The following is a 115,343-nucleotide window of genomic DNA, read 5'->3' as shown; positions in this document are numbered from 1 at the left end:
GGATGCAGACTCTACCTTGTCAATGAAGTCTTCAAGAAAGTCTCTCTTCATGCCTTTAGTTTCAAATACAATTGATTTTCCTCCAAGAGAGTTGACGGAAACCACATGCTTTTTCGATGAAAAAAATGAAATAATTAAAAATATTCCAACTACTAAAGGAATAGTTAGTATACCAAATACTAAAAGCCAAATACTGCTTTTAAGATAGGTTAATTCGATTGAACTAATTCTATCTAACATTATAGAAGTAAAGTCAGAACTACTTTTCGGTGTTTGATGGTATCTAAGCCTATGGGTTGTTAATCTAAGTTGTTTGCTGCTCGATTCAAGGAGTACTTTTTCGTTTTCTATACCCTGCATGTAAAATTAATTTATGTGATTATTTTCGAAAATATGTTGAATTTTTTAAAGAAAAAAGTAGGAATTTAACTAATAAATTGGTGGGCTTGTAATACTTTGATAGAGAGATTTATCTAAAGTTTACTTAGAACTATGCAAAAATACTGGTTAGGATTTTTTTTTCACAATTTGTCTAATTGCTTTACGCTGTCTATTCAAAATAATCTATTGAATATTTGATATGAATATTATGAAAAGCTATTTTTATAGTGCAAAAAAGTACATCTTTGGTAGGATTGAAGTTTATAAGACAGAATAGGTCTGGCAAAAAAATGCATCTCCCATTAGGCTATAATAAGGTCTTAATATTACTGGCCAAAAAATTAATGTTTCATCCAAGGAGAAGGAACTATATAAACAATCTCTTGCGTTTCCATATCGTAAAACGGTTTTTTGCCATCGGGTAGGGAAGGGTGATTTTTAATTGGGTGGTACCTTCCTTTGATACGTGTTACCAATGTGTTTAAATCTTCTTTTGTAACGTTTTTTTTAAGCTCGGGAGTTAGGAAGCTTTTTATGAGTTCGACAATAGCTGCACCAGTTGCAGCATTTCCAACTCCCGCAATACTCATGGATTCTACTGTCTGCTTTTTCTTCTCTTTTGGTTCGGTTACAATGATCTCAGTTGTAGGTTTTGATTGCTTCGCATGATGGGCCTTTGAGCGACAAGAATCACTGCAAAACTTTTGGGCGCGTCTTCTTTTTGGGGTGTATTCCTTATGGCAATAGTGGCAGATGTAAAATTCTGTTTCCAATGAATTAAGCGTTAAATGAACGTTCGTTTGACGTATAATTTTTGTTTTTTCAGTTTGAACTGTTGATTCTGACTATATTTGTAGTCATTTTTGTGTTGGTAATCATGATAACAATTGTAGTCATTATTGATAGATCACGTTAAAGACGGTTTCCAACAACATCTTATCGACTTCTTCGTCCGTGATCAATTCCGTTTTCTTTTTTCGAGGTTTTGGATTCTTCTTAACAGGAGGTGTTGGAGCCTGTAAATTTGGTACGGTCACCTTAAAATTAGGAGAGGCCATTTGTTTTTCCATTCGCTCTTTGAACAGTCTTATGCGTTCATTTGATACGGGATTCCCATATTTTTCAATAACAAGGTTTCGATGGTTCTCAAAAAGTTGTTTTTGGATTGCAAAAAGTTCTACAATGGATTCACTGGGCAAATGAATGCACTCATGAATGTTATCGTGCATCCATTGTGATAGCATTGTATAGGAATCCAAATGTTCCCAGTATTTTTTTAATAAATGTTCAAATTGGGCATTACTTAGCGTTTCCTTGGCATCCAAAAGAGCGAAGATGTTTTCCTCAAATATGGAACTCTTTTCAAGCAGGGCATATTTTTGAAATCGTGTTGGGTCAAATATGGTCTTCCTGTCTCTGTCCATATAGACGACTGTATTGACGTCTTCCTTAGGTAGAATGTCCCTGTATATAGAATCCTGGATGAAATCATAAAGGATTTCAGGGACATAATAAATATATAGCCTGGTAATATTGTTCCGTATGGTTTCAAAAATGCTATTGGTCATTTGCCTTTTGTAACAAGTGTGAATAGTCATTAGGTAGGGATGCATCAATATCCCTTAAATATTTTTCCAAAGCATCCATGGTCGTATGTCCCGTGATCTCCATCAAGGCACTTTTTGCAGCAAAAGGAGTGGAATCCTTAACAAGCGCCCTGTAGAGTTGTGTAATGAATGTATGCCTAAAACTGTAGAGGCCATAATTACTGTCCAATCCAAAATGTCTTTTAACAGCCTTAAAACGTTTTGAGAAATTATCTCTTCTGTTGGTTTCCGAAGCATCCCATTCAGCCCCAATGGCATCGGGAGTGAACAAATAGTGTTCTGGATCCATGTTTGATAGGTCTGGGAGATCAGCAATCAAAATCTCAGGAATCAACTTGGTCTTGAAGACTTTATTTTTTGCTTCAAATTGGAGTGTTTTACTCTTTAGGTTGATGTCCTTAATCTTCAATCGATTTACCTCAATAGGCCTTAAAAAGTTATAGGATACAAATTTTATGTACAATAATAATATAGGATCGTATTTCTCCAAATACTCAAAAATTGCTTCCTGCTTTTCCTTTGTATAGGTCTTGTTCCTGTTGGGCTTGGTTTTCATCACAGGAATTCTCTTCATCGGATTGGAAACGATGATATCGTTGTCTTCCAAAAGTTGCATGATACTGCTAAGATTTAACCTGTAATTGTTTCGGTTTCTCGAACTGGACGTTAAAAGGATATGGTTCAAAAAGTCCATAGCTACTTTTTTGTTGACCTGATCAATGGTTTTGATTTTTGGACGGTTCTCCTCAATCCAATTGATGAAAATATTGACAGAGTAGGAGTAACCCTGTAAGGTGGCAGGTTTTACAATCTTACCTTTTAGTTCCATTCCGAAATTAAGGGCTTCCTTTACGGTCATTACCTTTTCTTCTTCCTCAATGGTTTCATTTGGAGCTTCAATATGAACATTAGGAACTTCTACTTTAGGTTCAATTATAGGTTGTGGAATTATCTCAGTCTTTACTTCCTTTTCCAATTTTGGAGTGGTTTCAGGAAGGATGGGCTGAGCCACTGGCTGTATTTCTTCAACTGGTTTTGGTGGAGCAGGAGCATTTAGAACTTTTATGCCTGGATTTTTCGACTGAAATAATGCCGTGTTATCTGCATAAGGATTGTAGCCCTGTCTTAAAAGTTTTAAAAGTCTTATCCTGTATTTTGATAGTACCGCAAGTCGGTCTTCCTTGGTCTTGTAGAGATGGGCAGTTCCATAAATGTTTTTCATTCTTTGGAGTTTGCCCGTTTCTGGATTTCGATACGAAAAATAGACATACCATCTTTTCTTGAGGTCGCCTTTTGCATCGTAGATTTTTGGGGTGGAAAAATTGGTTTTGTGTGCCAAATTGTGTTCTAAATCGTGTGCGAAATTGTGTTCACTTTCGTGTTCAAATGTAAGGATTTCATTTAATGTGGACATAAAAAAAACGGTTTAGAGTGAACTAAACCGTTTGTTTATGGGGGATTTCTCCTTGTAGCGAGACCGAGATTTGAACTCGGGACCTCTGGGTTATGAATCCAACGCTCTAACCAACTGAGCTACCTCGCCATTCTTGTTTTGCTTTCGCGGGTGCAAATATAAAAACAAAATTAGTTTCCACAAGCAAAAACGTATTAAATTATTTTTTTAATTTTTGTTTTAAACTATCCAATTAATGTATATATTGAGCGTGATAATAATGTTTATATATGGAAGAAAAAATTAAGTTAGAAATAGAATTTCCTATCCACGCCTCGCCTCAATTGTTATACCAATATATATCCACACCTTCGGGGCTATCCGAATGGTTTGCAGACAATGTGAACTCGAGAGGGGAGATCTTTACTTTTATTTGGGATGATAGTGAGGAGAAAGCAAAAATGCTAAGTAAGAAAAGTGGAGAGCGTATAAAATTTAGATGGCTCAATGATGATGCAGACGATGCCTCCTATTTTTTTGAAATTAAAATACAGGTAGATGAGATTACTAAAGATGTATCATTGATCATCACCGATTTTATTGAAGAAGATGAAATGGATGAAGCCAAAATGCTTTGGGAGAACCAAATTTCAGATTTAAAACATGTTTTGGGCTCGGCCTAGACTAACAGTAATATAAGTTATATATTTGTCCCGATTTTTAATCGGGACTTTTTTTATGATCAATTTAAACGGAACACTTCAGGAAGATACTCAGTTTAACCTATCCATTAAAAATAGAGGATACCAATTTGGAGATGCTCTTTTTGAGACCTTTAAGGTAGTACATGGTAAAATTCTATTTTTAGAAGATCATTATTTTAGGTTGATGGCTTCCATGCGTATTTTGCGAATGGAAATTCCTATGGAGTTTACTATGGAATTCCTTCAGGAAGAAATCCTAAAAACAGTGGAGGCAAATAAGCTATCCAGTCAAACTGCCAGAGTAAGATTTACTGTTGATAGGGGAGAAGGGGGGAAATATGCTCCGTTGCATAAAGCCATTAATTATAATGTAATTGCGGAGCCATTGGACACTCCTTTTTATAGCATTGATTCAGGAAACAACTATGAAGTGGATTTGTTTAAAGATTATTTTGTGGCTCCAGGTTTGTTGAGTACGCTTAAAACCAATAACAAAATCATTAATGTTTTGGGGAGTGTATACGCTCAAGAAAATCAATTGCAAAATTGCCTTTTGTTGAATACCGAAAAACAAGTAGTGGAAGCCCTTAACGGGAATTTGTTTTTGGTGAAAGGCGATAAAATTAAATCACCACCATTACAAGATGGCTGTTTAAAAGGCGTAATGCGAAAGCAAATTATAGAATTGCTTTTAAATATGGGAGACTACGAGTTCTCAGAAGCGTCCATTTCTCCCTTCGAGCTTCAAAAGGCAGACGAACTATTCATTACCAATGTTATCATAGGTATTCAGCCTATAACAAAGTACAGAAAGAAAAGCTTTGGCAATACTATAGCGAATCTTTTGGTTGAAAAGTTGAACGTAAAAATTAGGCTATCTTAATTATAGCTTGGATTTTCGGGGGCGTTGGACCAAATGCAGTACTCGCCTCCAAACTCTATCATCTTTTCTTTCCAAAAACTGTCTCCGCTTTTTTTGATAAGCTCATTTTTATAAATGTTCTCCGAAACCACCCAAGAACTGGAGTGTAGCTCTCTATCCAATTGGCTAGGCTCCCAGCCAGAATAGCCGAGGAAAAACCTAATGTCCGAATCTTTTAGCTGCCCACTGTTCAAAAGCTTTAAGACAGTTTCAAAGTTGCCTCCCCAATAAATCCCATACGATATTTCTATACTGTCCGGAATCAATTCCGGGACCTTATGGATAAAGTACAGGTTGTCCTGTTCTACAGGGCCACCGTTAAACACCTTAATGTTTGCATCGGTTTCTGTAATGAGGTCACCCAGTGTGTACGGAAGTGGCTTGTTCAAAATAAAGCCAATGGAGCCTTGATCAGTGTGGTCGGCTAATAAAATCACAGACCTATTGAAAGACATATCTCCAATAATAGATGGTTCGGCCACTAACAAGTGACCTTTTTTTGGTTGAAGTGTAATCATAGCAGTATGATTTATCATAAATCTAAAACTTATTTTTTTAAAAACCAACAAATTCCACAACTAACCACTTTACCGTAAAAAAAAACTCACTTGAAAAGTGAGTTTTTAAAGTATAAGTTATAAAAGGACTAAAAGAATTTTTTTAGCTCTTTTGATTTTTAGTTAATAGCGCTTGATAAATCAGATCCAGCTTTAAACTTAACTACGTTTTTAGCTTTGATTTGGATTGTTTTACCAGTTTGTGGATTTCTTCCTTCTCTTGCTGATCTTTTAGATACAGACCAAGTACCAAATCCTACCAAAGAAACTCTATTTCCTTTTTGTAAAGCTCCTTCGATGTCAATTAATAATGAATCTAATGCTTTTTTGGCAGCTGCCTTAGAAATTCCAGCGTTTTCTGCCATTCCATTGATTAAATCTGTTTTGTTCATAAATTTAAATTTTTAATTATTAAATAAATAGTTGGGTTAAACGTAAATGTTAAATCCTCCTACAAATTTATACGGATAATCCATTCATGCAAGTAATAGCAAGGGAAATGCAAATATTTGTTGATAACTTTAACGATTTGTTAATAAAGGGCGTGCATTTCATCGATGTTTTCAATTTTTTCAGTAATAGCAAGGGTTTAGAGCAGTTTTGCCCCCTCAGAAAATTGAAATCCGTTTAAAAGTGATTTTACATCCATTTTTCGCTTTCCGGGCAGCTGAATTTCTTTAATAAGTAGGTAACCATCTTGAACCGACACCTTTAAATGGTCTTTTTGAACTTCAATGGCACCAACAGTGTTGTTATGGGCGATTTTTTCTTTATCAATCCCAAAAATCTTAACGGCCAAGGTTTCTTCATTATTTTCCAAATAGCACCAAGCCGATGGAAATGGATTCAAGCCTCTAATTTTATTGTAAATGGTGTCCAAAGGTAGATTCCAATCTATTTTACAATTGTCCTTGTTTAGTTTATAAGCGGTTTTTAAATCATCATTTTGGGGTTGAATAGTAGTAGTCACATTTCCTGCAGCGATAAGATCAACAGTTTCTATAATAAGTTCACTTCCCATATGCATCAGGCGATCATGTAACATCCCTACAGTTTCGTCAGGAGCGATAGCTGTTTCCTTTTGAAGAATCACAGCCCCGGTATCAATCTTTTCATCTATAAAGAATGTAGTCACGCCTGTTTTGGTTTCTCCATTAATAATGGCCCAATGTATTGGTGCGGCACCTCTGTAATCTGGTAACAAGGAGGCGTGAAGGTTGAAAGTGCCATATTTTGGCATGTCCCAGACCACTTTTGGCAGCATTCTAAAGGCAACCACAATTTGTAGGTCAGCCTCAAGTGATTTTAATTCTTCAACAAATGCTTCCGATTTTAAGTTTGTTGGCTGCAACACGTTCAAACCTTTGGAAAGGGCATAGGTCTTTACGGCTGATTGGTTGAGCTTTCTACCGCGACCCGCTGGTTTGTCTGGAGCCGTGATAACGCCCACAATATTATAACCCTTAGTAACTAGGGCGTCAAGGTTGGCAACCGCAAAATCGGGTGTGCCCATAAATACTATGCGAAGGGAATTTTTCATGTGTGTGTTAATTTATAGGTGTTTGTGGGGGTAATTTTAATAATATGGTGTTCTAACATGAGTTTTAAAACTCTTAAAAGCTCTTGTTCTTCATAAGGAAGCTTATTGGCTAATTCCCTTGATGATAACGCTTGGTCTTCTAACGCTGTAACAATGGCATTTTTGATAACCTTTACGTCTGTACTGTTTTGGTTCTTTTGTTTTTCTTTTGAAATACATACCGAACAAATGCCACAGTCCTTTACATCGTCCTCTCCAAAGTACTGGAGTAATTGTACGCTTTTGCAAATAGTATTGTTATTGGTGTAGGCGATGACTGAAGTTATCTGGTCTTGTCGTAATTTATGTTGTTGCAAGATGATTTTTGAAATCCTATTGATAGTTTTATCATCTTCACGAGGTTGTATAAAAGTCAGTTCGGAGTCTGTATTGGAATGTTGAAAGGTGATAATCTCATCTCTTTCCAATTGTTGCAGAGCTCCGATAATAGTTGCTTCAGGCAAACTGGCTTTGTTGGCAACCAGTTTCGTATTAATTTTTAGTAAATGTTCAAAGATACCTCCATAGGTTCTAAGGATGGATTTTACAATAATTGCCAAGTCGCCATGAGTATCCAGGTAATGAAAAAGTGCTTGGTTACTTATTATAAACTGAACCTTGGTTTGTTGATTAAATTGCTGCGATAGAAAAATTACACTATTTCGGTCCAATAGCTGCAATGCATTATAGGCTAAGGTTGTGTTGAATTCATAGGCTTTACAGAAGTCTATAAAGTTGAATTGATACACGTTGTTTACGCCTTCTCCATAAGACACTTGAAAATAATTACATAGCTTTCTGTAGACCAATTTGATAAAGTCCATGCTCGGCAATGTCTTTAAAAATTGGTTGTGGAGTTGTTGCTCGTCAGCTTTACTTTTTAAGACGACCGCAATAGCTTTCTTTCCGTCTCTTCCCGCTCTTCCCGCTTCTTGGTAATAGCTTTCCAAACTTTCGGGCAAGTTAATGTGAATTACCGTTTTTACATCGGGTTTGTCAATCCCCATACCAAAGGCTGTTGTAGCCACCATAATGGGGGTTCGGTTGTGAGTCCAAGCATACAGGCGTTCCTGCTTTTCATCGCTGGTAAGACCACCGTGAAAAAATGTACTTGCAAAGCCCTTTTGTGATAAGTATTGACTTATTTCTATTGTTGCCTTTCTATTTCTAGCGTAAATAATAGAGGCGCCTTGATGTTTCTTTAGGATTTGTTCAAGTTTGTAAAGCTTGTCTTCGGCCTCAACCACAATATAGGCAATGTTGAGCCTGTAAAACGATGCTCGGAACACTTTAGGTGAAATAAAGTCCAACTCCTTCATGATATCCTCTACCACATCGGGTTTTGCCGTGGCTGTAAGGGCAATCATGTTCACCGTGGGGTGTAGTCGCCTTAAAACACTGATGTTTTTATAGGCCGGCCTAAAGTCGTTTCCCCATTGCGAAATACAATGTGCTTCATCCACTGCAATAAGATTGACATTCATTTGTTGGATTCTGTCCTGAACCAAACTTTGCTGAAGACGTTCTGGAGAGAGGTACAGGAATTTATAATTCCCATAAATGCAATTGTCCAAAAGGGTGTCCAAACGCTCTGCACTTATACCGCTGGTGATGGCCATGGCCTTAATACCTTTCTCATTAAGGTTGTTTACCTGGTCTTTCATAAGAGCCACCAAAGGGGACACCACAATACAAATTCCCTTTTTTATAATGGCAGGAATTTGAAAACACACCGATTTACCACCCCCGGTTGGCAAAAGCGCAAAGGTGTCTTCATTTTCAAGTACGGCATTAATAATTTCTTCCTGAAGTGGTCTAAAGGATGTGTGGTTAAAATACCGTTCTAAAACTTGAATAGGGTGCATGGTCTAAAGATTTAATAACCCTAAGATAAAATCGGTGCGGGTGGAGACGGAGCCAAATGGAACATCTTGCAACTCATACCCATATCTAGCATAGGTAGTAACCAAATGTTTGTGGATGTTGACAGCCTGCTCAAAATTTTCATAACGTTCACTATCGCTTTGGAAGATCTCTTGCCAAGGGGCTAACACAAACACATGATTGTAGGTATGTCTTTCACACATGTCAACAAAAGAAACAGGATATTGATCGCCAATGTAATCCATATAGGCCAATACATCAGGGATCCCACGGTCATAAAATACGGTGTTATGCTCTTGCTGCAAAGCCTCGGTAAACTGCCTCCTACGGCCTTCCAATAGCATTTCACTAAACTTTAGGGGCTCGGTCAAAAACAATTGCTCAATGCCTTTTTTGCGGGCTTCCAAGGTCACCTGACGTGAAATTTCATCAAAACAGTTGTAGCCACGTCTTTTGAGCTCGCCTATAATGGACGATTTTCCGGTACCGGGACCTCCTGTTATTACAATTCTTTTAGTGTTCAATGCACGGATTTTATGCTGTAAAATTCGGAATTTAAATAATGATTACCAATTATGGGCCTAAATTCACTGGGATGGAGCTGTAACAAAGTGGCTTTAGCGCTTAGGTAAATCTGCTTGATCTATTCCATCAAGATGTTAAATAGACTGTGATTAATACAAAGGAAACCGTATATTTGCTTATTAAAAATTGATGATGAGCATACAAGGTAACCCAGAAGAATTCTACAAGAAATTAAGGTCTCAATTATATGATACGGCCACATGGCCTTCTATTTACCTTTACAAATTTATCGTGCCTAGCGATGCTTCAAAGATAAAGACTATTGAAACCTTATTTAACAATATGGGGGCGGTAATTACTACAACCGAGTCTAAAAATGGGAAATATACCAGTGTTTCTGTAAATGTAAACATGGAAGACCCGGATGCGGTAATTGCAAAGTACAAGGAGGTTGCCGCCAAGGTTGAGGGGGTTATCAGTCTTTAGAAAATAAGGTCCTCAAAGCCTGCCAAGCGAGTTAAAATTGAGTGGAATTGGCAATTGCAGCCCCGTGAATTGCAGCTGGGGAAATTTCCCCTTGTTTATTTTCGTGGACTAATCAATTTTTTTGTATTTTGCGCAAGAGTGCAAGCAACTACGAGCACTATTGTAAATACCTCAATAATTTATTTTGATAGACGATTTAGAATATAATACAGAGCGTGAGCATTTAATCATTCCTGAATACGGAAGGCACCTGCAAAAAATGATTAATTACGCAAAAGCTATCCCAGAAAAGGAAGAACGTAATAAAGTGGCCAAGGCCATTATTTCGGTGATGGGTAATTTACAGCCCCATTTAAGGGATGTGCCGGACTTTCAGCATAAACTTTGGGATCAGTTGTTCATCATGGCCAATTTCGATCTTGATGTAGACTCGCCTTATGAAAAGCCCTCAAGGGAAGAACTGCAGTCGCGTCCAGAGCCTCTGCAATACCCACAGAACCATCCTAAATATAGATTTTATGGCAACAATATCAAGACCATGATAGATGTAGCGAATACTTGGGAAGACGGTGACCTTAAGGAGGCGCTTATTTATACCATTGCCAATCACATGAAGAAGTGTTTCCTAAATTGGAATAAGGATACCGTGGAAGATGATGTTATTTTTGGCCATCTTTATGAGCTGTCTGGAGGTAAAATTAACCTAAGGGAGAGAGATGAAGATTTATCAGACTCTAGCAGTTTAATGCGGAGTAAAAAGAAATTTTCTTCCGGAGGCAAAAAATCACATCACAAAAAGAGTAATAGTAATTCCAACCGAAACAGAAAACGCTACTAAGTTTAATGAGTACATTTGTAATTGAAGGAGGCCACCAATTAAAAGGAAAAATTCAGCCTCAAGGAGCGAAAAACGAAGCTTTACAAATTCTATGTGCAGTATTGCTTACTGCAGAAGAAATCACCATACATAACATTCCGGATATTGTTGACGTCAACAAACTTATCGCTTTGTTGAAGAAGCTAGGAGTTAAGATCAACAAAATAGGAAGTGGATCCTTTACATTCAAGGCCGATGAGGTCAATATGGCTTATTTGGAGTCCGCCGAGTTTAAGGAAGACGGAAAAGGCTTAAGAGGATCTATCATGATTGTAGGACCACTATTGGCCCGATTTGGAAAAGGATATATTCCGAAACCAGGGGGAGACAAGATTGGTCGCCGTAGATTGGACACCCACTTTGAAGGGTTTATCAGTTTGGGAGCTAAATTCCGTTATAACCGTGAAGACCATTTTTATGGGGTTGAAGCTGAAAAGTTAAAAGGAACCTACATGCTTTTGGATGAAGCATCCGTAACCGGTACAGCCAATATTGTTATGGCAGCGGTTTTGGCAGAAGGCACAACTACCATCTATAATGCCGCCTGTGAACCTTATTTGCAACAACTTTGCAAGATGTTGAATAGGATGGGGGCAAAAATCACAGGAGTAGGCTCCAACATGTTGACTATTGAAGGAGTAGATCAATTGGGAGGTACAGAGCATAGAATGCTTCCGGATATGATTGAAATAGGAAGTTGGATAGGTTTGGCAGCCATGACCAAAAGTGAATTGACCATCACCAATGTAAGTTGGGATGATTTGGGGTTGATCCCTAATGTGTTCCGCAAATTGGGAATTACCGTAGAGCGTCAAGGCGACGATATCCATATTCCAAAACATGAAGATGGTTATGAAATCCAAAACTATATTGATGGGTCAATCTTAACGGTGTCTGATGCACCTTGGCCAGGGTTTACACCAGATTTATTGAGTATTATTTTGGTAGTGGCTACCCAAGCACGGGGAAGTGTTTTGATTCACCAAAAAATGTTTGAAAGCCGTTTGTTCTTCGTGGATAAATTAATAGACATGGGAGCTAAGATCATTCTTTGCGATCCTCATAGAGCTACTGTAATCGGGCATGATTTTAAATCGACCTTAAAGGCCACAACCATGACGTCTCCAGATATTAGAGCAGGGGTGTCCCTATTGATAGCGGCATTATCTGCCAAAGGAACATCTACAATCCACAATATCGAACAGATTGATAGAGGTTATGAAAACATCGATGAACGTTTAAGAGCTATCGGCGCGAGGATTGAGCGTGTAGTTTAAGAACTATTTTATTTATTATAACGACCTTTAGGAAGTATAAACTACTTTTAAAGGTCGTTTTTAATTTATATTCTTATAGTTTCTCCCCCAAACAACGGTATGCTCATCGAGAAATTCTCATTAAACAAAAGTTTTTGTTCTTCTAAAATACCGATGGCAATTTGTTCTCCTAAAAGAATAGATTCATAATAATCTGTAAAATAATGGACTCCTGCCCAATTTCTTCCAATTGAAATATTAGATGCAAGCTTATTTAGTTCTCCTTCAACGGTTAAATGAGCAGATTTTCCTTCTTTATCGAATACAGGAACTGTTTTTAATTTAGTGCCTTCTTCCACAGAAACATAGGCCTTATCCGAATGTTGACCATCTGCTTTAAATAAAACATTACAATCGAAAAAGGCTTTTAAAACGGTGACACAAGCTCCTGCCACTGTTGCATGACCTGCACCATATGCGGGATGCATAGGAGAGCCTTCTGTGAAGGGCATAGGAAGTAGATAATTTACATCAGGATCTGTTTTGGATTCATAAAGAGAACCATTACTTGTACTAATGCTTTCTAGGATACTGCCTGCTCCAGTTCCAATCTCATTTTTCATTTTGGATAACTCTTCTTCATTTAATATGTCTGCTTTAGTTATTCTTGCCGCTAATACTTCGGGGCGACATCTTCTATGTATTGCGTATTTTTGAAATCTTACTGCTTTTAAGGCTCTGGTGGCTACTTCGGTAACTAAGGTTAGAATATGAGGGCCACCAAAATGGGCAAAACCTTGCTGGTGATCTATTTTGTTATCTTGCTGAAATGGAATTCCAGGATCGAATGGAGTGTTTCTTCCTAGTAATATCAAACAAGCATTCAAATAGGCTTCATAAAGAGCATCAAAATGAACGTAGGTGGCTAAATCTCTGGGGGTATAAATAAATCGTCTACTTTTATCTGGAGCAGTTTCATAGCTCTCTAAATTTGCTACATTGGCTGCATTTTGAACATCAAACCATTGTTCCCATTTTGTCATATAATTAATAGGACTTGCAGTCCTTACTTTTTGTTCTATAGTGATAGCCCCGTATTTTATTTTTCCTTCTTCAATTTTTAAGTCTTCGCTAATACCATTGTTTCCTATTAAAAGAAATTGAGATAAGTATGGCCCAACATCATCACCTTTTGTAATACCTCGAAATGCTGTAGATGGACTCGGACATTGTCTGTTACAGCGTCTTATTTTTTCTATATGATTTAATTTTAACTCTTTGTTTGAAAACCAATTTAATTCTTTTAGTTTTTCTGTGTACTTTAATACTTTTTCAACATCAGGTTTTTCAGCACAGAGGTCGTCTAAATAGGGCTTATTTACAATACCATTTTTGGGAATGGTATTACAAGTATTTATGCCTAAATATTGTAATTCTATTAAACCAGAACTAAAGGCTGTGAACGGAACATCACGTAATAAGGCTTGTACATAAACTTCAGCAATTTCACCCGTTAGTTCAGCACTACCTAATATCGGAGCAGGAGGCATTGTTACGGCTTGTGCATCTGGACCTTCAAGGGCGAATGCGATTCCTGCACTCTTACTTTCCCAAGCACGTAATCCTACTTCATTAAATTTTGCAATTTCAGATTCCCATTCAATTTTTTCCTCTTTAATAGATTCTTCATCTGTATTGGTTAAATATTTATGTTTTGTTATAAATTTATAAGGACCGAGAGGTGTTTCTCTAAAATCTCTGTAATTTCCAGTATCAATAGCTCTCACAAAACTTGTAAAATGATCCGGATCTATTATTAAACCGGTGTCAAAGTCGTGTGGCAACCCTTTTGTGTAACTCACAAGGTAAGAAGGTTTACCTGTGTTTTTGTCTCTAAATTTTAGTTCGTCTCCATTGCTTTTGTGTCGAATGGTTGGCCTTTGATTAGCTAATAGATTAGCTTCATTTCGCTTTATCCATGCTTGATTCTTTCTAAACGAATTCATAATAATGTCGATTTATATATAGGTTTAGTTCAAAAAATAATTTTTAGAAAAATTAAAATTGGAGAGTTTGGAATTTATTTGGCGATTTAAAATTACTACATAAACACTAAGAATAAAATACGTGTTTATACGTAAATCACTATAATTAAGCCTTTTGCGGTTGAGTTGTTATTTTGAAGATAATAAGTTCTTTGTCTAAATAATGGTACTTTGGTTCAAATTAATTCAAAACTATTAGATTAACTCAATGCTTCCTTGTACCTACTCAAACAACGCTCTCTGGCCTCTTTGTGATCCACCATGGGCTGTGGATAGGTGAGTTCTTGAAAATCTGGCACCCATTTGGAAATATATTTAAGGTCCTTGTCAAATTTTTCAATTTGTGTAGTGGGATTGAAAATCCTAAAATAAGGGGCGGCATCTACACCACAGCCAGCGACCCATTGCCAATTGCCAATATTGCTGGCCATTTCATAGTCATGAAGTTTTTCAGCAAAATAGGCCTCTCCCCATCGCCAATCTATCAAAAGATGTTTACACAAAAAACTTCCAACCAACATACGCACCCTGTTATGCATATAACCGGAGGCGTTCAATTGTCGCATACCTGCATCCACTAGGGGATAGCCCGTATTGCCATCACACCACTTTTTAAATTCTTCTTCATTGTTTCTCCACACAATATTGTCGTATTTAGGCTTGAAACTTTGAGTGGCCGTACGTGGAAAATGCCAAAGAATCTGCATAAAAAACTCTCTCCAAATCAGTTCTTGTAAAAATACTTCATTCAATTCGGCGGCAGCTTGTTTTGCAATGTCTCGAATACTCACGGTGCCAAAACGTAAATGCGGCCCTAAACGTGAAGTGCTGTCCTTGCCAGGATAATTTCGGGTGGCTTCATAGTTTAGGATCCTTTCTGAAGACAGCTTGTAAGGCGCAATTTCTTGTGAAGAGACTTCAAACCCTAAATCTTCCAGAGTAAAATTTTTGGTTGGAGTATGCTTATATAGATTATCGAAATTGGCCTCGGGTGTTGTTTCCTCAAGGGATAGATTTTTGAAGCGGGCTTTCCATGCTTTCATATAAGGCGTATAGACCACATAGGGTGTGCCATCCTGTTTTACAATCTCATTCTTTTCAAAAATAACTTGGTCTTTAAACGTGTTGAATATGATATCTTTTGAAGACAGGAATTGTTCTATCTCTTTGTCCCGTTGTTTCGCATAAGGTTCATAATCGTGGTTGGTGTATACAGCATTGATATGAAAATCTTGAGTAAGTTGTTTAAAAGCTTCTAAAGGCGTTTTATGATAAGTGGCTAACAAACTGCCGTAATTTGTTTCAAGTGTCTTCTTAAGGTCTTGAATGGTTTGATATATAAATGTGACACGAGCATCATTCTTGGGGAGTTCCTCTAAAATAGAAGTGTCGAAAATAAAAATAGGCAATACAGGATAATCTCCTTTTAGAGAATGATACAGCCCAATGTTATCATTTAGCCTCAGGTCTCTTCGGAACCAGAATATATTGATGGTTTGTTTCATGAGGAATATTTGCCAAAGATGGCTTCTAATTTTTCATATCTGTATTGAAAGATTTCTTCCAATTTTGGTCGCACTAAAAACGGGTGTACCATTTGACCCAAAATGCCAAAAGGCAATTTATAATCAATGACATCCTCCATTTGTACGCCTCCTTCAATGGGTTTTATAAAATGTTTATGGTGCCAAAGCGCATAAGGACCAAACCGTTGTTCGTCCACAAAATATTTATGGGTCACAACATGCGTAATTTCTGTAACCCATTTGGTTTTTATGCCCAAAATAGGAGAGACCCAATACTGCACAATTTGGCCCGGAAACATGGATTTTTCGGCACCGGAAATAATATGGAAGCCCATATAATCTGGTGTGATAGTCTTTAAGTTTTTGGGATTGGAAAGGAACTGCCATGCCTCTTCTACGGAAATTGGCAGATTCTGAATTCTATGTAAGGTATAAATCTGCATTAATTGTAAAGCAAAATATAAGCATTCAAGGACGAGGCCACAACCAACCAAACAATGTAGGGTAGCAGTAGGAGTCGCATTTCCCGAACATTTTCAATGCGGTATTTGAAAAAGAAATAGATTACGACCAAGGTTAAAAGGATGATGATGAACAAGGCTGGAAGCACGAGATGTTGTTTGAAAAACACATAATTCCAGGATACATTCAAAATAAACTGAACTGTAAAAAGCGTCCAGATATACTTAGAACCCAAATCCCGAACCAAATAGGCCATGTATATGGAAAAACAGAGCATGATGGTAAACCAAGCCGCTCCAAAAGCCCATCCGGGGGGAGTCCAAGGCGCTTTATTGAGGTTAAGGTACCAATTGGAATGTGGACCGTTGTCCATAAACCAGGTTCCCAGGGCCAAGGCTCCAAAATTGATAATCAAAAAAACAAGAATGAGTTTGAATAGTTTCATTGTAGGTGTTTTGTGATTTTCTTGCTAAGTGGTTTGGTGATAGAATAGTAATAGTCTACTAAGTGTCCATTTTCATCCACCAGATATTTTTGGAAATTCCATTTCACACCAGAACTTGAAACACCGTTAATGTCTTTGTCAGTGAGCCATTGGTACAGCGGATGTTGCTGGTCTCCCTTCACATCAATCTTTTCGGTGATCAAAAAAGTCACACCGTAATTTCTTTCACAAAATGTTTTGATTTCATCAGCGTTACCTGGTTCCTGACCTCCAAATTGGTTACATGGAAGTCCGATGATCATCAATTGGTCTTTGTAGGTTTCATAGAGTTCTTCCAACTCTTCATATTGAGGTGTAAACCCACATTCGGAAGCGACATTAACAAATAGGATTTTTTTGCCTTTGTAATCAGATAGGTCAATTGGCGTATTGTCGATGCTGTTTATTTTGATGTCGTAAATAGACTGTTTTGGTGCTGTTTGGGAAGATGTTTTAAACATTGAAAACATAGTTACTATGAGTATTAAGGTTCGCATGAATTTTAAATTTTAAAGGATGTGATACCACAGTCCATTTGGAAGATTTGGCCAGAAATTGAAGCAGATTTCTCTGATAATAAAAATACGGCTAAATCGGCAACTTCTTGTGGATTTAAGAATTTTTTAAGGGGATGCCTTTCAACAATATTGGCAATCATTTTGTCATTTCGCAATAGTTTAGAGGCTAATTCCGTATTGGTAACAGTTGGGGCAATGGCATTGATTCTGATACTAGGGGCAAGTTCGGCTCCAAGGGATTTCACCAAACCTTCAACTCCTGATTTTGCTGCGGCAATACTGGAATGAAAGGGCATCCCCAATTTGGAAGCTACGGTACTAAACAACAAAATAGAAGGAGCTTGGCTGTTTTTTAAAATAGGAAGGTACTGCTGTATGGATTTTACAGCTCCTAAAACGTTTATCTCAAAATCCTCCCTAAAATCATCCAAGGTTAATCTAGGAAAGGGTTTTAGATTGATGCTTCCTGGGCAATATACCAAGACATCTGCCTGTTGAATATCGGGTAATGTATCGGTTAAAATGTCGCAAGTGTAGTGTGTTAAGTTTTGATGTGTCACTTGCGGGGCACTTCTACTAATATTGATGACCTGATGGGTTTCCAACAAAGTATTCAGGGTGGCATTGCCAATACCTTTGCTTCCGCCTATAATAATTACAGTTTTCATGATTGTTTTATTTCTGTCTTCTTATCAAAATCATTTAAAATAGATACACGGGTTCTAGGCAGGCTATCTGGAAAGTTTTGTTGTATAAACTTAATCAGGCCTTCTCTAACGTACACGCGTAAATCCCAAGCTTCAGGAGAGTTTTTGGCACTCATAAGAGCGCGTATTTCTACACTGAATTCTTTGGAATCCGTCACCTGAAGTACATTTACCTTTTGATCCCATAAAGGCGTGTTTTCCAATAGACGGGTAAGTTCCTTTCTGAGGGCGTCAAAATCGATATTGTAATCGGTATAGATAAATACGGTTCCTAAGATTTCGGCGGTGGTTCTAGTCCAGTTTTGGAAGGGCTTTTCAATAAAATAGGTAGTTGGCAACACCAGTCTACGTTTATCCCAAATTCTTACTACCACAAAGGTTAGGGTAATTTCTTCTACCCAGCCCCATTCGCCTTCCACCACCAATACATCGTCCAAACGTATGGGCTGAGAAATGGCAATTTGCATTCCTGCCAAAATGGTGGCCAAGGCTTTCTGGGCAGCAAACCCAAGGATGATTCCCGCAATACCCGCCGAAGCAAAGACACTTAGCCCAAATTTTCTAACGCCTTCAAAGAGCATCAATCCAGAGCCTATGGCAATGGTGATAATCACAAAAATGATGATGCGCTCCAAAATGTTGAACTGTGTATAAAGCTTTCGGGCCTGTAGGTTGTCTTCTTGGTTGAGGTCGTAATTTTCAAGATAGTTCTTTTTAAAAACCCTTAACAATACAATAATGGTCCATGTTATGGCGATGATGAATAAGATGGAACTAATTTTACGCATTACGTAATGGACATTCTCTGAATTTTGAATAAACGGTAGGTTGAATTTTGGAAGAAAAATTGCTAGGAGGATAATTAAAAATGGAGTAATGTAACGTCTTATAAAAGTCATATAGTTGATTTTTAGAAATATAAAATACGGGTAATGTTAGAGAGAGGAAAACTTTTGAATTCCTTTCTTTCCGTTTTTTGAGAATTGATAATTAAATCGTGATATAATTTACTATTTCTAAAATATGTTTGCAAAGGAAGATTGTTTAAGACACGTTTTGAGGTTTAGCATTAAAAGGACAGGCTAATTTTGAAATCATCCCATTGAAAATGAACAAGTGAAAGGGGAGTACGCTGTACCAATACAATCTTCCCGCAAGTCCTCTTGGCCTGAAGGTGGCCGTTTGTTTAAGGATATTGTTTTCAATTTTGAATTCAAGCCAAGCTTCTCCCGGAAGGCGCATTTCGGCATAGAGCAATAATTTCATTTTATCTTTATCCGCGAAAATCACGCGCCAAAAATCCAAGGCATCGCCAGTATGAAGTTCGTCGGGGTTGGTACGCCCTCTACGAAGACCGATACCTCCCGCCAGTTTATCTAGATAGCCTCTGATATTCCATAGAAAACTTCCATAATACCAGCCTGTTTCACCTCCAATAGCCCAAATTCTAGACAACGTTAGTGGGATGTTATACACTTTACGCTCCTTATAATCTTTAAAGCAGCCAAATTTTGGAACGTTGATATATTTATGTGAATTGCTTTTTAGCTCGCCACTGCTTATAAATGAATCTTTCCAACTGGAGAGAATGCTGTTTTGTTCAATCTTTTCAAATGCCAGTGTCACCGCTTCTTTGTAGGTAATCGGGTGAATATTTAAAAGCGTGTTGATGTTGCTGGGTTTCCCTATAATTGGCACGCCCATGCTGTCCACCAAATTACAGGCAAGTGTGTAAGAGGTGGAAGTGACAAAATACAACCAATAGGAAGACAATTTTGGAGTCATTACCGGAACGGTTAAAATATACCGTTTTAGCTTTCTCACTTCAGCAAACTGGAGCAACATCTCTTTGTAGGTCATGATTTCTGGACCGAAAATGTCATAGGTTTTATTGTATAACTGTGTGTTCCCAAGACCTTTGGACAGGTAAGCCAGCACATCCCGAATGGCAAGTGGTTGCGTTTTGGTATGCAGCCATTTTGGGGCTACCATAACCGGTAGTTTTTCCACCAAATCCCTAATGATCTCAAAGGAGGAGCTTCCGGAACCTACAATAATTCCAGCCTTAAAAATAGTCGTAGCGTATTTATTTGACTTCAGAAGATCTGCTACCTGTTTTCTGGAACGCAAATGTTTTGAAAGGTTTTCATCGTTTGAAATACCGCCTAAAAAAATAACTTGTTTAACTTGAGTGCTTTCTATACGACTTTTGAAATTTATGGCACATTGGGCTTCCAGTTCTTCAAAATCACTTGAAGAATTAGACATGGAATGGATTAAATAATAAGCGGCTTCAATGTTATTTGGAATATTTGATAAAGTCTCTGGTTTAAGGAAGTCTACTTCTACAACCTCTATGTTGGGATCCTCCAAGTAATGTTCATCTACACGATAGCGATCCCTTACAGCACAAACCAATTGATGCCCCTGTTCCAAAAGGATTGGCATTAAACGTTTGCCTATATAGCCCGTTACACCGGTTAGCAGAATTTTCATGGGTGTTTTAGTGTTTCAAAATTGGAGATCTTCACATTTTTTGCTTTCAGATCAAACATCAAACTATAAAGCCCAAAAAAGGTTCTGTTAATGTAGATAAAATGTTGGGAGCCTCGGTTGCCATTCATTTTTCGCAAATCGGTGTTTTTGGCATAGGACTCTCCAAGATTGGCAATTTTTCCAAAGAAGTTGGCATCGGAAAAATCGAAGGTTTCTGTTTGTAAGGGCTGTGTAAACAATTGCAGAATGTCATGGAACATGGCTGTGAAAAATTCCGTTTCTTCTTTCGAATCTTCTGGGCGTAATATTTCCAGTTCCAACATTTTTGCCTTAAAGCTTACAGAATTATTCAATATGTTGGGATCTGCCAATTCAAAATAGGGGTTGTAAAAATCTTCAGGAATGGTTTTCATGCATCCAAAATCCAAAGCAATTAATTCTCCGGTTTTGGAAACCAAGAAGTTTCCGGGGTGAGGATCGGCATGCACCTTTTTTAGTTTGTGGATTTGAAACATATAAAAGTCCCAAAGGGCTTGCCCAAGGGTGTTTGCCAATTCTTGATTGCTGTTTCCTGAAATGAATTCCGAAAGGTGTTCACCTTCCATATAATCCATGGTGATGATGCGTTCTGAAGAAAGTGCTTCGTAATATTGAGGAAACTGAAGGTTTGGAATATTCTGGCAGGCTTTGGCCACTTCCTTGCTTTGTTGCAATTCAAGGATATAGTTGGTTTCTTCTATCAATTTGCCCTCCACTTCCTTGAAATATTTGTCTGAGTCCTTTCCTTTGATGTTGAACATTTTAATGGCAATCGGTTTCACCATGGCCAAATCTGATTGAATACTTTCCGCCACTCCAGGATATTGAATCTTAACAGCCAGTTTTTTACCATCTTTTTCGGCTAGGTGTACTTGACCAATACTGGCAGCGTTTACCGAATTTGGGTTGAACTTATCATAGATCTCGTGAGGTGATTTTTTAAAATAGGTTTTAAAAGTTTTCGTTACCAAGGCAGGGGAGAGCGGCGGCACAGAAAATTGTGCCAATGAAAACTTCTCAACATAGGCCTGCGGCAGGATACTTTTTTCCATGCTCAACATTTGAGCAACCTTCAGGGCACTGCCTTTAAGTTGCTTTAAACTGTCATAGATGTCTTCGGCATTGTTTTGGTTCAACCTAGATTTGGCTTCCTGTTCTGTTTTGGTGAGCTTATCACCGTAATATTTTAGATAGTTTACACCAACTTTGGCTCCCGTGGCAACCAATTTGGAAGCCCTTTCAATTTTTGATGTTGGAATTTTATCAATGGTCTTCATGGTCTTATTTGGTTTGGAAGCGTTCTTTAAACATAAATTTCCCAAAATCCATAAGACTGTTTATTGGGGTAGTGTCAATGATGTCGAAACTGGTATTGATGGACTTTTCTATATAGATATCGGTTTTACTGAAACTGGCTGAGGTGTCTTCCATCCAAAACTTTAAGGTGAGCAATAGTTGCACCCAAGCGGCTTCTTTCACGGCTTTGTTCTGAATTTTTAAAAGTTGACCTTTTGCCAATTCAATTTTTTGGATATCCAATTCATCAATGTAAGTGGTAAACGCTTCTTTAAGCGGTTGCAAATGCTTTAACTGCTTGAGGTTGGCTTTGTATTTGTTAAGGGCAAACATCACAAAGCTCCTGTTAGCTGTAAGGTTTTCAAAAAAAGTAAAATAAAAACTCAGCAATTTGTTCTTGGCATCGTAGGTTTCGTATTCTTCACTATTGTGAAGTGTTGCTAAAGTGTGCTCAAAGAAAACCTTAAAAATATAGGCTTCTAAAGCATCAAAGGAGCTGAAATATTCATAAAATATGCTTTCTTCAAAATTGTTCAACTTTGAAAATTGATATACAGACTTTGGAGAGGCATCATGTTCTAGGGCATATTCCATATACAGATCCACTAGATCTGATTTTTTGGGAGTTTTCTTTTTAGGCATATCCAAACTTTTTATAAAAATACAAAATGTCTAACTATTTATTTATTAAATTAGACAAAATTAACATTTATTCAAGAAGCTACGATTTTATAACTTGGAAAATCAAGTTAACATATAAAGGTTAAATAGTTGTTAGATAGCGGTATAAAAGGTAGTGATTTTAGTTGGGTACTATAGCTGTAATTTTAATTTAAGGTTTTGTTAACAAATCGCAGTAAATCAAATTTGTAAATTTAGTAGCACATTTTTAAACTATAAAAAGATATAACCATGAAAAAATTATTACTTATTGCGTTGATGTTAACGGCTTCTTTTCATTTAAGGGCCCAGGTTAAAACGCCTCAAGCTAGTCCAGCTTGTAAATTGGAACAAAAGGTTGGTTTGACGGATATTTCCGTTCAGTATTCCAGACCGGGAGTAAAGGGGAGAACAGTTTTTGGCGATTTGGTGCCGTATGATAAGCTTTGGAGAACAGGAGCCAACAAAAATACCATCATTACCTTTAGTGACGATGTTACTTTTGATGGACAAACTGTAAAAGCGGGTTCCTATGCAATTTTCACGAAACCAGGAAAGAGTTTGTGGGAAGTATATCTATATAGCGACACTGAAAATTGGGGAACGCCTCAAAAATGGGATGATAGTAAGGTTGCAGCCATTGTCAAGGCAAAATCTTATCCAATGTCTTTTAATGTAGAATCCTTTAGTTTCGATATTAATAACATTACTAACAGCAGTGCTACTTTGGAAATTTTTTGGGAAAAAACCTATGTAGCCATCCCTTTTGAAGTACCAACAGATACCAAGGTGTTAGCTTCTATTAACGAGGCCTTATCTGGAACACCAAAGGCGGAAGATTATTTTGCTGCCTCTGTTTACTATTATCAAGAGGGTAAAGATATTAAGCAAGCTAAAGAATGGATTGATAAGTCTATGGCCATGAGCAGTGATCCTGCATTTTGGCAATTGAGACAGCAGTCCTTAATTTATGCGAAAGCAGGCGATAAAGATGGAGCAATTGCATTGGCTAAAAAATCAATGGCAGCAGCAAAAGAAGCAGGTAATGACGACTATGTGAAAATGAACATGGATTCTCTTAAGGAATGGGGCGCCATGTAAGATTCAATTTGTGGCAATATAAAGTTTCTGGAAGCACAGCCTTTGGTTGTGCTTTTTTTGGCTTTTTATTTCAACAATTTGGGTTGGTAATTTTTTGTATCTTAGGGGGAAAGACCTATTCTTAAGTGTGGTCTGAAAACCAATTAATCGATTTAATTTAAAAGTATGTCAGGTCAATTGTCCATGGATCAGGCCTTTGTTGAAGGGCTAAAAACGATCCTAGAGTCTAATTTTGCCAATGAGCATTTTGGGGTTCAGGAATTGGCTGATAAAGCGGGGGTGAGCCGTTCACAACTGCACAGAAAACTTAATACACTTATAGGAAAATCGTCCAGTCAGTTCATCAGGGAATACCGATTGGAAAAGGCCTTGGAAATGCTTCAAAATGAGGAGGCCACAGCCTCTGAAATAGCCTATCGTGTTGGGTTCAACAGTCCTACTTATTTCAATACTTGTTTTAGTGATTTTTATGGATATACGCCTGGCGAGGTTAAGTTTAAAAAAAATGATATTGTAGCCAATGACACGCTTGTTGACAATTCTGCTGTGATATCTTCCCCAACAGCTGTTCCAAAGAAGAAAAATTTTAAGACCTTATTTTGGGTAAGTGGTATAGTTTTGGTGTTACTCTTGGGCTATTCTTTTTATCACAATGCAAAGCCGGAAAACGACATAGAAGAAGTACCGATACATTTAAGAGAAGACAAAACCATTGCTGTATTGCCATTTCAAAATTTAAGTGATGACAGTGAAAACCAATATTTTGCCGATGGGATTAGGGAGGATATCATCAATCATTTATCAAAGGTTCAGGAATTCATTGTAAAATCACGTCAGTCTACAGAAATGTATCGGGATTCGCACCTATCTGCGCAAGACATTGGTTTTGCTTTGGACGCTAATTATATATTGGGAGGAAGTGTTCAAAAGCATGATAACAGAATACGCGTTAGGGTACATTTGATTAATTCCAAAACAGATGTGCAGTTATGGTACAGGGATTTTGATAGAGAGTTCCAGGATATTTTTGAACTTGAAAGCGAGATTTCAAGATTGATTGCTTCCGAACTGAACGTCGTGTTGTCTCCTCATGAATTGGAGCTTATCGATAAAGTGCCTACAGACAATCTAGAGGCTTATAACTTATATATTAAGGCATTATATTCATTGTACTATGATGAAAATGTAGATTTGGCTAGGAGGTATTTCAATTTATGTATTGATGAAGATACGGGTTTTGCTTTGGCATACTCCGGCTTGGCCGAAAGTTATCTTTGGGAGAATTGGCCAACACCTACAGTAAAAGATGCAGCACAGGTAAAAGAATTGGCTATTAAGGCGATGGAGTTGGATGAAAGCTTGTCTGAACCACATCGAGTAATGGCTTATGTTAATGAAACTTATGATTGGAATTGGACTAAAGCCGAAAAGGAGTTTCAGGAGGCTATCAGGTTGAACCCGAATAATTATTATGCGATAAGTGAATATGCCATGTACTTGCAGTATGTATTAGGGGATTTTGAAAAGGCTCGTGAAATGATTGAGTTGGCGCAATTGGTCAACCCAAACTCGTCATTTACCGCGGTATTGAGTGCTGAATTTTACCTGCAAGAAGATAAATACAAAAAGGCCTTGGAGGAAACCAGAAAGGCTAAAGAGTATGCTCCAAAAGGTATGTGGGCCTTTTGGGTGGATTTTAAAATCTATACGGAATTGGGCAATTATGATCAGGCTGTGAGGCAATTGGAAGAAAGTTGGGGGTTTGTGGAAGCCTTCGAGTTGAACATACCACCAATGTTGGAGGCTTATGAAAAGGATGGCGTTAAAGGCGTTTATAGAATGATCAATGATATGGATATCAATAACGCAAATTCGGAGGGCGTTCAACATAATGCCTATTGGATTGCTCAAAAATTCGCCTTTTTGGAGGAACCTGAAAATGCTCTAAAATGGTTGGAAATTGCCTTTAGAAGAAAAAATGCCGAATTATTTATGATTAAATACGATCCTTATTTTGAAAATTTACGATCCAACTCTCATTTTTTGGAAATCTTGGAAAAAATGAATCTCGGAGATTACCAAGGTGGGTTAAAACTGTAGAAGCTTAATAATGGGAAGCTTTGCTGAAGTTTTAAGAAAACTATACTTGTCAGGATTTTTGTATCTTAGATAGGTGACCTACTTCTAGTTTTTGGTCCTCAACCAATTAATACATTTAATTTTAACAATATGGCCAGTCAATTATCCATGGATCAAAACTTTGTGGAAAGGCTAAAAACAATCCTAGAGGCTAACTTTAGCAATGAGCATTTTGGAGTTCAGGAATTGGCGGATGAGGTGGGAGTGAGCCGTTCGCAATTGCATAGGAAACTCAATGTACTTTTAGGGAAATCTTCGAGCCAGTTTATTAGGGAGTACAGGTTGCAAAAAGCTTTGGAAATGCTCCAAAATGAGGAGGCTACAGCTTCGGAAATAGCCTATCGCGTAGGTTTTAACAGTCCAACCTATTTCAATACCTCTTTTAGTGATTTTTATGGCTATACGCCTGGTGAGGTAAAATTCAAAAAAAATGAAGCGTTCAATAATGAGATAGGTTTAAAAACTTCTGCGGCAAAAAACACAAAGAAAACGTTTAGGAGGAAGCGGAAATTTACAACCTTGTTTTGGGTAAGCATTGTGGCTTTGGTTTTGCTTCTGGGTTATACGTTTTATATGAATTCAAAGACTAATACTGAGACGGTAGTAGAGCCTCAAATGGAAGAATTGGATAAAACGGTGGCTGTATTGCCTTTTAAGAACTTAAGCGATCATCCAGAAAACGCATATTTTGCCGATGCCATTCGAGAGGATATTATTAATAACCTATCGAAAGTAGAGCAGATTATTGTAAAATCTCGTCAATCTACAGAAAAGTATAGAGCTTCCAGTCTGTCGGCCAAAGATATAGGCGAAGCCCTCGATGCTAATTATATTGTTGGGGGCAGCGTACAGAAGGAAGGCCAAAAGATTAGGGTTAGGGTACATCTTATCAACTCTAAAACAGATGTACAACTATGGGCCAAGGATTTTGACAGGGATTATAAAGATCTTTTTGCCTTGGAAAGTGAAATATCAAAACAAATAGTTTCAGAATTGAATTTGGTGTTATCACCGTTTGAGCTGGAACTAATTGATAAAGCACCAACCGACAATCTAGAGGCCTATAATTTGTATATGAAGGCAGTTTATTACGGGGTTTATGAAGAGGATATACATTTGGCTAGAAGTTATTTAAATTCCTGTCTGGAAATAGAGCCTAATTTTGCTGTAGCTTATTCTGGGCTTGCCATTAGCTATTTATGGGAAAATTGGCCTAATCCTACTGAAAATGATATACTGCGAGCAAAGGATTATGCTGAAAAAGCCATTAAGCTTGATAATAAATTATCCGAACCGCATCGGGTTTTGGGTTGGGTATATTTGAGTTATGATTGGGATTGGAAAAGGACTGAAAGTCAATTTGAAGAAGCAATCAGCTTAAATCCAAATAATTATTTTGCGCTTTATATGTATTCACAATATCTGCAATACACGGTAGGGGATTTCGAGCGCGCCAGGAAAATGATGGATAGGGCTCAGTCGATTGCTCCGGATTCATTTGAAGTTGCAATCCGAAGTGCTGAGTTATATTTACAAGTTGGAGATTTTCAGAATGCTCTAGAGCAGGCAGATAAAGCAAAAGAGGAACTACCTGATGCTACTTGGCCTTTTTGGATTAAATTTAAAATTTATTCAGATCAAGGAAAGAATGATATTGCAATGAAACAATATGAAATGATTTTATCCTTTGATGAAGAAGGACAAAAAAAGATTCCTAAATTACATAAGATTTATAAAAAATCGGGTATTAAAGGAATTTATAGATGGATTAATGAAGAAGATACAAGTAATCCTAAATCAGAGGGTACATTACACAATAATGCGTATTGGATAGCCCAAAAATTTGCATATTTAGAAGAGGATGCTAAAGTTTTGGAGTGGCTGGAAACTGCTTTTGAACGCAAGAATGCCGTGTTATATAAGGTAAAATATGATCCTTATTTCGATAAATTACACAATAATCCTGAGTTTTTGGAGTTTCTGGAAAAAATGAACCTAGGGAATTACCAAATCAAGTTGTAACGTGGAAATCCCTATGTTTACTGGGGTTTGCAGATATGATTCAACATAATTTCAATCCTTTAAAACATTTTTTGAATTCAATTTCATATAAGTTAAATCATTTACAACGTGGCTGTTATGTCTGATGTGTAAGTATTCATAATCTTTGTGTTGCAATCAATCATTAACTGTAATACAAGTAATTATGAAAACTTTAATCATTTTGGGTTTATGTATGACCCTCGGTAGTTTAGGCTTTGCTCAATCAAGCCTAATAGAAATTGATCTAGCGGCAATGGATGTGGTTTCCAACAAAACCATCCACATGGATTATCTTAAAGAAATCACTTATGATAATACCGCAAAATATATTGTCGATCTAGAAAGTAAGGTAGCCAAATTCAATATTAGCACCTTTGAAGATTTTGAAAGACCTTCGGAAGACAATACTTACGAAGTGAATTTTAAATCTGAAAAAGGAAGCATCATTGTATCTTATGATAAAGATGGCAATATTGTGTCTACAAATGAACATTTTGAGGACATTAAATTGCCTAAAGAAGTGAGGGAAACGGTGTTTAAATCACATCCTGGATGGTTCCTTTTGGAAACGGACTACTACGTAGATTATGACTACAATGAGCCTTCCCATAAATTTTACAAAGTAAAAATTGGTAATGGGGAAGACAAGTTAAACCTTAAGCTTGATCCAAGTGGGGTTCTTCATCAACATTAAACACTAATATTCCAGTCCAATTATCGAAGCGACTTTATCTAAAGTACCAATGAGTTGTTTACTGAACTCAAAGGTCATAAGGTCGCTTTCTTTTTTGCCTTGCCTGATTAAATCATTAAAATGGATGGTTTCAAAATTGTATCCAATGGTGTTATAGTTGAAATCTAATGTTTCAGGACTCCCTTCATTAGGAATCAAGGTAACTGTTGAAGGCGCATGAAATTGACCGTTGATTTTAATCAAGCCTTTTTCACAATGGAATTCCGCCACGGTTGGGGTTTCTTCCAAAAGGGTACTTTTTAAATGGGCTTCCACACCATCCTCATAATGAAACACCATGGAGCAGGAAGAATCGGCGCCATTCTTAAAAAAGGTCGCAGCAGCTTCAATGGATTTTGGAGCCCCTAAAGTAGTCAAGGCCGAAAAAATAGGGTAGATGCCTATGTCTAATAAACTGCCTCCTCCAAGCGACTTTCTAAACAATCGGGATTCATTGTCAAAATCTCTATGAAATCCAAAATCGGCATTCATTTTTAGCAATTTGCCATAGGTGTTTTCCTTAAGCATTTTTAAAACATGCTGGTAATGCGGCAGGAAATAGGTCCAAAGAGCCTCCATCAATAGTGTGTTGTTGGCCTTAGCCGTAGCAATCATTTCCAGGACTTCCTGAGAGTTCATGGCAAATGGTTTTTCGCACAACACCGCTTTTTGATGGTTTAGGCACAAGATACTATGTTCTTTATGGTAGCTGTGAGGTGTGGCGATATACACAGCATCCACATTAGGATCCTTTGCCAACAGTTCGTAACTGTCATAGGCTTTTTGTACTCCGTAGCTTGCTGCAAACGCATCAGAGCGTTCTTGGTTACGGGACGCAACCGCTACAAGTTCACAGTTGTCTAAGGTTAGTAAATCCTGAGCAAATTTATTGGCAATTTTTCCAAGGCCTATAATGCCCCATGTTATGACTTTATCGGACTGATTCATTGGTGTTTCGTGTGTTTTGAATGAAAAAAGCAATTAGGATGACTAAAATACAACCAAATAAGTTGAGCCACAAGTAAGGCATCCATTCATACCACCAGCCTATAATTACGATTCCTTGTGTGATTAGTGCGGCAATAAATACGGCATGGCCTTTAACGTATTTAAAGAAAAATGCCAAAAGGAAAATACCTAGTACATTTCCATAGAAAATGGAGCCAATAATGTTTACTAATTGTATGAGGTTGTCTGCCAAGTAGGCCACACAGGCAATAAGAATGGCTAAGATTCCCCATCCAAGGGTAAACCATTTGGTAGCCTTTAGATAGTGGGTTTCATCCTTGTCATTGGCGAAATTTCGTTTGTAAATGTCCAAAGCGGTGGTAGAGGCCAGGGCATTTAGCTCTCCTGCGGTGCTGGACATGGCAGCACTAAGAATAACGGCCAAAAGCAAGCCGATTAGACCGCGAGGCAGATTGTTCAAAATAAAATGAATAAACACGTAATCCTTGTCGTTGGTTTCAATGCTGATGTCATTGTCTTCAGCGGCTTTTTGTATCAAGATTTTCGCGGCATCCCGGTTTTCTCGATCCTTTTTATTCAGTTTTTGAAGTTCTTCAGAATAGCTGTCGGTTCCGGTTGCGACATAGTTTTCCAGAATAGATTGTTTGGCATTGAAAATATCAAGTTGATCTTCTTCCAAGCGTTGGTAATCATTTGCATATGCTGAATTGCTTACCGTATTGTGGGCAGCAGGATTAAAGTTGATAGGGGAATTGTGGAATTGATAAAAAACAAATACCATAACCCCAACCAAAAGGATAGAGAACTGCATTGGCACTTTTAAAAGCCCATTAAAAATCAATCCCATTTGCATTTCTTTTACAGATTTCCCTGAAAGGTAGCGTTGCACTTGACTTTGGTCGGTCCCGAAATAGGACAGGGCCAAAAAAGAACCACCTATCAATCCGCTCCAAAGTGTATAACGGTTTTCAAAATCAAAATCGAAATTGAGAATGTTCATCTTGCCACTGGCACCAGCAATATCCAAGGCTTTGGTAAAGGTGATATTTTCGGGTAGATAGTTAATGATTAAAAAGAAAGCAATAAACATCCCCAAGAAAATAACTCCCATTTGATGTTTCTGCGTAATACTTACCGCTTTGGTACCTCCCGATACGGTGTAAATAATTACCAAGGTTCCAATGATGATGTTGAGGTAGGTAAGATTCCAATGTAAAATAGCAGATAGGATGATGGCCGGTGCGTAAATGGTAATCCCGGCCGATAAGCCTCGTTGGATGAGGAATAGGGAAGCAGTTAGAGTTCTTGTTTTGCCATCAAACCTGTTCTCCAAAAACTCATAGGCAGTGTAGACTTTAAGTTTGTCATACAATGGGATAAAGACCATACAAATGACAACCATCGCAATGGGCACACCAAAATAGAATTGCACAAAACCCATACCGTCATGAAATGCCTGTCCGGGAGTTGACAAAAATGTGATGGCGCTAGCTTGTGTTGCCATTACCGAAAGGCCAATGGTCCACCAAGGAGCTGAATTACCTCCTTTTACAAAGTCTTGGACATTTTTACTACCTCTTGTTTTCCAGGTTCCGTAACCAACAATCGTTAACAATGTTGTGGCCAAAACCACCCAGTCCAACCAATTCAATACTCCCATACTAAAATGCTTTCATGATAAGGTAAAAGGCAATAATGTAAATGGCGTTGGCAACCAATACCAGAGTATAGGATTTTAACCAAGGTTGTTTTTGTGGGGAATGCTCTGTCATGTTAGTCGTTCAGTGGGTTGTCTGTTTTGATATCTTCCTTGCCAATAGATAGCATATTGGCAAACAAACGGTAGGCTCCAGGAACACCCGCAGGGAATTCCCTAAAAAAGCTAAGGCCTGTATAGATATAATAGCCTTTGCCATATTTAGCTACCAGCAAACTGCCTTTTTTCTTGGACTCGCCTTTGTCGTGCATTTCCAGGATTGGTGTAAATTCCTTTCCCCAACTACTTGGGAAATAAAGTCCACGCTCCTGTGTCCAGCCTTCAAAGTCCTGCTGGGTAATTTTATTAGGGAAGTTCAGCAATTCGTGTTTCGGTTCCAAAAAGACAACAGTGGCTAATTCGTCTGTAACACGATCTCTTGACAACTCCAATTTATAAGGAGACAGTTGCTCGGTTTTTAAACGGTGGCTTGTGTTGTATTGAACAATCATATTACCGCCATTAGCGACATAATCAAACAATATCTGTTGTTTGAATTTTAAGGCATCTACAGTGTTGTAAGCTCGAACCCCCACAACAATAGCATCGAAATGGCTTAAAGTTTCAGCTGAAATATCCTCTGGTTGAATGGTAATAACATTATAGCCTATTTGTTGTAAACTTTCAGGGATGACATCGCCTGCACCTTCAATGTAACCAATATCATATCCTACTTTTTTAATGTCCAATCTAACTATTTTGCTTTCACTAGGAAGTAAGACGGTCTGGAAAGGAATGTGGTCATAATCTATTTCAATAAGCTCTCTGGTGTAAATATTATCTCCAATATGTACCATGGGCGTAATCAAACCTTCGTCTTGGTTTTTGGGAGGAATGATGGTGAAAACCACCGTTTGTTCTTCTCCCTTATGTTGAATGTTTACAGGTCTTTTTTCAGGAAAAACGGTCCAACCCTTAGGATGCGCCATTTGAACCTGGCCTTGTAAATTGTTAATTCCGGCTTTAACAACCACCGAAATTTCCCTTTCCTGATCGGTATCAAAAATGATTACATTTTCGGTAACCTTGGCAGACGCTTCGGGAATGATTTCAAAGGGTTTGTATACTTCGCCCTTTACAGGATCGTTGGTTTTGTATATAATAGGTTTTGTAAATGAAATAGAGACACCTTCAATAAGCAGGTCAAAAGTCACATTGTAAACTCTAGGGGTTTCTGGTTTGCCTATTAAAGATGCGTCATCTACGCGATACATACCCAAGCTTCCTTTACTGGTGAGCCAGTATGGGGTAGTAGGTTGCTGCTCAAGATCCACTCCAAAAGCCTCTTGGAATTGATGACTTTCATTGTTGGTCAAAGCGACATTTTTATTTGTTTTGGAATCGTTGATGCTAAAACTTTTAAGGGTCATGTTAGTAGCACTGCGATTAATGGCCTCAATGTTCAGTTGAACAGTGCTTCCCGGAGTGGCGTGGTTGGTATCTGCTGCGGCTTCAAGATACAGTCCTGCACAGGCCGCAATGATTTGTTTGATCTCTTTTGTTTTGATGGTTTTCCAATGAGTGTCTTCCAAGTTTTGTATGAGTTTGTAGGCTTCCATCAATTGAGGAATCGAAGCAGAAGGATCTTGAAAACTGTAGAGGTCTTCTACGTTTTTCAAAATGTTGCCAATGGCTTCACCGCCTTTAATTCGAGTCCAAGTAGTATTGATGTCTTCAAAAATGTTGTGCCCGTCCTTTGGCATATCCCCTTTAATCAGTTCAATATATTCCATTTGTGCCCCTCTGGTGCCCGTATTTCCAAAGCCTTGCGATTTGTGCTGGCTACGGCTAAGGGATGCAATTTCAGTATTGCTCAATCCTTTGGATGGATAATATTCTCCAATATCGAAGGACAACAAATTACTTTTATTGGCTTTCTCAAATTTTTCCTGACTGCCGTAAAACCACCAAGAAGTATTGAAAAACAAGCGCTTTGGTTGCCAAACACTAGTAGATTTTAATTGCTCCTGAAATTTTGAAGGATCATTAACCAAGTCGAAAGCCTCAACACTCAAGATGGCAGAACTTGTATGGTGTCCGTGGGTGGTCCCTGGGCTACGATGGTCAAATCTGTTGATGATTACATCGGGTTTGAATTCGCGAATGGCCAAAACTACATCGCTCAATACTTCGTCTTTATTCCAAATTTGCAAGGTCTCGTTTGGGTGCTTGGAATAGCCAAAATCATTGGCTCTGGTAAAGCGCTGTTCGCCTCCGTCTATGTGTCTTGCCGTGAGCAATTCCTGAGTTCGGATGACTCCCAATAGTTCCCTTATTTCTGGGCCAATCAAGTTTTGGCCGCCGTCCCCTCTAGTTAGGGAAAGGTAAGCCGTACGGGCCTTCACTTTATTGGACATATAGGAGATAAGCCGCGTATTTTCGTCATCTGGATGTGCCGCCACATATAAAACCGATCCCAAAAAGTTGAGCTTTTTAATGGATTCATAAATTTCGGAGGCATTGGGCTTTTGTGGTTGTTGGGCGTATAGGCCAAGACAGGTGGCCAAAGAGAGAAAAAATGCAAGTAATTGTTTCTTCATGATTTGTTTTAATTGCCCCTAAATATAAAAATAAAACCAGCCAAAGGGCTGGATTTAGAATTTCTTTAACGGTTTATGCATAGTTTCGTTGCAAGGTTTTTCTGCTAGAAAAATAAGAAGCAATTATTCATTATTTACCTGCTTGCATTTCTTAAATCAGTATTATAAAACTAAAGTACAGATCTTTATATTCCATAAATTCCTCATAGGCTATTCCAAAAGAAATTCGGTTTATAATGAATCTATTATTAAAATCAATAGCCTTGAAAATTTTAGTTTTGTAATTAATTCGATTGTTAAATAGTGAAGTCGAAATTGTTGCGCTTATATTGGCTTTAGAAAACCATTTAGTAGCATACAAATATCCTCCAATTTTATCATAATCCCTGCTTAAATAGTCTAATCCAGCTCCTATACCTAAGTTTTTTTTAAGGTTTAAGCCATATTTGACTTGATGATTTTCAAATTTATTTTTTGTGTCATTAATGTCTAGAATTCTATTCTGATAATTGTATGCTACAAAATCCGAAAGATTTGAATCCTTATGAAATATATTCCATTTGGCTATGTGTAAATTCAAATGATGAAATCCATTGTTGTCAAAATTATACTGTATTGAGGCACCTCCGTTTATTTTTGTTTTGCCTATGATTGTAGCGGAATAAGAGGAATATAAACCTAAAGGTAATTTTGTAGCTCCACTATAGCCCAACTCTAAAGAGTTAGGTATATAGCACCAGGTTGCCATTCCTCCTGAATTGTAACAACCTTTCTCAGGTAATGTGTTTTTAAATGAAGTGTAAACCTCTTTTAGCTTTAAGGTGTCGGACAGTTTTTTTACTAAATCTGAAACAATAATGGCTTCTGAAATGGAGTCTTGTGAAGATGGTGTCCAATATTTTTTTAGCCAATAACTTTTTTTATCGGAATGTTATATGATATAGGTGATACCGTCACTCCCTTGACTCCAGTTTTCTATATTTTTATCCGTTGGTAATTCTAAAATTTTAGACCTTTTTACAATTTCATAGATATTTTTCGATTGTTCTGATGTCAGTAGAACTTTGCTTGTAAGTGTTTCGCTTTGGTTTCTGTTAGCCTTTTTGGTGTGATAAATATAATTGACAATTGAACCAGTTATTTCAGAGCTGTCTTTTGAAATTTCAATTACCTGTCCGCGATTCCAAAATCTAAAATTGAATTCATCTTCTGATTTTTAAAAATCTATTAAATCTAAGTTTTTTTGAAATTCTATATTTCTTTTGTACCAATAGGCTGTATCACCCTTTATTTCTTTAGATTGGGAAAATATAGTTTGAACCAACAATAAAAATGGAATTGTGATTGTGAGTAGTTTGTTCATTTTATTGTAGTTAGCGTATACTCTACAACCACTTCTTTCTTTTAAAATAAACTACCATGGCAATAAATACCGCAACCATCACAATCCAAACAATGTAGTATCCGTATTTAAGATGAAGCTCTGGCATGTGGTCGAAATTCATGCCGTAAATCCCGGCAATAAAGGTCAAGGGAATAAAAATAGTGGCGATAATGGTAAGGACTTTCATGACTTCGTTCATTCGGTTGCTAATAGTGGTCATGTACATGTCCATTAAACTCCAAATCATCTCCCTAAAAATATCAATGTTATCAGAAAGTTGGATCACGTGGTCATAAACATCTCTGTAGAACTGAATGGACTTTTTGTCAATTAAGGTGCTTTCGCTTTTTTCGATGCGGCTAATAATTTCCCGCAATGGAAAAATGGCACGTCTTACTTTCAGCAATTCCTTTTTCAGCATTAATATTTGAATGCTCATAGAGTCTTCTACATTGCCTTCAAATAGAGTGTCTTCGATATCTTCAATTTTATTGCCAAGCATCTCGCTTATCACATAATAATGGTCAACAATGGCATCTACAAGGGCATATAGAAGGTAGTCGGCCCCCATGCCACGAATCCGACCTTTTCCAGAGCGAATGCGTTCTCTTACGTTATCAAAAACATCACCTTCGGCCTCTTGAAATGTCAATACATAGCGGTCTCCCATTACAAAACTCACTTGCTCAATGATGACATTTTCATTCGCATCGAGGTGAAGCATTTTTAGGGATAGAAAGAGGTAGTCTTCGTACTCGTCTATTTTTGGTCGCTGGGAGGTGTTTACAATGTCTTCAAGAATCAGGGGGTGCAGTCCATAATGGGCACCGGCAGATTCAATAGCCTCTATGTGGTTAAGTCCGTTAATGTTAATCCAAGTAATGGATTCGCTGGTTTTGTAGCCAAAAACATCCTCGATATTCTTGAGTTCCTTTTCGGTGAAACCGTCTGGATTATAATCGAAGGATTCAATAAAAAGTTGTTGGCTGTTTTTTTCACCGGTGTAGATAAGGGTTCCCGGGGCTTTGCCTATATGCTTTTTATATTTTGCGGTTCTTTTTTTTCCCATATATAAATGTTGACCTTATAAATATAGCTATAATTTATAAAGCATCATGACCATCGTCGATGGCATCTTTTTTAATGAGTGTTACGGGTTTTTGAAGAATGAGATTATTGGGATAGGTGATGAGGTCGCCATTGTCCAATCGCAAATGCAGTTGAAAGGCTCTAATATCTTCAATAATGGCTTCAATAGGGAAATCCTTATCGTGAATTTGAATTTTATCTCCCACTTTATAGGGAAAGGAGAAAAACATAATGACTCCAGAGGTAATGTTGCTTAAAATGGACCAAATGGCGAAGAGAGCGATACCAATTACGGCAAACACCGATGAAAACACCAAGGCCATGTCTTCAAACTTAACGCCAAAAATAAAGGCTCCAAATAGCAAACTTATCAATACCAAGGAGACCGTTGTGTAGCGATTGATAAGCTGGATTCTAGCCTCGTTGATTCCGCTGTTTCGGCCAATTTTGGTGATGGCAGTTTTTAGGATGGTCCTAATGATCAATAGGATGATAAGAAGGATGAAAGTTTTGATTAACTTGTCTTGGTAAGCTTCAAAAAACATAGTGTGTACAATGATATTCCTTAAACAAAGATAGCTGAGAAATTGTAATAAAAACCAGAAAAAAATTACAGAATTTTAGGAAATCAAGCACAGCAGGGTTTTGTAAACAAGGTGGGTTGGCAAGCCTACAACATTAAAGTAAGATCCCTCGATTTTGGTAATGCCAATTTGCCCAATCCACTCCTGGATACCGTAAGCCCCAGCTTTGTCAAAAGGTTTACAGGTCTTGATGTAGTAATGAATTTCGTCGTCGGTAAGTTCTTTGAAGCTTACCTTGGTAATGGCGTTTACCGTTTTTTGAATTGAAGTTGTAGTAAAACAAACAGAAGTAATAACCTCATGGGTTTTGCCGCTCATGGAACGCAGCATTTCGAAGGCTTCCTGTTCGTGTTTGGGTTTGCCCAATGCTTTATTGTCATGCCAAACAATGGTATCGCTAGTGATGAGGATGGTATGCTCTTTAAGATCTTCTTTGAAGGGAATGGCTTTAAGTTGCGCCAAATAATCACTGATTTCAAAATGTCTTAGCCTAGTTGGGTATTCTTCTTTGACAGGTTTCAAGATGATTTCGAAATCCAGACCAAGATCTTTGAAAAATTGTTGCCGTCTTGGAGATCCAGAGGCGAGCACAATGTGATATGATTTTAGTTGGTCGTTCAGCATTAATCGAGAAGGCTGTATTTGTATATTATCAAGGATAACATTCCCAGTAGCATGACCAATTTAATCATATTGCTGATAAAATGAAATTCTTTTTTGGTTTCAGCCATAAATATCTTGATGCTTATATACAGCAATGGCGCAATGATGGCTACAAGAAAATATATGACCGCCACCAAATTTCCGTATAGATAATTGATTAAATAGTAAATGGCTCCTGCTAGGGGAATAAAGGAAACCGTAAAGACAATCTTTTTCGCGCGCTCACGGCCAATGGCAATAGGTAGGGTGTTCATTCCTGCTTTGTGGTCGCCGTCAATATCTTCGATGTCCTTTACCATTTCCCGCAATAAATTCAAGATAAATGCGAAAAGGGCATAATCCCATAAAATGGTGAAAAAGGTGAGCTGGGTCTCTTGGTTGGAAGGTGTAATGGCCGGGATCAATTCAAACAAACCAACAATTACAATACTTAATGCCACCATGGCCGAAATCACCAGATTGCCAACCAAAGGCATGGGTTTTAAATAGGAAGCATATACATATAATAGTCCAGAGACAATTATAAAGGTTGCAAAAAAAGCACTTTTACCAACCAAGTGCGACAGATAGAAACCAATACCAACTCCAATCACATTAAAGATGATGAAAAGGTTGTTGGCGGCTTGTTCTGAAATGGTTTTACCAACAATTACTTGATCTGGTTTGTTAATCAGATCGGTTTCTACATCGTAAATGTCATTGATAACATAGCCGCCTGCTGCAATGCACAAGGTAGCTAATACCAAAAGCGAAAACCCAAATAAATTTAAAGTGATGTTGACTCCAAAAGGCTCAAAAAAGGCATATTTAATGAGGTATTGCATCAAGGCAATCATAAGGAGGTTCTTCCAGCGAATTAGTTTTAGTATTTCCAAGTTAGTGTTGTTTAGTTAGTCGGGATTTGTTGGTGTTAATCGTATTTGGCGCTAAAATTACTGTTCCATTTGCCCTGTACTTTCAAGACTTGCTCAATCACATCGCGAACAGCGCCCTTTCCACCCTTTTTATGGGATACATATTTGGAAATAGCCTTGATTTCTGGAACCGCATCCTGAGGACAACATGGCAAGCCTGCCAAAGACATCACTGGGTAATCCGGGATGTCGTCACCCATATACAACACATTTTCTATGTTGATATTGTTGTTCTCAAGGTATTCGTGGAGCTTTTCAATTTTATCATGGGTTCCTAAATACACATCTTTAATACCCAATCCGTTCAATCGTAAGCGAACCCCTTCGTTAGACCCTCCGGAAATAATACAAATATGAAAACCCGCATCTATGGCCGTTTTCAAAGCGAACCCATCTTTAATATTCATAGTTCTTAGCATTTCGCCAGAAGTAGTTACGGTAATGGTACCATCGGTAAGCACGCCGTCAACGTCAAAAATAAAGGTGGTGATGTGTTCTAGGTATTCTTTATAGCTTTTATCTTCCATGGGTTTTCTTTATTGAACTGGTAAGCAGTTTGTAGATGGCTTCGTGCTGCGGATTCTCCAGTAATTTTAAATGTTTTTGAATTGTTTTTTTGTCGTTGCGCTTGGCAGGACCTGTTTGTGCCATATAAGGTGATAGGTCCTGAACCTTTTTGGCTGTTTCCGTAATAAGTGGTTTCAGGATTTCAAACTCCACACCTTGGCTTTCGGTGATTTCGTGGGCCACGCGATACAGTTGATTGGTGAAATTGTTCACAAAAACAGCGGCTAAATGCAAAGCTCTTCGTTGATCGCTATTTACCTTATATACATTGGAGCCAATGGCTTCTCCTAGTTCTTGTAAAAGGGGAAGGTTTTCTCTCTCCAAAACTTCAATACAAATGGGCACATCCGAAAAATCTACGTCAGCCCCTTTAGTAAAGGTCTGTAAAGGGTAAAAGACGCCTCTTTGATGTTTTTTGTCCAAATCGTGGATGCCCACACTTCCTGAAGTATGCACGACCAATCTATTTTCAAAAGGTAAGTTGGATGACAATTTTGCCACGGCATCGTCACTTACGGCTATAATGTAGACATCACTTTTGGTAAGCTGCGAAAGGTCATCGGTTATGGAGACTTCATTTCTGTAGGTTTCCAAAGGCGCCAAATGTCTGTTGTACCATTGGTTTACAGATACTGATTCTGCCTTTTTAAAAGCTTTGTACAAATGTGTGGCCACATTGCCGGCACCGAGTATGCTAACTGAAATCATGCTGCTAAATTAAGTAAGTCTTGCATGATAAAAAAGTGATATGGGCTATCTTTGTTTCATGTCAAAAAAAGATATTCAAAACAGAGCCGATATTCATATATTAGTCACCACGTTTTACAAAAAAGTAAGAACAGATGAGGTTTTAGGGCCTTTTTTCAACCCAATAATAAAGGATTGGGAGGCTCATTTTGAACACTTGACTTCTTTTTGGGAGTCGAGTTTGTTTCTAAAGACGAAATATTACGGCAATCCGTTGGAGGTTCATGTAAAAGTTGACCGAGAAACGAACCACAGTATTACCGAATTACATTTTGGCCTATGGCTCAATTTGTGGGTGCAAACCATAGACGAACTGTTTCAAGGCGATTATGCCGAAAACGCCAAGCACAGAGCCCGAAAAATGGGCACCTTTCTCTACCTGAATATTTTTCAAGCCAGACAAGCACCTTAAAAGTTTCAGGTATTTTAACATAAGTAAGTAAAGTAAATACCTTAAATTTGCGCGAGCTAAAATAAGAGTCTCATATTATGCAAAATAAACTTGCCAAAATTCTATTTTCAACACGACTTACCGCTATTTTATTTATTGTTTTTGCCGCAGCCATGATTACGGGGACCTTTATGGACCGGAACATGGGGACTTCGCCAACACCGTATTCTAGACAGTTGATCTATAATGCGTGGTGGTTTGAGGCCATTATGGGGGTGTTCGTGATTAACTTTATCGGGAACATTTTTAGATACAGACTTCTTTCAAAGGAAAAATGGGATACTCTGTTGTTGCATTTGGCCTTTATCTTTATTCTTTTAGGAGCTTTTGTAACGCGTTATATTGGGTATGAAGGGATGATGCCTATTAGGGAAGGTGCTACTGAAGATACGTTTCTATCCCAAAAAACATATGTCACGGCCTATATTGATGGGGATATGGTTGTTGATGGGCAGGCACAGCGCAGGGTTATTCAAAAGGAAGTGGATTTTTCACCACGTTTAACCAATAGTTTTAGTGTAGACACCGATTATGACGGACAGCCGGTCTCTATAGAACTTGAGAAATTTGTTGCTGGAGCTGAACAAGATATTGTACCCGATGAATCTGGTGAAGAATATTTAAAGGTGGTTGAATCCGGAGGAGGTGCGCCGCACAATCATTTCTTGAAGAGTGGGGAAGTACAAAGCATCCATAATACGCTGTTTTCACTTAATAAGTTTGTGGATGGTGCCGTGAACATCACTTATAATAATGGAGAGCTTTTAATTCAATCGCCATTTGAAGGGGAGTATTTAACCATGGCCACTGGTGCCCAAGGAACATTGGTTAAGGATAGCATTCAACCTCTGGCTTTGCGTTCGCGTTACATTATTGGGAACATGCAAATGGTGTTTCCAAAGCCGGTAATTAAGGGCGTATTTGATATTGTTGAAAAACCTCAAATGCTGAAAGGGGATGCCGATGGTTTGGTGCTAAAGGTTACGGCAAACGGTGAAACCGAACGTGTGAGAGTTTTGGGAGGAAAAGGAAGCGACAATTCTTTTGAACAAATAAAAGTAGGCGGTTTGGACGTAGCTGTAAAATACGGTTCCAAAAGAATCAAACTGCCATTCAGTATCAAATTGAACGATTTTATTGCAGAACGTTATCCGGGTACTGAAAACAATTATTCATCTTATGCTAGCGAAATTACCGTTTTGGATAAAGAAAATGGCGATTTCAATTACCGTGTTTTTATGAACAATATTTTGGATCACGAAGGATATCGTTTCTTCCAAGCTAGTTTTGATCCAGATGAAAAAGGAACCGTGTTGTCTGTAAACCATGATTTCTGGGGAACTTGGATTACCTATATTGGATACTTTTTATTGTACTTCGGCTTATTGGCTATCTTGTTTACAAAAGGTACCCGTTTTGCCGATTTAAGAAGAATGTTGGATAAGGTGAAAACCAAAAAAGCAGCATTAACCATTGCGATTTTGTTATTTGGTTTACAAGGGTTTTCACAAGAACATACAGAAGGAGATGGGCATGACCATGAGCGCCCAACCAAAGCGCAGATAGATTCTGTATTGCGTGCCAATATCACACCAAAGGAAGAAGCTGCTAAGTTTGGTAGAATGGTCATTCAGGATTACAGTGGGCGTATGATGCCAATGAATACCTATGCTTCGGAAATGTTGCGTAAGTTGAGTAAGCATGATACTTATGAGGAGTTTGACGCTAACCAAGTGCTGTTGTCTATTCAGGAGAGTCCAATGCTGTGGTACAATGTGCCTGTCATCTATTTAAAGCCTAGAAAGGCGGATTCTATCAGAAGCATTATTGGCGTACCAAAGGACCAAAAATATGCGGCTTTGGTGGATTTTTTCAATGAAGTTGGAAGCTTTAAGCTGCAGCCATATTTGGATAAAATGACCAATGTAAATGAGTTGAATGCCTATGAAAAGGAGTTTAAGGAAGCTGAGCAACGTGTGTATTTGTTGTACAATGCCATAGAAGGGCGTTCCATGAAGATATTTCCGGTACCTAACGATCCTAACAATAAATGGATTTCCTCTTTGGAATTCAGGGAAGAAGGCTACCGACAAAAAATTGAAGATTCCTTATATGGAAACTTTATCAACGTAGGGTTCAGTGCCTATTTAATGAATTTGCATCAGGCCAAACAAACAGGCGATTTTTCCAAAGCCGATGAAATGTTGGGGGCTTTCAAGAAAACACAGCACCGTTTGGGGGAAAATGTAATGCTTTCTGAAAAGAAAATTGATGCCGAAATTACCTATAACAAATACGATATCTTTAAGAAATTGTTTAGCTGGTACATGTATGCGGGTACGTTCTTGTTCATTGGAATAATTGTGCAGATTTTTAATGAAAAGAGCAAAGCTTTGTCTGTATTGGCAAATGTGTTTAAGGTGTCTATCATCGTGCTTTTTGTACTGCACACTTTGGGGTTGGTAGTACGTTGGTATATTTCTGGCCATGCACCTTGGAGTGATGCCTACGAATCCATGATTTATGTGGCATGGGCAACCATGTTGTTCGGATTGATTTTCGGTAGAAAAAGTGATTTGACATTTGCGGCCACAGCCTTTGTGACCTCGATGATTTTAATGGTAGCCCATTGGAACTGGATGGATCCGGCCATTGCCAACCTGCAACCTGTTTTGAACTCTTATTGGTTGATGATTCACGTGGCAGTAATCGTGGCTAGTTATGGTCCGTTTACCCTTGGAATGATATTGGGAGTGGTGTCTCTTTTATTGATGATTTTCACCACGGAAAAGAATAAATCCAAAATGTCTTTAAATATTCAAGAGTTGACCATCATTAATGAAATGGCTTTAACGGTAGGACTTGTGATGCTTACTATAGGGAACTTCCTTGGAGGAATGTGGGCCAACGAAAGTTGGGGACGTTACTGGGGATGGGATCCAAAAGAAACTTGGGCCTTGATCAGTATCATGATTTATGGATTTGTCATCCACATGCGTTTAGTGCCAGGGTTACGTGGTAGATATGGGTTTAACCTAGCCTCCATTATTGCTTTTTCAAGTATTTTGTTTACCTATTTTGGTGTGAATTTTTATCTTTCAGGCTTACATTCCTATCAATCGGGACAGCAAATTGCTAGTTTGAACATTATTGCAATCGCAGTTGGAATTGTTGCGCTTTTGGGAGCTTTGGCTTATAGAAAATATGCAAAGTATTATAGGAAATAAGATTTCTGGATTTATAAATAAATAAAAGGCGCCAACTTAGTTGGCGCCTTTTATTTTTACAAAGAGTATGCTTATAACAACGTTAGAGCAAATTTATAGGCCATACTGAACATAATGGCTAGACCAAAGCTTAGGAGGGTGCCTATTAAGATATATTCAGTCAATTTTCGGTCTTTGGCTTTGGAAAGGTCTCCAAATCGAAATACGGACTTGGCAGCAATTAAAAAGCCAATGCCGGCCCAATAGCCCATTAATATAAAAGCGAACACAAACAGGCGTTCCAATATGCCAATATAGGCTCCCGCATTTTCCAAAGATTCGTCTATGGTGTCTTCTTCCAGTTGCCATTTGGAAATCACCGTTTTCATGATAACGGAAGAGACCGAAGTAATTCCTAAAAGGCAGCAAATAAATAAAATAACTTTACTATTGAATAATTCACTAAGGTCAAACGGAACAGGGGCGTAGGCGTAGGCTACCACTGTAATTACTGCAATGTGTGCCAATTGGTCCAAAACAAATAAAAGGCGGTTGTTTTTGGGGTTTCTGAATTGTAGTTTTAACAAATCGATGATGTAATGCGATATCGTAATGCTTAAGATACCTATCCAATAAGAGCTATTGGCTTTCAATAATAGGATGAGCAGTGCAAAGTGAATGGCAATATGCCAATAAAGGTATTTAGATTTGTAGGTTTTGGCTTCTTTGTCGGTCACCCATTTGGCAGGTTGCAATACAAAATCCCCAAGAATATGGGCAAGCATTAATTTGATAAATAAGTGAATCATAGTTGTGTGATTTGGGACTTGTAGTAATTTATGAGTTTTGTGATTTCGTCATGTCCTGCTCGTTTTAACCCTTGACTGATATTGCCTTGCGTGGTACTAAAAATCTCGGCCAATTCTATTTGGTTCATGTTAGGGTGTTCTAATGCGGCCCTTAACAATCTGGCAGAAGTTGGCGTCCAATTGTTCATGGTCAGCAATGCTAAGTCAAACATGATATTCAAGGTGTGGTCCAACTCAGGAAATGTCGATTGGATAGCCAAGGTGTTTTTCTTTAATTGCTCAAAACACTTTCCGGAATTGATAAAGGCGGTACCATTCGATTCGGTAATTTTATTGGCAGTAAAACTCTTTTCTCCAATACCAATGGCTAGTCTGGCATCCATTTTTTTAAATTGTTTTAAGGAAGCTTTAATTAAAATGGCGGCTTCAAGTGCTTTTTCAGGGGGAACTTCCAGTTGAAAGCTATCCCCTCTGTAAACTTCCCATTGTTGTGGTGCTGTACCGTATAGATTCAACACTTCCTTGAGTGAAGGCATCCATTCGTTGGGCTCTAGGCTTCTTGAATTGATAATATCGCCGGTGATGATACTGGTCATGATTTTTGTTTTGGATATTGGTATATCACTTTAAAAGCTAATATACGAAGATATCATCTTAAAAACTAATAATATTCAATATAATGTTTGTAGCAAATATTCTTATACATTTATATTGTGCAATAAGAGCAAGGAAAAGTATATTCTTCAACTAAAAAATGTAGCAAATGAAATTAATAAAAGAATTTAAGGAATTTGCCGTAAAGGGAAATATGATCGATATGGCTGTAGGTATTATCATAGGGGCCTCCTTCAACAAAGTCGTGGATGTTTTGGTTAAAAAGGTGTTCATGCCTCCTTTGTCCCTGCTTTCACATGGTATCAATTTTGAAGACAAACGATTGGTATTACGGGACGCCATAATTGATGCCTCAGGCAAGATAGTTTCTGAAGAGGTAGCCATAGGTTATGGGGCCTTCTTGGAAACACTGTTGGATTTTTTAATTGTTGGATTTACCGTATTTATTGTGGTGAAATTTATGAACCGTCTCCGCAACCGCGCTCAAAACACTGCCGATAAAACTGTGGCAACTCCTAAGGATATAGAGCTGTTGTCTCAGTTAAATACACTCATGGAAGAGCAGAACAGTCTTTTAAAATCGCGATTGAAAGATTGACGACAAATAAGGGTTTTAAGTAAAAATAACTATTTTTAAATCATGAGAAAACTAATAGTATTGATGTTGGCAGTTATGCTTATGAACTGCAAGCATACCGCAGAGCAGCAGGAAGCTGTAACTGCTTCAGTAGAAGAAAACCAAGTTGAAACTCCTATGGAAAAAGAACAGATTTACCAGTTTAAGGTTGAAGATTTATATGGCAAGCCATTTGATTTTGCCTCTTTAAAAGGGAAGAAGATCATGATTGTCAATACGGCTAGTGAGTGTGGTTTGACGCCTCAATATGCCCAATTACAAGAGCTGTATAATGAGTTCAAGGATGAAAACTTCATTATTGTAGGTTTTCCAGCTAATAACTTTGGAGGTCAAGAACCAGGAAGTAACAATCAGATTGCTACCTTTTGTAAAGAGAATTATGGGGTGACGTTTCCTATGATGGGGAAAATTTCGGTGAAGGGAGATGACATGCATGAGGTGTACCAATTTTTGACCCAAAAATCCAGAAATGGCTTGGAAGATTCGGAAGTGCAATGGAATTTTCAAAAGTATCTTTTGGATGAACAAGGCTATTTGGTAAAGGTGGTTTCTCCTCAAACTTTGCCCGTAGATGAATCCATTATCAACTGGATTCAGGGACAATAGGGTAACATAAAATTAATGAAAACTTAAACACTTTAGCCCTTAAAAATCAAGAGCTAAAGTGTTGGTTGTGTGTTTTGTTTTGTAATTTTAGATTCTAAAATTCAGAATAATATGTCACACGATAATTTAGGACTCAACACAACTTGTGTTCATATAGGAGAAGTCAAGGACGAGCAATTTAAAAGTGCCATTTCACCTATTTATGTATCTACATCCTATGCGTTTCAAGATGTAGATCAAAAGCGTTATCCGCGTAGTTTTAACACGCCTAATCAGGAGGCATTGTCCAAAAAGTTGGCAGCTTTGGAGCATACTGATAGAGCCCTTATTTTTGGTTCTGGGATGGCTGCGGTAAGTAGTATGTTGTTTGCTCTGTTGGAAGCAGGGGACCATTTGGTGGTTCAAAATACTATTTATGGAGGCACCAGTAATTTTATTAGGGAAGAATTCCCAAAACGTGGCATTGAGTTTACTTTTACCGAAGGCTATGAAGTAGCCGATTTTGAAAAGGCCATTCAATCCAATACCAAAGTTATTTATATAGAAACACCTTCCAATCCCTTATTGACCATTACCGATGTGAGAGGTGTGGCCCAATTGGGAAAATCCAAAGGCATCATCACAGCCATTGATAACACTTTTGCAAGTCCCGTAAACCAAAACCCCATAGATTTTGGGATTGATTTGGTAATGCATTCGGCAACCAAATATTTGGGAGGCCATAGTGATATTCTGGCAGGAGTTGTTGTTGGCCCTAATGATCTTATGGAAAAAGTATGGAGAGTGGGTAGAAATTTTGGAGGAAACCTTAGCGATTTTACCGTATGGATGTTGGAGCGCAGTATCAAAACTCTAGGGTTGCGCGTTAAGGCACAAAATAGAAATGCCAAAAAGATCGCCAAGTTTTTGGAAGCTCATGAGGATGTGAAACAGGTGTATTACCCGGGCTTAAAGAGCCATCCGCAGCATGCCTTGGCAAAATCCCAAATGAAAGGTTTTGGGGGGATGCTTTCTTTTGAATTGGCAGATGGTTTGGATGCTTTGGAATTCCAGCAAGCCTTGCAACTTATCAAGCCTTCGTTAAGCCTAGCAGGGGTGGAGACCACAACCCTTTCTCCTCATTTAACGTCACATTCCCTTATGACTGCTGAAGAGCGTGCGGCTATTGGCATTAGTGATAACCTTATCAGATTTTCAACGGGTATTGAATGTAAAGAGGATTTGATCAAGGATTTGAAACAGGCATTGGCCAAAGTAAAAGGAGAAAACGTGATGGCTTGATATTTTTGAGCAATAAAGAGGCTAGGATTGGGTTTTGTAAAAGAGAAACAATTCGTAATTTGTCCTCTTAAAACAAAGCTTCATGAAACTAGATATACTTGCTATTGGGGCGCATCCCGATGATGTGGAATTGGGATGCGGTGCCACTATAGCCAAAGAAATAGCCAATGGGAAATTGGTGGGAATTATTGATTTGACCCGAGGGGAATTGGGGACTCGAGGAACTGCTGAAACCAGAAAGGAAGAAGCTCGCGTTTCTGCCGAGATTTTAAGGGTGTCCCTACGCGAAAATCTTGGCTTTGCCGATGGCTTTTTTGTAAATGATAAAGAGCATCAACTAAAGCTTATTGAAGCCATTAGGAAATATCAGCCAGAAGTGGTGCTTTGCAATGCCATTGACGATCGGCATATAGACCACGGAAAAGGGAGTAAATTGGTGAGCGATGCTTGTTTTTTAAGCGGCTTGATGAAAATTGAAACCGAGGCCTTTGGAGAAAAGCAGGAACCATGGCGTCCTAAGTTTGTCTACCATTATATTCAGTGGAAAAACATTGAACCAGACTTAATTGTGGATGTTACTGGTTATATCGATGTTAAAATAGATGCAGTAATGGCCTATAAAACACAGTTTTATGACCCTAAGGTCAAGGGGCCGCAAACGCCAATTTCCAGCAAGAACTTTACCGATAGTATTGAATACCGTGCTAGGGACCTAGGTCGTTTGATTGGTGCAGAACATGGGGAAGGTTTTACTGTAGAGCGTTGTATAGCAGTAGATAGCATTTTTGATGTAAAATAAATTGAAAAAAAGTTTTGCAGTAATGATGAAATCGTTTACATTTGCAAACCAATTAAAACGGTGGTTGTAGCTCAGTTGGTTAGAGCGCCTGATTGTGGTTCAGGAGGTCGTCGGTTCGAGACCGATCTTCCACCCAAAATTACCAAGCCTTTCTTTTTTAAGAAAGGCTTTTTTTGTGGGTTGAGGTTTGTGATTGTCTTTTTGATTATATTTTTAGAGGATAAACAAAACCAACCTATTCAATGACTTGGTAGATGGTTACGGGTTCACTTTTATTTTTTAGGGAAATGCTCCCTATTTTTTCACAGATAAAGGACTCTTTTACTTTTTCGTAGCAGTCTTCGCTAATGATGATTTGATTTTCCTTGGCGATATCCTGTAATCGGGCGGCAGTGTTTACGGCATCTCCAATTACGGTATAGTCCAAACGTTTTAAACTAGCCGATCCAATATTCCCTGAAATGACTTCCCCGCTTTTAATTCCGATGGATACTTTAGGGGTAAATGCCAAATCATTGCTCATTTGTGGAAGACTGTTGATTTTATTTCTTACCGCCAAGGCGGCATCTATAGCGCGATCTAAATGATATTCCCCTCTAAACACAGCCATAATAGCATCCCCAATAAATTTATCGATATAGCCATTTTGTGCCATGATTTCTTTTACCATTTCATCGAAATAGGCATTTATTAGTGCTACTACCGTATTAGCTTTTGCATTTTCGCTAATAGCTGTAAAGCCACAGATGTCAATAAAAATGGTGGTAGCTTCAATGGTTTCGTTATCCATGATGGTGACTTCAAATTCACGGCTATTCATAAAGTTGAGGACACTTTCATCCACGTACATTTTTAGGATGTTGTTTTCCTTGACGGCTTGTATAGTTTGCTTGATATAGCGGGCATGGTCAAGGGTTTTTTCCATGGTTAGGGTGAGATCTTCAAAATTGATGGGTTTGGTGATAAAGTCAAAAGCACCACGGTTCATGGCTGTACGGATGTTTTCCATATCTCCATAAGCCGAAACGATCACCGCTTTAAGAAGAGGTTTTTGTTCGCTTAATTTTGAAAGTAGGGTAAGGCCATCCATTTCAGGCATGTTGATGTCGCTGAGTACAATGTCTAAATCGGGTAAATCGCCTATTTTGTCTAGCGCATCATTGCCGTTTTGGGCAAAGTAAAATTCATATTCCTTTTGCCTAATTTGCTTTCTGAATTTTTGCTTTATCAGAACCTCTAAATCCGGTTCGTCATCTACTACCAATATTTTTGACATAACTAATTAGGTTTAAATCCGTAACTTTTAATTGGTTGTTCTACAGTCGATATCATGATATTGTTTTCATAATGTTCCATCTACTTAATGAAGATCTTCCCTTGTTTTGTTGCTATACCTCTTACTTTTGGTTTGTATCTTCATTGTTGATAGGTAAAAGAATGGTGAACATGGTTCCCTTGTCTAGATCCTTTTCTGATACATTGTTAATATTTATAGGTTTACCTTCACTGGTTTTAACGGTTAAGGTGCCGCCATGGGTTTTAATGATATCATATGATAATGATAATCCTAATCCTGTTCCTTGACCACTGGGTTTTGTGGTGAAAAAGGGCTGGAAAATTTTGTCCACCACCTCTGCTGGGATGCCATGGCCATTATCGATAATATTGATTTCAATTTGGTCGCCCACTTGTTTTGTTGCAACAGTAACCATTGGTTTATAGTCGGCAGGGGCTGTTTTTTTCTTTTCATTGACGGCATAAAAAGCGTTGTTAATGAGGTTTAGCAATACGCGGCCAATATCTTGGGGAGCTACCATTATTTTTGGGATTGAGTCGTCCAAATCCATCTGCATGCCGGCCACAAAGGACTTGTCGCGAGCCCTAAGGCCATGATAGGAAAGACGCATGTATTCATCTGCCAATTTGTTAATGTCTGTCAATTCTTTGTCCGAGCTACTGTTGCGACTATGCTGTAACATGCCTTTTACAATGGCATCAGCTCTTGTGCCATGGTGCCTAATTTTTTCCTCATTGGCAGCGATGTCTCTCATGAGTTCTTCTTCTAGTTCAAGGTCTCTTTCGCTTTCTGGTTTTTGTCTTTCGGCTTGAAGCTCTTCTATAAGTTCGGTGTTGATTTCCGAAAAATTATTGACAAAATTGAGAGGGTTTTGTATTTCATGGGCAATACCCGCGGTTAACTCTCCTAGACTCGCCATTTTTTCGGATTGGATAAGTTGGGTTTGGGTGGCTTCAAGGTCGTGAAGGCTTTTCTCCAATTGGGACGTGCGATGTTTTACGCGCTCTTCTAGGATACGGTTTTCCTTTTTTAACCATTGGGAACGGTAATTGCTAATGCTGTAAAGGATTAAGGCAAACAGGGTTACATAAGCCAAATAAGCCCACCAGGTTTTCCACCATGGAGGAATAATGCTGAAACTTAATTCTACTGGCTTACTCCATACATTGTTATAGCCCTTAGCAATGACCTTAAAAGTGTAATCCCCAGGGGGAAGATCTCTATAATTTTCACTTTTTGCTTCGCTGATGATATTGCTCCAGTTTTTGTCAATGCCCTCTAAAAAATAGCGATAGACCACTGAGTTTGGATTGGAATATGCCAACGCATTAAAATTAAAACTGATGTAATTTTGATTGTGGGGCAGTTGTAATTCTAAAGGTAAATTATAAGGCCCTTCAATATCGTTGTATTCAACATTGGGATCTAAAGTGCTGGAGGTACCATTGCTATTTAAGTAATTACTATGGTCCAAGGGTGTCTTTAATCCTTGTTTTTCACTGTCAATACTTAGGAGGGCAGTTTTAAAGTTAATGGGAGTGTCATAAAGATTGATTCCTGAGATATAAGCTTTTAAAGCAGTGGTATCCGGCTTTATGTCATCGATGATGGATAGGATTTCATTTTCAATGCCTATCCATAACCTTCCCTTATCATCAATCATGGAACTTCCCAAAGCCACATCCAAAAATTGTAAACCTTGTTCCTCTGCTATAGTGGTGACCTGCCATTGTTCATTTAAAGAGTCCTCTCTATCTATTATTTCCAATATGTTAATCCCTCTAAGGGTGCCAAGATAGACTTTGCTGTTATGAGTGATAATGTCGTAAACATCATTAGATATCAAACCTTGTTCTTTTTGAAATATTTTAATGGAGCCGTCATTGGGGTTAAAAAGATAAACACCTCGGTCAGAGGAAATCCAAAGTTGGTTTGAAATCGTAATATGGATGAAGTTTAAGTTATCTGTTAAAAATCCGTTTTCAGAAGTGAAGTGTTCAATGGTTTGATGTTTTGGATCTATGCGGTAAATACCATTTCCAGATGTGGAGGCCCAAATGTTGTTATTTGCATCTTTACTTAAAGAATAAATAATGGTTCCGCTTCCAACCGTATCTAATTGAATTGTTTTTGTCTCTGTTAATTCTTTATTTAGAAAGGTAATATTGCCATCAATACCTCCTAGCCAATAATTACTATTTTTGTCTTCAATTTTAGATCTATACGCACCCGCTAATCCTTGATCTTTAGTTAAATATTGAATGTATTGTTTTTGTGGATCTATGATAGTAACGCCAGCAGGATTGACGGCTGTAGACCAAATTCGATTTTGGGAATCTTTATACATATAGGGATTCCTCTTTTGTAATAAATTATTTTTAACTCCTAATTTTTTTATAGACTTTGTATTTGGATTGTAAATATCTATTCCACCTGTAGAGCCAATCCAAATGCTTTTGTCATTGAGCATGATGTTGCTCCAGATGCTATCATTTGACAAACCATCCTCGGAAGTAAAATTGCCAGCTCTTCCTTCATTTATGTTTATTTTGTATAAAGTTTCGTCTTGAAATTTTGTCGTGGTCCAAATATTACCTTGGTAATCCTCCTTTAGAGGACTGATAAATTTGTTTTTTCTAGAATTATTCAAATTAAATTTTTCAATAGTTTGCTTGGATTGATCATATTTTAAAATGCTTCCCAGATCAGTTCCTAACCAAATATTTTTATGTTTATCTTCATATATAGAAGTGGTACCTGCATAGTTTGTTATAAATTTTCCGAGAGGTAGTCTATTGTAGGTAGCATTTTTCTTGTCTATAAAGGCAGCGCCATCAAGTCCTCCTAACCATATATTACCCTTGGAGTCTTCTTCGATTGATACGATTTGATTTCTGGAACTATCTTTTTCTTTTTCAAAAACTAAGGATTTATTTTTACCTTTTTTTAAATCAAGAATGTTTACACCATTAAAAGAAGATAGCCATATGTAGCCTTCATTGTCTATTAAAGGAGAGATGTAAATTGGAGGGGTGGATTCGAGTAGTCCTTCTTTTGGAGTAATGTTTTTGATTGTTTTCCTTTCTAGATTTATTATATGATAGCCTTTTTCAATATCGGGATACCAAATGTTACCTTGTTTATCTTCATCAAAACTATATCCAGCATTTAAAGGGAGATCACTAATGATTTTAGAGGCCAATTTCTGGGACGGGTCTATAACCCACAAACCATTTTGATATTGAATCCAAATGCGCTCTTTTGAATCCATAAATTGGCAAAACGATTGAGATAAATCCAGACCTTGGTCAGTTCCATAAAACTCAAATTTATGGGAATCATATCGAGCTATCCCTATTTGGGTTCCAATCCACAAAAAACCATTGTTGTCTTTTATGATATTGTTTGGGGAGCCATTTAATCCAAATGCTTGACCTCCCGTTTGAATCCCTCTAGAGGTACCGCTTATATTTGCTAAAGGTCCTGCCTCGAGGATATCAGGCTCCCCTAATGTTATGGTTTCTAATTCAAAGGTGAATGTGGGGAGGGAATCCAAATTGAAAGAGGCAGAGGGGAGTTCATTTAAATCTAAGTGTTCAGACTCTATTTGGCCTTCAATGTTGGTAATATCGTCTATAACAAAAGGTTTGGAAGGGATACTTTCTAAGTCTAATTTCTTTGTAGGTAAGGGAGCCAGTTTAATTGTGGGGATGGAGTCCCAATTGATGGTGTCTTTTTTAGGAAAGGTTATTTTTTTCTCTATTGGGGGAAGGTATTCCATGTCCCATTTTGGTAACGGCGGTGCAGGAATCTTTTGTTGGCATGAAAAGAGCATTAAGCTTATGGTCACGCAATAAAATCCGATTAAGAATATTGGTTTTTGCTTATACATGGTCAGTTGTTCTAGTTATTGAATGTTATAACATTTGATGGATTTCTCTTCTTAGGGATTCAAAGTCGATTGGTTTTGTGAAGAATTCCTTGGCACCGGATTGAATGGCCCTATCAAAGTTTTCACTGTCGCCATAGGCTGAAATCATACTTACAGTGATGTTTGGGAATTGCGATTTAATCTTGTCCAATAATTCCAAGCCTGTCATGCCTGGCATGTTGATATCGGAAAACACATAAACCACTTTGGGAGGGTTTTCTCGTTCCAAGATCTCCAAGGCTTCAGAACCAGAAAAGGCGAACAACAATTCTAGATTTTGATTTCTTACTTCTTTTCTGAATTTTTGACGAAACAAGGTTTCAATATCTCTTTCGTCATCTACAATCAATACTTCCATAAGGCTGTTATTTGTTGGTTACATATTCATATACAGGATAAGTTGCATCAGCTTTTCCCTACTTTTAGGTAGTGAAAAGAAATGTTTTTTATGGTTGTGATGTTTGGGGTTTCAGCTAGAATAGCTTTTGTTCTTAGGGAACGGTCGGTTGTATTTTGGGAGGTATTGGGGCTTAGGATGAAAATGCACATTACGTAAAAAACGCAATTTCTTGATCAAGCCGTCACAAGATAAAGTGTAAAGACTTCATAACTAAGATACAACAAAAATGATAATGAAATGATGCTAAGTAAAATAAGTTGGAATTATGGTGCCGTTTAATCTCCAAGGGAAGAGTTAAGGGACTTTATAAAATAGGGGAACCAAGTTTAATTGTCATCAATTATTCTTAGTTCCCTTGATAATGGAATATGTAGTCAAGTAAAGTTTTTAATAGACCCCACGGATCAACTCGTGTACGTTTGCTTCGTAAAATTCAGCAAGTGTTGCGTGTAGTTCTTTTGATAGCGGAGGAAGTTCAGATACCAGGGTATTGGCTAGTGCTTGATTTGGGGAACTGGCCCCAGGAATGATGGTAGACACGGCTTTATGGTCTAGAATCCATCTCAAAGCTAACTGTGCCATGGTCATGCTTTCAGGTAATAAAGGCTTTAGGGCGTCTGCCAATTCTACGCCTTTTTCAAACGGTAATCCGGCAAAGGTTTCACCTACATTAAAGGCATTACCATCCTTATTGTAGTTTCTGTGGTCTTCTTTTTCAAAGGTGGTGGTTTTAGTGAATTTACCAGCCAGCAAACCACTGGCTAAAGGTAGACGGACAATAATCCCCACCTCTTTAGCTTCGGCTTGAGGCAGTAATTCATTGACCAATTTCTGTCTGAAAATATTAAAAATAACCTGTAAGGACTGTAGTCCTTCTTGCTCTAGACATAGCAAGCCTTCCTCAACCGACTCAACACTGGCTCCAAAGGTTTTGATGAGCCCTTCGTTTTTAAAATCACGTAACCAGTCAAAAACGTCACCCTTTTGCATTTCGGCAGTAGGGATACAGTGCAATTGCAGTAAATCCAAAGCATCTACATCCAAACGTTGTAGGGAATGCTCGATGGCAATCTTCATGGCATCTTTGGTATAGGAAGCTGGATAGACATCGCCACCGCGGCCAAATTTGGTAGCCACTTTAATGTCCTTATCGGTTTGCCTTAAAAATTCCCCGATAAAACTTTCGCTTTGGCCATTGCCGTAAACATCGGCAGTGTCAAAAAAGGTGATACCGTTTTCAACGGCAGTGTTTAAAATATCCAGTGCTTTATCAGAAGAAAATTGCTTTCCCCAATCGGCACCAATTTGCCAGGTTCCTAAGCCAATTTCACTGACTTCAAATCCATTTTTTCCTAAGTATCTTGTTTTCATTGTAATTGTTTTAAGCCTGTTGTATTAATTCAAAATTACGTGCTTTTTTTGAACTGCCAAGGATTATGGTGTCCGTTCAACGATTGGTTTATTCTTAAAAAAAAAGCCTCCCATATTGGAAGGCTTTTTTTATTAGTTCCTTATCTTTTATTGAACAGCTTTGTCGGCTACTATACGTTGTTCTTGGTTGGCCAATTGCCAGGCTGTGTAAAATACAAGGCGTGTTCTGGTTTCCAATAAATCGTAGGCTATTTTGTCCGGCGTATCGGTTGGTTTATGGTAATCGGCATGGGAACCATTGAAATAGAAAATAGCCGGAATGTTGTGTTTTGCAAAGTTGTAGTGATCAGACCTATAGTAAAAACGGTTAGGGTCGTTCTCGGCATTGTAGGTGTAATCAAAGGTCATTTCGGTGTATGTTTCGTTAGTAGCTTCCGAAATTTGGTGCAATTCGGTGCTTAGACGATCAGATCCTATAATATACAAGTAGTTTGGACTGTCTGTATGTTTATCGTCGACACGGCCAATCATGTCAATGTTCAGATTGGCAATGGTGTTTTCCAATGGAAAAACAGGGGCGAAATCGGTATAATATTTAGAACCTAGGAGTCCTTTTTCCTCTCCGGTAACATGTAAAAACAAAATAGAACGTTTGGGACCTTTGCCTTCTTTTACAGCAGTTTTAAAGGCTTCTGCAATTTCCAAAAGGGCTACTGTGCCAGAACCATCGTCATCGGCACCGTTATAAATTTGTCCATCTTTGATGCCTTCATGGTCTAGGTGGGAGGAAATCACCAGGATTTCATCCGGCTTTTCGGAACCTTTGATAAAGGCCAAAACATTTTCAGATTTTATGCTGTCCGATTCCGTGGTAATGTCAATCTCGATATCGGTTTTGATGGATTTGGAGCTGTTATCTGTTAGAATATTTTTATAGAGTGATTTTCCAACAATATCGTTGATTATGAAATGTGGAATGCTAAGGACATCTCCTTGAACTGCCATAGCACCATGATCACTCTTTTCTGATTTTTTTTGATAGTAGTTGGAAACGCGTCCAAAGGAGACATCATCCATAAAGATGATTGCTTTGGCGCCCTTTGCTATCGCAACGTCCCTTTTTAAATTTCTGGCTCCGCGACCGGAGGTCCAAATGGTAGATTTTTTTGTTTCAGAGGTAACAAAGCTGCCATCCTCATTTTGTGGTTCACCTGCTTTCATAAGAACAATCTTGTCCTTTACATCGATGTTATTGTAATTGGAATAAGTGTCGGTTTCAATGCCATAGGAAACATACACAATCTCTTTGGCCCCTATATGTTGTGTTGAAGGTGTGCCTAGTGGGGAGTAATCAACAAAGCAGGGCAGGGCTTTTCCGTTTATGGAAATATTGGTTTCGGGAAAGCTCTGGATCTCTAAAGGAACGTTTTGGAAATAAGTATCTCCCATAGGCGAGGGCACTCCCATATTTTGGTATTGCTGGGCTAGGAATGCTACTGCTTTTTTCTGTCCTTCGGTGCCAGTCTCCCTTCCTTGAAATTCATCGGAAGCATAAGTATAAAGAAGTTCCTTGAGTTCGTTTGAGGTAATAGTTTGGGCATATACCGTAGGATCCGCAAATGTAGGCGTAAGGCTGAAGTGTTCGTTTTTTTTGGAGCTGCTACAGCTGTAGAGGAACAACGTAAGGCAGCCTAAAGCAAAAATGTTTTTCATTAAGGGCAAAAATTAAAAGATAATGAATGCAATATAGATAAAAATTAATCCTGCGAATGTAATAATTCTATTAAACAGAGTAGTTTAAAATAAAAGGCTTTAACACAGTTTTAGTCCTTGTCAAGTGCCAATTTATGTTTGGAATTGGCCAAATACCAGGCCGTAGAGAAGATTAATTGTGTGCGTTTGGCTAATAGGGGGTAATCCAATTTCTCGGCAGTATCTGTAGGTTTGTGGTAATCTTCGTGTTCGCCATTGAAGTAGAAAATCACAGGAATTCCCGCTTGGGCAAAGTTGTATTGATCGGATCTGGAGAAGTAATGGTTGGTGTCGTTTATGTGGTTCAATCTATAGTCCAATTCCAACTGTGTAAAGGTAGTGTTGGCGGTTTCAGAAATATAGTAAAGTTCGGTACTCAGCCTATCGGCTCCAATAACATACACATAGTTGGGATTGTTGAGATGCATATCATCAACGTGACCTATCATATCAATATTCAGGTTGGCAACGGTTTTTTTAAGAGGTACTATAGGATGTTCTATGTAGAATTTGGATCCCATGAGTCCTTCTTCCTCTCCGGTAAGGTGAAGGAACAAAATACTGCGTTTGGGGCCATTCCCATTTTTTTTCGCTTCGTTAAAGGCTTCAGCCATTTCCATTAAAGCGGCGGTTCCAGAGGCATTGTCGTCGGCACCATTATAGATTTGTCCATTTTCCATTCCTTCATGGTCTAAATGGGCTGTAATAATGATGGTTTGCTTAGGGTGTTTACTTCCCTTTATATAGGCCAGGACATTTTGAGAGCTGTTAAGACTATCCATGAAAAAGGATTTTGGAACCGTTTGGAAATAGCTTTGGTCTTCCAAGGGAGAAGGTATGCCTTGGGCTTGGTAGTAATCTTTAAGGTAATTGGCGGCTTCCTTTAGTCCTGGTTCTCCCGTTTTGCGACCTTGATATTGATCAGATGACAATTCATAAACATAATCCATTAATTCTTGGGGGGTAATAGTACTGGCGTAATGTTCTACGGTCTGTCGGTCTTCAAAAACAATGCTAGCCTTTAGGTCCTCAATGCGCTCACTATACTTTTTTGTGGCACAAGACCCAACAATGGAAAGAACAGAAGTGAAAATGAAAAGCTTCATTGTACTGTGTTAATTGTCAGTCAAATAAAGCGAAAAAAAAAGGAATACCGAAGTATTCCTTAAAATTTGTGTTGTGTAGGTTATTCAAACTCGAGGTCTTCAACCTCATCAATTTCAATATCTTCTGTATCCAAATCGATGTCTTCTATTTCAAGATCCTCTTCATCAATGTCTAATTCTTCCAAAATTTCCTTAGAATTTTCTTCCGATTCTTTGGCACGTTCCTGTAACTCTTCAGTATTACCAACTTCTATCGTATGAAATACCGATTTGTAGATGGAAAGGCCCAAGGTGATGATGGTCAACAGGAAAATATACTGCAACACTTTTTTGGACTTGTTCTGCTTTTTGGAAACAACAAAGATGGAAAGCCCCAACAAAAATGCCAATATGGCGGGGATAAATGCAAGGTTGGATAGGGGCGTTAATGCTAGAATAACAGCCAAAAGGCTGGTGATAAATCCTAAAACGATCAATACTTTTCTCATGCTCTTAGTTTTTTAGGCCCGTAGCCGATTTAATTTTTAATTCGCCATTACCTACCGCAATCTTAAATTTGGCATAGACCGGAATTTTATTGGCATCGGCGGTCAACCATAGCAAGTTATCGTTGGTACCTTTTAGCACATCACTGTTATTGATGGAAATGGCCAATTTGTAACAAGTTTTTTGCCCAAGGCTGGTAGCGATGGTTTCGGTACCTAAATATTTAAAATTGACAATGTTCTCTTTGTTGTCGAACAATACTTTAAAGGATTTTGTGGTACCGTTGGATAAACCGTCAAGGTCCAAAGTTCGCAATTTGTAAAGAGTGCTTACCAAATCCCTTGTAGTTTTACCTATGGAAACAGTAGTGTTATCTTCATTAAAACCGCCACCTTTCTTTTTCTTCTTTTTAAGACTTTTTACGGTATTGCTTTTATGGCTGTATTTGTATTGCATAAACTTGTAATAGCCACCTTCGTCTATTTCTCTTTTGTACAAGTACGGGGTTAGTGTTTTTGGGCTCACATAGCTTTCGTAAAGGTCTCTAATTTTAAAGAAATTGTCCCATTTGCTATAGGTAGCTGCGGTACATTTCAGGCGCAGCAAGGTCGCTTTGGAAGTGTTAACCTCGCTGGTTTCCATTTTAACTTGTGCCAGCTCGGTTAGAATTCCAGACATGTTATAGGAGGCTGAAAATATAAGGGTTTCCCCAGCGCCAACAGCATTGTTTTGGGCAAAAGAAAGCACGGAAACCAAAAAGGAAGCGGCCAGTGCTAAGCGAATTTTGTTCATAGGGCTTTGTTTAGACTACAAATGTATTTAACATTTATTGTGCCAAATGTATTATTAAGTTTTTAGATTGGAAAAGTATTTTTTGAAGACATTTTGGAATTTGATTCATGGGGGATTATATTCTGCTTAAGGTTCAATGATTAAAAATTCCATTTGTGGTTACTTTCATTTATTTTTGAAGGGCAATCACTATTTTAAGCTATGGTTACTACTATTGCATTTTTATTACTGTTGGCCTTTGGGGTATATGCCCTTTCCAAATTGAAACGTAAACCAGCGAAGCCTTTTCCAAAGCAGTGGCATGGTTTATTACTGCAACATGTGGAGTTTTATGAAGATTTACCTCCAAAGGAACAACAACGCTTCCAAAAACGAATGATGGAGTTTTTAAGTGAAGTGTATCTGGAGGGAGTGCAAGTGGAACTTGAAGAATTGGATAAAATCCTTATTGCAGCTAGTGCGGTGATTCCTGTTTTTGGGTTTCCGGAGTGGCACTATACTAATTTAAGTGGGGTATTGCTCTATCCTGACAACTTTAATGAAGACTTTGAGTTTGAAGACAAAAAGGACAATCGCATCATTGCTGGAGTGGTGGGAACCGGTAGATTGGAAAACCAAATGATCCTCTCCAAAAAGGCCTTGCGCCATGGGTTCTCAAAAAGTTCTTCTAAAACCAATACGGGCATTCATGAGTTTGTGCACCTTATTGATAAAATGGACGGAGTGACCGATGGGGTACCGGAGCGCTTGATACGGCACGCTTATGTGATTCCTTGGTTAAAGATGATCCATAAGGAAATGGAGGCTATTAATAACAACAAATCGGATATTAGAAACTATGGAGGTACTAATGAGGCGGAATTTTTTGCGGTGGCTTCTGAGTATTTTTTCGAAAATCCAGAGCGTATGAAAAAGAAACATACCGAACTCTACAAGATGCTGGAAAGTTGCTTTTACAGGACTGCGACAAATGTGAAGTAAGGTTATTAACTGCCGTGATCGTCCCTAAGTTTTCCGTTGATGGTATCAATTTTAATGACATAAACAACAGGAACTTCCCCGAGATGGATTTTACTGGAAAACTCACTCAAAAAATCAACATCTTTATGTTCCTTTATCATGATTAAATCTTTTACACCCAAAGAGAAACTGTGTAACTGAGCTTTGGCGTAGCTGCCCTTAAGTTCTTCAAAACTGCCGTGGATCAAAACCGATTTCCATTCGTTTACAGAGGTTACTTCCTCTACTTGTAGCGCCACATCGTTGTGTTTGCGCATGGCCATAATTTTATGGCCTTCTGAAGAGTATGCCAAAATCCAATGGTTGGCCGCATCGTAAAAATAGGTAATGGGAGCTATAAAAGGTTGGTGGTAATACATGTATGCCAAATGACCAATGTAATTCCTTGCAAGTACCGCATAACATTCCTTTTGGTTTAATGTCTTGATCATGGCTGTGATATTAAAATGTTGTTAATCAGTGAATTTACTCAAATTTAAATTAAAAAAACATGATGATTGTCATGAATGTTAATTTTGAATCGATATAGATAAGTTGTTGATAAGTAGTTGCTTGTGTGTTTTCAAGAAGGTTTGAGTGATAAAGTCTTGGTTTTAGTGTTTATCGGTATGTGTAAAGTTAGTTGCTTGAATAAGCCAAAAACAGCTTACAAACAGAGAGAGTGGAAAAGCCGAATGGATTTTTTCAAATGAGTAATGTCCTTGCAATTAATTTTATACTTTGTTGGTAACAGTTAATTTCGTTTATAAACGCTTTCCCCTTCCTTGATAGTTTCCAGAACTTTAATGTCTCTCAAGTTCATAGGGTCAATTTTCAATGGATTTTTATCCAAAATTACCAAATCTGCCAGTTTACCTTCACTTAAAGTGCCCTTAATGTCGTCTTCAAATAACTGGTATGCCGACCAAGCTGTGATACATTTCATGGCCTCATAAGGCGTTAAACGTTCATCTTTGCCTATAATGTCTCCACTGCGTGAAACCCTGTTCACGGTAGTATGCATAATCATCATTAGATTTGGTAAAGCAACTGGAGCATCAGTATGACTAGTAACATGTACACCTTTTTTTAAGCATGTTTTGATAGGGCTAATGTGCATGGCTGCTTCTTCACCTATAATTTGTTTATACCAGTCTCCCCAATAAAATGTGTGCATTGGGAAAAGGGATGCTACAATATCATATTTCTTAAGGCTATCTATTTGATTCATTCTAATTAACTGCCCATGTATAAGACTGTTACGCCTATCATTGTTTCCGTACTTTTCAACTGCAGGTTCAAGTGCTTTCAACCATTGGTCAAGTGCAGCATCACCGTTACAGTGTACTTGCATTTGCCAATTATTTTTTAAGGACATGTCTACAATTCTAGCAACTTCATTATCGTCTGCAATAGCAGGGTATCCACTATAATCCGTATTTTGCCCATCAGGGGGTAACGTATAAGGTACAGTTCTCCATGCTGTTCTGCCTTGTGGAGAACCGTCTAGAGTTAGTTTAATACCAGCGATTCTGTAGTGATTTTTGTAATTCTTCCCATACCACTCACTTTCCATGTATTGAGGGTACATATAATCAACATAAGAATTGACATCTATCGGCATTTTTCCACGTTTGGCATAATCTGCCAATTGAAGATGGTTTTCCATAGCCCGTCCTTCTTGAGCCGTAGTGTAACCATAACTGGTAGCTAGTTCAAATCCTTTTTCAATAAAAAAATCACCTAATTCAGGAGAACTTGGTGTTAATACCTTTAACATGGCGGGAATACTCGCTAACTCTTCCATAACGCCGTTCGGTTCTTGGCTATTAGGCATTCTTCGTATAATACCGCCAGCGGGGTCCTTGGTATCCTTGGTGATATTCAATAATTCCAACCCTTTAGAGTTTACTACACTGAAATGCCCTGATATGTGACAAGCCATCACGGGCAACTCCGTAGAAACCTGGTCTAAATCTTCTTTAGTTGGAAATCGATTCTCTTGAAGTGCGGCATCATCAAATCCTAATCCAACAATCCAACCATTGGTTTTATCTACTCCATTTTTATCATACCAATCTTTTAGTTCAGATATAAGTTCAGGAATAGTATTGCATTTTCCGTCAGGAGAGGCGAGTAAATTTGCACAAACTGCTTGCGAGCCAAAGCTGCTGAAATGTGCATGGCCATCTATAAAACCTGGTACAAGTGTTCTGCCCTCAAGGTCATGCTTTTTTGCGTTTTTGTACTTTGTTTCTCCATCTGCTAACTTGCCAACAAAAACTATTTTCCCCTCTTTTTCAACCAGAACTTCGGCATATTGGGCTTCATCTCCTTCCATAGTAATGATATCTCCATTAAAGTATATCGTTGCCGAATTCTCTAAAGCGTCATCTTTTTTTTCTTGCTTGCATGATGTAAAAACATTTGCAACCAAAATTGCCATTAAAATTAATTTTGCTTTCATAATCTAGAATTTTCCAATTGTTTCTAAATATCATTATTTCAATTGGTTAAGGTGATATTTGTCATAGGTTAAATGCGCTATTTTTCTTAAATTTAAGGAAATATCTTTAAAGTACCTGGTAATGGAATATCATGTGTTAATACCGACAGATTTCTCTGATAATGCTTGGAATGCGGCCGTTTATGCCATGAAGTTATTGAATACCGAAGATTGTACCTTTTACTTTTTAAATGCTGTAAATGCCAAGATTTCAGCGATGTCTAATATGTCTAAAAAGTTTAATGAAGTACTTAGTGAGAATGCGCTTAAGGAATTGAGGGATTTAAAGGAGATGGCCGAAGCTGCGCATACCAATGCAAAGCATCAGTTTGAGATTGTATTCAGTACGGAAGGCATCAATGACGCCATTAATGCAAGTATCAAAAAATACAACATTAATTTGGTGGTGATGGGTACCAAAGGTGCTACAGGAGCCAAGGAAATCTTTTTCGGGAGTAATACTGTGAGCATGATTTTTAGGATGTCTTTGTGTCCAATGATGGTGATTCCTGAAAATTACCATTTTCACATCCCTAAACAAATAGCCTTTCCTACCAATTACATGAGACCCTATAGAGCAGAAGATTTACAGCCTTTGTTCACCATGGCTCAATTATTTGGTACTAGAATACGGGTGGTTCATATTCAGGAGAAGAGTAGGTTAAGTGCCGAACAAAGAAATAATTATACACTATTGAAAGAGCTTTTGGCCAGTTATGATCATAGTTTTCATTCCATGCCAAATTATACCAATAAGACCAATGAGATTTTTGATTTTATTGAGGATTTAGAGATTGATATGTTAGTGATGATTAATTATAAACACAGCATTTTGGAACGTTTTACAAGGGAACCTGTCATAAAAAATATAGGATATCGTCCTGTGGTTCCTTTTATGGTAATCCCAGATTAAGCCCACAAAAGCCTTGGTCTGTATGTAAACAACAGGAATAACTTTTTTAAAACTTAGAAGTCATGAGAAAGAAAATATTGTTACCAACAGACTTCTCTAAAAACGCTTGGCAAGCCATGAACTATGCCGTTGAACTCTACCAAAAAGACCATTGCGATTTTTATGTACTCAATGTATTTACGGCCACTACCAATATTTTGGAAAGTTTGTTGAACATGGAGCCGGGAAGCGAGCTGTATGAAACTGCAAAATCCAATTCGGAGGATGGTTTGGCAGAGGTCATGGATAAATTGGCCTTTAAGTATGAGCACAATCCAAAGCACCATTTTGAGAGTATTTCAACCTTCAACAATCCAATTGAGGCCATTAAGGAGGTGGTAGAGCAAAAGGACATCGATATGATTGTGATGGGGACCAAAGGCGAAACAGGTTCTGAGCACGTTGCCTATGGGAGCACGGCAGTATATGTGATGGAAAAAGTACGTAACTGTCCCGTGATTGTGGTGCCGGAAGCTAGTAAAGTGGGGATTCCCAAAGAAATAGTGTTTCCTACCAGTTTTAAGACCCATTATAAAAAACGTGAGTTGGCCTATTTGGTTGAGCTTGCTCAAAATAGTGGGGCTACCGTTGCAATTTTGTATGTATCCGAAGATGATTTTTTAGATGGCAAACAAATCGAGCAAAAGAAAATGCTAGAGGAACAATTAGAGGATGTGTCTTTTCAACACCACACTTTGCATTATCAGGCGGTCGAACCTGCAGTAAACATGTTTGTAGAAAGTAGGGATAGTGATATGGTGGCGTTTATCAATAAAAAACACTCCTTTTTTGGTAGTATTTTGAGCAATCCTATGGTGAAAAATATAGGGTTCCATTCACGGGTTCCAATTTTGGTAATGCACGATTTAAGAAATTAATGGATTGTATAATGAACAGATGACAGATCAAAATTGGGATATCACAAAATCTTCAGGTGAACGGGTGAGTTTTTCCATTCCAAAATTAAAGGCTTCTCTAAAAAGGGTAGGTGCCGGAGATGTTGTAATAAATCAAATTATCGATAAGGTTAGGGATGAACTGTATCAAGGAATTTCCACCAGGGAGATTTACAATAGGGCCTTTGCCCTGCTTAAAAAGAAAAACCGCTACCTGGCCTCTAAATACAAACTTAAAAGGGCAATTTATGAGTTGGGACCAACCGGGTATCCTTTCGAACAATTTGTGGCTGCTATTTTAAAGTATTCTGGATACGACACAGAAGTAGGGCAGATTTTACAGGGAAAATGCGTGCCTCATGAAATAGATGTGATAGCCCATAAAAATTCAGAAACCACCATTGTAGAATGCAAGTTCCATAGCGAACAGGGGCAAAACTGCAATGTAAAAATTCCTTTGTACATACATTCCAGATATCAGGATGTCAAGGCACATTGGAATGCTAATATTCATAACAACTCAATTTTAGCCGATGGCTGGTTAGTTACCAATACACGCTTTACAAAAGATGCCCTGCAATATGGAAATTGTTGTGGGTTGTATCTGCTTAGTTGGGATTATCCAGAGGGCAATGGCTTGCGGGATCGGATAGATCGTTTGGGACTATATCCTATTACTGTTTCCACATTGCTTAGCAAAAGGGAAAAACAATTTTTGTTGAGCAGGGATGTCGTGCTTTGTAGGGATTTGTTGGGGGATGCATTTTATTTGGATCATTTGGGTGTTTCTGAAACCCGAAAGGAGCGTATTTTAAAGGAGATTGAACAGTTATGCAATTTGTGCCATGAGTGATATGGAAACATATGCAAGCATTACCTTTTTAGGAGCGGCAGGGGTGGTAACGGGATCCAAATTCCTTATTGAAACCTCAGAAATGAATCTTTTATTGGATTGCGGCATGTTTCAGGGAGTAAAGGAATTGCGTGAATTGAATTGGGAAGAATTGCCTATTGATGTTCAAGGAATTGATGTGGTATTGTTAACCCATGGACATCTGGATCATGTAGGCTATTTGCCTAAGTTGCTCCAAAGGGGATTTTCAGGAAAAATTATTGGTACAGCTCCAACACTTGCCATTGCGCAAATTATTTTAAGAGACAGTGCCAAGATTCATGAAGAAGAAGCGGAGAAAGCCAATAAGGAACATTATACCAAGCACCATCCTGCTTTGCCGTTTTATACAGATAAAGATGTTGAAAGGACCTTAAAGCTATTTCAGGTAGGTATTCAGGATACCTGGCTCAACCTTTCGGAGCACATAAGGTATAGGTTTCGGTATAACGGGCATATTATAGGCGCCACATTTATTGAAATTGACATCAACGGGAAACGTTTTGTGTTTTCTGGAGATGTGGGCCGTTGGGACGATTATTTGTTGAACGATCCCAAAACACCAGAATGGGCAGACTATTTGTTTGTTGAAAGTACCTATGGCAATAAATTGCATCCCGAGGAAGATGTTGAAGAAGTAATGTCCCAATTGGTCTTGGAGACCCTTGAAAAGCAAGGCAACTTAATCATCCCAAGTTTTGCGGTAGAACGTTTGCAAACTCTAATATATATTCTTTGGAAACTTTACAAAAGCAATAAAATTCCTAATATACCCATATTTATAGACAGCCCTATGGGCAATAATGTGCTGGAGGTTTTCAATCGCTTTCCAAAATGGCATAAACTGTCCATGCAGGAATACGAAGCCATGTGCAGGCATGTAAATATTGTTCAATCGTTTGGCGAGACCTGGGAGACCATTGATGACCCTAGACCTAAAATAGTAATTGCCGGAAGTGGAATGGTTACAGGAGGTAGAGTATTGACCTATCTACAGCAATTTATAGATGTGCCCAGTACCACCGTGCTATTGGTGGGCTATCAGGCCGAAGGTACTCGTGGAAGACAGCTTAAGGACGGTGCCCATGAAATTAAGTTCTACGGCAAATACTATCCGGTAAAGGCCTCCATAAAATGTATTGAAAGCCTTTCGGCTCATGCGGATCAGGGGGATTTACTTCATTGGTTGCAAACCATTAAAAACATTCCGGAAAAGGTGTATTTAATACATGGAGAGCCTCCCGCTTTGGATGCATTCAGGTTGAAAATTGAGAGTGAATTTGGATGGAAAGTAACCATTCCAAAGTTATTGGATACTGAAAAAGTAATGCTGTGATTTTCAAATGAAAGCCCTCATTTATGTAGCCTTCATTTTTCCTAATTCAGAGTGTTGATTTGTGTAATTGACTGATATATATCATTTTATATATGCTTTAGTATCCTTACATTGTTGATGGTAAGTTTAACCATTTAAAAATTAGGTCATGTCACTTATTAAATTTAACAATCGAAACCGATTACTCCCATTTTGGGATAATGAGGGTTTAAAATCGCTGTTGGGCTCTGATGCGTTTTTCAACAACGATTTATTTGACGAGGACAATTCAATGCCTGCCATGAATGTAACCGAACATGACAAGGACTTTGAAATTGAATTTGCAGCTCCTGGGTTCTCTAAAAAGGACTTTGAAGTGACCATGGATGACAATGTGCTACGTGTTTGTGGCAAGAAGGAAAATGAGGTAGATGAAGAAGAACACGGATACAAGCGCAGAGAATTCAACTATAATTACTTTGAACGCTCTTTGAAATTACCAAAATCTGTTGCTACAGATCAAGACGTTAAAGCAAAATACAAAGATGGTATTTTAAAGTTGCACCTTCTTAAAAGAGAGAACGCCAATGAGTCTCTAAAAAAAGTTATTGAGGTTAATTAACAGCAGAAAAGGCAGAAAGTGAATTTATGGAAGCTTTCTGCTTTTTTTTTGTTTCAACTTTTAATCGAAAATGAGGCCACAAACAGCTAAATATCCCTTTTAATGGCTGTGAAATATCAATAATGGTAAAATTAGGTTATTGCTTATTCTAGCAGTGGATGAGGTAGAGAGATAGCGTTCAAAGAAGCGTTCTTTGTGAGTGATAAGTGTTACCAAATCTATGGGATGGGTTTGTATGTAACTATGTACGGCGTAATACACCGGAATGTTGTTTATGGTATGATAGTGAGAATCGACATGGTCTTTTAGAACTTCCATATGTTCTAGATCATCCAGATGTGCATGGTTTGTGTGTTTTGAATGGTGGGGGTCAATTCTAAGAATATGCAACAACTTGCCATAAGTTTTTACAAATTTTATAATGTTATCGGTGAAAGCGGTATCGTCTAGGGTAGTGCCTTCGTCCAAAGGCAAAACAATATTATTTGGTGCTCTATACTCAAATCCTTCAGGAATAACCAAAGTGGGGCAGTCCACTTTTCTTATAACGTTTATTGTATTACTCCCAAAAATAACTTCCTTGGCTCCTGTGGCCCCATTGGTACCCATCACTATGGTGTCTATGCCTTTGGACGCTATGACTTGCTGAATGGAGTTGGTTAATATATCAAAATCAACTAAGTACTCCATACTGTTTTCAGGAAGGCTAAATTCTCTTTGTAAGGTGTCTACCAAGGAGGCAAGTTTCTTTTTGGCTGGTTCTATAAGGGATTGGTAAATGGGTTTAGGGCCAGCTGCTATTAAATCATCAGAGGTATATGCAGAGGCACTTTTAACATGCAACATATAATACTGAATTTCCTGAGTTTTGAACAGGTTTAAAGCATAGCGAATGGCATTGATGGAGTTTTGCGAAAAGTCTGTTAATAATAATATGGTTTTCATCGCATTATTATTTTGCTATTTATAAAGGTACCCAAGAATTGTGACAATAGCCATGACATTTCTCATAATTTCGGAGTAGGGTAGCATTCAACTGGTTGTTTTGTAGCCGATTGTTGTGAGTTGCAGAAAAGAAAGCTTGCAAAAGGAAACTCAATACACACCAAGGTTTTTAAAAGGGTTGTGGGAGATGACTGATATTTGTCATTGTATAAGGATGGGATTTGTTTTAAATTTAGGCTGAAAATTGACGTATATCAACACTACAATAATGAAATACCAGATATTATTACCGACTGACTTCTCTGATAATGCGTGGAATGCCACTGTTTATGCGCTTAAACTCTTTGCTGAGGAAGAGTGCACATTCTATTTGTTGCATTCCAAGAATGAAAAGGTTTCTGCCATGGCCAATATGTCCAAAAAGTATAACGACGTATTGCGGTCAAGTAATTTGAAAGAGCTTACAAAACTTAAGGAGACGGTAGAGGCTACAAACGATAATCCAAACCATACTTTCGAAATTATTTTAAGCGCAGGGAGCTTAGGAGATTCTATTGAGGCTTACATTAAAAAATATCATATCAATCTCATTGTAATGGGAACCAAAGGAGCCAGTGGCGCTAAAGGTTTGTTGTTTGGTAGCAATACCGTTGGTATTATTGGCAGAATTAAATGTTGTCCAATTTTGGCCATTCCTGATAAAAGCGATTTTGTGCCACCGAAGCAAATTGCTTTCCCAACAGATTATAACCGTTTTTATAGTCCAACAGAGATGGGGGCGATCAAGAATATCGCGGAATTGTTCAACTCAAAAATTAATGTGGTACACATTAATACCGAAGCCGAGCTAACCGAAATACAGAGCTTCAATGTAAAAGCCATTAAGGAATACATGCAGGATTTTGACCACAGCTTCCATTGGATGCCGCATTATGCCAAAAAAGCGACAGAGATCAATGATTTTGTAGGTGAGCATAACATCGATATGCTGGCAATGGTAAGCTATCAGCATAGTTTCTATGAAAGTTTAACTAGAGAGCCCGTTATTAAAAAGATAGGAAGTCAATTAAAGGTTCCGTTCTTGATTATTCCAGAAAGTAAGCACTAACGAACTTCACAAATGGCTGCGTGATAGGCCTGCAAAGTTATAAGGCTAATCAGAGGTTTGAAAGTTCTTTATTACTGACATATTGGAGATAAGATAATATTAACGTTCGCTTTTGATTGACTAACTGTAAAAGTTTTAATTTTAGGTTGTTAATCAAAAAAACGAACGTTATGGACACACTTAAGAACCTTCAGGACGAATTGTCTGAAGAATATCAAATCACCAAGAAGTTTTTCAAATTGTACCCCAACAATAAGAATGACTATGCCCCTCATGAAAAAAGCATGAAAATGGGACATTTAAGTACCCATATTGCTGAAATATTTGGTTGGCCAGAGGTGGTTTTGAATACGGATGAATTGGATTTTATGAAAGCCGAAGCTCCAAAGATTATGGAGAATGCCCAAGAGTTGGAGCAGTGCCTTGATGAGAAATTTGAAAAAAACATGACCGCTCTCAAAAGTGCCAATGATTCCGATTTGACTGGGCTGTGGGCATTGAAGATGAATGGACAAACTGTAGCGGAATGGTCTAAATATGGAGCTATTAGGCATTCGCTCAATCAAATTACCCATCATAGGGCACAATTGGGAGTTTATTATCGCTTATTGGGGATTCCAGTGCCGGGCAGTTATGGTCCCTCCGCCGACGAGCAGAATTTTTAAAAACACGGGCTTATGTATGCTGTAATATATTCATTTAAGGTAAAGGAAGGATTGGAAGCCACGTTCCAAAATGCTTGGCGAGAACTCACTGAATTGGTCCATAAATATGAAGGAGGCCTAGGGTCTAGACTACATAAAAGAGGAGATTTACATTATATAGCTTATGCCCAATGGCCCAATTATGAGGGCTGGGAAACGGCAGGGAAAAATCTTCCGGAAAGTTCCAATAAGATTAGAAAGATATTAAGGGATTCCTGCGAGCAATTTGAAACCCTGTACGAGTTGGATGTGGTGGAGGATTTGCTTAAAGAAGAGGCCTATTCAGAATAATTGTTTAGAAAAGCGCTCACTGTAAAGTGGGCGCTTTTGCTTTATAAACTAAGCATGTGCTAAAAAGCCTTGGTAACCTAAGTTACTGACAACCCCTTTTTTCAAATGTATTTTTGTCCCAACATTTAAGAATACATTATGAAGCATCGATTATATATTTTTGTATTAACGCTGATAGGTTTTCAGTTTTTAGGCAACGCCCAAACCGAAGTGCCTATTGCTAAATCGGAGGTTTTGAATGCCGTGGTTGAATCCAATCACAGCCTTAAAATTTCCGAAGAACAGTTCAATGCCGCCAGGGCAGATTTCAGGCAGACCAATGCTGTCTTTTTGCCAAACATTACGGCATCGCACACAGGGATTTCTACAACCAATCCCTTAATGGCCTTTGGTTCTAAACTGAACCAAGAAATAGTAACGGCCGCCGATTTCAATCCAGATCTTTTAAATAATCCGGATCAAATTCAAAATTTTGCCACCAAATTCGAAATTCAACAACCCTTGATTAATGTGGATGGCTTTTATCAACGCAAAGCTGCTAAATCCAAAATGGAAGCTACGGCACTGCAAAGTGAGCGTACCAAAGACTATCTCACGTTTGAAGTGGACAAAGCCTATATGCAATTGCAATTGGCTTATAAAGGCGTAGAGGTGTTGGAGCAGGCTTTGGAAGCTGCTTTGGCCAACAAGCAATTGGCAGACAACAGTTATGCACAAGGCTACTTGCAAAAGTCGGATGTGTTGGCTGTTGAGGTTCGAGTAACCGAAGTGAGAAACCAATTGCAAACCGCCAAGAGCCAAGTGCAAAACGCCTCCAACTACATTTCTTTTTTAATGAATACCAGTCAGGATGTGGTGTATCTTCCTACAGATACGCTTGAAGCTAATATGTTTACGGAAGAGAACCCCTTAATGATTTCCAAAGAACGTTCAGATATCAAGGCGATGGAGTTGGCAAGCAATGCCTACGAAACCCAATACAAGGCTGATAAAATGACCTTTTTACCACGTCTTAATGCTTTTGGAAGTTATGAGTTGTATGACGATCAAATTTTTCAGGCCGATGCCAGTGGGTATCTGTTTGGGGCGTCATTGAGTTGGAACATTCTGGAAGGAACCAAGCGTTTTGGAAAGGCTCAAAAAAGTAGAGCCGAGTTTGAAACTTCTAAACTTCAGTATGAACAATATGTCTCACAAAGCCAAATGGAACTCAACAAAGCCAAGCGCATGTTGAATGATGCCAAAAACAGATTGCAACTGTCCAAATTGGCCTTGGATCAATCGGAGGAGTCATTACGAATCAGAACCAATCGTTTTGAGGAAGGCCTAGAGAAAACCACCGATTTGTTGATGTCTGAGACACTATACGCCCAAAAGCAATTGGAATATTACCAAACTATTTTCGAATATAACTATGCACAGGCTTATGTGCAGTTTCTAACCAAATAAATTACTAAGCAAGACAGATATACATATGAAAACATTATACACATTATCAATCGTAGCTGTAACGGCATTGTTTATGAGCTGCGGAAGCAAAGACGCAAAACAGGAATCGCAAAAAGGACCGGCAGTTGCCGTAACCGTAAGTCCTATTAAGGCAGATGGAAATAGCACATTTTTAAGTGTTAGCGGAAAAGTACAGGCCGTAAACAGTGCCGATTTGAGCACCCGTTTTATGGGGTATGTAAACAGTGTCCCTGTAAAAGTAGGAGACCAAGTTAGAAAGGGCCAATTGTTGGTAGCTATCAACAATAGTGATCTTGAGGCCAAGCGCGCACAAATCAATGCAGGCATCACCCAAGCAACAGCAGCGTTTAAAAATGCCGAAAAGGATTATAACCGCTACAAAAACCTGTTTGCACAAAACAGTGCAACCCAAAAGGAATTTGACGATATCACGGCTCGATATGATATGGCAGCGGCCAATCTAGAGGCGGCTAAGCAGCAGAAAAATGAAATCAATGCCCAAATGGCCTATACCAATATTACTGCGCCTTTTAATGGTGTGGTAACATCCACTACGGTTAAGGCAGGAGATATGGCGAATCCAGGAATGCCACTGGTATCGGTGGAAGGTCCAGGAAACTTTGAGGTTATCGCTATGGTGCCAGAATCGGATATTTCAAAAGTGGCCAAAAATCAAAAAGTAGAGGTATTGGTAAAAGCAACCAATAAAACCTATGAAGGGAACGTAACGGAAGTGAGTACTTCAGCAAAACATACAGGAGGGCAATATGTGGTAAAGATTGCCTTGCCTAAAGCAGATGATAAGATTCTGTCAGGCATGTTTGCTACAGTACAGTTCCCTATGGAAGGGACTACCCAAAAACAAATGGTTTTGTTGCCAACTTCAGCCATTGTTACCAAGGGACAATTAACTGGAGTCTATACGGTAAGCCAAAATAATACAGCAGTATTACGTTGGTTACGATTGGGGCGTACCTATGGTGATCAAGTAGAAGTATTGTCCGGTTTGGATAGCAGCGAAACCTATATTGTTACAGCTGAAGGTAAATTATACAACGGAGCTTCAATAACCATTAAATAAGCAGAACAGATGAAAGAAGGTTTAGCAGGAAAAATAGCCAAGAGCTTTATAGGTTCTAAGCTTACAGTGCTCCTTATGATTGTGTTTATGGTCATTGGAGTCTATAGTTCATTTTTAATTCCTAGGGAAGAAGAGCCACAAATTGATGTGCCTATGGCCGATATTTTTGTGGGATACCCAGGCGCTAGCCCAACTGAGATTGAGTCGCGTGTGATCAAGCCTTTGGAAAAATTGATTAGCAATATCAAAGGGGTAGAGTATGTGTATTCTACATCTATGAAAGAGCAGGGAATGGTGATCGTTCAGTTTTATGTGGGAGAAGATATCGAGCGTTCCTTTGTAAAGCTGTACAATGAGATTAATAAGCATATGGATCAAATGCCACAGGGGGTAACCATGCCTTTGGTGAAAACGCGTGCCATAGACGATGTGCCTATGTTGGGATTGACCTTGTGGAGCGAAACCTATGATGATTACCAATTGGGACAAATGGCCCAAGAGCTCCGAAACGAAATTGAAAAGGTAGGCGATGTTGCCATTACCCATAAAATTGGAGGACGCGACAGACAGCTTCGTGTGGTGTTGGATAAAGATAAGTTGGCAGCCAGTGGATTGGACTTTTTGGAAGTATCCAAAATGATTCAGGCCAATAATGCCCAAATGGGAGCAGGAAGCTTTGATAAGAACGATGCCGAATTTTTGGTGAGCTCTGGAGATTTCCTTAAAACGGTGAGCGATGTTGAGAACTTGGTAGTAGGTGTTCAAGATAACAAACCTATTTACCTAAAGCAGGTTTCTAAAATTATAGACGGACCAGAAGTGCCAGTCAATTATGTGAGTTTAGGATTTGGACAAGGAAGTGAAAAAGCAGCTGAGTTTCCTTCGGAATATTCAGCGGTAACTATTTCGGTAGCTAAAAGAAAAGGAGCCGATGCCATGAAAATTGCCGATGTGATCCTCGACAAAGTATCGCATTTGGAAAGAACCTTAATTCCTGACGATGTGCACGTGGAAGTTACCCGTAACTATGGAGAAACCGCTTCACATAAAGTATCGGAATTGTTATTGCACCTTATTGGTTCTATCATTGCTGTAACCTTTGTGGTAATGTTGGCCATGGGATGGCGTGGTGGTTTGGTGGTGTTTTTATCGGTGCCTATCACTTTTGCCTTGACCTTGTTGAGCTACTACATGCTGGATTACACATTGAATAGAATTACGCTTTTCGCTTTGGTATTCGTAACGGGTATTGTGGTTGATGACTCTATTATTATAGCAGAAAATATGCATAGGCATTTCAAAATGAAACGCTTGCCGTTTAAGCAGGCCGCCTTGTATGCGATCAATGAAGTTGGAAACCCTACTATTTTAGCAACTTTCACGGTAATTGCTTCGGTATTGCCAATGGCATTTGTATCTGGATTGATGGGGCCTTATATGGCACCAATGCCTATTGGGGCCTCTATAGCGATGATTCTGTCTCTATTTGTAGCCTTGACCATCACGCCATATTTAGGGTACATATTTTTACGTGAAAAGGATAACAAGCAGCATAAAGAGAAAACAGAGAAGCCTCTGGAAGAAACCTTTATCTACAGAATGTATAACAAATTTGAGCGTCCATTATTGGAAAACCGCTTTAAGCGTTGGATGTTCCTAGGTTTTACCTTTGCCTTGTTGCTAGGGTCTATGGGACTGTTTATGACCAATTCCGTGGCGGTGAAAATGTTGCCTTTTGATAACAAAAATGAATTTCAGGTAGTGATTGACATGCCTGAAGGCACCACGTTGGAGCGTACAGCTATAGTGGCTCAGGAAATTTCACAATACCTTTCTACTAGGCCGGAAGTGGTGAGCTACCAAAATTATATTGGGACTTCAGCGCCAATTACCTTCAACGGATTAGTAAGACACTACGATTTGCGTGGTGGTAGTAATATGGCGGATATTCAGGTGAACCTTATCGATAAAGGGGAGCGTAGTGCACAGAGTCATGATATTGCCAAGTTATTGCGTCCGGATATTCAAAAGATTGCCGCAAAGTACAATGCTAATGTGAAATTGGTGGAAGTGCCACCAGGACCTCCTGTATTGTCTACCATTGTAGCTGAGGTGTACGGTCCTGATTATGATGAACAAATTGCGATTGCCGATAGCATCCAAACCATTCTTAAAAACACCGATGATGTGGTGGATATTGATTGGATGGTAGAAGCAGATCAAGTGGAGTATGAGTTTGTTATTAATAAAGAAAAGGCCATGTTGTATGGTGTGGCCCCGCAGCAGATTACCCATACCTTGAATTTGGCTTTGTCCAATCGTGCGATTACCAATTTATACGATGAGGATGCCTTCCGTCAAGTTGGTTTGGTGTTGAGTTTGGATGAAAAGGAAAAGTCCACCATTCAGGATATTGCCCAATTGCAGGTGAAATCTCAAATGGGGAATATGGTATCCATTAGTGATTTGGTAGACATCAATCCGGTAACCCGAGCTAAGAGTATCTATAGAAAGAACCAAAAGCGTGTGGTATATGTATTGGCCGATATGGCTGGAACTTTGGAGAGTCCTGCCTATGCCATTTTAGGAATGGAAAAGAAACTGAAAGAGATCGATTTACCTGAAGGTTATGCTTTGGAGGAATTGTACATCAACCAACCCGAGTTTGAAGATGACTATACCGTAAAATGGGATGGTGAATGGCAAATTACCTTGGAAGTATTTAGGGATTTGGGAATTGCCTTTTTGGGAGCTATCATCTTGATTTATATTTTGATTGTTGGTTGGTTCCAAAACTTTAAAGCACCTGTGGTAATGATGGTGGCCATTCCATTATCATTGATCGGGATTATTTTAGGACACTGGATTATGGGAGCATTCTTCACCGCGACCTCATTTATCGGAATGATTGCTCTAGCAGGAATCATGGTGCGGAACTCGGTATTGTTGATTGATTTTATCAACCTAAGAGTAGCCGAAGGCGTGCCATTAAAACAGGCTGCTATTGAAGCTGGAGCTGTACGTACCACGCCAATTTTGTTAACGGCAGGAACGGTAGTAATTGGAGCCTTTGTGATCTTGTTCGATCCTATTTTCCAAGGGTTGGCAATCTCCCTAATGGGAGGAACCATTGTGTCCACAGTATTTACCTTGCTGGTAGTGCCATTGGTGTATTATATGATAGAGCGTAAAAAGCATAATTAAAAAACACAGGAAATGAAATTAGTAATAGTTACGGCTGTAGAAGACTTTCAAAAGGACGTCTTAAAACTCTTTAGGCAAGCCAATATTGAGAGTTTTAGTAGTTCGGATATCGATGGTTATAAAAACGTACCCGCTGTATTGGCTACCAGCAGTTGGTTTCCGGGAGAATCCAGCGGGAACGAGTCCATTTTATTCTTCTCCTTTACAGAGGAAGCCAATATAGACCTATTGTTTAAGTTGATTCAGGAATTCAACAGGCATATGGAAACCAATAACCCCATAAGGGCGATTGTAATTCCTATAGAAAAGAGTATTTAACACTAAAAATATAAAGTTATGATGAATAGATATATCCGTGTCATTGCAGGGACGTTTATAATTATTAGCGTATTGCTAGGCATGTTTGTAAACGAAAATTGGTTATGGTTTACCTTATTTGTAGGGGCCAACTTGTTGCAGTCTGGAATTACCAAATGGTGTTTGATGGAGGATATCCTCTCTAAGTTTGGAGTAAAGAAAGAAGGCGATTGTTGCGCTTCTAAGTAATAAAGGTTGTTTTTGGTTACTGCAAAACGCCCACTATTGAGTGGGCGTTTTTTTATATAAGAAAATGAGGCCTCAGAGTTTAAATTTCATGAAAACCAACTTAAACAGCTTCAATTTTTAAAGAGGTCATGGTCAATGAGCCCCCCACAGGTTTATCATTAAACAAGCTAACTTCTTCATTCTTATCTTTTAGGGCCAAAGTGTAGAGGAGAGGAAGATAATGCTCAGGTGTTGGAATGGCCAAATCAAATGCTCTTCCTTGGGATTTAAAGTTGATAAGATTCTGGTGGTTATCATCCAGAATATAACTTTTCATTTTTTCATTGGCCTCAAAGGCCCAATCATAGGCAAACTCTTCATTTAGTTTATTCCAAGCCACCATACGCAAGTTATGGACCATATTGCCACTTCCAATGATCAACACTCCTTTATGACGTAGTTTTTGGAGTTCCTTTGCCAGTTCGTAATGGTATCTGGGAGGTTGGGTGTAGTCAATGCTCATCTGTATTACGGGAATATTGGCCTCCGGGTATAGGTGTTTAATGACGCTCCATGCCCCGTGGTCCAAACCCCATTTTTCGTCCAAACCAACGTTGGTTTTGGTTATTAGGTTTTTGGTTTCCTGAGCCAATTCTGGGCTACCGGGTGCTGGATATTGCACATCGAACAAGGCTTGTGGAAACCCTCCAAAATCATGGATGGTAGGCGGATGTTGCATGGCGGTAACAAAGGTGCCCTTGGTTTCCCAGTGTGCCGAAATACATAGAATGGCATTGGGACGAATCAATTCCTTGCCCAATTTTCTGAAGGCTTGGACAAATTCGTTTTCTTCAATGGCATTCATAGGGCTGCCATGACCAAGGAATAATACAGGCATTTTACCTGTATTATCCAAGGAAGAGGTCATTTTATTTAAATCTTTTAAATTCATGCTAGCACTTATTAATGGTAATAACGCTAAGGATTTTAAGAACTTCGTCCTATCCATTTCAGAGGTAAATTAAGAAACCTGTTTTACAAACTGTACTTCGGCTACCAATTTCACCTCGTCACCTACCAGTACACCTCCCGTTTCCAAAGCGGCATTCCAGTTAAGTCCAAAATCTTTACGGTTGATTTTTCCTGTGATTTCAAAGGCCAGTTTTTCATTACCCCAAGGATCCTTGTTGGTGCCGCCATATTCAACATTCAAATCAACTTCCTTACTAATGTTTTTGATGCTAAGAAGTCCTTTTAATTTGTATTCGTCACCATCAACTTTTGTAAGGGATGAACTCTTAAAGATAATGGATTTGTGGGTTTCCACATCAAAAAAGTCAGCGCTTTTTAAGTGGGTGTCCCTTTCTGTGTTTTGTGTTGAAATGGATGCTGCCTCAATAGTTACCGTGATAGGAGCAGAAGAAAAGTCTTCACCATCAATGCTTGCTTCATAATTGGTGAAATTTCCCTTTACGTTGGAGATCATTAAGTGTTTTACCTTAAAACCTATGTCGCTGTGTGTTGGGTCGATGACCCATTTTGTAGTAGCCATATTCTTTGTGTTTTTTGTTACTATAAAATTACACTACAAAGGTGCAAATGATTGAATAGGTTAACCTTATACTATTCGGAAAAAGGGTTGTAGATTTAGGAAAAGAGCAGTTTTTTCATGTCTTCTCTAAACTCACTGGGCGATTGTCCAGACTTCTTTTTAAAGACGTTGGAGAAGTATGAGTTTTCATTATAACCTAGGTCATAGGCGATTTCTGAAATGCTTTTATCAGTAGAAACCAGGAGGTTTTTGGCTTCAATAAGCTTGCGGGTTTCAATGAGTTCCGAAACGCTCTGTTCCAGGATGTTTTGGCAAATGATGTTGAGGTTTCGGGACGACATGAACAGTTTTTCGGCATAAAATTCCACGCCAACAGGTCTATGGTAGTTGTCGTCCAAAATGCTTAGGAAATTTTTAAAGGTGGTGTTTTGTGTTTTTTCAAGAGAGGCATCGGTAGGTGTTTCTTTTTTGCGTTCCACTTCAACCATTGTAAAGAGTACACTCAGCAGTTGCCGTATGATGCCGTAATTGGGAGTGTTTTGTTGGGATTCGTCGTAAATCATTTCACACAAAGACGTTAGACGTTGGAAACAATAGTCGCTTTTCAGCTTTAAATTTGCTTGATTATGGTATAGAGAATATAGCTGAAAGGTGCTTTCTGGAATAAATTCGCTTTTAAAGCGGATGCCCCATATATCGCACTTGCCATTGATGGCTTTTGGGATGATACGGTGCACTTTGCCTTTGGTGATGAAGCTCACAAAGGGAGCTTCGATAGTTTTGGAGTTAAAGTCTATAAAGTGTTCCAAGCCACCTTCAACGCCAATGAGCAGTTCTTCAAAATCATGATTGTGAGGCTCGTCAGGCTGCGTCGCAATTGTCTCAGCTTCGGCCTCATCAACTTTAAAGATATGGAAGAGTTTGTTCATGTTAAATCGCTAATCAAGTATTTAATTTACTAAAAATTTTCATCCTGCAATTTGTTTTAACAATGTTGCGGTTTTTGGCGCAATGTCACCATGGTATTTTAAAGTTGTAGCTTTTTGATTGGTTAGTATTTGATAGAAAATACAGGCATTCAAAAATGCACCATATTGGTTCGGGTGCATACTATCATCATAAAGTTCAACTTCGGGATGGGTATTGGAAACTTCAAGAAATTTGGTGCCATTATCGGTTTTAGTAAGTCCATGAGCGTTGGCCAATACGTCATATGATTCATTTATAACCGAGAGTTCCTGTTCAGGATTTTCAAGACTTTTTGAACAGCACTTTGGTTTTTCGATAGACTCATCGATGTGATATGATGAATAGCAATATTGTTTAGGATACTCTTTTTTGGAAGGCCATGTATAGAACAGTACAAATTTGAAATGAGGATTGGAAACCATGTTTTGTATGTCCGTAATTGCTTTGGATACCTTTAAATCTAGATTTTCTGGAATTAAAACACTAACGGTCCCTGTTTGAAGTATGATGACATCCCAGTTTTTTGAGGTGATTTTTATTTCCGTCTCGGTACGCTCTCCTTCTTCCTTTTTCCTTGTGTGGATTCCGTTTTCTGTTCTTATAGTCACAATATCCGACAAATGTCCGGTTAATGATAGACCGGGAAATGTAATTTGGTCGATGCTTATGTTGGGATGTGTTTCATTCAGCATGTTTTGGAGTGTTTGGGGCATGTCGTGAAAATAAGTCAGGCTATTTCCAATAAATAATACATTAAGTTTTTCATTGGACATATCGCCTTGCAATTGTACTGCCAACGAAACAAGTAGGCAGATTAGTAATGAAGTGGTTTTCATAAAGTATTGAAATGGTTGGTTGTTAATAAGTATGAAGTACATTGTTCTAAATTACTAAAATGTAAGGGATTTCCAATAAAAGAGTAACATCAATATCAATAGAAGCACTCATTTGTCATAACCACTTTGGCTCTGTACCTTTGCATTTAATTTCTACAATACTAATTTCTGGGGAATGAGAGCACTGCTTTGAGTTTAGACACTGAAGCATTGAAACCCAAATATGCAACATATGAATACAAAACAAACCGCCTATTCCATTCTGGAATTGGCATTGATATCTAAAGGACAATCGGTTCAACAAACCTATAAAAATGCGGTGGCCTTGGCACAAAAAGCCGAAGCCTTGGGCTATACCAGAATTTGGTTTGCCGAGCACCATAACATGATGGCCGTGGGCAGTAATGCGCCAACGGTGTTAATAGGGCATGTAGCCCAACAAACCTCTAAAATACGCGTGGGTGCTGGAGGAGTGATGTTGCCCAACCATTCCCCATTAATTGTGGCGGAGCAATTTGGGACTTTGGGAAATTTGTATCCCAACCGTATCGATTTGGGACTGGGCAGAGCCCCAGGTACCGATCGCGATACAGCCATGGCCATAAAATCGGATTTTTTGCAGGCCGCACATTCTTTTCCGAATGATGTGGAGCAAATACAAGGGTTTTTCTCAAAACATAATGAAACGGCAAAGGTTAGGGCCGTGGTTGCCGAAGGCGTGGAGCTGCCTATTTATATCTTGGGTTCCAGTACTGATAGTGCCCATTTGGCCTCCAAAAAAGGGTTGCCTTATGCATTTGCCAGTCATTTTGCAACAGCGCATCTAGATGAGGCCTTGGCCATTTATAGAGCGCAATTTGTGCCTTCTGAAGTTTTGGAGGCTCCATATGTAATCGCTGGCGTTAATGTGATTATTGCCGAGACAGATGAAGAAGCCGAACGTTTGCAGACGTCCTCCTTGCGCATGATTATTGGGATGTTTACGGGGAAACGTGATTATTTGAATCCTCCCACAGAGATGACCCCGGATTTAAAGGAAATCATGCAGCATCCTTCCATTCAAAACATGATCAAGTACAGTTTTGTAGGGAGCAAGGCAGCTGTGAAGAAACAGGTGGCCGCCTTTTTAAAGCAAACCCAAGCCGACGAATTGATTATATCTACCAATGTCTATGATGTTAATGATAGACTGTATTCCTTGGAAAAGTTTGCTGAGGTGATGCAGGAACTCCGTGTAGAGCTTGGATAAGGGAAACTCAAAGGGCTATGTCTGAAATAAAAATATACAATTTGCGAATTGTGCCACCCAGCCCCATTTATGAGGAAGTGGCTGCTTTTAAAACGCAATTTATAGAGGTTTTTGGCCCCCTTCAATATTCAAAATCCAAACCGCATATCACTTTGGTTCAATTTAAAATGATTGTGGAGAATGAGCCCTTTTTGATAAAATCCTTTGCAAGCTTGTCTAAGGCCAAGAAATTTAAAATGTCCATTGAAGGCTTTGATATGTTTGAAAAGGGCTCAAACGTATTGCTGTTAAAAGTAAGGCCATCCAAAGAATTTGACCACTTACTGGAGCAACTAAAACTGTTGTGGCAAAGGGACTTTCATAGGGAGTTAAGGTCTTTAATTGTTTCCAGTACCCCGCACATCACTATTTCGAAAACAAGGGATAGCGCAACACTTCATAAAAGCTTTGAATTGTTTAAGGATGTGGTTTATGTCAAGGAATTTGAAGTTAATGAGCTCACTTTGCTGTCCAGACTAGAACATAATACTTGGGATTGGGAGCATCGCATTGTGTTGGGGTAATCCGGTCTGTCTTTTGGAATCATCTATTTCACTTCTTCCAAAACTGTAGGAATATATTTATTAAGAAGACATTGTTTTCCTATTCATTTCATTAAAAATAAAGCTAATAGTCTTTGTTGGGTTGGGTTAAGATGTTGTATTTTAGAGAGTTGTTTGTAGGTGTGTAGTTTGTAAGTTTGAAAATGAAGACTATTCAATTAACCGTCTAGGCTCCTAATCGCATCATTTTGTAGAAATTTTCACAAATTTTTAATATATCAAATCACAATAATAATAGCAATACTATTAGATTTGTGATTTAAATAATTATTATAATGATCAATTTGCTGCAAAACTTTAAAATTGAAGTCCCCAAAGGCATCTTTATCAAGGATCCCGAGACCTCAGACTTGGGAAAGCGCATCATCAAGCATAGCATTGAACTCATTGACCAACTTGGCTTTGAGCAGTTCAATTTTAAAAAGTTGGGAGCCAATATCAATTCCAACGAGAGCTCTATTTATCGGTATTTTGAGAGCAAGCACCATTTGTTGATGTACTTGACTTCTTGGTATTGGGTATGGATAGAATACCAGTTAGTGTTGGAAACATTTGCCTTAAAAGCACCCAAGGAAAAACTGGAAAAAGCCATCGAGGTGCTTACCAGAACGACCGAACAGGATAGCAATTTTGAGCACATTAACGAGGTGTTGCTCAACAAAATCATCATTAAGGAAAATGCCAAGGCTTACCTTACCTGCGATGTAGATACCGAAAATGAGGAAGGCTTTTTTATGCCTTTTAAACGCGTAGTGAAGCGCTTTGCAGAGGTGATTCAAGATTACAATGGTAAGTATCAGTTTCCATTGAGTTTGGCTAGTTCCACTGTTGAGGGGGCATTACATCAGCATTTTTTTAAGGATCACTTCAAGACCATTACCAACAGTACCGAAAACACTTCGATTACACAATTTTATACAAACGTCATTTTTAACACCCTAATGCATGGAGAATAACGAAACCCTATCACCTTGGAAACGCTTTTTGGGCTTGGTGCAACTAGAAAGGGAAGACATTTTTAGAGTGGCCTATTTTGCAATCTTTGAAGGGATTTTGGCTTTGACCCTGCCTTTGGGTATTCAAGCCATTATAACGCTTTTACAAGGAGGGCAAGTCTCCACATCATGGATTGTATTGGTGATATTGGTAACCACAGGGGTGGCCTTTACGGGTATCTTAAAGTTGTTTCAAATGCGTATCATCGAGAGCATCCAACAGCGCATTTTTGCTAGGGCCTCCTTTGATTTGGCTTATCGTTTTCCTAAAATAAAAATGAATGAGATGCGCAATTATTATCTGCCGGAACTCGCCAATAGGTTCTTTGATACCTTGAGTATCCAAAAGGGCTTGTCCAAAATTTTAATCGATATCCCATCGGCCTTTTTGCAGGTTTTGTTTGCGTTGATCCTATTGTCTTTTTATCATCCGTTCTTTATCTTATTTGGACTTTTGTTATTGGGACTTATTTTCATTGTGTTTAAATATACCGCCAAAAAAGGTCTGGACACTTCGTTAACGGAGTCCAAGTACAAATACAAAATGGCGCACTGGCTGGAGGAAATTGCACGAACCGTTATTAGTTTCAAGCTTTCGGGAAGAACCAGTTTGGCCCTAAAAAAAACGGACGATTTAGTCTTTGACTATGTGAATTCGCGAGAGAACCACTTTAAAATATTGATGCTTCAGTTCAAGCAAATGATTGGTTTTAAGGTGGTGGTTACCGCTGGGTTGTTGTTGGTAGGTGGGTATTTGGTGTTGCATCAACAAATGAATATTGGGCAGTTTGTTGCGGCAGAAATCATTATCATATTGATTATTGCTTCGGTAGAAAAACTCATTCTGGGATTGGAGTCTTTTTACGATGTTTTGACGGCTATCGAAAAGCTTGGGCAGGTAGTGGATAAACCAATAGAGAGCCAATCTGGTGAGGACATCATTAATGGAAAGCCATTTACCATTGAATTGAAGAATGCTGGCTATAGTGTGGCCAACCGAAGAAAGCCCATTTTGGAACATATTTCCTTTAAGATTGAACCAACAGATCGCGTATTGATTCAAGGCGACAGTGGCTCGGGCAAGTCCAGTTTGCTGCAACTAATTTCTGGGGTGTTGGCTCCAACCGATGGGTATATCTATATAGACAATTTATCCATAGAGAGCTTGCACATTAATAAATACCGTTCGCATTTGGGAATGGTACTTTCCGAGGAATCTCCCTTCGAAGGAACAATCAGGGAAAATGTAACCTTCGGAAATCCAGAAATAAATGACGAGGACATTTATAAAGTGTTCGAAAAATTAGGTCTGACTACTTTTTTAAAGCGACAGCCTAAAGGGTTGAACACCTTGCTAAAGCCAGAAGGCAAACAGGTTCCTTATTTTATTTCGGCCAAATTATTGCTGGCTAGGGCCATTTTAAAACAGCCCAAAGTGCTCATTTTGGAAGAGCCTTTAAAGCAGTTCAATATTGAGGAATCCGAAAAAATATTTAGGTATTTATGTGATGCATCCAACCCTTGGAGCGTGATTGTGGTAAGTAACCTTAATGTGTGGAAGCGCATGTGCAACAAGCACATTATTTTGGAAGATGGGCACATAATTAATTCGTAAACGCTATGCTAAATATATCTAATAATAAAGTCTCGGAATTTTTTGATCTGGAACAGTACAAATCAGGTCAAGCTACCTTGCACAAGGATCAGCATCGTTTATTTAGAAGGGTACTTTTGGTGAGTACCATCATGCTGGTAATCATCTTATTTTTGCCATGGACCCAGAATATTACAAGTAAGGGTTTAGTAACCACTTTAAAGCCTAATCAAAGGCCACAAACCTTACAGTCTCCTATCCCAGGGCGTATTGATGCTTGGATGGTACAAGAAGGCGATTTTGTGAAGGAAGGCGACACTATTCTTAAAATTTCGGAAATCAAAAGTGAGTATTTCGATGAACAGTTAACCGATAGAACTGGAGAACAGATTAGGGCTAAGTCGGCTTCGGTGGAAGCTTATCGCTCTAAAGTGCAGGCTTTGAAAAATCAGTATGCAGCCTTGCAGAAGGAACAGCAACTGAAGTTGGAACAAGCCAAGAATAAGTTACTGCAGTCCAAATTAAAAGTGGAATCAGACAGTATTGACTTGGAGGCTGTCAAGACCAAGGCTCAAATTGCCCAAACCCAATTTGAAAGAACCGTAACCTTACAGGAAAAGGGTCTGAAAGCAGTTAAGGACGTTGAGGAGTATAGAAATAAGCTTCAAGAGGCCAATGCTAAATTGATTTCACAGGAAAACAAATGGCTGGCTTCCAAAAATGAAGTCATCAATTCAGAATTGAATATTTCTACTATTCAGGCCACTTACGGGGATAAGTTGGCCAAGGCCCAAAGTGATTTGTTTTCGGCAGAGTCTAATGCTTTGGATACCGAAGCTCAGGTATCGAAACTTGAAAATAGTTTGGCTAATTACGTAAAGCGTAACAGCCTGCAATTTATTACGGCGCCTCAGGATGGTTACATCAATAAGGCTATAAAATCGGGGATAGGAGAGACCTTTAAGGAAGGTGAGCCCTTGGTTGGGATCATGCCTGCCAATTATGAGCTCGCAGTGGAAATGTACGTAAAACCAATAGACCTACCGCTTTTGCATAAAGGGGAGCATGTACAGGTGGAGTTTGAAGGCTGGCCTGCAATTGTGTTTAGTGGGTGGCCCAATGTGTCCTATGGTACCTATGGAGCCCAGATAGTGGCTATTGAAAATTTTGCCAGCCAAAATGGTATGTATCGTGTTTTGATTACAAGAGATCCCGATTATGGACCTTGGCCAGAAGCCCTTCGAGTGGGGTCTGGAGCTAAAACCATTGCTCTTTTGGAGGATGTCCCTATTTGGTTTGAAATATGGAGGCAAATCAACAGTTTTCCTCCCAATTTCTATACACCAACCGGCCAAGATGCTGCACAAATGAGTGATTCAAAATAAATAACCCTTATCATTTAACGCTACCTAATGGTTTTTAAAAACATACAGTTTCCAAAATATAAATCAGTGCTTCTAGTGTTGCTTTGTCCTTTAAGTTTTATGGGGCAAGGACAAGCAATTTCTGATAGTATTTTTTCTTTGGAAGAATTTTTAGGCTATGTCAAGCAGTATCATCCCGTAGTAAAACAGGCAAGGCTTATTGCAAGTGAAGGAGAGGCTAAGTTACTCAAGGCTCGAGGTGCCTTCGATCCCAAAATAGAAGTGGATTACAGTAAAAAGGAATTTACGGGGACCGAATATTACGATAAGCTAAATGCGGCATTCAAAATCCCTACGTGGTACGGAATAGAGCTTAAGGCGAACTATGAAAACAACGAAGGTTATTATTTGAACCCTGAATCTACAGTTCCCGAGGATGGGCTGTACAGTGCAGGGGTGTCCATGTCCTTGGCCAAAGGCTTTTTGGCTAATGAACGTATGGCAACTTTAAAGCAGGCGAAGCTTTATAGGGATATCGGTTTGAACAAGCAGAGTATGGCCGTAAACGAAGTGATTTACAAGGCTGTTGAATCGTATTTCGCTTGGTTAAAATATTATCAGGAATATCAAGTATATGCTGCTTTTAAAGAGAATGCCAGAGAACGTTTAAATAACGTCGTTGTGAGTTTTGAGGCGGGAGACAAACCAGCTGTGGATACCCTGGAGGCAAGCATTAATTTGAAGAATAGGGAGCTGGATGTTGAAAAATCCCGAATTAACTATGTGAAATCCCGATTGGAACTTTCCAATTTTTTATGGTTGGAAAATAATGTTCCTGTTGAATTGGATTCTAGTTTGGTACCAGATGAAAATTCCTTACTTATTGCCGATCAAGTATTAAATAGTAGTTTGTTGGAAGTGAATGCAGAGCTTTTGGAAAACCATCCAAAAATACAGGCAATCAACCTTGAAAAAGAGCAATTGGTATTGGAGAAGCGGTTAAACACCAATAATCTGTTCCCAAAAATAGATGTGCAGTATAATTTTTTAACTAGCGATTATGAGCATATAAACTCGCTTACAACCCATAATTACAAAGCAGGACTCAACATAAGTATGCCTTTGTTTTTGCGAAAGGAGCGAGGTGATCTAAAACTTACGAAATTGAAATTGCAGGATATCGATTTTAGTTTATCGGCAACAAGGGTGAGTTTACTTAACAAGATCAATGCTGTGCAACAAGAAATAACTTCGTATGAAACCCAAAGTGCTATAGCTCAAAATTTGGTCAACGATTACAAGCAATTGGTAGCTTTTGAGCAAGAACGGTTTGAGTTGGGAGAAGGCTCTTTGTTTTTAATTAACTACAGAGAAGCCAAATTAATCGAAACGGAATTAAAACGAATTGATATTAATAATAAAGTTCTTTCTACCAAGGCCAAGTTTGCCCAAATATTGAATACGTTGGAGTAGTGGTGGGGCTTGAAAAGGGGTGTAAAGTCAAAAAAAGAAACCGCAATGCGCGGTTTCTTTTTTTTTATGGTTGAAGTTATTAAGTTTCTGGAGGTTTTAGTTGATGAATTCATTTCAGGGAGTCGATCATTTTAAAGGTTATGGCGCCTTAACTTTTTAGTATTTCTACAATTATATTCCCTTGAATGAAATCATAACTATCAATAAAAAAACAAAACCACCTAAATCTTAAGACTTAAGTGGTTCTTGAACTAATTTCCATTTCAAATTGTGACCTCGACAGGATTCAAACCTGTAACCTTCTGAGCCGTAATCAGATGCGCTATTCAGTTGCGCCACGAGGCCGTTTTTTTGTGGGTGCAAATATAAGGTATTTATTAAAAAACATCCAAACTTTTATTTAAAAAATTTCAATAGTTTTTTCATTCGCCTGTTTCCTAGGACAAAGTTTAATATCTTTAAGTAACATTTATTACATAGCAGCTCAAACAAACTGATTATATTTGCAGCTTTTTAAAAATTTCTATGGACTATATTCTTCAACCTTGGCCCTGGTATGTAAGCGGCCCTTTAATAGCAATCGTGATGTTCCTTTTACTGTATTTTGGTAAAACCTTTGGAATGTCATCCAATTTAAGAACCCTTTGTGCCATTGGTGGTGCGGGCAAGAAAGTACCTTTCTTCAATTTTAACTGGAGGGATCAAAAATGGAACTTGGTCGTGGTTTTGGGTACTGTAATTGGTGGCTTCATTGCGCACTTTTTACTTTCTTCTCCAACTAATATAGACCTTAACCCTGATACCGTAGCCAAATTAAATGAGCTAGGATTTGACAACGTTGGCAAATCATTATTGCCTCAGGAGCTTTTTAGTTGGGATGCCGTATTTTCTGTAAAAGGATTGGCCATTTTAATTATTGGAGGATTTCTAGTTGGTTTTGGTACCCGCTATGCAGGCGGATGCACCTCTGGGCATGCCATTACCGGATTAAGTAGTTTGCAACTACCTTCCTTAATTGCTGTAATAGGCTTTTTTATTGGAGGACTTATCATGGTCCACCTATTGTTCCCATTAATCTTTTAGACACACATTATGATGAAATATATTAAGTTTTTATTGGTTGGTATCCTGTTTGGAATTGTTTTGGTAAAATCGGAAGCAGTATCTTGGTACCGTATTTATGAAATGTTCCGTTTTGAATCCTTCCATATGTACGGCATCATTGGAAGCGCCGTTACCACAGGGGTATTGATTTTATTGGTATCCAAAAAAATGAAGATGAAAAACATTACAGGCCAACTCTTGGATGTTCCCAAGAAAGAAAAGGGCTTGATGCGCTATATTATTGGAGGCTCTATTTTTGGTTTGGGATGGGCACTCTCAGGAGCCTGCCCAGGGCCAATGTACATCTTGGTAGGAACAGGCGTGTTCCAAATGCTCATAGTGATTTTGGCCGCCATATTAGGCACCTATGTGTACGGGAAGTTAAAAGATAAACTGCCTCACTAAAAAGGCTTATACAATTTCCGCGCTTAAGCCTGCCTCCAGCATCTTGGAGCAACGTGGCAATAAATCGTCGTAATCACCAGTTTTTACAGTGCATTTTCCATTATAATGAACGATAATGGAACATTGTTCAGCTTGTTCTGGTGTATGGTCGCAGGCATAGATAAGCGTCTCAATTACGTGGTCAAAAGTATTGACTTCGTCATTGTACAATACTATCTCATTTTGTTTTAGGACTTCTTCTGCACACAGTAAATCTTCCGATGTTTTTTCTCTTACACTCATAATCTCAAAAAACGTAATATGTTGATAATAAGACTAAATTGTCTCTAATTTAAGAATTTTAAAGCAACCCAATGGTTTTTTTCCAAAATATCCACACACTTCAATCCATGGGCAGCACACTCTTTTTCAATGGTTTCGATGTCATCTTTATAAAAACCACTCAAAAATAAACTTCCATTTTGATTCAAACATTTGCTGTAATATTTCAGGTCGTTCAATAGGATATTGCGGTTGATGTTAGCAATAATCACATCATAATGCTTGCCTTCCAACAACTGGGCATCGCCTTCGTAAACGGTAATGTGTTCGCAATTATTGCGCTCTACATTTTCCAGACTGTTCAGGTAACACCAATTGTCAATATCGATGGCCTCAATAGGATGTGCGCCTTTCATTTCGGCCAAAATTGCCAAAACTCCAGTGCCACAGCCCATATCCAATACCGATTTACCCTTTACATCATTCTTTAGAAGGTGCTGGATCATCATGTGCGTGGTTTCGTGGTGCCCAGTACCAAAACTCATTTTAGGCTCAATCACGATATCGTATTCCGTATTGAATTTATCATGGAAAGGTGCTCTTACGGCACAACGATCGTCTACTACAATAGGACTGAAGTTCTTTTCCCATTCCTGGTTCCAGTTGGTCTGCTCTATTTCTTCAAACGTATAACTAATCTGAAATTCCTCTGAATTCAAAATCTGGATATCTTCAAGGATGTTCTCATTCCAGTCCTCCTTTTGAATGTAAGCGGTCACCCCTTCTTCGGTTTCCACAAAACTTTCAAAACCGACATAGCCTAATTCTGCAATTAAAATTTCGGTGCCGGGACTTAGCGGTGCCACCTTGAATTCATACCCAATGTATATTTCAGACATAGTTAAAGTTTTTGCAAATTTAGGAAACCTAGCATAGCCACAACACTTTTTAACGTTTTCATAAAAAAATCCCATAGCTGTATTATCGACTATGGGATTGTTATTTTATATGGAAAGCCTAAACTTAGAAAGCATTTACTATAGCAAAGAAATCATCGGCCTTTAAAGAAGCGCCTCCAATTAATCCACCATCAACATCTGGTTTAGAGAAAATTTCCTGAGCATTGGCTGGCTTTACACTTCCACCATATAAAATGGAAACCTCATCGGCGACTTCAGCTCCATATTTGTCAGCCAAAGTCTTTCTGATAAACGCGTGCATATCTTGAGCTTGTTCTGGTGAAGCGGTTTCTCCTGTACCAATGGCCCAAACAGGTTCATAGGCCAAAATAATATGTTTAAAAGCCGAAGCATCCAAATGGAATAATGCATTGGCAATTTGAGAACCTACAACCTCTTGCTCTTTGCCCGCTTTTCTTTCTGCCAACTCTTCACCAAAACAGAAAATAACACGCATGTCGTTTGCTAAAGCGGCATCTACCTTTTTAGCTAATAGTTCGTCCGTTTCGTTAAAGTACTCTCTACGCTCGCTGTGACCCAAAATCACTGTTTTTACGCCCACACTTTTTAACATAGTTGCACTTACTTCTCCTGTGTAAGCACCACTTTCCGCAAAGTGCATGTTTTGGGCAACCACTTCAATATCACTATCCTTCAAGGCTTGGTAAGCAGGCCAAAGGTTGGTAAATACGGGTGCAATCATCACTTCAGCATCCGATGTAATTGTTTGTTTTTTCAGTTCAGAAATCAATGTTTCTGTCATGGACAAATCATTGTTCATTTTCCAGTTTCCTGCTACAATATGTTTTCTCATTTTAATGCTCACCTTCTGCTGAAGGACTTTTATTAATTAAACTTTTGTTTTATTTCAATGCTTCAATAATCATGGGGTCGTCTGCTTTTACTGCACGAAACAGGCTGATAGTCCCTTCTGGCGACACCACCATGTATCTTGGAATCCAATCCAGATTGGCAAAACTGCCAAAATCTCCCTTTCTTCCGGATTGCATATAATAATGCTCTCCAGCAATTCCATATTTTTCTATTGCAAATTTCCAGGATTCGATAGACCTATCCAATGATAAAAATAAGTAAACCACATTTTTTTCCTGTTCCTGCAAACTCTTCACCTTGGGCAAACCTTGTAAACAATCCTTGCACCATGAAGCCCAGACATCTATCAAAATGGTTTTGCCTTGGTATTTAGACGATATCTGCTGAAATGAGATTTGCTGTCCGTCAAGGTTTGTAAAAGTATCCTTTAAAGCGGCTTCGGAGAATGTGGTAGGGACTTCTTGGGCTTTACAGCCAATGCAAACGAAAAGAAGAAGGACTAAAACTTTTATTGATTTCATAACACCCCTATTTTCCTGTCCAGACCCTATTCCAATTTTATTTTGGGATCGAGCCAAGCATAAATAATATCTACAAAAATATTAATAATTACGAAGAGGGTGGCAATAATCAACACCGAACCCATAATGACGGGAAGATCCAAAGTGTTTAAGGCGTTCACGATTTCCTTACCCAAACCGTTCCAACCGAAGATGTATTCCACAAAAACAGCGCCTGCCAACATAGAGGCAAACCAACCCGAAATGGCCGTTACCACAGGGTTCATGGCATTTTTAAGGGCATGTTTTTTTATAATTTGAAATTCACTCAGCCCTTTGGCTTTTGCAGTTCTGATATAATCTTGGTTAAATACCTCCAACAAGGAATTTCGCATCAATTGAATAACCACTGCCAACGGACGAATCCCCAACACAATGGAAGGCAATATCAAGTTTTTCCATTTTATGTGGATACCTTCCCCAAAATCGTCCATTTCATATAGGCTTCCGGTCATTTCCAAATGGGTGTATTTGTGCAATACAAACCCAAAAAACCACGCAAACAGAATGGCACTGAAAAAAGAAGGCACACTCATTCCCAAAGTACTCAACACCTGAATGATCTTGTCCAACCATTGGTCCTTGCAAAGAGCCGATACTATTCCTAAAAATATCCCCACACCAATGGCGATGATTATGGATGAAATAGCCAATACAAACGTATTGGGAAGGGTTTCTGCAATCACTTGACTGACTTCTTTCCCTTGCTTGGTAAAGGACTCCCGTAAATAAGGCAGTTTTAAAACAATATTGGTCTTCCCGATTTCAAAAAGTCTCATCGCAGAATATTTCCCAGACCTTAAAAAAGTATAATCATTAGGGTTTGTAGAATGGAAAGACAAAGGAGACAAATCGTTTAAATAGTAAGCATATTGGGTTGAAATAGGCTTATCAAAACCGTATTTTGCCTTAACGGCCGCCAATTGCTTACTATCTTCATTTTGCCCCAACATCATTTGAGCAGGATCGCCCGGCAATACATTAAATAAAAAGAAAATAACCGTCACTACTCCAAACAAAGTGAGCAGCGCATACCATATTTTATTTAACAGATAATTGACCAAGCAGCTAGTTGTCTTTAAGTGTCACTTTTATAACACCTGTGGCTTGTTCATCAGCTTCCAACTCAAGTTCTCTTAACAAAGTACTGTCTTTGATAACTTTCATTTGTTCAATCATAGTAGAGTCCAATGCCTCTATAGCCTCTTTGGTAGCACGTTCATCATTGATAAAATACACAATGTGCTCCTCTACTTTTTCAACCTTAGGTTCTGGTTTGCGGGCTACTTTAGGAAGGTCTAAATCATCAACATCATTCCAATGTACTTTCTGCATGATGGTCCCTTTTTCCAATACCAATACTCCAGGATTGGAACGCACAATCGTTTTCAACACCTTTTCATCACATAAATAAAAGTCGAAATCTAATTTATAGTCTTCCTTTATTTTCTGCTTAACAGGAGTTCCAGAGGCAGATAATCCAATTACTGTATACCCATTTTCAATAGCCTGATCCGTAATTGTTTTTAGAGCATTTAATCCATCTTTTTCGGCACTTTCCAAGCTATAACTCACCACCATTACCAAATGCTCTTCTTCAAGAAAATGTGTCGTGAAGTCATCATCTTCGGACTCAATGGAAAAATCCAAAATCGTAGGTTCATAACCAGGCTCTATTACCGTTGTTTCTACACTGATGTATTCCCCGTCTACACTTGGGTAGCTTCCGTTGGTCACAAACTCTTTTTCTTCACCATTCACCTTAAACAACCATTTCCATTCCATTACAGGCTCTTTGGCCCCTTCAGGAATACTCATTTTTTCCTTAATATTACTTCCTATACTGTAGGCCCTAAAATCGATAGCAGGCAAATGCATCAGCACATGGTAGGCAAACCACATACACACAATAAAGCTCAATAGAGATACCATGGTCACTCCCAACTTACTGAAGATTGGCTTGATATACCTAACATTGAAGAATAGCACCAATATCAGCACCAACAAAATCACGTCTTTTGTAAAAGATTCCCATGGGGTTAATTTGATGGCATCTCCAAAACAACCACAGTCTTTCACCTTATCAAAATACGCCGAATAGAAGGTCAGGAATGTGAAGAACACAATCATCCCCAGCAAACTCCATACGGTGAATTTAGGTTTGTATCCCACCAAAAGGAACACTCCCAAAACCACTTCAAAAATCACAACGAATACCGAAATCCCCAAGGCATAAGGCTCCAAGGAAGGGATATTCAATACGTCGTAGCTAAAGTACTCTTGAAGCTTGTAGGAAAACCCTAGTGGGTCGTTCAATTTTATAAATCCTGAAAAAATAAAAAGTGCCCCTACCAAGAGACGGCAAATGTTTACTATAAATTTCATAAAAAGCTTATTGGGTTAAATGAATCATGGCAAATACAGAGTAGTTGATCATATCCTGATAATTGGCATCAATCCCCTCACTCACCAGCGTTTTGCCCTTGTTGTTTTCAATCTCTTTTACGCGAAGTAATTTTTGAAGGATCAAATCCGTAAGGCTGCTCACACGCATGTCTCTCCAAGCCTCACCGTAATCATGGTTTTTGTCCATCATGAGTTGTTTGGTCAAAGCAATCTTTTCATCATACAATTTGGTGGCTTCCTCAACAGACATATCTGGTTTTTCAACCACACCCTTCTCCAATTGAATCAAAGCCATGGTGCAATAGTTGATAATTCCAATGAATTCACTGGTTTCATCTTCATCAATCTTTCTTACGTCGTTTTCCTGTAATCCGCGAATGCGTTGGGCTTTTATAAAAATTTGGTCTGTTAGGGAAGGAAGTCTTAAAATGCGCCACGCGCTCCCATAATCTTTCATTTTATTGATAAAAAGGGCTCTACAGGTGGCAATGACTTCATCGTATTGTTTTGAAGTTTCTTGCATTGAATACATTTAATTTTCCGTAAATTTCGCATAAAAAACTTTAAACATCAAAGTTTAAGGTTTAAAGTTTGGGCGATGTCCAAAAATGTATTGGGATTTTCTTTTTTCTCGAATAAGCGCCTTAATTTTGACACTTCATTCTTCCTAAAAAAACATGACCATAAATTGCAAAGGACAACTTGTAGAGCTTTCAATCCCAAAAGTAATGGGGATTTTAAACGTGACCCCCGACTCTTTTTACGATGGTGGCAGCTACAAAAATGAAAAGGATATTTTGGACAAAGTGGCCTCCATGCTTGAGGATGGCGCCACATTTATCGACTTGGGAGCTTATAGTTCGCGTCCCAATGCCGAACATGTTTCCGAAGCCGAAGAACTGCAACGCAGTGTTCCCATTGTGGAATTGATTTTAAAGGAATTCCCAGATACTTTGATTTCCATAGATACCTTTAGAAGCGAAGTGGCCAAAAACTGTATTGAAGCAGGGGCTGCCTTGGTCAATGATATTTCAGCGGGTCTATTGGATGAGAACATGTTGTCCACTGTGGCTAAACTTCATGTGCCATATATCATGATGCATATGAGAGGGACGCCACAAACCATGCAACAGCATACCCTATATGAAAACCTAACCAAGGATATTTTGTTCTATTTTGCAGAGCGTATGGCTGCCGCTAGAGCTTTGGGCATCCACGACCTTATTGCCGATCCTGGCTTTGGGTTTTCCAAAACCTTAGCCCAAAATTACGAACTGCTACAACATATGGAGCTTTTTAAAAACTTGGACATTCCGTTTTTGGTAGGCATCTCCAGAAAATCGATGATTTACAAAGTTTTGGACACCACTCCTGAACACGCTTTAAATGGCACAACGGTTTTAAACACCATTGTCCTACAAAAAGGCGCTTCCATTTTGCGTGTACATGATGTCAAGGAAGCTATGGAATGTGTGCAACTTTTTAATCAACTAAACTCTTAATCTCAACATGAAATATTTCAGCTTGCTTATCGTTTTGCTATGCTTGTCTTGTGGCAATGACAAACTGGTTATGTTACCGGAAATTGAACATGCCTCCATCACAAAAATTCATGATGTGTCTGCCGCTTACCTTTTTTATGATGAAACTTTGCCCGACAGTATCGAACTGAACCGCAAAAATTTGATCAGCACCACCAATTGGCTCATAAATGTAGATAAGCGATTGACCTTGGACCAGGCCATGCCCAAAATCATGTTTTTACAAGACAAAAAGCGTAATGCAGAGCTTCATAAAAATGAAAATGCCAAGAACTATTTCACTTGTAATGATACCAGCATCCAAAACCTAGGCTTTTTGGAATTCACCGAAGTAGTTTACGATACCATTGCCCCAATGATACCTGATAGCACTGCAACGCAAAAGATGTCTTTGCTGAAATTCCACAACCCAGAACATATCGAAATTCTAAGTTCAGATACAGATGTTTTACAAACAAATTTGGAACAGCTCATACGTACTTTGGAAAATTCCTTGTCAATACAAAACACACCAAGAACTATAACATTGGTAATTGACAAACACAACACTTTTCAGGACTATATCTCTTTAAAATCCATACTTTCAAGTTCTGAAATAGGCTCCGTTACAATAGACAACAGAGAGTTTATTTATTAATCATATTTTGTTACATTTACAAAAACACCTACGCCTTGGATAACTTAAAATTTTGGGATTTTAGTATTGTAGACTTTATCGACGTCTTTTTGGTTGCCATCCTACTTTACTATGTTTACAAGCTCGTTAAAGGCACCGTGGCCATCAATATTTTCATAGGGATCATGATTATTTACTCCGTTTGGAAGATAACGGATTTGCTCAATATGAAAATGCTCCACAACATTTTCGATGGCTTTATGAAAGTGGGGATTATTGCTTTGATTGTGGTGTTCCAACCAGAAATCCGGAAATTTTTGTTAATGGTAGGTTCCACCAATTTGGGAGGCAAACGGAAAATTTTCAGTAAAATGAAATTCCTCAAAAATGAAGTAGAAACCAACACCGATATTACTGCCATAGTAAATGCCTGTATCAAAATGGGAACCTCACAAACGGGAGCACTTATTGTCTTAGAACGTAACAACAATCTGGATTTTTTAACAGGAACCGGAGATTCCATGAGTATTGGGGTGACCCAACCCATTATTGAGAGTATCTTCTTTAAGAATAGTCCGCTGCATGATGGCGCTATTATTATTGAAAACAATGTGGTAAAGGCTACACGGGTTATCCTACCGGTAAACAATGAAAAAAATATCCCGCAGCGTTTTGGTTTACGCCATAGGGCCGCTATAGGTATTACAGAAAAAACCGATGCTTTGGCTTTGGTGGTTAGCGAGGAAACTGGACAGATTTCCTACGTTAAAAATGGGGAGTTTGTGATGTATAAAGATCCTGATGATTTAATTAATATGCTAAAGCGAGACTTGGCATAACACCATGGAGTGCAAAAACTGCCATACACAGCTTTCTTTGGATAGTTCATATTGCAACCTTTGTGGCGGAAAGGTCATCAAGAACCGTTTGACCTTAAAAAATCTTTTGGAATATTGTACTGAAACCTTCCTTAACTACGACAATCAATTTATACAAACCTTTATAGCACTTTTCAGGGCACCTGAAGATGTAATTGTTGGTTACATCAATGGGGTTAGAAAAAAATATGTAGACGTTATCAGTTATTTTGCCATAGCCCTAACCGTTATAGGAATTCAGTATTTTATACTGAGCCATATTTTCCCAAAAGTTTTTGAAATTGGTGCGGTGGTCCATAGTGGTAATGAAGAACTTCAAAAGAAAAACATGGATTTTATAATGGCACATCAATCCTTTGTAATGATGTTCTACATTCCGGTTCACGCCCTGATATCCCGCATTGTATTTTATAACACCAAGGCCTTCAATTACACGGAACACGTGGTCATGTATCTATACCTGATATCACAAACCTCCCTCTATGGTGCTATTGTCATCATAGGTTTAGCGGCTTTAGGGATTCATTATAATGACATTGGATTATTGGTAACTCTGCCCTTGCAGATTATTTACATTTCATACTGCCTCATCAGGGTGTTCCAACTTAATTTCAGGCAATTTATGTTTCGGTTTCTGATATTCCTTTTGGTAGGTTCGGTCTTCTTTATATTCTTCACAATGATCTACGTGGGAATACTATACCTAACTGGTGACCTACAAGCGCTGTTAGACAGCTAAGAAAAAAGCTACATTTATGAGGCCACTTCCTCTTTCATGAATTGTACTTCGTACAGGTTTTTGTAGTTTAACTATGGGAGGTGCTTAGTTTGGAAATGAAATTATAAATTGTTATTGTAAAAAGAAACCGCTTATTGAGCGGTTTCTTTTTATAGATGAATTTATTCAGTTTCTGTAGTTTCTACTTCCCTAGATGAAGTGACCTCAGGAGCCGACCCGTTTAAAGGTTTTGGATCTTTTCCTTTTAAATACTCAGGAAGTTCCATTCCGGCCATGTTGAACATCTCCTGTAAAGGAGGAACGGATTTGTACATTCCGGACAAAAAGTTTGCTGTAGAGGATTTGCCTTCAGCATTGTTACCTCCATTATCCCACACTGTAACCTTATCGATTTTGATGTTTTTAATGGCCTCAGCCTGTAGTCTAACCAACTCCGGTAATTTGTCTGCAACTAATAGCAATACGGCATCTTTAGAGTTGTTACCTGCTGCTTTTACAATTTGTTCCATACCGGCAGCTTGTTTGGTAAGGATTTCATACTGTCCTTGAGCTTCGGCTTGTGCTTTAAACAAGATAGCGTCAGCTTCACCCTTGGCTTTTCGACGAATCATCTCAGCTTCAGCTTCAGCATCAATTTCAACTTTGTTTTTATCAATTTCGGCTGGAACAATGATATCAGCCATTTGCGAAGAGCGCTCACGTTCAGCTCTAGCAATTTCAGCATCCTTTTCCGCAGCATAAGACTCTTCCAAAGCTTTGGCAGCCTGTACTTTTTCGGCAGCAATTGCAACACGCTCGGCTTCGGCTTCACGTTGGCGACGTAAGGAATCGGAATTGGCTACAGCAATTTTGGCCGTATTTTCTCCCTCTACTGCTTGTGCATTGGCAGCTGCTACTTGTGTACGTTCGTCTTGAACGGCATTGGCCTCACCAATGGATCCATCTCTGTTTTTCTCTGCAACCGATTTACGAGCAGCGTTGATTGCGTGGGCGGCAGCTTCCTTACCAAGGGCTTCAATATATCCAGACTCGTCAACAATGTCTGTAATATTTACGTTGATAAGTTTTAGACCTACTTTCTTTAATTCGGATTCCACACTCTGTGAAATATTGGTAAGGAATTTATCACGGTCGGAGTTGATTTCTTCAATATCCATGGAAGCCACAACCAAACGCAATTGTCCAAAAATGATTTCTTTGGCTAATTCCTGAATATCCTGAAGACCTAGTCCTAAAAGACGTTCAGCTGCGTTTTGCATAACACCAGGCTCTGTGGATACTCCAATGGTAAACCGCGATGGCACGTTTACACGGATGTTTTGTTTTGAAAGGGCATTGACCAAATTTACTTCAATAGAAATAGGGGTAAGGTCTAAAAATTCATAGTCTTGAATGACAGGTAGAATAAAGGCTGCACCACCATGAATACATTTGGCAGACTGGCCGCCACCAACTTTACCGTAAACTACTAGGATACGGTCTGAAGGACAGCGTTTGTAGCGCTTTATTAAAACAATTAATAAAACAAAAATAAACAGTACAGCAAATACTACTGTCATGGGGAAAGCTAGATTAAAGCTTTGAAGGGGAAGATGGTAGTTCATAAATTTCTGATTTTATTGGTTGTATAGGTTTTTTGGTTTCTTCAACTATTAAGATGCCGTTGCTGGTAACATCCACCACTTGGATAATGGTACCAGATTTTAATTCGAATAAAGAATCAGAAAGGGCTTCCAATTCTCTTAAAGTTCCCTGCACTCTAATGCTCACTTTTCCCATTCTGGAACGGTTAGCTCCAACAGTAAGATAGATCTCTCCAATGGCTCCAATGGCATTATTGTAATTAAGGGTGCCACTATCGGTTAATTTTTTCATATAGTAAAACATAGCAGCCATAATACTCATCATTGCAAGACCACAGGCCAAGGATAAAATGATGCTCAAAGGCTTTGACAATCCGGCTTCAATACAGCCGATACCGCTCCACCCAAAAATGGTAAAGAAACCAACGAGGTTTTTAAAGGTTATAAATTGAAATTCAATACCTGTATCGGTGTCAATGCTTGAATCCAATCCGTCAACATCATCTATGCTATCGGCTCCCAAAAAAGTAGTTGCCATGATAAAAATGAAAATTAAGGAGCCAATTAAAGCGATAATCCAGTAAAACTTGCTAAAAGCATCAAGGGCAGCAAACCATTCCATTGTGTATGAAAATTTAAAAATTGAAAAACACGTTCTTTGATAGAGTCCTTCAACGGTTTTTTAATGTTGAAAGAGCGGAATCTGCATTTTCACCCAGGCCTGCAGCATGGTATCGTAAAATGTTTAAAAGGGTGAAGACGTTTGTTGTTTGCGTTGGAACTCCAAGTAAATAGTTCATTTTGAAGTATTAATTTGGTTGGTTAATTCCTAACAGACTTGAGGCGTCCGAGCTATTCCTTTGCTCTATTAATATGTAGTTAAAGTAAGTAATTTGTTACAGTCTTCTTAAAATTAATTTTAAATTTTTAAAAAAAAGATAACAGGAAGTAACAGAAATAGCTCTGTGTGTAATGTAGGTTTTTGTATATCAGTGGTAAAGCCTAAAATAAATTGATCGGCCTACCTTGGACATGAAAATTATTTTCAATTTAAAACACTGTTTTTATTGCAAGCCATATAGTTGGGCGATATCAGTCTCATGTTTTTTAGCAATGACCTTTCTTTTAATTTTCATACTTGGAGTCAGTTCACCTTTATCAACAGTCCATTCTTCTGGCAACAGCACAAATTTTTTGATTTGCTCCACATGGTTGAACAGTGGGTTGTAGCGGTCTATGATACTTTGGTAAAGCTTGGTGATATTTTCCGATTTTAGGGCAATTTCTTTGCCTACGTATGGGATAGAATGCTTTCGGCACCAATCGGCTAAACCGGAAAAGTTAGGAACAATCAATGCCGAGACAAATTTTTGGCCATCTCCAACCACCATGATCTGTTCAATGAGAAAACTCTCTTTCATTTTGTTTTCTATAGGTTGCGGTACCACATACTTACCTCCCGAAGTCTTGAACATTTCCTTTTTGCGATCGGTGATTTTTAAATATTTCGAATCCACCATTTCTCCAATATCTCCAGTGCAGAACCAACCATCTTTCAGAACTTTTGCGGTTTCTTCGGGGCGTTTAAAATAGCCTACCATGACATTGTCTCCCTTACAGCAAATTTCTCCGTCTTCCAAAAGTTTAATTTCAACTGACTTTAAGGGTTTGCCAACGGTTCCCGGTCTAATATCATTGGTGCGATTGAAAGCTATGATGGGAGAGGTTTCGGTGAGACCATAACCCTCCACAACTTTAATTCCTGCAGCTCCAAAAACGCGTATTAACCGTTCTTGGCAAGCACCACCCCCCATAATAATGGCTTTTACATTTCCGCCAAGAGCTTCACGCCATTTCTTGTAGATTAGTTTATCCGCCAACCATAATTGAAGTTTATAGGCAAGATTTGATTTTTGATTAAATTTATATCTATTAGCTAGTTTAACAGCCCAAAAAAAGATGGTTCTTTTAAGGCCTGTTTGGGCTTCTCCTATAGAAATTATCTTTTCATAAACCTTTTCCAGAAGCCTCGGTACCGCACAGAACATATAAGGTTTTAGTTCCCTTAGGTTCTCAGCCACCTTGTCTACGCTTTCGGCAAACGAAATAGTAAAGCCATTGTAAGTATAAAAATACATGGCCATTTTCTCATAAATATGATTCAGCGGTAAAAAACTTAGGGATTTATTTTCTTCCAGAGTTAAATATTCAAACACTTCATCAGACGTGGCTTTCATATTGGAATAGGCGTTTTTGTGAGAAAGCATCACGCCCTTGGGGGTTCCTGTGGTCCCAGATGTATAAATAATGGTGCACACATCGGTGTCTTGAACTTTGTTGGCCTGAATCAATACTTGTTCATAAATAGCGCTGGAATAAGGTTGAATCAATGGTTTCCAGCTAAGCTCCGTATTGGTTGAGTTGATGATATAGATTTCCTTTAGGGAAGGAATGGAATGTTGTGCAGAACTTAACTTTTCATATAGCTCCATGTTTTCCACAAAACAGATTTCAAGCTCAGCCTCATTGAAAATGGTCACTAATTCATTAGTTGAAATGTTTGGGTATAAAGGTATTAATACTGCGCCTGTAAGTTGGACGGCTAAATCAATGACCAACCAATCGGGAGATGAGAAGCATATCAATCCAACTTTCGATTTGTTTTCTATATTAATTTCATTGCCGTTTATGCCTTTTGCCAATAATGAATTTGCCAGCCCAAAAGCCATTTCCTTTAGTTGGATTGGTGTATAGTGCTCCCAGGCTCCGTCTTTTTTGTACTGTAAGAAGTTTTCTGGCAACGTTTTGATATTGTCACCTAATAAAAAATCAAACAGTCTATGCTGTCCATTGTCATCAGAATTTGTCATAACTAAAAATTTGGTGAGAAATCATGGCGTAAATACCAATAATGCGTCAAAAAACTGTTTTAAAAACTAAATCTCTAATAGTATAAAGATTAGGGACATTGCTGCTTCTCACATTTTTCATATATCCCATCAGCGAAATCCTTAAAAAGATAACCGATAAAAGAATGTTGTCAAAAATACAACAACCTTTAAAAATGATGTTGCAAAAGATGGTTTAAATGTGATGTTAGTTGTAAAACTTATTTCGGATTACTGTCATTTTCTAAAACAACTTTTCTCAAAATTCTTTGGATATCTATAGTGTCTTTTTGCGGAATCAAAAAGGTTTCAAGATCTGAGCTGTGCATAATTTGTTCCGATTTATCCACAAAGCCATAACCTCTATAAGAACCGTTCTGAATGAGAATAAAACTCTCCTCTTCAGGGTGTCTCCCTGTTTTTTTGATGACGATATCTTTAGTGGTGTTTTGTATCTGCTCGATGGCCTCGGTAACCCTTTGGTTGTATTTGGCAACAGTTTCTTCTTGTCGGCAAATACCATGGCAAGTGTGTATGGCATAGTGGGAACATTCCGAAACACCTTCCTGTAAGTGGCAATACTTTGGGCAGAGCTCGTAGGTTCTACATAAAGTTTCCAAATAGCTTCTACATTCCCTAATGCCATGGAATATCTGAATGGGATTGGGTGCTGATTTTAATGTGTTATAGGCTAAATGTAAAATGCCCTGACGGTCTTGATATGAAAATACGGCATAGCTTTTTGGTGGCCGTTTGGCAGCTTGGTTGTATGCCGGGAAATGATGTTTGATAGCGGCATCTTCCATTAATAGGGCAATGGTCTCGCTACCGGAAAGTTCAAAATCAATATCTGCAGTGTCTCGGCAAAGATCCAGTTCTTTTTGGCTTTTGTTGTAGAAATGTCCCAAAACCCGTTTTTTGAGGTCTTTGGCCTTTCCAACATAAATAATTTTGCCCTTTTTGTTTTTGAAATAATAAATACCCGGTGCATTGGGAATCCTATTGAAAACCTGACTAGGTAAATGGGGCGGAAGTGTAGCCTCTTTGGAGGTCTTTCGTAAAAAATCCTGAAAGACATTTTCCGATCCGTCTTGAGCCAATAACATTTCGAACAATATCACCGTGGCATCGGTATCTCCCTTGGCGCGGTGCCGATTTTGGATGTCTATATTGAGGGCTCTGCATAGTTTGCCCAAACTGTAGGAAGCGTGCCCAGGCAATAGTTTTCGGGATAGGCGTATGGTACAAAGTTTTTTTCTGTTGAAATCAATACCTAATGTTTTAAACTCATTCCGAATGATATTGTAATCGAAATTGACATTGTGAGCCACAAAAATGCTGTCTTGGGTAAAGTTTAAAATAGTCTCGGCAATTTCTGAAAAGGTAGGTGCCTCAGCTACCATGGCGTTGTCGATCCCTGTTAATGCTGTAATGTAATCGGGGATATAGGCCTGTGGGTTCACCAGAGTACTGTAACTGTCAATAATTTTGGAGCCGTCATGACGGCACATGGCAATTTCGGTGATGTTTTGACCTCCGGTGGTTTCAATATCGATAATAGTGTAGTGCATTATAGGGCTTTTTTAAGGGCTTCCAATTCCACTCCCAAACTGTTGAACATTTCCAAAATACTACTGATTTTTAGTTCGTGCGGATCGTATTCCTGGGTGTTGATGCTACAGGTGAATTCCCAAAGTTCCAGGACTTCGTCAATAGGCACTTCATAGGGCTGGTATTGTGGATTGTCTGAAATCAACAACAAGGTATTATTGTCTTTAATCTGGTCTTTTATTCGTTTGTATACCATTCCGTCATTTTGGGTCAATAAGATATACGAACGCCCATCCATGATATCCAGTCGGTCCTCAATAAATTTCCCCACCACATAACTACCCGGTTTCAGAGGCAACATAGAGTCTCCTTTTATAGGGAAGGCACGGTGCTTGCCAGTGGGCAAAAAGGGAAGCTTTATTTTTTCCAATTGCTCAATATATTCGGGGTCGTCATAACCTGCCAAATACCCTGCTGAGGTTTTTACGGGAACCACTTCAATCAAATCATCTCCCTCAGAGTTGATAGTAATGGGGAACAGTACCCGCTGGTTCCGTAGTTCAATAAAGGAATGCTCACTCCCTTTAGTTAGGTCGTGCCGTACTAACACATCGATGGGCAATTTAAAATAATCCGAAAGTTTGATAAGCAGCTCAATGGGTGGGGCCGAACGCCCTTCTTCATACGAGCTTACTCGGGATCGGGTAATACCAAGATCTTCCGCAAGGGTTTCTTGGGTAATGCGTTTAAGTTCCCGCAAATGACTGATATTTCTAGAAAGTGCTGTCATGGTTACATCGTAAAAAGGAGGTTGATTTTGTTTGCTACAAATATAAGCAATAACCGCTCAAATATGTAGCTAACTTTGCAAAATGAACAAAAATATTCTGCATTTGGACCTCGACACCTTCTTTGTGTCCTGTGAACGCCTCATAGACAGTCGCCTTCAAAAAAGGCCCTTGTTGGTGGGCGGAACGGGCGATAGAGGGGTTGTGGCGGCATGCAGTTATGAGACCAGGCGCTTTGGCGTGCATTCTGGAATGCCCATGAAAATGGCTAGGCGGCTGTGCCCTGAAGCGGTGGTCATCCGTGGGGATGCTTCCATCTATACTAAACAATCACAAATGGTCACCGAAATTATAAAGGAAAGGGTGCCCGTGTTTGAAAAGGCCAGTATCGATGAGTTTTATGCCGACCTCAGTGGGATGGACAAATTTTTTGGCAGTTACAAATATGCTACAGAGTTAAGGGGGACTATTATGAAGGAAACGGGGCTGCCCATTTCCTTTGGACTTTCAGCTAATAAGATAGTATCTAAAATGGCTACAGGAGAAGCAAAACCGAACAACCAATTGCGTATAGAACAGGGCTTTGAAAAGCCCTTTTTGGCGCCCTTGTCCATTAAGAAAATACCTTCTGTAGGTGAAAAGACTTACCATACCCTACGGAATTTGGGCATCGATAAAGTGGCTACGGTACAGCAAATGCCCTTGGAGATGATGGAAACGGTATTGGGCGCCAATGGGCGGACTATCTGGAGAAGGGCACAGGGCATCGACAATCCACCGCTTATTCCGTTTCATGAGCGCAAATCCATTTCTACCGAGCGTACTTTCAATAAAGATACCATCGACATGCTCAAACTGCGGACCACCATTTTTGCCATGGCGGAAAACTTGGCCTTTCAGCTAAGGAAAGGGGAAAAGTTAACGGCCTGTATCGCGGTCAAGATTAGGTATTCCGATTTTAATACGCACACCAAGCAGTTGAAGATTCCCTATACTAGTGCAGACCATGTTATCATTCCGAAGATTATGGAACTGTTCGACAGGCTGTACGAACGTCGCTTGCTCATCAGGTTGGTAGGGGTGAAGTTTAGTGATTTGGTGTCAGGCAATTATCAAATCAACCTATTCGACGATACCGAGGAAATGCTAAGGCTCTACAGTGCTATGGACCATATCCGCAACCGCTTTGGAGAACTCAGCATTCAAAAGGCAGCTTCCATGGGGGCTAAAACCATCGGACGTTTCAATAACCCTTTCAATGGTGAGCCGCCTATTGTATTGGCGCACCGCAACCAATAAAGATTTGTTGTGTATATCAATTGCCATACATATTATTCCTTGCGCTACGGAACGTTTTCCGAAGAAGAACTTTTGGAATTGGCCGTTCAAAATGGCGTGAAGGCAATGGCTTTAACCGATATCAACAATACCTCTGCCTGCCTAAATTTTATCCGTACGGCCAAAGCATATCATATCAAACCAATTGTAGGTATCGATTTTAGGAATGGAGTTTCGCAGTTATTTGTGGGCTTAGCGAAAAATAATGAAGGCTTTAGGGAACTCAACAGTTTTTTGTCTGAGTATGCTCATCAAAACAAATCATTTCCCGAACAGGCGCTATGCTTTCCTAATGCATTTGTGGTCTATCCTTTTGAACAGGTTATGCAAATGGAAAAGGAATCCTTTGCAACCAATGAGTTCATTGGGATCAGTGTCCAGGATTTGAGAAAGCTGCCTTTTAGCCATTATAGGGAGTATAAGGATAAACTGGTCATGCAGCAGCAGGTTACCGTAAGGAACAAAAAAGATTTCAATGCCCACAGATTGCTAAGGGCCATTGATAACAATACACTTTTGAGTAAGTTGCCCAAGTCTGAAGAATGTAGTGAAAATGATAAAATGCTGCACTTGGATCAATTGTATGAAGCCTTTCAAGAATATCCGCATATCATCCAAAACACAGAATGGCTTTTGGAACAATGTCAGATTTCATTTGAATTTGGAAAGGCACGCAGTTCTCAAAACCAAAGCCTGTATTTGGACAGTGCTGAAAAGGACTTTGAAATGCTCAAAGACCTCAGTTATCAAGGGCTTTCAAAACGTTACGGCAATCCGTCCAAACAAGTATTGGAACGTTTGAAGGTAGAGCTCAATACCATCAGGGATATGGACTTTGTATCTTATTTCTTAATCAATTACGATATTGTGAATTATGCCAATCAACAGGGCTATGTCCACGTGGGCAGAGGGAGTGGTGCCAACAGTATTGTGGCCTATTTAATTGGCATCACCGATGTAGATCCTATTGAGTTGGATCTTTATTTTGAAAGGTTCATTAATCCCTATCGTACCTCGCCTCCAGATTTCGACATCGATTTTTCATGGAAGGAACGCGAAGATATTACAGCTTATATCTTCCAAAGGTTTCCGCATACAGCCCTTTTGGCTACCTACAACACCTTTAAATACCGTGGCGTAGTAAGGGAAATAGGAAAGGTCTTTGGTCTGCCTAAGGAAGAGATTGATAAACTGAGTGATGGTAAAGTGCCTCAAGACCAATTGGACGACATGGCAAAGTTAGTCTTAAAGTATGGCCAATTGATTAAAGGGTTTCCCAACCACCTCAGTGTCCATTCTTGCGGTATTTTAATTTTGGACAGACCCATCCATTATTACTCCGCTACCGACATGCCACCAAAAGGGTTTCCAACGGTACAGTTCGACATGATCATTGCTGAGGATGTGGGCATCTTCAAATTCGATATTTTGGGCCAACGAGGTCTTGCCAAAATCAAGGATGCCCTGGAGCTTATCAAACAGAATAATCCCAACTTACCTTCCATAGATATCACAGATGTGGAAAGGTTCAAACGGGATCCCAAAGTCAATAATCTTCTCAAACAGGGCAAAGCCATTGGGGCTTATTATGTAGAATCGCCTGCTATGAGGGGCTTGATGCAAAAATTACAGACACAGGACTATTTGGGGTTGGTGGCGGCAAGTTCCATCATTAGGCCAGGAGTCTCTAGTTCTGGAATGAAGCAGGAGTACATCATCCGTCAACGTCACCCCGAAAGGAGGAAGGAGGCCAATCCTATGTTGCTTAAGATCATGCCGGAAACTTATGGTATCATGGTTTATCAAGAAGATGTATTGAAAGTGGCCCATCAATTTGCGGGGCTAAATTTTGGAGAGGCAGATGTGCTAAGAAGAGGGATGAGTGGTAAGTTCCGGTCGAGGACAGAGTTTTTGGAAGTGGAACAAAAGTTTATTGCCAATTGCAGGGAAAGGGGCTATCCCGATAGTCTCACCATTGAGGTTTGGGAGCAGATTAAAAGTTTTGCAGGCTATGCCTTTGCCAAGGGGCATTCTGCTTCCTATGCTGTGGAAAGTTATCAAAGTCTCTATCTCAAATGTTACTATCCGTTGGAATTTATGGTAGCGGTGCTCAACAATGGTGGTGGTTTTTACAGCACCGAACATTACATCCACGAAGCTCAGATGTGTGGAGGCAAAGTACATCCTCCTTGTGTCAATACAAGCGACCATCCCACAACCATTCAAGGAGATAGCATCTACTTAGGCTTAGGCTATCTTAAGCAATTGGAACACTATACTATAAGGAGAATCCTTTCAGAGCGCCAACTCTACGGACCTTATAAATCCTTGGATGATTTTATTGATAGGGTGCATGTTAGTATAGAGCAGCTGTCCATCTTGATTAGGATAGATGCTTTTAGGTTTACGGGGCAGCCTAAAACGGAATTGTTATGGCAGGCCATGTTTAAACTCAATAAAAACAAGTTGAAGTCTTCTCAGGCATTGTTGTTTAAACCTGAGCACAAAACCTATAAACTGCCAAAGCTAAATGGCAATTGGTTGGAAAATGCCTATGACCAAATGGAGTTGTTAGGCTTTCCTCTCTGTGGGTATTTTGATTTGGTGGAAGAGACTTTGATGCCTCATATATTGGTTAAAGATTTTAAAAAGTATGTCAATAAACAGGTGTTGTTGTATGGTGCTTTGGTACATACAAGGTTTCATAAAACATCCCAAGGGAAGCGCATTAGGTTTTGTACCTTTATTGATAGGGAAGGGCAGTATTTTGATACGGTGCATTTTACAAAGGTGGTCGATTTGTATCTCATTCATGGCATTGGGGTGTATGCTTGCTACGGAACCGTCACGGAAGATCATGATTTTTGTAGTTTGGACATTATTTGGAGTAGGAAATTGAGTTTAAAGCAAGACCCGAGGAATAATTGAATTCAGGAAAAAGGATTTAATCAGCGAGTATAGAAAAGATGAGCAGTAACATATAAGGGAGTTGTAAAAAAAAAGCCTTGCATTTAATGCAAGGCTTTCTGCGGAGAAAGAGGTTATTGAACTTATTTTACTCCAATTTACAAAAGTGTAGTAAAATCAATGGGTTTGAGAGTTTGTGTAATATTTTATTTACTTAGATTTGGTTCGAAAAACCTTTTAAATATACCTTTACTGTCAACGATACTGTCAACTCGAAAACTATGAAAGGAACCTTTAATCTTAGAAAACCAAAGGACACTAAACCTACTTTAATTGTCTTTTCTGCCTACTTTAAAACTGAACGAAAAAAATTTGTGTATTCCACTGGTGAAAGCATATTACCTTCAGAGTGGGATTTTGAAAACAGACAACCAAATAATTTAAAAGGTAGGGAGGAAATTCCGAACAGCATAGATCAATCAAAAGGCAGGTTGATAGGTATGATGTGTTCTTTGCAGAATTGGTCAATAGATACAAGAATATAAATGAGGAATTGGATATTGAGACAACTCGAAAGGAATTTGACAAAGAGTTCAAACGTGTTGAAGCAGTGTCCAACAATTTTTTTATGATATATCAACGTTTTTTAGAGTCGAAAAGAAATAACCACACAGATACAGCCAATTCAGCATCTACCATCAAACGATATGAATATCACGAGACAATTCTTAAGGATTTTCAGCAGCACACAAAGAAAAGTTTACATTTTAATAAGATCAATAGTGAGTTTTATAATGATTACATAAACTATTGTGTTACGGTGAAGAAGCACTCTTCTAATACCTTAAGACGTAATGTAGGATTACTAAAAACCTTTTTGAATTGGGCTTTGGAAAACAATCACACTTATAATGCTGAATTTAAAAAATTCAAATCTCCAAAAGCTCAGGCTACAGATGAAGTGGCTTTAACTTTTGAGCAGGTCAAAGCGATTTATGAGCATGATCTAAGCGAAAAAAAGAAACTTGAACGCGTTAGAGATATCTTTGTTTTTGGATGTTCAACTGGAATGCGAATTAGTAACTATTCGAAGGTTACTAAAAATGATATAGAGGATGGCTGTATTAAGGTGGTAGATAAAAAGAATAATGATAAGTATTTAAAAATACCTCTTAATGATTTCTCTTTGGAGATATTAGAAAAGTATAATTATAAACTCCCTATTATTTCTACACAAAAGTTCAATAAATACATTAAGGAGGTATTTAAGGAACTTAAGTATAAGCACAATATCAAAAAGGTTACCAAAATTGGTAATAAGGTTATAGAGACCCCAATTCCATTTTATGATAGGATCTCATCTCATACAGCCAGAAGGAGCTTTATAACCATAATGAAAAACAAAAAAATACCAGATAAGGTTATTATGGAGTTTACAGGGCATAAGAGTTTGGAGGTTTTTAATAAATATTATAAGCCAAATGAAGATGATAAGAAAGAGTTTATGATGGATGTTTGGAGTAAAAAAGTTAAGATATAGGTAAATAAAAATTCTAGTAAAAAATGGGATGGAGAATCCGCTGACTAATAGTTGTTTCTAATGCTTGTAAAAATTAGATGTACATCTAATTTTTTTATGTTTGATTCGATATAGTTAGGTTGTATAATTTAAAAGAGAAATTTTATGGAATTTATTCCAAGTTATGTTCCTTATTCGGTTAATGATGAATTGGGAACCAGATTTTTAGGTGTCCTAAAAGGAAAAGTAGTAGATTTTGAGGATAAAAATAGTATTAAATCCTTGATACAATTAGGAGTTTTATGTTACTCACAAAAATTCTACAAAAGAAATTCCCAGAATAAAGAAGGGGTAGATGAACAGGATTTTGTGACTTTATATTATTCCGATTATCTTGAACTTAGTTTTGATTTTGCTGTGGAGTTATATCAATTATTAAAGTTTTCAATGGAAGAAAATTTAGGGTTCCCAGAGGAGAGAATATGGGATGTTGAGTCCGTCCTAAAATCTCCTTATCTAATTAAAAGTCTAAAAAAGGACTATTTGAAAAGATTATATTTAGAGGAGATGGTAGATCTGACAGGAGGAGGTTTTAGTGTATATTCGGGAGTTGATAATGTTGAGGAAAGCTGGTTTGATAGCATAAAAGATCGTTTTTTTTGTCAAAGCGCCTTTTTGACTATGTATTTAACATTTGATATTGAATCGACTATGACATACAAATATAAAGGGCCAGACAGAAATTCTCAACCATACTATAAGAACAAGTACCTATTGGATTGTTTTTTTGATGCAGTACACAATGAAGATTTGGAGACTGCACATGAGTATATAGAGGAGTGGAATAGTTTTTATAATTCAGCTAGTCTTTTAGCATTTCTGATAAAGGAGATTGAAAATATTGATAAACCAAGACCTTCTAATAAAGGGGGGGTGTCTGCACGAGGTGTAGCATACTATGCTTACTACACAAGAAAGTCAAAAGAGTTAAGGTTGACTAATGAGTTCCCTAGTTTGAAATCATTTTATGAATTGAGTAAGCTTTTCGGACCTAATTATAAAAATATTCAAACATTTCATTATGAGATTGATAACTCAGAAGAAATAAGATTAAAACGAAGTAGATTGAAAATAATTAAAAAGGTTATTTCTCATTTGCCTCCAAAAGCAAAGGAAATAGCTGAAAAAGAACTTCTTAAAATTTTGTAGTAACTACTATATAGTACTATAAATACATATTTATTTTTTTATCCCGATAGTTTTGCAGGAGTAATATTAAACAAAGTATATATGACAAATGTTATTCAGCTGCAACAGCTAACAAAAACAGAATTATTTGATCGGTTAGAAGGTATAATTGATCGTAAACTTTCCAGTTTGGCAGAAAGTGATCCGAATGAAAAGCTGTCTATTCAATCAGTTTCTAAGGAGTTGGGAGTTTCTAGGCTTACCGTCCACAATTATATTAAAAGGGGTTTGATTCCTGCATCGAAAATAGGAAGAAGAGTTGTTATTAGAAGAAGGGACTTAGAAGGGGCTTTATCTGAAGTTAAATCTCTAAAATATAAAAGAATATAATATGAGCGCTCCTAATAAGTCACTGAAGGATGTTTGTTATGACGTACTTCGGAAGTATAAAATAGTAAGAAGAGTTGATTTAAGGGTTATGAAGATTCTTTATGATGTAAGAGATAAAAGAATTTCTTGTTTAGAAGCGGAGGAGAAGATTCAGGACTATCAGAAAGAATTAAATAGTATCGGTCATGAATCTCTGGAAAGCATATTAACAAGATCATTCAAAAAACTATTAGCAAATGAGAAATAACTGCCCAAGAAAAAGAAGAATACGAGCTTCGGTAGTAGATGCTACATTAGATGGAATTAATCAAGCCTTTAGGGAGGATCCTTTAATGACTGGTTTTTTAGTGTATTATAAATTCCAGAAAACAGACATCCCTAAATTGGGGAAATTAACGATTAATCTCTTTAAAGAAAGCTTTTAATGACATACATAAGAATAGGAACAGATTATTATAAACGAGCTCAAGTCCCCCTTCATAGTGGGGACAAGCTCAATACTTTACTAAGGTGGAAGAAAAGTGAAATTATCTTAGATGAGGGCAAGGGATATTTAGATACTATAGAGCGTTACGATGGATTTTGCTTAATTCCGTCACATACAGATTATCAGGAATCTATTGATGGTTTTTATAATCAGTATGAAAGGTTAGGGTATCAATTGGAAAAAGGAGCTTTTTCTAAGACGTTATTATTCCTTGAGCACATTTTTGGAGAACAAATCGAAATAGGATTGGATTATTTAACCATACTATGGAAGTACCCTAGTCAAGTTCTTCCGATTTTATGTTTGGTTAGCGAAGAGCGTAAAACAGGAAAAACAACTTTTTTAAATTGGCTTAAGCTTATATTTCAGGGAAATATGACCATTAATAAAAATGAAGATTTTAGAAGTCGATTTAATTCGGACTGGTCTAATAAGTTGATAGTAGCGGTAGATGAAGTATTACTTGATAAGAAAGAGGATAGTGAACGAATTAAAAATTTGTCTACGGCTGCAACTTATAAGACTGAGTCAAAAGGAGTGGATAAAGTAGAGTCTTTCTTTTTTGGGAAGTTTATTCTTTGCTCTAATAATGAAACTAGTTTCATTCAGGTAGATAAGGATGAGATCCGGTATTGGGTTCGAAAGGTGCCTGGCTTGAAAGATGATAATGAAAACCCTGATTTGGTATCCGATTTAAAAAGGGAAATTCCTCACTTTTTGTTTTTTCTGTCAAAAAGGAAAATCAAAAACAAGCGAAAAACCAGAATGTGGTTTACTAAAGAGCAGATTAAAACCGAAGCGCTTTTAAATCTTGTTCACGGAAACAAGACGTCTCTGGATAAGGAATTAAAGGAAATTTTAGTAGATGATTTTATCAAATTTGAAGTCGATCTATTGAAATATTCTTTGGGGGATTTGGTCGAGAAGTTAAAAGACCATAATGTTCGGGTTTCGTCTTTTAAGGTTGCAGAGGCCCTGAAACTGAATTTTAACCTCTTTAGCAAGAATGGTTCTTTTGCTAAATATCATTTGGTTCATCAACCTAAAGGGGGGTATCTTACTGAAGAAACCAAGCATAAGGGACGGTATTATACCTTTAAAAAAGAAGACTTTATTTAAAAGGTTTCATCATGTTGACTTGTTGAATGTAAAGCTAACTTATTAAAATATAGTTTGCTAATTTCATTTTACAAGTCAACATGCTTACAACATTTTACAACTGAAGGCTTCCTTTAAGATTTTGCCATATGGTTGTTGGCTTATTGTTGATTCATATGTCTGTGTTAATTGCTAGGTAATTAGGTTTTTATTATAATGTCAACAGTTCAACAGCTGACTAGGTCGTAGATTATTTTTTGAACATAACAGCTCCAAATCGTTTACCGTTCCAAAAGGTATATCCGCTTGCTAAATCAGAGCTCCAATTATGAAAATGGATAATGAATGATTGGTTGTTTTCTTCTGAAAAATTAATAGTAAAACGGAAAACATGAGAATGGGAACTATTAAGAAAACCTAATATAGGCTTTTGGCTTCCTTCCGATGTTGTATATTCACCAAAGACTATCCAGCCGAAAAGTGGTATTTTTTTTACTTCTGAAATGTTTAACGAACCCTTCCAACCATCATGATTCATTAACCAATTTCCTTTCCACTTTAGTGGATCGAAATCTTTTCCATAAGCACTATGAAATGTTGAGCGATTCATGTAGGATCCATAAGGTATATTATTCCAAGTGGTATTCCCAGCGGCCTGTTTAATATCCCAACTATAAATATCCATAGTAAATTTCTGACCTTGCTGAATTGTCGGATTAGTGTCCTTATTTTCTGTTAGTGAAAATTGAATCCCTTGTCCGGCATGAATAAACTTTCCGTTAATAGCTTTAATTAACCCATCAGATGTGTGGTAATGACCTAACCTTGTAATATCGTTGTTTTCATTTGTAAAACGTCGGATTACAAGTTTTCCTTTCCAACCATCATGGTTCATATGCCAAAATCCAATTGCTCTGGTTTTTAATGTTGGTTTTTCCGGATCTGTAACTGCTGTAACAACTGAACCGCAATTAAAACAATTTTCAGCAAATTCATAAGTTACTCGAATTAAACCACCTTCTCCCCAAGAATTTTTTACATAAAAAACTTTGTCTACTCGATCGTATCCTACCACAAGGAAAACGTGCCAACCTCCATCTGAATTAGGATCAAATTCTCTTATCCCACTAATAGGATTTGTTTTCCATTTGAGATTTGCGTCAACAATCACTTCATATCCCCATGCGATAAGCCATTCAAGGTTTGTTGAATTCGATACAGTTTCCGCCCCAAAAAGGAGATAAGATTGAACTCCATATTTTGCCTTTTGTCTAGCGTCATTAGAAATATATAAAGTGGAGTACTCAAAGGCATCTATCTCTTCTTGAGTTACTGTATTTTCTGTAGGGGCACTTTTCCAATTTAACTGTCCTGCTTCTGGGATCTGGTCACGAATAATTGCCATTTCCGTTTTGTTTAAATATGGGCAATCACTTTCTAAGGGAATTGCAAAGTTAACAGCTTGACTTATTCCCTGGGAATTTCCCCCTCCCCAAAATGACGATTGATTCTCATATTGGTAGTATTTTGGAAATGATAACCCTGTGGATTTATAACAATGCCAGAAAAATTGCTCGGATAAATCAAGATTCAGCCCATAATCCCTCATATAGCGAGACTCTATAGCGGCGACCATAGCAAATGCAGAGCACGTATTTCGATTTTTTTGATTTCGAATAGCGGTTTGGAATTCATCCCAAACCACACTTTCAGGTGATTGAAAAAATAAATAATTTTTCTTTTTATCCTTGATTAATTTCGACTTTTTATCCAGTTCATGTTTACTCAGGGATATTTTTTTGTCGAAATAACTTTTGTTTTCCTCCTTGAATTCAGTTAATGTTTGTATCTGTTCTTTACCATAGCTATCCTGATACTTGAATGAAAGATTATTTGTTAGCTGGACGCTCTTTTTATCTAAGATAGGTTCGATTTCCAAAAACTTAGGTTTATATCTTTTTAGTGCCATAAATCCTTGATTTAAATT

General features: G+C 38.4%; 108 protein-coding genes and 3 tRNA genes (1 of these 111 running past the window's edge). 50 read left to right on the top strand and 61 right to left on the bottom strand.

Annotation, left to right across the window (positions count from 1 at the left end):
- The 5 genes from ZA05_RS17170 to ZA05_RS17150 form a co-directional block, all read right to left on the bottom strand.
- Positions 1 to 360, bottom strand: partial view of a hypothetical protein gene (locus tag ZA05_RS17170; protein ID WP_053992912.1) — the 5' portion only. The gene continues 30 nt to the left of window position 1, outside the view; the window shows 360 of its 390 coding nt (coding positions 1-360); it begins with the start codon at positions 358 to 360; its stop codon lies off the left edge, out of view.
- Between the two features lie 362 nt (positions 361 to 722).
- Positions 723 to 1,154, bottom strand: a complete 432-nt coding sequence (locus ZA05_RS17165; RefSeq protein WP_053992911.1) for a hypothetical protein — start codon at positions 1,152 to 1,154, stop codon at positions 723 to 725.
- A gap of 123 nt (positions 1,155 to 1,277) precedes the next feature.
- A complete protein-coding gene (locus ZA05_RS17160) occupies positions 1,278 to 1,949 on the bottom strand; it encodes a hypothetical protein (protein ID WP_053992910.1) in 672 nt (223 codons plus the stop codon).
- A complete protein-coding gene (locus tag ZA05_RS17155) occupies positions 1,939 to 3,402 on the bottom strand; it encodes a tyrosine-type recombinase/integrase (protein ID WP_053992909.1) in 1,464 nt (487 codons plus the stop codon). Before ZA05_RS17155 ends, ZA05_RS17160 begins: the two co-directional genes overlap by 11 nt.
- Before the next feature lie 55 nt (positions 3,403 to 3,457).
- Positions 3,458 to 3,531, bottom strand: a tRNA-Met gene (locus ZA05_RS17150).
- Between the two features lie 140 nt (positions 3,532 to 3,671).
- Between ZA05_RS17150 and ZA05_RS17145 the strand changes: the two genes are divergently transcribed.
- Both ZA05_RS17145 and ZA05_RS17140 read left to right on the top strand, forming a co-directional pair.
- Positions 3,672 to 4,064, top strand: coding sequence for an START-like domain-containing protein (locus tag ZA05_RS17145; RefSeq protein WP_053992908.1), 393 nt, complete (start codon positions 3,672 to 3,674; stop codon positions 4,062 to 4,064).
- Positions 4,065 to 4,119: 55 nt separating this feature from the next.
- Positions 4,120 to 4,968, top strand: a complete 849-nt coding sequence (locus ZA05_RS17140; protein WP_053992907.1) for an aminotransferase class IV — start codon at positions 4,120 to 4,122, stop codon at positions 4,966 to 4,968.
- Here the strand turns inward: ZA05_RS17140 and ZA05_RS17135 are convergent.
- The 5 genes from ZA05_RS17135 to ZA05_RS17115 form a co-directional block, all read right to left on the bottom strand.
- Positions 4,965 to 5,525, bottom strand: a complete 561-nt coding sequence (locus ZA05_RS17135) for a YqgE/AlgH family protein (protein WP_053992928.1) — start codon at positions 5,523 to 5,525, stop codon at positions 4,965 to 4,967. The two genes, ZA05_RS17140 and ZA05_RS17135, sit on opposite strands and share 4 nt — an antisense overlap.
- Positions 5,526 to 5,683: 158 nt before the next feature.
- Positions 5,684 to 5,956, bottom strand: a complete 273-nt coding sequence (locus ZA05_RS17130; RefSeq protein ID WP_053992906.1) for an HU family DNA-binding protein — start codon at positions 5,954 to 5,956, stop codon at positions 5,684 to 5,686.
- Between the two features lie 197 nt (positions 5,957 to 6,153).
- A complete protein-coding gene (gene fmt / locus ZA05_RS17125) occupies positions 6,154 to 7,104 on the bottom strand; it encodes a methionyl-tRNA formyltransferase (RefSeq protein WP_053992905.1) in 951 nt (316 codons plus the stop codon).
- A complete protein-coding gene (locus ZA05_RS17120; protein ID WP_053992904.1) occupies positions 7,101 to 9,008 on the bottom strand; it encodes an ATP-dependent DNA helicase RecQ in 1,908 nt (635 codons plus the stop codon). The genes fmt and ZA05_RS17120 overlap by 4 nt, the downstream gene beginning before the upstream one ends.
- 3 nt (positions 9,009 to 9,011) lie before the next feature.
- The gene (locus tag ZA05_RS17115) at positions 9,012 to 9,551 is read right to left on the bottom strand and encodes an AAA family ATPase (RefSeq protein ID WP_053992903.1); all 540 of its coding nucleotides are present in this window, start codon (positions 9,549 to 9,551) and stop codon (positions 9,012 to 9,014) included.
- A gap of 193 nt (positions 9,552 to 9,744) precedes the next feature.
- Here ZA05_RS17115 and ZA05_RS17110 point away from each other — a divergent pair, with 193 nt between their 5' ends.
- The 3 genes from ZA05_RS17110 to murA all read left to right on the top strand — a co-directional run bounded on the left by ZA05_RS17110 (position 9,745) and on the right by murA (position 12,192).
- A complete protein-coding gene (locus ZA05_RS17110) occupies positions 9,745 to 10,038 on the top strand; it encodes a DUF493 family protein (protein WP_053992902.1) in 294 nt (97 codons plus the stop codon).
- A gap of 184 nt (positions 10,039 to 10,222) precedes the next feature.
- Complete coding sequence (locus ZA05_RS17105; protein WP_053992901.1) at positions 10,223 to 10,876, top strand: DUF4290 domain-containing protein; 654 nt, start codon at positions 10,223 to 10,225, stop codon at positions 10,874 to 10,876.
- 5 nt (positions 10,877 to 10,881) lie between these two features.
- Positions 10,882 to 12,192, top strand: coding sequence for a UDP-N-acetylglucosamine 1-carboxyvinyltransferase (murA, locus tag ZA05_RS17100; RefSeq protein ID WP_053992900.1), 1,311 nt, complete (start codon positions 10,882 to 10,884; stop codon positions 12,190 to 12,192).
- 65 nt (positions 12,193 to 12,257) lie between these two features.
- On the opposite strand, the gene ZA05_RS17095 is transcribed toward murA, so the two are convergent.
- From ZA05_RS17095 to ZA05_RS17050, 10 genes are all read right to left on the bottom strand, one after another.
- Entirely contained in the window at positions 12,258 to 14,177 is a 1,920-nt protein-coding gene (locus ZA05_RS17095) for a vanadium-dependent haloperoxidase (protein ID WP_053992899.1), read from the bottom strand.
- Positions 14,178 to 14,416: 239 nt separating this feature from the next.
- Complete coding sequence (locus tag ZA05_RS17090; protein WP_053992898.1) at positions 14,417 to 15,721, bottom strand: deoxyribodipyrimidine photo-lyase; 1,305 nt, start codon at positions 15,719 to 15,721, stop codon at positions 14,417 to 14,419.
- Positions 15,718 to 16,185: an SRPBCC family protein gene (locus ZA05_RS17085; RefSeq protein WP_053992897.1), complete on the bottom strand. Its 468-nt coding sequence runs from the start codon at positions 16,183 to 16,185 to the stop codon at positions 15,718 to 15,720. The genes ZA05_RS17090 and ZA05_RS17085 overlap by 4 nt, the downstream gene beginning before the upstream one ends.
- Positions 16,185 to 16,649: a TspO/MBR family protein gene (locus ZA05_RS17080; RefSeq protein WP_053992896.1), complete on the bottom strand. Its 465-nt coding sequence runs from the start codon at positions 16,647 to 16,649 to the stop codon at positions 16,185 to 16,187. The genes ZA05_RS17085 and ZA05_RS17080 overlap by 1 nt, the downstream gene beginning before the upstream one ends.
- A complete protein-coding gene (locus tag ZA05_RS17075; protein WP_053992895.1) occupies positions 16,646 to 17,158 on the bottom strand; it encodes a glutathione peroxidase in 513 nt (170 codons plus the stop codon). Before ZA05_RS17075 ends, ZA05_RS17080 begins: the two co-directional genes overlap by 4 nt.
- 32 nt (positions 17,159 to 17,190) lie before the next feature.
- Entirely contained in the window at positions 17,191 to 17,874 is a 684-nt protein-coding gene (locus ZA05_RS17070) for an SDR family NAD(P)-dependent oxidoreductase (protein WP_053992894.1), read from the bottom strand.
- The gene (locus ZA05_RS17065) at positions 17,871 to 18,812 is read right to left on the bottom strand and encodes a mechanosensitive ion channel family protein (RefSeq protein ID WP_053992893.1); all 942 of its coding nucleotides are present in this window, start codon (positions 18,810 to 18,812) and stop codon (positions 17,871 to 17,873) included. Before ZA05_RS17065 ends, ZA05_RS17070 begins: the two co-directional genes overlap by 4 nt.
- Before the next feature lie 145 nt (positions 18,813 to 18,957).
- Entirely contained in the window at positions 18,958 to 20,409 is a 1,452-nt protein-coding gene (locus ZA05_RS17060; protein WP_053992892.1) for an SDR family oxidoreductase, read from the bottom strand.
- Positions 20,406 to 21,725 carry an AarF/ABC1/UbiB kinase family protein gene (locus ZA05_RS17055; RefSeq protein WP_053992891.1) on the bottom strand — a complete coding sequence of 440 codons (1,320 nt, stop codon included), beginning with the start codon at positions 21,723 to 21,725 and terminating at the stop codon, positions 20,406 to 20,408. The genes ZA05_RS17060 and ZA05_RS17055 overlap by 4 nt, the downstream gene beginning before the upstream one ends.
- 4 nt (positions 21,726 to 21,729) lie before the next feature.
- Positions 21,730 to 22,386, bottom strand: a complete 657-nt coding sequence (locus ZA05_RS17050; RefSeq protein WP_053992890.1) for a TetR family transcriptional regulator C-terminal domain-containing protein — start codon at positions 22,384 to 22,386, stop codon at positions 21,730 to 21,732.
- Positions 22,387 to 22,656: 270 nt separating this feature from the next.
- Here ZA05_RS17050 and ZA05_RS17045 point away from each other — a divergent pair, with 270 nt between their 5' ends.
- The 4 genes from ZA05_RS17045 (at position 22,657) to ZA05_RS17030 (ending at position 28,381) form a co-directional block, all read left to right on the top strand.
- Positions 22,657 to 23,505 carry a DUF2911 domain-containing protein gene (locus tag ZA05_RS17045; RefSeq protein ID WP_053992889.1) on the top strand — a complete coding sequence of 283 codons (849 nt, stop codon included), beginning with the start codon at positions 22,657 to 22,659 and terminating at the stop codon, positions 23,503 to 23,505.
- A gap of 165 nt (positions 23,506 to 23,670) precedes the next feature.
- Positions 23,671 to 25,605 (top strand): helix-turn-helix domain-containing protein, encoded by a 1,935-nt coding sequence (locus tag ZA05_RS17040; protein ID WP_053992888.1) that lies wholly within the window; start codon positions 23,671 to 23,673, stop codon positions 25,603 to 25,605.
- Between the two features lie 129 nt (positions 25,606 to 25,734).
- Complete coding sequence (locus tag ZA05_RS17035; protein ID WP_053992887.1) at positions 25,735 to 27,666, top strand: helix-turn-helix domain-containing protein; 1,932 nt, start codon at positions 25,735 to 25,737, stop codon at positions 27,664 to 27,666.
- 184 nt (positions 27,667 to 27,850) lie between these two features.
- Positions 27,851 to 28,381 carry a hypothetical protein gene (locus ZA05_RS17030; RefSeq protein ID WP_053992886.1) on the top strand — a complete coding sequence of 177 codons (531 nt, stop codon included), beginning with the start codon at positions 27,851 to 27,853 and terminating at the stop codon, positions 28,379 to 28,381.
- A gap of 3 nt (positions 28,382 to 28,384) precedes the next feature.
- On the opposite strand, the gene ZA05_RS17025 is transcribed toward ZA05_RS17030, so the two are convergent.
- From ZA05_RS17025 to ZA05_RS16980, 10 genes are all read right to left on the bottom strand, one after another.
- On the bottom strand, positions 28,385 to 29,368 hold the full coding sequence (locus ZA05_RS17025; protein ID WP_053992885.1) for a Gfo/Idh/MocA family protein: 984 nt from the start codon (positions 29,366 to 29,368) through the stop codon (positions 28,385 to 28,387).
- Positions 29,352 to 31,049, bottom strand: coding sequence for a sodium:solute symporter (locus ZA05_RS17020; RefSeq protein ID WP_053992884.1), 1,698 nt, complete (start codon positions 31,047 to 31,049; stop codon positions 29,352 to 29,354). The genes ZA05_RS17025 and ZA05_RS17020 overlap by 17 nt, the downstream gene beginning before the upstream one ends.
- A gap of 113 nt (positions 31,050 to 31,162) precedes the next feature.
- Positions 31,163 to 33,685, bottom strand: coding sequence for a PIG-L family deacetylase (locus ZA05_RS17015; protein WP_053992883.1), 2,523 nt, complete (start codon positions 33,683 to 33,685; stop codon positions 31,163 to 31,165).
- A gap of 151 nt (positions 33,686 to 33,836) precedes the next feature.
- Positions 33,837 to 34,433 (bottom strand): hypothetical protein, encoded by a 597-nt coding sequence (locus tag ZA05_RS17010; RefSeq protein ID WP_053992882.1) that lies wholly within the window; start codon positions 34,431 to 34,433, stop codon positions 33,837 to 33,839.
- Between the two features lie 637 nt (positions 34,434 to 35,070).
- Complete coding sequence (gene corA, locus ZA05_RS17005; protein WP_053992881.1) at positions 35,071 to 36,138, bottom strand: magnesium/cobalt transporter CorA; 1,068 nt, start codon at positions 36,136 to 36,138, stop codon at positions 35,071 to 35,073.
- Between the two features lie 34 nt (positions 36,139 to 36,172).
- Positions 36,173 to 36,703 carry a mechanosensitive ion channel domain-containing protein gene (locus ZA05_RS17000; protein WP_053992880.1) on the bottom strand — a complete coding sequence of 177 codons (531 nt, stop codon included), beginning with the start codon at positions 36,701 to 36,703 and terminating at the stop codon, positions 36,173 to 36,175.
- Between the two features lie 75 nt (positions 36,704 to 36,778).
- Positions 36,779 to 37,366 carry a Maf-like protein gene (locus tag ZA05_RS16995; protein ID WP_053992879.1) on the bottom strand — a complete coding sequence of 196 codons (588 nt, stop codon included), beginning with the start codon at positions 37,364 to 37,366 and terminating at the stop codon, positions 36,779 to 36,781.
- Positions 37,366 to 38,280: a geranylgeranylglycerol-phosphate geranylgeranyltransferase gene (locus ZA05_RS16990; protein ID WP_082333825.1), complete on the bottom strand. Its 915-nt coding sequence runs from the start codon at positions 38,278 to 38,280 to the stop codon at positions 37,366 to 37,368. The genes ZA05_RS16995 and ZA05_RS16990 overlap by 1 nt, the downstream gene beginning before the upstream one ends.
- Before the next feature lie 35 nt (positions 38,281 to 38,315).
- Positions 38,316 to 38,846 (bottom strand): HAD family hydrolase, encoded by a 531-nt coding sequence (locus ZA05_RS16985; protein WP_053992877.1) that lies wholly within the window; start codon positions 38,844 to 38,846, stop codon positions 38,316 to 38,318.
- A complete protein-coding gene (locus ZA05_RS16980) occupies positions 38,836 to 39,594 on the bottom strand; it encodes a Rossmann-like and DUF2520 domain-containing protein (RefSeq protein WP_053992876.1) in 759 nt (252 codons plus the stop codon). Before ZA05_RS16980 ends, ZA05_RS16985 begins: the two co-directional genes overlap by 11 nt.
- Positions 39,595 to 39,652: 58 nt before the next feature.
- Between ZA05_RS16980 and ZA05_RS16975 the strand changes: the two genes are divergently transcribed.
- Complete coding sequence (locus ZA05_RS16975; RefSeq protein WP_053992875.1) at positions 39,653 to 40,045, top strand: group III truncated hemoglobin; 393 nt, start codon at positions 39,653 to 39,655, stop codon at positions 40,043 to 40,045.
- A 77-nt stretch (positions 40,046 to 40,122) separates the two neighbouring features.
- Complete coding sequence (gene ccsA / locus ZA05_RS16970) at positions 40,123 to 43,311, top strand: cytochrome c biogenesis protein CcsA (protein ID WP_053992874.1); 3,189 nt, start codon at positions 40,123 to 40,125, stop codon at positions 43,309 to 43,311.
- 71 nt (positions 43,312 to 43,382) lie between these two features.
- On the opposite strand, the gene ZA05_RS16965 is transcribed toward ccsA, so the two are convergent.
- Together ZA05_RS16965 and ZA05_RS16960 are read right to left on the bottom strand one after the other, a co-directional pair.
- Positions 43,383 to 44,099, bottom strand: a complete 717-nt coding sequence (locus tag ZA05_RS16965) for a DUF3307 domain-containing protein (protein WP_053992873.1) — start codon at positions 44,097 to 44,099, stop codon at positions 43,383 to 43,385.
- Entirely contained in the window at positions 44,096 to 44,695 is a 600-nt protein-coding gene (locus ZA05_RS16960) for a transcriptional regulator (RefSeq protein WP_053992872.1), read from the bottom strand. The genes ZA05_RS16965 and ZA05_RS16960 overlap by 4 nt, the downstream gene beginning before the upstream one ends.
- 167 nt (positions 44,696 to 44,862) lie before the next feature.
- On the opposite strand from ZA05_RS16960, the gene mscL reads away from it, so the two are divergent.
- From mscL to ZA05_RS16935, 5 genes are all read left to right on the top strand, one after another.
- Positions 44,863 to 45,312: a large conductance mechanosensitive channel protein MscL gene (mscL, locus tag ZA05_RS16955; RefSeq protein WP_053977264.1), complete on the top strand. Its 450-nt coding sequence runs from the start codon at positions 44,863 to 44,865 to the stop codon at positions 45,310 to 45,312.
- 42 nt (positions 45,313 to 45,354) lie between these two features.
- Complete coding sequence (locus ZA05_RS16950; protein WP_053992871.1) at positions 45,355 to 45,957, top strand: glutathione peroxidase; 603 nt, start codon at positions 45,355 to 45,357, stop codon at positions 45,955 to 45,957.
- A 111-nt stretch (positions 45,958 to 46,068) separates the two neighbouring features.
- Entirely contained in the window at positions 46,069 to 47,238 is a 1,170-nt protein-coding gene (locus ZA05_RS16945) for a PLP-dependent aspartate aminotransferase family protein (protein ID WP_053992870.1), read from the top strand.
- A gap of 82 nt (positions 47,239 to 47,320) precedes the next feature.
- Entirely contained in the window at positions 47,321 to 48,037 is a 717-nt protein-coding gene (gene bshB1, locus ZA05_RS16940) for a bacillithiol biosynthesis deacetylase BshB1 (protein ID WP_053992869.1), read from the top strand.
- 59 nt (positions 48,038 to 48,096) lie between these two features.
- A tRNA-His gene (locus ZA05_RS16935) sits at positions 48,097 to 48,172 on the top strand.
- Between the two features lie 100 nt (positions 48,173 to 48,272).
- Here the strand turns inward: ZA05_RS16935 and ZA05_RS16930 are convergent.
- The 8 genes from ZA05_RS16930 to ZA05_RS16895 all read right to left on the bottom strand — a co-directional run bounded on the left by ZA05_RS16930 (position 48,273) and on the right by ZA05_RS16895 (position 59,172).
- A complete protein-coding gene (locus tag ZA05_RS16930) occupies positions 48,273 to 49,313 on the bottom strand; it encodes an adenylate/guanylate cyclase domain-containing protein (RefSeq protein WP_053992868.1) in 1,041 nt (346 codons plus the stop codon).
- 121 nt (positions 49,314 to 49,434) lie between these two features.
- Positions 49,435 to 53,169 (bottom strand): ATP-binding protein, encoded by a 3,735-nt coding sequence (locus ZA05_RS18105; protein ID WP_231632515.1) that lies wholly within the window; start codon positions 53,167 to 53,169, stop codon positions 49,435 to 49,437.
- Between the two features lie 82 nt (positions 53,170 to 53,251).
- The gene (locus ZA05_RS16920; protein WP_053992867.1) at positions 53,252 to 53,623 is read right to left on the bottom strand and encodes a response regulator; all 372 of its coding nucleotides are present in this window, start codon (positions 53,621 to 53,623) and stop codon (positions 53,252 to 53,254) included.
- Between the two features lie 429 nt (positions 53,624 to 54,052).
- Positions 54,053 to 55,036 (bottom strand): aldo/keto reductase, encoded by a 984-nt coding sequence (locus tag ZA05_RS16915; protein WP_053992866.1) that lies wholly within the window; start codon positions 55,034 to 55,036, stop codon positions 54,053 to 54,055.
- Positions 55,037 to 55,183: 147 nt separating this feature from the next.
- Positions 55,184 to 56,749, bottom strand: coding sequence for a M28 family peptidase (locus tag ZA05_RS16910; RefSeq protein WP_053992865.1), 1,566 nt, complete (start codon positions 56,747 to 56,749; stop codon positions 55,184 to 55,186).
- A gap of 110 nt (positions 56,750 to 56,859) precedes the next feature.
- Positions 56,860 to 57,894, bottom strand: a complete 1,035-nt coding sequence (locus tag ZA05_RS16905) for a M28 family metallopeptidase (protein ID WP_053992864.1) — start codon at positions 57,892 to 57,894, stop codon at positions 56,860 to 56,862.
- A gap of 80 nt (positions 57,895 to 57,974) precedes the next feature.
- Positions 57,975 to 58,382 carry an FUSC family protein gene (locus ZA05_RS16900; RefSeq protein ID WP_197276115.1) on the bottom strand — a complete coding sequence of 136 codons (408 nt, stop codon included), beginning with the start codon at positions 58,380 to 58,382 and terminating at the stop codon, positions 57,975 to 57,977.
- Positions 58,383 to 58,386: 4 nt separating this feature from the next.
- Positions 58,387 to 59,172 carry a DUF3108 domain-containing protein gene (locus tag ZA05_RS16895; RefSeq protein ID WP_053992863.1) on the bottom strand — a complete coding sequence of 262 codons (786 nt, stop codon included), beginning with the start codon at positions 59,170 to 59,172 and terminating at the stop codon, positions 58,387 to 58,389.
- Between the two features lie 201 nt (positions 59,173 to 59,373).
- Here ZA05_RS16895 and ZA05_RS16890 point away from each other — a divergent pair, with 201 nt between their 5' ends.
- A complete protein-coding gene (locus ZA05_RS16890) occupies positions 59,374 to 60,153 on the top strand; it encodes a zinc-dependent peptidase (protein WP_053992862.1) in 780 nt (259 codons plus the stop codon).
- A 5-nt stretch (positions 60,154 to 60,158) separates the two neighbouring features.
- On the opposite strand, the gene ZA05_RS16885 is transcribed toward ZA05_RS16890, so the two are convergent.
- Both ZA05_RS16885 and ZA05_RS16880 read right to left on the bottom strand, forming a co-directional pair.
- Positions 60,159 to 60,623: a pyridoxamine 5'-phosphate oxidase family protein gene (locus ZA05_RS16885; RefSeq protein WP_053992861.1), complete on the bottom strand. Its 465-nt coding sequence runs from the start codon at positions 60,621 to 60,623 to the stop codon at positions 60,159 to 60,161.
- A 302-nt stretch (positions 60,624 to 60,925) separates the two neighbouring features.
- On the bottom strand, positions 60,926 to 62,638 hold the full coding sequence (locus ZA05_RS16880; protein ID WP_053992860.1) for an amidohydrolase: 1,713 nt from the start codon (positions 62,636 to 62,638) through the stop codon (positions 60,926 to 60,928).
- A gap of 121 nt (positions 62,639 to 62,759) precedes the next feature.
- Here ZA05_RS16880 and ZA05_RS16875 point away from each other — a divergent pair, with 121 nt between their 5' ends.
- The 5 genes from ZA05_RS16875 to ZA05_RS16855 all read left to right on the top strand — a co-directional run bounded on the left by ZA05_RS16875 (position 62,760) and on the right by ZA05_RS16855 (position 67,354).
- Positions 62,760 to 63,590 (top strand): universal stress protein, encoded by an 831-nt coding sequence (locus ZA05_RS16875; RefSeq protein WP_053992859.1) that lies wholly within the window; start codon positions 62,760 to 62,762, stop codon positions 63,588 to 63,590.
- Positions 63,591 to 63,652: 62 nt separating this feature from the next.
- Positions 63,653 to 64,507: a universal stress protein gene (locus ZA05_RS16870; protein ID WP_053992858.1), complete on the top strand. Its 855-nt coding sequence runs from the start codon at positions 63,653 to 63,655 to the stop codon at positions 64,505 to 64,507.
- Positions 64,508 to 64,526: 19 nt separating this feature from the next.
- Complete coding sequence (locus tag ZA05_RS16865; protein ID WP_053992857.1) at positions 64,527 to 65,378, top strand: ATP cone domain-containing protein; 852 nt, start codon at positions 64,527 to 64,529, stop codon at positions 65,376 to 65,378.
- 1 nt (position 65,379) lies between these two features.
- Positions 65,380 to 66,753 carry an MBL fold metallo-hydrolase RNA specificity domain-containing protein gene (locus ZA05_RS16860; protein ID WP_053992927.1) on the top strand — a complete coding sequence of 458 codons (1,374 nt, stop codon included), beginning with the start codon at positions 65,380 to 65,382 and terminating at the stop codon, positions 66,751 to 66,753.
- 148 nt (positions 66,754 to 66,901) lie between these two features.
- Positions 66,902 to 67,354: an Hsp20/alpha crystallin family protein gene (locus ZA05_RS16855; RefSeq protein ID WP_053992856.1), complete on the top strand. Its 453-nt coding sequence runs from the start codon at positions 66,902 to 66,904 to the stop codon at positions 67,352 to 67,354.
- Between the two features lie 99 nt (positions 67,355 to 67,453).
- Here the strand turns inward: ZA05_RS16855 and ZA05_RS16850 are convergent, their stop codons facing one another.
- Positions 67,454 to 68,299 carry a universal stress protein gene (locus tag ZA05_RS16850; RefSeq protein WP_053992855.1) on the bottom strand — a complete coding sequence of 282 codons (846 nt, stop codon included), beginning with the start codon at positions 68,297 to 68,299 and terminating at the stop codon, positions 67,454 to 67,456.
- A 268-nt stretch (positions 68,300 to 68,567) separates the two neighbouring features.
- On the opposite strand from ZA05_RS16850, the gene ZA05_RS16845 reads away from it, so the two are divergent.
- From ZA05_RS16845 to ZA05_RS16810, 8 genes are all read left to right on the top strand, one after another.
- Positions 68,568 to 69,407, top strand: a complete 840-nt coding sequence (locus ZA05_RS16845; RefSeq protein ID WP_053992854.1) for a universal stress protein — start codon at positions 68,568 to 68,570, stop codon at positions 69,405 to 69,407.
- Positions 69,408 to 69,577: 170 nt separating this feature from the next.
- The gene (locus ZA05_RS16840; protein WP_053992853.1) at positions 69,578 to 70,072 is read left to right on the top strand and encodes a DinB family protein; all 495 of its coding nucleotides are present in this window, start codon (positions 69,578 to 69,580) and stop codon (positions 70,070 to 70,072) included.
- 12 nt (positions 70,073 to 70,084) lie between these two features.
- Positions 70,085 to 70,402 carry an antibiotic biosynthesis monooxygenase gene (locus tag ZA05_RS16835; RefSeq protein ID WP_053992852.1) on the top strand — a complete coding sequence of 106 codons (318 nt, stop codon included), beginning with the start codon at positions 70,085 to 70,087 and terminating at the stop codon, positions 70,400 to 70,402.
- A 138-nt stretch (positions 70,403 to 70,540) separates the two neighbouring features.
- Positions 70,541 to 71,851, top strand: coding sequence for a TolC family protein (locus ZA05_RS16830; RefSeq protein ID WP_053992851.1), 1,311 nt, complete (start codon positions 70,541 to 70,543; stop codon positions 71,849 to 71,851).
- Positions 71,852 to 71,876: 25 nt separating this feature from the next.
- Positions 71,877 to 72,953, top strand: a complete 1,077-nt coding sequence (locus ZA05_RS16825) for an efflux RND transporter periplasmic adaptor subunit (protein ID WP_053992850.1) — start codon at positions 71,877 to 71,879, stop codon at positions 72,951 to 72,953.
- 9 nt (positions 72,954 to 72,962) lie between these two features.
- A complete protein-coding gene (locus tag ZA05_RS16820) occupies positions 72,963 to 76,157 on the top strand; it encodes an efflux RND transporter permease subunit (RefSeq protein ID WP_053992849.1) in 3,195 nt (1,064 codons plus the stop codon).
- Positions 76,158 to 76,169: 12 nt separating this feature from the next.
- Entirely contained in the window at positions 76,170 to 76,475 is a 306-nt protein-coding gene (locus tag ZA05_RS16815) for a hypothetical protein (RefSeq protein WP_053992848.1), read from the top strand.
- Between the two features lie 18 nt (positions 76,476 to 76,493).
- Positions 76,494 to 76,703: a DUF2892 domain-containing protein gene (locus ZA05_RS16810; RefSeq protein ID WP_053977237.1), complete on the top strand. Its 210-nt coding sequence runs from the start codon at positions 76,494 to 76,496 to the stop codon at positions 76,701 to 76,703.
- Positions 76,704 to 76,803: 100 nt separating this feature from the next.
- Here ZA05_RS16810 and ygiD read toward each other — a convergent pair whose 3' ends face one another.
- From ygiD to ZA05_RS16790, 4 genes are all read right to left on the bottom strand, one after another.
- The gene (gene ygiD, locus ZA05_RS16805) at positions 76,804 to 77,634 is read right to left on the bottom strand and encodes a 4,5-DOPA dioxygenase extradiol (protein ID WP_053992847.1); all 831 of its coding nucleotides are present in this window, start codon (positions 77,632 to 77,634) and stop codon (positions 76,804 to 76,806) included.
- 69 nt (positions 77,635 to 77,703) lie between these two features.
- A complete protein-coding gene (locus ZA05_RS16800; RefSeq protein WP_053992846.1) occupies positions 77,704 to 78,234 on the bottom strand; it encodes a YceI family protein in 531 nt (176 codons plus the stop codon).
- A 95-nt stretch (positions 78,235 to 78,329) separates the two neighbouring features.
- Positions 78,330 to 79,163: an AraC family transcriptional regulator gene (locus ZA05_RS16795; RefSeq protein WP_053992845.1), complete on the bottom strand. Its 834-nt coding sequence runs from the start codon at positions 79,161 to 79,163 to the stop codon at positions 78,330 to 78,332.
- Positions 79,164 to 79,202: 39 nt separating this feature from the next.
- Entirely contained in the window at positions 79,203 to 80,081 is an 879-nt protein-coding gene (locus ZA05_RS16790) for a DUF4886 domain-containing protein (RefSeq protein ID WP_231632514.1), read from the bottom strand.
- A 190-nt stretch (positions 80,082 to 80,271) separates the two neighbouring features.
- Between ZA05_RS16790 and ZA05_RS16785 the strand changes: the two genes are divergently transcribed.
- From ZA05_RS16785 to ZA05_RS16760, 6 genes are all read left to right on the top strand, one after another.
- On the top strand, positions 80,272 to 81,288 hold the full coding sequence (locus ZA05_RS16785; protein ID WP_053992925.1) for an LLM class flavin-dependent oxidoreductase: 1,017 nt from the start codon (positions 80,272 to 80,274) through the stop codon (positions 81,286 to 81,288).
- A 17-nt stretch (positions 81,289 to 81,305) separates the two neighbouring features.
- A complete protein-coding gene (locus ZA05_RS16780) occupies positions 81,306 to 81,851 on the top strand; it encodes a 2'-5' RNA ligase family protein (RefSeq protein ID WP_053992844.1) in 546 nt (181 codons plus the stop codon).
- A gap of 314 nt (positions 81,852 to 82,165) precedes the next feature.
- Positions 82,166 to 82,846 carry a TetR/AcrR family transcriptional regulator gene (locus ZA05_RS16775; RefSeq protein ID WP_053992843.1) on the top strand — a complete coding sequence of 227 codons (681 nt, stop codon included), beginning with the start codon at positions 82,166 to 82,168 and terminating at the stop codon, positions 82,844 to 82,846.
- The gene (locus tag ZA05_RS16770; RefSeq protein ID WP_053992842.1) at positions 82,836 to 84,500 is read left to right on the top strand and encodes a peptidase domain-containing ABC transporter; all 1,665 of its coding nucleotides are present in this window, start codon (positions 82,836 to 82,838) and stop codon (positions 84,498 to 84,500) included. Before ZA05_RS16775 ends, ZA05_RS16770 begins: the two co-directional genes overlap by 11 nt.
- Before the next feature lie 5 nt (positions 84,501 to 84,505).
- Positions 84,506 to 85,864 (top strand): HlyD family secretion protein, encoded by a 1,359-nt coding sequence (locus ZA05_RS16765; RefSeq protein WP_053992841.1) that lies wholly within the window; start codon positions 84,506 to 84,508, stop codon positions 85,862 to 85,864.
- Positions 85,865 to 85,891: 27 nt separating this feature from the next.
- Positions 85,892 to 87,316, top strand: a complete 1,425-nt coding sequence (locus tag ZA05_RS16760; protein ID WP_053992840.1) for a TolC family protein — start codon at positions 85,892 to 85,894, stop codon at positions 87,314 to 87,316.
- Positions 87,317 to 87,587: 271 nt separating this feature from the next.
- On the opposite strand, the gene ZA05_RS16755 is transcribed toward ZA05_RS16760, so the two are convergent.
- Positions 87,588 to 87,661: transfer RNA gene (locus tag ZA05_RS16755), tRNA-Arg, on the bottom strand.
- A 180-nt stretch (positions 87,662 to 87,841) separates the two neighbouring features.
- Between ZA05_RS16755 and ZA05_RS16750 the strand changes: the two genes are divergently transcribed.
- Both ZA05_RS16750 and ZA05_RS16745 read left to right on the top strand, forming a co-directional pair.
- Positions 87,842 to 88,399 (top strand): YeeE/YedE family protein, encoded by a 558-nt coding sequence (locus ZA05_RS16750; RefSeq protein ID WP_053992839.1) that lies wholly within the window; start codon positions 87,842 to 87,844, stop codon positions 88,397 to 88,399.
- Between the two features lie 12 nt (positions 88,400 to 88,411).
- Positions 88,412 to 88,825 (top strand): DUF6691 family protein, encoded by a 414-nt coding sequence (locus ZA05_RS16745; protein WP_053992838.1) that lies wholly within the window; start codon positions 88,412 to 88,414, stop codon positions 88,823 to 88,825.
- 6 nt (positions 88,826 to 88,831) lie between these two features.
- Here ZA05_RS16745 and ZA05_RS16740 read toward each other — a convergent pair whose 3' ends face one another.
- The 7 genes from ZA05_RS16740 to ZA05_RS16710 all read right to left on the bottom strand — a co-directional run bounded on the left by ZA05_RS16740 (position 88,832) and on the right by ZA05_RS16710 (position 94,368).
- Positions 88,832 to 89,107, bottom strand: a complete 276-nt coding sequence (locus ZA05_RS16740) for an ATP-dependent Clp protease adaptor ClpS (protein WP_053992837.1) — start codon at positions 89,105 to 89,107, stop codon at positions 88,832 to 88,834.
- A 44-nt stretch (positions 89,108 to 89,151) separates the two neighbouring features.
- The gene (gene prmA, locus ZA05_RS16735) at positions 89,152 to 89,985 is read right to left on the bottom strand and encodes a 50S ribosomal protein L11 methyltransferase (RefSeq protein ID WP_053992836.1); all 834 of its coding nucleotides are present in this window, start codon (positions 89,983 to 89,985) and stop codon (positions 89,152 to 89,154) included.
- A gap of 124 nt (positions 89,986 to 90,109) precedes the next feature.
- On the bottom strand, positions 90,110 to 90,859 hold the full coding sequence (tpiA, locus tag ZA05_RS16730; RefSeq protein ID WP_053992835.1) for a triose-phosphate isomerase: 750 nt from the start codon (positions 90,857 to 90,859) through the stop codon (positions 90,110 to 90,112).
- A 49-nt stretch (positions 90,860 to 90,908) separates the two neighbouring features.
- Positions 90,909 to 91,400, bottom strand: coding sequence for a TlpA disulfide reductase family protein (locus ZA05_RS16725; protein WP_082333829.1), 492 nt, complete (start codon positions 91,398 to 91,400; stop codon positions 90,909 to 90,911).
- Positions 91,401 to 91,426: 26 nt separating this feature from the next.
- Positions 91,427 to 92,503, bottom strand: coding sequence for an ABC transporter permease (locus ZA05_RS16720; protein ID WP_053992834.1), 1,077 nt, complete (start codon positions 92,501 to 92,503; stop codon positions 91,427 to 91,429).
- A gap of 4 nt (positions 92,504 to 92,507) precedes the next feature.
- Entirely contained in the window at positions 92,508 to 93,824 is a 1,317-nt protein-coding gene (locus ZA05_RS16715) for a BT_3928 family protein (protein ID WP_053992833.1), read from the bottom strand.
- A 7-nt stretch (positions 93,825 to 93,831) separates the two neighbouring features.
- Positions 93,832 to 94,368 carry a DUF1599 domain-containing protein gene (locus ZA05_RS16710; RefSeq protein ID WP_053975512.1) on the bottom strand — a complete coding sequence of 179 codons (537 nt, stop codon included), beginning with the start codon at positions 94,366 to 94,368 and terminating at the stop codon, positions 93,832 to 93,834.
- 154 nt (positions 94,369 to 94,522) lie between these two features.
- Between ZA05_RS16710 and folP the strand changes: the two genes are divergently transcribed.
- The 4 genes from folP to ZA05_RS16690 are packed head-to-tail and all read left to right on the top strand — an operon-like array spanning position 94,523 to position 97,619.
- Positions 94,523 to 95,347 (top strand): dihydropteroate synthase, encoded by an 825-nt coding sequence (gene folP, locus ZA05_RS16705; protein ID WP_053992832.1) that lies wholly within the window; start codon positions 94,523 to 94,525, stop codon positions 95,345 to 95,347.
- A gap of 7 nt (positions 95,348 to 95,354) precedes the next feature.
- Entirely contained in the window at positions 95,355 to 96,023 is a 669-nt protein-coding gene (locus ZA05_RS16700) for a hypothetical protein (protein ID WP_053992831.1), read from the top strand.
- A 35-nt stretch (positions 96,024 to 96,058) separates the two neighbouring features.
- Complete coding sequence (gene cdaA, locus ZA05_RS16695) at positions 96,059 to 96,841, top strand: diadenylate cyclase CdaA (RefSeq protein ID WP_053992830.1); 783 nt, start codon at positions 96,059 to 96,061, stop codon at positions 96,839 to 96,841.
- Positions 96,842 to 96,845: 4 nt separating this feature from the next.
- On the top strand, positions 96,846 to 97,619 hold the full coding sequence (locus ZA05_RS16690) for a DUF3667 domain-containing protein (protein ID WP_082333823.1): 774 nt from the start codon (positions 96,846 to 96,848) through the stop codon (positions 97,617 to 97,619).
- Positions 97,620 to 97,780: 161 nt separating this feature from the next.
- On the opposite strand, the gene ZA05_RS16685 is transcribed toward ZA05_RS16690, so the two are convergent.
- The 5 genes from ZA05_RS16685 to ZA05_RS16665 form a co-directional block, all read right to left on the bottom strand.
- Positions 97,781 to 99,178, bottom strand: a complete 1,398-nt coding sequence (locus ZA05_RS16685; RefSeq protein WP_157514735.1) for a flotillin family protein — start codon at positions 99,176 to 99,178, stop codon at positions 97,781 to 97,783.
- 13 nt (positions 99,179 to 99,191) lie between these two features.
- Positions 99,192 to 99,740 (bottom strand): hypothetical protein, encoded by a 549-nt coding sequence (locus ZA05_RS16680; RefSeq protein ID WP_231632513.1) that lies wholly within the window; start codon positions 99,738 to 99,740, stop codon positions 99,192 to 99,194.
- Between the two features lie 526 nt (positions 99,741 to 100,266).
- Positions 100,267 to 102,072, bottom strand: coding sequence for a long-chain fatty acid--CoA ligase (locus ZA05_RS16675; protein ID WP_053992826.1), 1,806 nt, complete (start codon positions 102,070 to 102,072; stop codon positions 100,267 to 100,269).
- A 239-nt stretch (positions 102,073 to 102,311) separates the two neighbouring features.
- Positions 102,312 to 103,661 carry an exonuclease domain-containing protein gene (locus tag ZA05_RS16670; RefSeq protein WP_053992825.1) on the bottom strand — a complete coding sequence of 450 codons (1,350 nt, stop codon included), beginning with the start codon at positions 103,659 to 103,661 and terminating at the stop codon, positions 102,312 to 102,314.
- Complete coding sequence (locus tag ZA05_RS16665) at positions 103,661 to 104,431, bottom strand: LexA family transcriptional regulator (RefSeq protein WP_053992824.1); 771 nt, start codon at positions 104,429 to 104,431, stop codon at positions 103,661 to 103,663. Before ZA05_RS16665 ends, ZA05_RS16670 begins: the two co-directional genes overlap by 1 nt.
- An 82-nt stretch (positions 104,432 to 104,513) precedes the next feature.
- Here ZA05_RS16665 and dinB point away from each other — a divergent pair, with 82 nt between their 5' ends.
- The 8 genes from dinB to ZA05_RS16625 all read left to right on the top strand — a co-directional run bounded on the left by dinB (position 104,514) and on the right by ZA05_RS16625 (position 113,377).
- A complete protein-coding gene (gene dinB / locus ZA05_RS16660; RefSeq protein ID WP_053992823.1) occupies positions 104,514 to 105,728 on the top strand; it encodes a DNA polymerase IV in 1,215 nt (404 codons plus the stop codon).
- Positions 105,729 to 105,737: 9 nt separating this feature from the next.
- Entirely contained in the window at positions 105,738 to 108,695 is a 2,958-nt protein-coding gene (locus tag ZA05_RS16655) for a DNA polymerase III subunit alpha (protein ID WP_053992822.1), read from the top strand.
- Between the two features lie 260 nt (positions 108,696 to 108,955).
- A complete protein-coding gene (locus ZA05_RS18510) occupies positions 108,956 to 109,219 on the top strand; it encodes a hypothetical protein (RefSeq protein ID WP_231632512.1) in 264 nt (87 codons plus the stop codon).
- The gene (locus tag ZA05_RS16650) at positions 109,180 to 110,214 is read left to right on the top strand and encodes a site-specific integrase (RefSeq protein ID WP_231632511.1); all 1,035 of its coding nucleotides are present in this window, start codon (positions 109,180 to 109,182) and stop codon (positions 110,212 to 110,214) included. Before ZA05_RS18510 ends, ZA05_RS16650 begins: the two co-directional genes overlap by 40 nt.
- Before the next feature lie 144 nt (positions 110,215 to 110,358).
- A complete protein-coding gene (locus ZA05_RS16645) occupies positions 110,359 to 111,402 on the top strand; it encodes a hypothetical protein (RefSeq protein WP_053992821.1) in 1,044 nt (347 codons plus the stop codon).
- Between the two features lie 81 nt (positions 111,403 to 111,483).
- On the top strand, positions 111,484 to 111,771 hold the full coding sequence (locus ZA05_RS16640; RefSeq protein ID WP_053992820.1) for a helix-turn-helix domain-containing protein: 288 nt from the start codon (positions 111,484 to 111,486) through the stop codon (positions 111,769 to 111,771).
- Between the two features lie 236 nt (positions 111,772 to 112,007).
- Positions 112,008 to 112,196, top strand: a complete 189-nt coding sequence (locus ZA05_RS16630; protein WP_053992818.1) for a hypothetical protein — start codon at positions 112,008 to 112,010, stop codon at positions 112,194 to 112,196.
- Positions 112,196 to 113,377 (top strand): primase-helicase family protein, encoded by a 1,182-nt coding sequence (locus ZA05_RS16625; RefSeq protein WP_053992817.1) that lies wholly within the window; start codon positions 112,196 to 112,198, stop codon positions 113,375 to 113,377. Before ZA05_RS16630 ends, ZA05_RS16625 begins: the two co-directional genes overlap by 1 nt.
- Positions 113,378 to 113,606: 229 nt before the next feature.
- Here ZA05_RS16625 and ZA05_RS16620 read toward each other — a convergent pair.
- A partial coding sequence (locus ZA05_RS16620; RefSeq protein ID WP_231632510.1) for a C1 family peptidase occupies positions 113,607 to 115,343 on the bottom strand: 1,737 nt, incomplete at its 5' end.

The sequence above is a fragment of the Mangrovimonas sp. TPBH4 genome (assembly GCF_001280505.1).
Taxonomy (GTDB): Bacteria; Bacteroidota; Bacteroidia; order Flavobacteriales; family Flavobacteriaceae; genus Mangrovimonas_A.
Note: the sequence above shows the minus strand (reverse complement) of the source record. Positions and strands in the feature narration are given on the sequence as shown.

Excerpts from the sequence above, each read along its gene's own strand:
- ZA05_RS16965 (WP_053992873.1), bottom strand. The coding sequence starts at position 44,099 with ATGATTCACTTATTTATCAAATTAATGCTTGCCCATATTCTTGGGGAT.
- ZA05_RS16815 (WP_053992848.1), top strand. The coding sequence starts at position 76,170 with ATGAAATTAGTAATAGTTACGGCTGTAGAAGACTTTCAAAAGGACGTC.
- ZA05_RS16900 (WP_197276115.1), bottom strand. The coding sequence starts at position 58,382 with ATGAGAAAAGTATTGATCGTTTTAGGATTTATCACCAGCCTTTTGGCT.
- ZA05_RS16985 (WP_053992877.1), bottom strand. The coding sequence starts at position 38,846 with ATGGAAGATAAAAGCTATAAAGAATACCTAGAACACATCACCACCTTT.
- ZA05_RS16790 (WP_231632514.1), bottom strand. The coding sequence starts at position 80,081 with ATGTACTTCATACTTATTAACAACCAACCATTTCAATACTTTATGAAA.
- dinB (WP_053992823.1), top strand. The coding sequence starts at position 104,514 with ATGAACAAAAATATTCTGCATTTGGACCTCGACACCTTCTTTGTGTCC.
- ZA05_RS17010 (WP_053992882.1), bottom strand. The coding sequence starts at position 34,433 with ATGGCAACCTGGTGCTATATACCTAACTCTTTAGAGTTGGGCTATAGT.
- ZA05_RS16890 (WP_053992862.1), top strand. The coding sequence starts at position 59,374 with ATGGTTACTACTATTGCATTTTTATTACTGTTGGCCTTTGGGGTATAT.
- ZA05_RS16995 (WP_053992879.1), bottom strand. The coding sequence starts at position 37,366 with ATGCTGAACGACCAACTAAAATCATATCACATTGTGCTCGCCTCTGGA.
- ZA05_RS17145 (WP_053992908.1), top strand. The coding sequence starts at position 3,672 with ATGGAAGAAAAAATTAAGTTAGAAATAGAATTTCCTATCCACGCCTCG.
- ZA05_RS16975 (WP_053992875.1), top strand. The coding sequence starts at position 39,653 with ATGTCAAAAAAAGATATTCAAAACAGAGCCGATATTCATATATTAGTC.
- fmt (WP_053992905.1), bottom strand. The coding sequence starts at position 7,104 with ATGAAAAATTCCCTTCGCATAGTATTTATGGGCACACCCGATTTTGCG.
- ZA05_RS17060 (WP_053992892.1), bottom strand. The coding sequence starts at position 20,409 with ATGAAAATTCTGCTAACCGGTGTAACGGGCTATATAGGCAAACGTTTA.
- ZA05_RS18510 (WP_231632512.1), top strand. The coding sequence starts at position 108,956 with ATGAAAGGAACCTTTAATCTTAGAAAACCAAAGGACACTAAACCTACT.
- ZA05_RS17015 (WP_053992883.1), bottom strand. The coding sequence starts at position 33,685 with ATGAAGAAACAATTACTTGCATTTTTTCTCTCTTTGGCCACCTGTCTT.
- ZA05_RS17160 (WP_053992910.1), bottom strand. The coding sequence starts at position 1,949 with ATGACCAATAGCATTTTTGAAACCATACGGAACAATATTACCAGGCTA.
- ZA05_RS16690 (WP_082333823.1), top strand. The coding sequence starts at position 96,846 with ATGGAGTGCAAAAACTGCCATACACAGCTTTCTTTGGATAGTTCATAT.
- tpiA (WP_053992835.1), bottom strand. The coding sequence starts at position 90,859 with ATGAGAAAACATATTGTAGCAGGAAACTGGAAAATGAACAATGATTTG.
- ZA05_RS16725 (WP_082333829.1), bottom strand. The coding sequence starts at position 91,400 with ATGAAATCAATAAAAGTTTTAGTCCTTCTTCTTTTCGTTTGCATTGGC.
- ZA05_RS16710 (WP_053975512.1), bottom strand. The coding sequence starts at position 94,368 with ATGCAAGAAACTTCAAAACAATACGATGAAGTCATTGCCACCTGTAGA.
- ZA05_RS16670 (WP_053992825.1), bottom strand. The coding sequence starts at position 103,661 with ATGCACTACACTATTATCGATATTGAAACCACCGGAGGTCAAAACATC.
- ZA05_RS16775 (WP_053992843.1), top strand. The coding sequence starts at position 82,166 with ATGATCAATTTGCTGCAAAACTTTAAAATTGAAGTCCCCAAAGGCATC.
- ZA05_RS17095 (WP_053992899.1), bottom strand. The coding sequence starts at position 14,177 with ATGAATTCGTTTAGAAAGAATCAAGCATGGATAAAGCGAAATGAAGCT.
- ZA05_RS16715 (WP_053992833.1), bottom strand. The coding sequence starts at position 93,824 with ATGAAATTTATAGTAAACATTTGCCGTCTCTTGGTAGGGGCACTTTTT.
- ZA05_RS17140 (WP_053992907.1), top strand. The coding sequence starts at position 4,120 with ATGATCAATTTAAACGGAACACTTCAGGAAGATACTCAGTTTAACCTA.
- ZA05_RS16740 (WP_053992837.1), bottom strand. The coding sequence starts at position 89,107 with ATGAGTGTAAGAGAAAAAACATCGGAAGATTTACTGTGTGCAGAAGAA.
- ZA05_RS17020 (WP_053992884.1), bottom strand. The coding sequence starts at position 31,049 with ATGGGAGTATTGAATTGGTTGGACTGGGTGGTTTTGGCCACAACATTG.
- ZA05_RS17135 (WP_053992928.1), bottom strand. The coding sequence starts at position 5,525 with ATGATTACACTTCAACCAAAAAAAGGTCACTTGTTAGTGGCCGAACCA.
- ZA05_RS16850 (WP_053992855.1), bottom strand. The coding sequence starts at position 68,299 with ATGAAAACCATATTATTATTAACAGACTTTTCGCAAAACTCCATCAAT.
- ZA05_RS17050 (WP_053992890.1), bottom strand. The coding sequence starts at position 22,386 with ATGCCTAAAAAGAAAACTCCCAAAAAATCAGATCTAGTGGATCTGTAT.
- ZA05_RS16760 (WP_053992840.1), top strand. The coding sequence starts at position 85,892 with ATGGTTTTTAAAAACATACAGTTTCCAAAATATAAATCAGTGCTTCTA.
- ZA05_RS16915 (WP_053992866.1), bottom strand. The coding sequence starts at position 55,036 with ATGAAAACAAGATACTTAGGAAAAAATGGATTTGAAGTCAGTGAAATT.
- ZA05_RS16835 (WP_053992852.1), top strand. The coding sequence starts at position 70,085 with ATGTATGCTGTAATATATTCATTTAAGGTAAAGGAAGGATTGGAAGCC.
- murA (WP_053992900.1), top strand. The coding sequence starts at position 10,882 with ATGAGTACATTTGTAATTGAAGGAGGCCACCAATTAAAAGGAAAAATT.
- ZA05_RS17065 (WP_053992893.1), bottom strand. The coding sequence starts at position 18,812 with ATGACTTTTATAAGACGTTACATTACTCCATTTTTAATTATCCTCCTA.
- ZA05_RS17075 (WP_053992895.1), bottom strand. The coding sequence starts at position 17,158 with ATGTTTTCAATGTTTAAAACATCTTCCCAAACAGCACCAAAACAGTCT.
- ZA05_RS16745 (WP_053992838.1), top strand. The coding sequence starts at position 88,412 with ATGAAATATATTAAGTTTTTATTGGTTGGTATCCTGTTTGGAATTGTT.
- ZA05_RS16960 (WP_053992872.1), bottom strand. The coding sequence starts at position 44,695 with ATGACCAGTATCATCACCGGCGATATTATCAATTCAAGAAGCCTAGAG.
- ZA05_RS16665 (WP_053992824.1), bottom strand. The coding sequence starts at position 104,431 with ATGACAGCACTTTCTAGAAATATCAGTCATTTGCGGGAACTTAAACGC.
- ZA05_RS16680 (WP_231632513.1), bottom strand. The coding sequence starts at position 99,740 with ATGGCAACTACTTTTTTGGGAGCCGATAGCATAGATGATGTTGACGGA.
- ZA05_RS18105 (WP_231632515.1), bottom strand. The coding sequence starts at position 53,169 with ATGCTCTTTTCATGCCAACAAAAGATTCCTGCACCGCCGTTACCAAAA.
- ygiD (WP_053992847.1), bottom strand. The coding sequence starts at position 77,634 with ATGAATTTAAAAGATTTAAATAAAATGACCTCTTCCTTGGATAATACA.
- ZA05_RS16875 (WP_053992859.1), top strand. The coding sequence starts at position 62,760 with ATGGAATATCATGTGTTAATACCGACAGATTTCTCTGATAATGCTTGG.
- prmA (WP_053992836.1), bottom strand. The coding sequence starts at position 89,985 with ATGTCTGAAATATACATTGGGTATGAATTCAAGGTGGCACCGCTAAGT.
- ZA05_RS17085 (WP_053992897.1), bottom strand. The coding sequence starts at position 16,185 with ATGCAGATTTATACCTTACATAGAATTCAGAATCTGCCAATTTCCGTA.
- ZA05_RS16885 (WP_053992861.1), bottom strand. The coding sequence starts at position 60,623 with ATGATCAAGACATTAAACCAAAAGGAATGTTATGCGGTACTTGCAAGG.
- ZA05_RS17000 (WP_053992880.1), bottom strand. The coding sequence starts at position 36,703 with ATGTTTTTTGAAGCTTACCAAGACAAGTTAATCAAAACTTTCATCCTT.
- ZA05_RS16770 (WP_053992842.1), top strand. The coding sequence starts at position 82,836 with ATGGAGAATAACGAAACCCTATCACCTTGGAAACGCTTTTTGGGCTTG.
- ZA05_RS16750 (WP_053992839.1), top strand. The coding sequence starts at position 87,842 with ATGGACTATATTCTTCAACCTTGGCCCTGGTATGTAAGCGGCCCTTTA.
- ZA05_RS17120 (WP_053992904.1), bottom strand. The coding sequence starts at position 9,008 with ATGCACCCTATTCAAGTTTTAGAACGGTATTTTAACCACACATCCTTT.
- ZA05_RS16950 (WP_053992871.1), top strand. The coding sequence starts at position 45,355 with ATGAGAAAACTAATAGTATTGATGTTGGCAGTTATGCTTATGAACTGC.
- ZA05_RS16980 (WP_053992876.1), bottom strand. The coding sequence starts at position 39,594 with ATGATTTCAGTTAGCATACTCGGTGCCGGCAATGTGGCCACACATTTG.
- mscL (WP_053977264.1), top strand. The coding sequence starts at position 44,863 with ATGAAATTAATAAAAGAATTTAAGGAATTTGCCGTAAAGGGAAATATG.
- ZA05_RS16765 (WP_053992841.1), top strand. The coding sequence starts at position 84,506 with ATGCTAAATATATCTAATAATAAAGTCTCGGAATTTTTTGATCTGGAA.
- ZA05_RS16930 (WP_053992868.1), bottom strand. The coding sequence starts at position 49,313 with ATGTCAAAAATATTGGTAGTAGATGACGAACCGGATTTAGAGGTTCTG.
- ZA05_RS16840 (WP_053992853.1), top strand. The coding sequence starts at position 69,578 with ATGGACACACTTAAGAACCTTCAGGACGAATTGTCTGAAGAATATCAA.
- ZA05_RS17035 (WP_053992887.1), top strand. The coding sequence starts at position 25,735 with ATGGCCAGTCAATTATCCATGGATCAAAACTTTGTGGAAAGGCTAAAA.
- ZA05_RS16860 (WP_053992927.1), top strand. The coding sequence starts at position 65,380 with ATGGAAACATATGCAAGCATTACCTTTTTAGGAGCGGCAGGGGTGGTA.
- ZA05_RS16895 (WP_053992863.1), bottom strand. The coding sequence starts at position 59,172 with ATGAACAAAATTCGCTTAGCACTGGCCGCTTCCTTTTTGGTTTCCGTG.
- ZA05_RS16825 (WP_053992850.1), top strand. The coding sequence starts at position 71,877 with ATGAAAACATTATACACATTATCAATCGTAGCTGTAACGGCATTGTTT.
- ZA05_RS16830 (WP_053992851.1), top strand. The coding sequence starts at position 70,541 with ATGAAGCATCGATTATATATTTTTGTATTAACGCTGATAGGTTTTCAG.
- ZA05_RS16700 (WP_053992831.1), top strand. The coding sequence starts at position 95,355 with ATGAAATATTTCAGCTTGCTTATCGTTTTGCTATGCTTGTCTTGTGGC.
- ZA05_RS16640 (WP_053992820.1), top strand. The coding sequence starts at position 111,484 with ATGACAAATGTTATTCAGCTGCAACAGCTAACAAAAACAGAATTATTT.
- ZA05_RS17055 (WP_053992891.1), bottom strand. The coding sequence starts at position 21,725 with ATGAAGACCATTGATAAAATTCCAACATCAAAAATTGAAAGGGCTTCC.
- ZA05_RS16785 (WP_053992925.1), top strand. The coding sequence starts at position 80,272 with ATGAATACAAAACAAACCGCCTATTCCATTCTGGAATTGGCATTGATA.
- ZA05_RS16630 (WP_053992818.1), top strand. The coding sequence starts at position 112,008 with ATGAGAAATAACTGCCCAAGAAAAAGAAGAATACGAGCTTCGGTAGTA.
- ZA05_RS17155 (WP_053992909.1), bottom strand. The coding sequence starts at position 3,402 with ATGTCCACATTAAATGAAATCCTTACATTTGAACACGAAAGTGAACAC.
- ZA05_RS16795 (WP_053992845.1), bottom strand. The coding sequence starts at position 79,163 with ATGAACAAACTCTTCCATATCTTTAAAGTTGATGAGGCCGAAGCTGAG.
- ZA05_RS16920 (WP_053992867.1), bottom strand. The coding sequence starts at position 53,623 with ATGGAAGTATTGATTGTAGATGACGAAAGAGATATTGAAACCTTGTTT.
- ZA05_RS16865 (WP_053992857.1), top strand. The coding sequence starts at position 64,527 with ATGACAGATCAAAATTGGGATATCACAAAATCTTCAGGTGAACGGGTG.
- ZA05_RS16910 (WP_053992865.1), bottom strand. The coding sequence starts at position 56,749 with ATGAAAAACATTTTTGCTTTAGGCTGCCTTACGTTGTTCCTCTACAGC.
- ZA05_RS16870 (WP_053992858.1), top strand. The coding sequence starts at position 63,653 with ATGAGAAAGAAAATATTGTTACCAACAGACTTCTCTAAAAACGCTTGG.
- ZA05_RS17070 (WP_053992894.1), bottom strand. The coding sequence starts at position 17,874 with ATGAAAACTGTAATTATTATAGGCGGAAGCAAAGGTATTGGCAATGCC.
- ZA05_RS16800 (WP_053992846.1), bottom strand. The coding sequence starts at position 78,234 with ATGGCTACTACAAAATGGGTCATCGACCCAACACACAGCGACATAGGT.
- ZA05_RS16780 (WP_053992844.1), top strand. The coding sequence starts at position 81,306 with ATGTCTGAAATAAAAATATACAATTTGCGAATTGTGCCACCCAGCCCC.
- ZA05_RS17080 (WP_053992896.1), bottom strand. The coding sequence starts at position 16,649 with ATGAAACTATTCAAACTCATTCTTGTTTTTTTGATTATCAATTTTGGA.
- ZA05_RS16945 (WP_053992870.1), top strand. The coding sequence starts at position 46,069 with ATGTCACACGATAATTTAGGACTCAACACAACTTGTGTTCATATAGGA.
- ZA05_RS16810 (WP_053977237.1), top strand. The coding sequence starts at position 76,494 with ATGATGAATAGATATATCCGTGTCATTGCAGGGACGTTTATAATTATT.
- ZA05_RS16880 (WP_053992860.1), bottom strand. The coding sequence starts at position 62,638 with ATGAAAGCAAAATTAATTTTAATGGCAATTTTGGTTGCAAATGTTTTT.
- ZA05_RS16845 (WP_053992854.1), top strand. The coding sequence starts at position 68,568 with ATGAAATACCAGATATTATTACCGACTGACTTCTCTGATAATGCGTGG.
- ZA05_RS17025 (WP_053992885.1), bottom strand. The coding sequence starts at position 29,368 with ATGAATCAGTCCGATAAAGTCATAACATGGGGCATTATAGGCCTTGGA.
- ZA05_RS16905 (WP_053992864.1), bottom strand. The coding sequence starts at position 57,894 with ATGAAGCTTTTCATTTTCACTTCTGTTCTTTCCATTGTTGGGTCTTGT.
- ZA05_RS16685 (WP_157514735.1), bottom strand. The coding sequence starts at position 99,178 with ATGACAGTAGTATTTGCTGTACTGTTTATTTTTGTTTTATTAATTGTT.
- ZA05_RS17040 (WP_053992888.1), top strand. The coding sequence starts at position 23,671 with ATGTCAGGTCAATTGTCCATGGATCAGGCCTTTGTTGAAGGGCTAAAA.
- ZA05_RS17030 (WP_053992886.1), top strand. The coding sequence starts at position 27,851 with ATGAAAACTTTAATCATTTTGGGTTTATGTATGACCCTCGGTAGTTTA.
- ZA05_RS17090 (WP_053992898.1), bottom strand. The coding sequence starts at position 15,721 with ATGAAACAAACCATCAATATATTCTGGTTCCGAAGAGACCTGAGGCTA.
- folP (WP_053992832.1), top strand. The coding sequence starts at position 94,523 with ATGACCATAAATTGCAAAGGACAACTTGTAGAGCTTTCAATCCCAAAA.
- ZA05_RS16625 (WP_053992817.1), top strand. The coding sequence starts at position 112,196 with ATGACATACATAAGAATAGGAACAGATTATTATAAACGAGCTCAAGTC.
- corA (WP_053992881.1), bottom strand. The coding sequence starts at position 36,138 with ATGGGAAAAAAAAGAACCGCAAAATATAAAAAGCATATAGGCAAAGCC.
- ccsA (WP_053992874.1), top strand. The coding sequence starts at position 40,123 with ATGCAAAATAAACTTGCCAAAATTCTATTTTCAACACGACTTACCGCT.
- ZA05_RS16820 (WP_053992849.1), top strand. The coding sequence starts at position 72,963 with ATGAAAGAAGGTTTAGCAGGAAAAATAGCCAAGAGCTTTATAGGTTCT.
- ZA05_RS17045 (WP_053992889.1), top strand. The coding sequence starts at position 22,657 with ATGAAAAAATTATTACTTATTGCGTTGATGTTAACGGCTTCTTTTCAT.
- ZA05_RS17130 (WP_053992906.1), bottom strand. The coding sequence starts at position 5,956 with ATGAACAAAACAGATTTAATCAATGGAATGGCAGAAAACGCTGGAATT.
- bshB1 (WP_053992869.1), top strand. The coding sequence starts at position 47,321 with ATGAAACTAGATATACTTGCTATTGGGGCGCATCCCGATGATGTGGAA.
- ZA05_RS16645 (WP_053992821.1), top strand. The coding sequence starts at position 110,359 with ATGGAATTTATTCCAAGTTATGTTCCTTATTCGGTTAATGATGAATTG.
- ZA05_RS16675 (WP_053992826.1), bottom strand. The coding sequence starts at position 102,072 with ATGACAAATTCTGATGACAATGGACAGCATAGACTGTTTGATTTTTTA.
- ZA05_RS17110 (WP_053992902.1), top strand. The coding sequence starts at position 9,745 with ATGAGCATACAAGGTAACCCAGAAGAATTCTACAAGAAATTAAGGTCT.
- ZA05_RS16855 (WP_053992856.1), top strand. The coding sequence starts at position 66,902 with ATGTCACTTATTAAATTTAACAATCGAAACCGATTACTCCCATTTTGG.